This is a genomic window from Dyella mobilis (assembly GCF_016904945.1).
GTDB lineage: Bacteria > Pseudomonadota > Gammaproteobacteria > Xanthomonadales > Rhodanobacteraceae > Dyella_B > Dyella_B mobilis.
On sequence record NZ_JADIKF010000037.1, the window covers coordinates 172,083 to 287,425 of the forward strand.

Annotated in this window: 99 protein-coding genes and 2 pseudogenes (2 of these 101 cut by a window edge); 50 read left to right on the forward strand and 51 right to left on the reverse strand. The window is 63.4% G+C overall.

What is annotated here, in order from left to right:
- From ISS99_RS06690 to gltB, 3 genes are all read right to left on the reverse strand, one after another.
- Positions 1-421 carry the 5' portion of a TonB-dependent receptor plug domain-containing protein gene (locus ISS99_RS06690; protein WP_204630828.1) on the reverse strand. Its footprint begins 2,396 nt before the window's first position, so 421 of the gene's 2,817 nt are visible here — the first part of the coding sequence; the start codon lies at positions 419-421; the stop codon falls past the left edge of the window.
- Positions 422-713: 292 nt separating this feature from the next.
- Positions 714-2,153, reverse strand: coding sequence for an FAD-dependent oxidoreductase (locus tag ISS99_RS06695; RefSeq protein WP_204630829.1), 1,440 nt, complete (start codon positions 2,151-2,153; stop codon positions 714-716).
- Entirely contained in the window at positions 2,150-6,586 is a 4,437-nt protein-coding gene (gene gltB / locus ISS99_RS06700; RefSeq protein WP_204630830.1) for a glutamate synthase large subunit, read from the reverse strand. Before gltB ends, ISS99_RS06695 begins: the two co-directional genes overlap by 4 nt.
- Positions 6,587-6,859: 273 nt before the next feature.
- Between gltB and ISS99_RS06705 the strand changes: the two genes are divergently transcribed.
- Both ISS99_RS06705 and ISS99_RS06710 read left to right on the forward strand, forming a co-directional pair.
- Positions 6,860-8,059: a murein hydrolase activator EnvC family protein gene (locus tag ISS99_RS06705; protein WP_204630831.1), complete on the forward strand. Its 1,200-nt coding sequence runs from the start codon at positions 6,860-6,862 to the stop codon at positions 8,057-8,059.
- 128 nt (positions 8,060-8,187) lie between these two features.
- A complete protein-coding gene (locus ISS99_RS06710) occupies positions 8,188-9,558 on the forward strand; it encodes a S41 family peptidase (RefSeq protein WP_204630832.1) in 1,371 nt (456 codons plus the stop codon).
- Positions 9,559-9,693: 135 nt separating this feature from the next.
- On the opposite strand, the gene ISS99_RS06715 is transcribed toward ISS99_RS06710, so the two are convergent.
- Positions 9,694-11,910, reverse strand: a complete 2,217-nt coding sequence (locus tag ISS99_RS06715; RefSeq protein WP_204630833.1) for a TonB-dependent receptor — start codon at positions 11,908-11,910, stop codon at positions 9,694-9,696.
- 217 nt (positions 11,911-12,127) lie between these two features.
- On the opposite strand from ISS99_RS06715, the gene ISS99_RS06720 reads away from it, so the two are divergent.
- Together ISS99_RS06720 and ISS99_RS06725 are read left to right on the forward strand one after the other, a co-directional pair.
- On the forward strand, positions 12,128-12,814 hold the full coding sequence (locus ISS99_RS06720) for a hypothetical protein (RefSeq protein WP_239537757.1): 687 nt from the start codon (positions 12,128-12,130) through the stop codon (positions 12,812-12,814).
- Between the two features lie 73 nt (positions 12,815-12,887).
- A complete protein-coding gene (locus ISS99_RS06725; protein WP_204630834.1) occupies positions 12,888-13,634 on the forward strand; it encodes a pteridine reductase in 747 nt (248 codons plus the stop codon).
- Positions 13,635-13,701: 67 nt separating this feature from the next.
- Here ISS99_RS06725 and ISS99_RS06730 read toward each other — a convergent pair whose 3' ends face one another.
- The 4 genes from ISS99_RS06730 to tsaD form a co-directional block, all read right to left on the reverse strand.
- A complete protein-coding gene (locus ISS99_RS06730) occupies positions 13,702-14,562 on the reverse strand; it encodes a DUF6159 family protein (protein WP_204630835.1) in 861 nt (286 codons plus the stop codon).
- A gap of 72 nt (positions 14,563-14,634) precedes the next feature.
- Positions 14,635-15,117, reverse strand: coding sequence for a 2-amino-4-hydroxy-6-hydroxymethyldihydropteridine diphosphokinase (folK, locus tag ISS99_RS06735; protein ID WP_204630836.1), 483 nt, complete (start codon positions 15,115-15,117; stop codon positions 14,635-14,637).
- A complete protein-coding gene (gene folB / locus ISS99_RS06740; protein ID WP_204630837.1) occupies positions 15,117-15,476 on the reverse strand; it encodes a dihydroneopterin aldolase in 360 nt (119 codons plus the stop codon). The genes folK and folB overlap by 1 nt, the downstream gene beginning before the upstream one ends.
- 32 nt (positions 15,477-15,508) lie before the next feature.
- Positions 15,509-16,573: a tRNA (adenosine(37)-N6)-threonylcarbamoyltransferase complex transferase subunit TsaD gene (gene tsaD, locus ISS99_RS06745; RefSeq protein WP_204630999.1), complete on the reverse strand. Its 1,065-nt coding sequence runs from the start codon at positions 16,571-16,573 to the stop codon at positions 15,509-15,511.
- A gap of 171 nt (positions 16,574-16,744) precedes the next feature.
- Between tsaD and rpsU the strand changes: the two genes are divergently transcribed.
- The 3 genes from rpsU to ISS99_RS06760 all read left to right on the forward strand — a co-directional run bounded on the left by rpsU (position 16,745) and on the right by ISS99_RS06760 (position 17,872).
- Positions 16,745-16,960, forward strand: coding sequence for a 30S ribosomal protein S21 (gene rpsU, locus ISS99_RS06750; protein ID WP_115477777.1), 216 nt, complete (start codon positions 16,745-16,747; stop codon positions 16,958-16,960).
- Positions 16,961-17,140: 180 nt separating this feature from the next.
- Positions 17,141-17,590 (forward strand): GatB/YqeY domain-containing protein, encoded by a 450-nt coding sequence (locus ISS99_RS06755; protein ID WP_204630838.1) that lies wholly within the window; start codon positions 17,141-17,143, stop codon positions 17,588-17,590.
- Positions 17,591-17,695: 105 nt separating this feature from the next.
- Positions 17,696-17,872: a DUF1328 domain-containing protein gene (locus ISS99_RS06760; protein WP_425490440.1), complete on the forward strand. Its 177-nt coding sequence runs from the start codon at positions 17,696-17,698 to the stop codon at positions 17,870-17,872.
- A 75-nt stretch (positions 17,873-17,947) separates the two neighbouring features.
- Here ISS99_RS06760 and ISS99_RS23645 read toward each other — a convergent pair.
- Positions 17,948-19,579 (reverse strand): annotated as a pseudogene (locus tag ISS99_RS23645) (S41 family peptidase); the annotation flags it as partial.
- Between the two features lie 83 nt (positions 19,580-19,662).
- Here ISS99_RS23645 and dnaG point away from each other — a divergent pair.
- Both dnaG and ISS99_RS06775 read left to right on the forward strand, forming a co-directional pair.
- Positions 19,663-21,399, forward strand: a complete 1,737-nt coding sequence (gene dnaG / locus ISS99_RS06770; protein WP_204630839.1) for a DNA primase — start codon at positions 19,663-19,665, stop codon at positions 21,397-21,399.
- 66 nt (positions 21,400-21,465) lie between these two features.
- Positions 21,466-22,083: a DedA family protein gene (locus ISS99_RS06775; protein ID WP_204630840.1), complete on the forward strand. Its 618-nt coding sequence runs from the start codon at positions 21,466-21,468 to the stop codon at positions 22,081-22,083.
- Here the strand turns inward: ISS99_RS06775 and ISS99_RS06780 are convergent.
- Complete coding sequence (locus ISS99_RS06780) at positions 22,077-22,862, reverse strand: bestrophin-like domain (RefSeq protein ID WP_204630841.1); 786 nt, start codon at positions 22,860-22,862, stop codon at positions 22,077-22,079. The genes ISS99_RS06775 and ISS99_RS06780 overlap by 7 nt on opposite strands.
- 549 nt (positions 22,863-23,411) lie before the next feature.
- Between ISS99_RS06780 and ISS99_RS06785 the strand changes: the two genes are divergently transcribed.
- Entirely contained in the window at positions 23,412-23,681 is a 270-nt protein-coding gene (locus tag ISS99_RS06785; RefSeq protein ID WP_204630842.1) for an XAC0095 family protein, read from the forward strand.
- Positions 23,682-23,789: 108 nt separating this feature from the next.
- Here the strand turns inward: ISS99_RS06785 and ISS99_RS06790 are convergent, their stop codons facing one another.
- The 14 genes from ISS99_RS06790 to ISS99_RS06855 all read right to left on the reverse strand — a co-directional run bounded on the left by ISS99_RS06790 (position 23,790) and on the right by ISS99_RS06855 (position 41,483).
- On the reverse strand, positions 23,790-25,292 hold the full coding sequence (locus ISS99_RS06790; RefSeq protein WP_204630843.1) for an efflux transporter outer membrane subunit: 1,503 nt from the start codon (positions 25,290-25,292) through the stop codon (positions 23,790-23,792).
- A 2-nt stretch (positions 25,293-25,294) separates the two neighbouring features.
- The gene (locus ISS99_RS06795) at positions 25,295-28,387 is read right to left on the reverse strand and encodes an efflux RND transporter permease subunit (RefSeq protein ID WP_204630844.1); all 3,093 of its coding nucleotides are present in this window, start codon (positions 28,385-28,387) and stop codon (positions 25,295-25,297) included.
- The gene (locus ISS99_RS06800) at positions 28,380-29,504 is read right to left on the reverse strand and encodes an efflux RND transporter periplasmic adaptor subunit (RefSeq protein ID WP_204630845.1); all 1,125 of its coding nucleotides are present in this window, start codon (positions 29,502-29,504) and stop codon (positions 28,380-28,382) included. The genes ISS99_RS06795 and ISS99_RS06800 overlap by 8 nt, the downstream gene beginning before the upstream one ends.
- 244 nt (positions 29,505-29,748) lie before the next feature.
- A complete protein-coding gene (locus ISS99_RS06805) occupies positions 29,749-31,410 on the reverse strand; it encodes a Na/Pi cotransporter family protein (protein ID WP_204630846.1) in 1,662 nt (553 codons plus the stop codon).
- 117 nt (positions 31,411-31,527) lie between these two features.
- Positions 31,528-34,194, reverse strand: a complete 2,667-nt coding sequence (mgtA, locus tag ISS99_RS06810; RefSeq protein ID WP_204630847.1) for a magnesium-translocating P-type ATPase — start codon at positions 34,192-34,194, stop codon at positions 31,528-31,530.
- A 151-nt stretch (positions 34,195-34,345) separates the two neighbouring features.
- Entirely contained in the window at positions 34,346-34,516 is a 171-nt protein-coding gene (locus ISS99_RS06815) for a hypothetical protein (RefSeq protein WP_204630848.1), read from the reverse strand.
- 326 nt (positions 34,517-34,842) lie between these two features.
- On the reverse strand, positions 34,843-36,231 hold the full coding sequence (locus ISS99_RS06820) for a dienelactone hydrolase family protein (protein WP_204630849.1): 1,389 nt from the start codon (positions 36,229-36,231) through the stop codon (positions 34,843-34,845).
- 121 nt (positions 36,232-36,352) lie between these two features.
- Entirely contained in the window at positions 36,353-36,811 is a 459-nt protein-coding gene (locus ISS99_RS06825; protein WP_204630850.1) for a matrixin family metalloprotease, read from the reverse strand.
- A 94-nt stretch (positions 36,812-36,905) separates the two neighbouring features.
- Positions 36,906-37,589 carry a hypothetical protein gene (locus tag ISS99_RS06830; protein ID WP_204630851.1) on the reverse strand — a complete coding sequence of 228 codons (684 nt, stop codon included), beginning with the start codon at positions 37,587-37,589 and terminating at the stop codon, positions 36,906-36,908.
- A gap of 128 nt (positions 37,590-37,717) precedes the next feature.
- Positions 37,718-38,080: a 6TM ABC transporter family protein gene (locus ISS99_RS06835; protein ID WP_204630852.1), complete on the reverse strand. Its 363-nt coding sequence runs from the start codon at positions 38,078-38,080 to the stop codon at positions 37,718-37,720.
- Between the two features lie 73 nt (positions 38,081-38,153).
- Positions 38,154-39,026, reverse strand: coding sequence for a heme o synthase (gene cyoE / locus ISS99_RS06840; RefSeq protein ID WP_204630853.1), 873 nt, complete (start codon positions 39,024-39,026; stop codon positions 38,154-38,156).
- Complete coding sequence (locus tag ISS99_RS06845; RefSeq protein WP_204630854.1) at positions 39,023-40,177, reverse strand: COX15/CtaA family protein; 1,155 nt, start codon at positions 40,175-40,177, stop codon at positions 39,023-39,025. Before ISS99_RS06845 ends, cyoE begins: the two co-directional genes overlap by 4 nt.
- Positions 40,177-40,746 (reverse strand): hypothetical protein, encoded by a 570-nt coding sequence (locus ISS99_RS06850; RefSeq protein ID WP_204630855.1) that lies wholly within the window; start codon positions 40,744-40,746, stop codon positions 40,177-40,179. Before ISS99_RS06850 ends, ISS99_RS06845 begins: the two co-directional genes overlap by 1 nt.
- Positions 40,743-41,483: an SURF1 family protein gene (locus tag ISS99_RS06855; RefSeq protein WP_204630856.1), complete on the reverse strand. Its 741-nt coding sequence runs from the start codon at positions 41,481-41,483 to the stop codon at positions 40,743-40,745. Before ISS99_RS06855 ends, ISS99_RS06850 begins: the two co-directional genes overlap by 4 nt.
- A 59-nt stretch (positions 41,484-41,542) precedes the next feature.
- Here ISS99_RS06855 and ISS99_RS06860 point away from each other — a divergent pair, with 59 nt between their 5' ends.
- Positions 41,543-41,758, forward strand: a complete 216-nt coding sequence (locus ISS99_RS06860; protein WP_204631001.1) for a twin transmembrane helix small protein — start codon at positions 41,543-41,545, stop codon at positions 41,756-41,758.
- Positions 41,759-41,864: 106 nt separating this feature from the next.
- On the opposite strand, the gene ISS99_RS06865 is transcribed toward ISS99_RS06860, so the two are convergent.
- The 7 genes from ISS99_RS06865 to ISS99_RS06895 all read right to left on the reverse strand — a co-directional run bounded on the left by ISS99_RS06865 (position 41,865) and on the right by ISS99_RS06895 (position 46,970).
- Complete coding sequence (locus ISS99_RS06865; RefSeq protein WP_204630857.1) at positions 41,865-42,347, reverse strand: hypothetical protein; 483 nt, start codon at positions 42,345-42,347, stop codon at positions 41,865-41,867.
- Between the two features lie 15 nt (positions 42,348-42,362).
- Positions 42,363-42,629, reverse strand: a complete 267-nt coding sequence (locus ISS99_RS06870; protein ID WP_204630858.1) for a hypothetical protein — start codon at positions 42,627-42,629, stop codon at positions 42,363-42,365.
- A 68-nt stretch (positions 42,630-42,697) separates the two neighbouring features.
- Complete coding sequence (locus ISS99_RS06875) at positions 42,698-43,585, reverse strand: cytochrome c oxidase subunit 3 (protein WP_204630859.1); 888 nt, start codon at positions 43,583-43,585, stop codon at positions 42,698-42,700.
- Between the two features lie 52 nt (positions 43,586-43,637).
- Positions 43,638-43,823, reverse strand: coding sequence for a hypothetical protein (locus ISS99_RS06880; protein ID WP_204630860.1), 186 nt, complete (start codon positions 43,821-43,823; stop codon positions 43,638-43,640).
- Positions 43,824-43,826: 3 nt separating this feature from the next.
- Positions 43,827-45,452 carry a cytochrome c oxidase subunit I gene (ctaD, locus tag ISS99_RS06885; protein WP_204630861.1) on the reverse strand — a complete coding sequence of 542 codons (1,626 nt, stop codon included), beginning with the start codon at positions 45,450-45,452 and terminating at the stop codon, positions 43,827-43,829.
- A gap of 59 nt (positions 45,453-45,511) precedes the next feature.
- Positions 45,512-46,465 (reverse strand): cytochrome c oxidase subunit II, encoded by a 954-nt coding sequence (gene coxB, locus ISS99_RS06890; protein WP_204630862.1) that lies wholly within the window; start codon positions 46,463-46,465, stop codon positions 45,512-45,514.
- 19 nt (positions 46,466-46,484) lie between these two features.
- The gene (locus tag ISS99_RS06895; protein WP_239537761.1) at positions 46,485-46,970 is read right to left on the reverse strand and encodes a DUF2244 domain-containing protein; all 486 of its coding nucleotides are present in this window, start codon (positions 46,968-46,970) and stop codon (positions 46,485-46,487) included.
- A 605-nt stretch (positions 46,971-47,575) separates the two neighbouring features.
- Between ISS99_RS06895 and putA the strand changes: the two genes are divergently transcribed.
- The 3 genes from putA (at position 47,576) to ISS99_RS06910 (ending at position 52,804) form a co-directional block, all read left to right on the forward strand.
- Complete coding sequence (gene putA / locus ISS99_RS06900) at positions 47,576-50,779, forward strand: bifunctional proline dehydrogenase/L-glutamate gamma-semialdehyde dehydrogenase PutA (protein WP_204630863.1); 3,204 nt, start codon at positions 47,576-47,578, stop codon at positions 50,777-50,779.
- A 54-nt stretch (positions 50,780-50,833) separates the two neighbouring features.
- Entirely contained in the window at positions 50,834-51,571 is a 738-nt protein-coding gene (locus ISS99_RS06905; protein WP_204630864.1) for a TlpA family protein disulfide reductase, read from the forward strand.
- 153 nt (positions 51,572-51,724) lie between these two features.
- Positions 51,725-52,804 (forward strand): AraC family transcriptional regulator, encoded by a 1,080-nt coding sequence (locus tag ISS99_RS06910; protein WP_204630865.1) that lies wholly within the window; start codon positions 51,725-51,727, stop codon positions 52,802-52,804.
- Between the two features lie 111 nt (positions 52,805-52,915).
- Here the strand turns inward: ISS99_RS06910 and ISS99_RS06915 are convergent, their stop codons facing one another.
- The 5 genes from ISS99_RS06915 to ISS99_RS06935 all read right to left on the reverse strand — a co-directional run bounded on the left by ISS99_RS06915 (position 52,916) and on the right by ISS99_RS06935 (position 58,389).
- Positions 52,916-53,875 (reverse strand): J domain-containing protein, encoded by a 960-nt coding sequence (locus ISS99_RS06915; RefSeq protein ID WP_204630866.1) that lies wholly within the window; start codon positions 53,873-53,875, stop codon positions 52,916-52,918.
- Positions 53,859-54,281 (reverse strand): hypothetical protein, encoded by a 423-nt coding sequence (locus ISS99_RS06920; RefSeq protein ID WP_204630867.1) that lies wholly within the window; start codon positions 54,279-54,281, stop codon positions 53,859-53,861. The genes ISS99_RS06915 and ISS99_RS06920 overlap by 17 nt, the downstream gene beginning before the upstream one ends.
- Positions 54,282-54,309: 28 nt before the next feature.
- Positions 54,310-56,178 carry an SEL1-like repeat protein gene (locus ISS99_RS06925; RefSeq protein WP_204630868.1) on the reverse strand — a complete coding sequence of 623 codons (1,869 nt, stop codon included), beginning with the start codon at positions 56,176-56,178 and terminating at the stop codon, positions 54,310-54,312.
- A gap of 11 nt (positions 56,179-56,189) precedes the next feature.
- The gene (locus tag ISS99_RS06930; RefSeq protein ID WP_204630869.1) at positions 56,190-57,899 is read right to left on the reverse strand and encodes an Hsp70 family protein; all 1,710 of its coding nucleotides are present in this window, start codon (positions 57,897-57,899) and stop codon (positions 56,190-56,192) included.
- Positions 57,900-58,008: 109 nt separating this feature from the next.
- On the reverse strand, positions 58,009-58,389 hold the full coding sequence (locus ISS99_RS06935; RefSeq protein WP_204630870.1) for an ArsR/SmtB family transcription factor: 381 nt from the start codon (positions 58,387-58,389) through the stop codon (positions 58,009-58,011).
- Positions 58,390-58,492: 103 nt separating this feature from the next.
- On the opposite strand from ISS99_RS06935, the gene ISS99_RS06940 reads away from it, so the two are divergent.
- Positions 58,493-59,239, forward strand: a complete 747-nt coding sequence (locus tag ISS99_RS06940; protein WP_204630871.1) for a glucose 1-dehydrogenase — start codon at positions 58,493-58,495, stop codon at positions 59,237-59,239.
- A gap of 73 nt (positions 59,240-59,312) precedes the next feature.
- Here ISS99_RS06940 and ISS99_RS06945 read toward each other — a convergent pair whose 3' ends face one another.
- The gene (locus tag ISS99_RS06945; RefSeq protein ID WP_204630872.1) at positions 59,313-59,498 is read right to left on the reverse strand and encodes a hypothetical protein; all 186 of its coding nucleotides are present in this window, start codon (positions 59,496-59,498) and stop codon (positions 59,313-59,315) included.
- A gap of 289 nt (positions 59,499-59,787) precedes the next feature.
- Here ISS99_RS06945 and ISS99_RS06950 point away from each other — a divergent pair, with 289 nt between their 5' ends.
- Together ISS99_RS06950 and ISS99_RS06955 are read left to right on the forward strand one after the other, a co-directional pair.
- Positions 59,788-61,023: a parallel beta-helix domain-containing protein gene (locus ISS99_RS06950; protein WP_204630873.1), complete on the forward strand. Its 1,236-nt coding sequence runs from the start codon at positions 59,788-59,790 to the stop codon at positions 61,021-61,023.
- Positions 61,024-61,034: 11 nt separating this feature from the next.
- Positions 61,035-62,183, forward strand: a complete 1,149-nt coding sequence (locus ISS99_RS06955) for an SO2930 family diheme c-type cytochrome (protein WP_239537786.1) — start codon at positions 61,035-61,037, stop codon at positions 62,181-62,183.
- A 59-nt stretch (positions 62,184-62,242) separates the two neighbouring features.
- Here the strand turns inward: ISS99_RS06955 and ISS99_RS06960 are convergent, their stop codons facing one another.
- A complete protein-coding gene (locus tag ISS99_RS06960) occupies positions 62,243-62,920 on the reverse strand; it encodes a TetR/AcrR family transcriptional regulator (protein WP_204630874.1) in 678 nt (225 codons plus the stop codon).
- Positions 62,921-63,008: 88 nt separating this feature from the next.
- Between ISS99_RS06960 and ISS99_RS06965 the strand changes: the two are divergent.
- From ISS99_RS06965 to ISS99_RS06995, 7 genes and pseudogenes are all read left to right on the forward strand, one after another.
- Positions 63,009-64,653: pseudogene (locus ISS99_RS06965) on the forward strand (xylulokinase); the annotation flags it as partial.
- Complete coding sequence (locus ISS99_RS06970; RefSeq protein WP_204630876.1) at positions 64,634-65,299, forward strand: class II aldolase/adducin family protein; 666 nt, start codon at positions 64,634-64,636, stop codon at positions 65,297-65,299. The pseudogene ISS99_RS06965 and the gene ISS99_RS06970, both read left to right, overlap by 20 nt.
- Positions 65,300-65,322: 23 nt before the next feature.
- Complete coding sequence (locus ISS99_RS06975) at positions 65,323-66,771, forward strand: aspartate aminotransferase family protein (protein ID WP_204631004.1); 1,449 nt, start codon at positions 65,323-65,325, stop codon at positions 66,769-66,771.
- Between the two features lie 5 nt (positions 66,772-66,776).
- Positions 66,777-67,409: a class II aldolase/adducin family protein gene (locus tag ISS99_RS06980; RefSeq protein WP_204630877.1), complete on the forward strand. Its 633-nt coding sequence runs from the start codon at positions 66,777-66,779 to the stop codon at positions 67,407-67,409.
- Positions 67,410-67,420: 11 nt separating this feature from the next.
- Positions 67,421-68,608: an MFS transporter gene (locus ISS99_RS06985; protein WP_204630878.1), complete on the forward strand. Its 1,188-nt coding sequence runs from the start codon at positions 67,421-67,423 to the stop codon at positions 68,606-68,608.
- Positions 68,609-68,665: 57 nt separating this feature from the next.
- On the forward strand, positions 68,666-71,143 hold the full coding sequence (locus ISS99_RS06990) for a TonB-dependent receptor (protein WP_204631005.1): 2,478 nt from the start codon (positions 68,666-68,668) through the stop codon (positions 71,141-71,143).
- A gap of 6 nt (positions 71,144-71,149) precedes the next feature.
- On the forward strand, positions 71,150-72,565 hold the full coding sequence (locus tag ISS99_RS06995) for a coniferyl aldehyde dehydrogenase (RefSeq protein WP_204630879.1): 1,416 nt from the start codon (positions 71,150-71,152) through the stop codon (positions 72,563-72,565).
- A gap of 72 nt (positions 72,566-72,637) precedes the next feature.
- Here ISS99_RS06995 and ISS99_RS07000 read toward each other — a convergent pair whose 3' ends face one another.
- Positions 72,638-74,047 (reverse strand): OmpP1/FadL family transporter, encoded by a 1,410-nt coding sequence (locus ISS99_RS07000; RefSeq protein WP_204630880.1) that lies wholly within the window; start codon positions 74,045-74,047, stop codon positions 72,638-72,640.
- 476 nt (positions 74,048-74,523) lie between these two features.
- Here ISS99_RS07000 and ISS99_RS07005 point away from each other — a divergent pair, with 476 nt between their 5' ends.
- Complete coding sequence (locus ISS99_RS07005; RefSeq protein ID WP_204630881.1) at positions 74,524-74,838, forward strand: YcgL domain-containing protein; 315 nt, start codon at positions 74,524-74,526, stop codon at positions 74,836-74,838.
- A gap of 68 nt (positions 74,839-74,906) precedes the next feature.
- A complete protein-coding gene (locus ISS99_RS07010; protein ID WP_204630882.1) occupies positions 74,907-78,365 on the forward strand; it encodes an ankyrin repeat domain-containing protein in 3,459 nt (1,152 codons plus the stop codon).
- 64 nt (positions 78,366-78,429) lie between these two features.
- Here ISS99_RS07010 and ISS99_RS07015 read toward each other — a convergent pair whose 3' ends face one another.
- Positions 78,430-80,268 (reverse strand): monovalent cation:proton antiporter-2 (CPA2) family protein, encoded by a 1,839-nt coding sequence (locus tag ISS99_RS07015; protein WP_204630883.1) that lies wholly within the window; start codon positions 80,266-80,268, stop codon positions 78,430-78,432.
- A gap of 120 nt (positions 80,269-80,388) precedes the next feature.
- Between ISS99_RS07015 and ISS99_RS07020 the strand changes: the two genes are divergently transcribed.
- Entirely contained in the window at positions 80,389-81,186 is a 798-nt protein-coding gene (locus tag ISS99_RS07020; RefSeq protein WP_204630884.1) for a glutaminyl-peptide cyclotransferase, read from the forward strand.
- A 2-nt stretch (positions 81,187-81,188) separates the two neighbouring features.
- Here ISS99_RS07020 and ISS99_RS07025 read toward each other — a convergent pair whose 3' ends face one another.
- Positions 81,189-82,070 (reverse strand): LysR substrate-binding domain-containing protein, encoded by an 882-nt coding sequence (locus ISS99_RS07025; protein ID WP_204630885.1) that lies wholly within the window; start codon positions 82,068-82,070, stop codon positions 81,189-81,191.
- A 101-nt stretch (positions 82,071-82,171) separates the two neighbouring features.
- Here ISS99_RS07025 and ISS99_RS07030 point away from each other — a divergent pair, with 101 nt between their 5' ends.
- The 3 genes from ISS99_RS07030 to ISS99_RS07040 are packed head-to-tail and all read left to right on the forward strand — an operon-like array spanning position 82,172 to position 83,445.
- On the forward strand, positions 82,172-82,498 hold the full coding sequence (locus ISS99_RS07030) for a carboxymuconolactone decarboxylase family protein (protein WP_204630886.1): 327 nt from the start codon (positions 82,172-82,174) through the stop codon (positions 82,496-82,498).
- Positions 82,495-83,046, forward strand: a complete 552-nt coding sequence (locus tag ISS99_RS07035; RefSeq protein ID WP_204630887.1) for a DUF4865 family protein — start codon at positions 82,495-82,497, stop codon at positions 83,044-83,046. The genes ISS99_RS07030 and ISS99_RS07035 overlap by 4 nt, the downstream gene beginning before the upstream one ends.
- An 18-nt stretch (positions 83,047-83,064) precedes the next feature.
- Entirely contained in the window at positions 83,065-83,445 is a 381-nt protein-coding gene (locus ISS99_RS07040; RefSeq protein ID WP_204630888.1) for a tautomerase family protein, read from the forward strand.
- Positions 83,446-83,478: 33 nt separating this feature from the next.
- Here ISS99_RS07040 and hemB read toward each other — a convergent pair whose 3' ends face one another.
- On the reverse strand, positions 83,479-84,471 hold the full coding sequence (gene hemB, locus ISS99_RS07045; RefSeq protein ID WP_204630889.1) for a porphobilinogen synthase: 993 nt from the start codon (positions 84,469-84,471) through the stop codon (positions 83,479-83,481).
- A gap of 213 nt (positions 84,472-84,684) precedes the next feature.
- Between hemB and ISS99_RS07050 the strand changes: the two genes are divergently transcribed.
- From ISS99_RS07050 to ISS99_RS07065, 4 genes are all read left to right on the forward strand, one after another.
- A complete protein-coding gene (locus tag ISS99_RS07050) occupies positions 84,685-86,208 on the forward strand; it encodes a S53 family peptidase (protein WP_204630890.1) in 1,524 nt (507 codons plus the stop codon).
- A gap of 103 nt (positions 86,209-86,311) precedes the next feature.
- Complete coding sequence (gene glk / locus ISS99_RS07055; RefSeq protein WP_204630891.1) at positions 86,312-87,313, forward strand: glucokinase; 1,002 nt, start codon at positions 86,312-86,314, stop codon at positions 87,311-87,313.
- Between the two features lie 36 nt (positions 87,314-87,349).
- Positions 87,350-87,703, forward strand: coding sequence for a hypothetical protein (locus ISS99_RS07060; protein ID WP_204630892.1), 354 nt, complete (start codon positions 87,350-87,352; stop codon positions 87,701-87,703).
- 97 nt (positions 87,704-87,800) lie between these two features.
- The gene (locus ISS99_RS07065) at positions 87,801-88,484 is read left to right on the forward strand and encodes an HAD family hydrolase (protein ID WP_204630893.1); all 684 of its coding nucleotides are present in this window, start codon (positions 87,801-87,803) and stop codon (positions 88,482-88,484) included.
- A 148-nt stretch (positions 88,485-88,632) separates the two neighbouring features.
- Here ISS99_RS07065 and ISS99_RS07070 read toward each other — a convergent pair whose 3' ends face one another.
- On the reverse strand, positions 88,633-88,902 hold the full coding sequence (locus ISS99_RS07070; RefSeq protein WP_204630894.1) for an XAC0095 family protein: 270 nt from the start codon (positions 88,900-88,902) through the stop codon (positions 88,633-88,635).
- Positions 88,903-89,403: 501 nt separating this feature from the next.
- On the opposite strand from ISS99_RS07070, the gene ISS99_RS07075 reads away from it, so the two are divergent.
- Positions 89,404-90,207: a hypothetical protein gene (locus tag ISS99_RS07075; protein ID WP_204630895.1), complete on the forward strand. Its 804-nt coding sequence runs from the start codon at positions 89,404-89,406 to the stop codon at positions 90,205-90,207.
- Positions 90,208-90,298: 91 nt separating this feature from the next.
- Here the strand turns inward: ISS99_RS07075 and ISS99_RS07080 are convergent, their stop codons facing one another.
- From ISS99_RS07080 to secB, 4 genes are all read right to left on the reverse strand, one after another.
- Entirely contained in the window at positions 90,299-91,840 is a 1,542-nt protein-coding gene (locus ISS99_RS07080) for a hypothetical protein (protein WP_204630896.1), read from the reverse strand.
- A 287-nt stretch (positions 91,841-92,127) separates the two neighbouring features.
- Positions 92,128-95,154, reverse strand: a complete 3,027-nt coding sequence (locus ISS99_RS07085; RefSeq protein WP_204631006.1) for a DEAD/DEAH box helicase — start codon at positions 95,152-95,154, stop codon at positions 92,128-92,130.
- 198 nt (positions 95,155-95,352) lie between these two features.
- On the reverse strand, positions 95,353-96,378 hold the full coding sequence (locus ISS99_RS07090) for an NAD(P)H-dependent glycerol-3-phosphate dehydrogenase (protein WP_204630897.1): 1,026 nt from the start codon (positions 96,376-96,378) through the stop codon (positions 95,353-95,355).
- A gap of 11 nt (positions 96,379-96,389) precedes the next feature.
- Complete coding sequence (secB, locus tag ISS99_RS07095; RefSeq protein ID WP_204630898.1) at positions 96,390-96,893, reverse strand: protein-export chaperone SecB; 504 nt, start codon at positions 96,891-96,893, stop codon at positions 96,390-96,392.
- 326 nt (positions 96,894-97,219) lie between these two features.
- On the opposite strand from secB, the gene rpmB reads away from it, so the two are divergent.
- The 4 genes from rpmB to ISS99_RS07115 all read left to right on the forward strand — a co-directional run bounded on the left by rpmB (position 97,220) and on the right by ISS99_RS07115 (position 98,698).
- Positions 97,220-97,456, forward strand: coding sequence for a 50S ribosomal protein L28 (rpmB, locus tag ISS99_RS07100; protein ID WP_204630899.1), 237 nt, complete (start codon positions 97,220-97,222; stop codon positions 97,454-97,456).
- Positions 97,457-97,466: 10 nt separating this feature from the next.
- Positions 97,467-97,634, forward strand: coding sequence for a 50S ribosomal protein L33 (rpmG, locus tag ISS99_RS07105; protein WP_008211962.1), 168 nt, complete (start codon positions 97,467-97,469; stop codon positions 97,632-97,634).
- Between the two features lie 103 nt (positions 97,635-97,737).
- The gene (locus ISS99_RS07110; protein ID WP_284343779.1) at positions 97,738-98,289 is read left to right on the forward strand and encodes a DUF4166 domain-containing protein; all 552 of its coding nucleotides are present in this window, start codon (positions 97,738-97,740) and stop codon (positions 98,287-98,289) included.
- Positions 98,282-98,698 (forward strand): thiol-disulfide oxidoreductase DCC family protein, encoded by a 417-nt coding sequence (locus ISS99_RS07115; protein ID WP_204630901.1) that lies wholly within the window; start codon positions 98,282-98,284, stop codon positions 98,696-98,698. The genes ISS99_RS07110 and ISS99_RS07115 overlap by 8 nt, the downstream gene beginning before the upstream one ends.
- A 77-nt stretch (positions 98,699-98,775) precedes the next feature.
- Here the strand turns inward: ISS99_RS07115 and ISS99_RS07120 are convergent, their stop codons facing one another.
- Positions 98,776-99,975: a DesA family fatty acid desaturase gene (locus ISS99_RS07120; RefSeq protein ID WP_204630902.1), complete on the reverse strand. Its 1,200-nt coding sequence runs from the start codon at positions 99,973-99,975 to the stop codon at positions 98,776-98,778.
- Between the two features lie 156 nt (positions 99,976-100,131).
- Here ISS99_RS07120 and ISS99_RS07125 point away from each other — a divergent pair, with 156 nt between their 5' ends.
- From ISS99_RS07125 to mutM, 5 genes are read left to right on the forward strand one after another with little or no spacing between them, the layout of a single operon-like run.
- Positions 100,132-100,881 carry an ABC transporter ATP-binding protein gene (locus ISS99_RS07125; protein ID WP_204630903.1) on the forward strand — a complete coding sequence of 250 codons (750 nt, stop codon included), beginning with the start codon at positions 100,132-100,134 and terminating at the stop codon, positions 100,879-100,881.
- Entirely contained in the window at positions 100,878-101,663 is a 786-nt protein-coding gene (locus tag ISS99_RS07130) for an ABC transporter permease (RefSeq protein ID WP_204630904.1), read from the forward strand. Before ISS99_RS07125 ends, ISS99_RS07130 begins: the two co-directional genes overlap by 4 nt.
- Positions 101,663-102,988 (forward strand): GldG family protein, encoded by a 1,326-nt coding sequence (locus ISS99_RS07135; protein ID WP_204630905.1) that lies wholly within the window; start codon positions 101,663-101,665, stop codon positions 102,986-102,988. The genes ISS99_RS07130 and ISS99_RS07135 overlap by 1 nt, the downstream gene beginning before the upstream one ends.
- Positions 102,985-103,473 (forward strand): hypothetical protein, encoded by a 489-nt coding sequence (locus ISS99_RS07140; RefSeq protein ID WP_204630906.1) that lies wholly within the window; start codon positions 102,985-102,987, stop codon positions 103,471-103,473. The genes ISS99_RS07135 and ISS99_RS07140 overlap by 4 nt, the downstream gene beginning before the upstream one ends.
- A gap of 1 nt (position 103,474) precedes the next feature.
- Entirely contained in the window at positions 103,475-104,302 is an 828-nt protein-coding gene (mutM, locus tag ISS99_RS07145) for a bifunctional DNA-formamidopyrimidine glycosylase/DNA-(apurinic or apyrimidinic site) lyase (protein WP_204630907.1), read from the forward strand.
- A 12-nt stretch (positions 104,303-104,314) separates the two neighbouring features.
- Here the strand turns inward: mutM and ISS99_RS07150 are convergent, their stop codons facing one another.
- Together ISS99_RS07150 and ISS99_RS07155 are read right to left on the reverse strand one after the other, a co-directional pair.
- Positions 104,315-105,091: a hypothetical protein gene (locus ISS99_RS07150; protein ID WP_204630908.1), complete on the reverse strand. Its 777-nt coding sequence runs from the start codon at positions 105,089-105,091 to the stop codon at positions 104,315-104,317.
- A 25-nt stretch (positions 105,092-105,116) separates the two neighbouring features.
- Positions 105,117-105,749: a thymidine kinase gene (locus ISS99_RS07155; RefSeq protein ID WP_204630909.1), complete on the reverse strand. Its 633-nt coding sequence runs from the start codon at positions 105,747-105,749 to the stop codon at positions 105,117-105,119.
- A 179-nt stretch (positions 105,750-105,928) separates the two neighbouring features.
- Here ISS99_RS07155 and ISS99_RS07160 point away from each other — a divergent pair, with 179 nt between their 5' ends.
- The 3 genes from ISS99_RS07160 to bluB all read left to right on the forward strand — a co-directional run bounded on the left by ISS99_RS07160 (position 105,929) and on the right by bluB (position 109,611).
- Positions 105,929-106,687: a YfdX family protein gene (locus ISS99_RS07160; protein ID WP_204630910.1), complete on the forward strand. Its 759-nt coding sequence runs from the start codon at positions 105,929-105,931 to the stop codon at positions 106,685-106,687.
- 206 nt (positions 106,688-106,893) lie between these two features.
- Positions 106,894-108,876 (forward strand): UvrD-helicase domain-containing protein, encoded by a 1,983-nt coding sequence (locus tag ISS99_RS07165; RefSeq protein WP_204630911.1) that lies wholly within the window; start codon positions 106,894-106,896, stop codon positions 108,874-108,876.
- Positions 108,877-108,885: 9 nt separating this feature from the next.
- Positions 108,886-109,611, forward strand: a complete 726-nt coding sequence (gene bluB / locus ISS99_RS07170) for a 5,6-dimethylbenzimidazole synthase (RefSeq protein ID WP_204630912.1) — start codon at positions 108,886-108,888, stop codon at positions 109,609-109,611.
- Positions 109,612-109,694: 83 nt separating this feature from the next.
- Here the strand turns inward: bluB and ISS99_RS07175 are convergent, their stop codons facing one another.
- Positions 109,695-110,714: an AI-2E family transporter gene (locus tag ISS99_RS07175; protein ID WP_284343780.1), complete on the reverse strand. Its 1,020-nt coding sequence runs from the start codon at positions 110,712-110,714 to the stop codon at positions 109,695-109,697.
- Positions 110,715-110,806: 92 nt separating this feature from the next.
- On the opposite strand from ISS99_RS07175, the gene ISS99_RS07180 reads away from it, so the two are divergent.
- The 3 genes from ISS99_RS07180 to plsB form a co-directional block, all read left to right on the forward strand.
- On the forward strand, positions 110,807-111,703 hold the full coding sequence (locus ISS99_RS07180; RefSeq protein ID WP_204630914.1) for a 5'-nucleotidase, lipoprotein e(P4) family: 897 nt from the start codon (positions 110,807-110,809) through the stop codon (positions 111,701-111,703).
- Positions 111,704-112,030: 327 nt separating this feature from the next.
- The gene (locus ISS99_RS07185; protein ID WP_204630915.1) at positions 112,031-113,014 is read left to right on the forward strand and encodes a hypothetical protein; all 984 of its coding nucleotides are present in this window, start codon (positions 112,031-112,033) and stop codon (positions 113,012-113,014) included.
- A gap of 67 nt (positions 113,015-113,081) precedes the next feature.
- A protein-coding gene (gene plsB / locus ISS99_RS07190; protein ID WP_204630916.1) for a glycerol-3-phosphate 1-O-acyltransferase PlsB crosses the window boundary here: on the forward strand, positions 113,082-115,343 show its 5' portion. Its footprint extends 408 nt past the window's final position; 2,262 of the gene's 2,670 nt are visible here — the first part of the coding sequence; the start codon lies at positions 113,082-113,084; the stop codon falls past the right edge of the window.

Genomic DNA, 115,343 nt, shown 5'->3' on the forward strand with positions numbered 1-115,343 from the left:
CGTCATCCGGCAGCGCGTAGTTGGCCACGCGATGGCCATCGACCAGCACGAGGGTGGAGTTCACGGTCAAACCGCGCAGCGCCACGCCCGACGAACCCGCGGCAAAGCCGCTGGTGAAGGAGGTCGGGATCGAACCGCTGTTGTCGGCGGAGATGGAGCGAACCACGTCGGAAACAGTCGTGAAACCGCTGCGCGCAATCTGCTGCGCGGTGATCACGGTCACCGGCGACGGGGTTTCGGTGTCAATGCGGGGCAGAGCCGAACCGGTCACGGTAATGGTCTGCAACTGCTTGGTATTGGTCTGGTCGGCGGCCGGCTGTTGCGTCTGATCTTGGGCCGGTGCGCTCTGGGCAAATGCAGTGCCGGCAATCGGAGCCAGCAGCAAGCCCGCCAACGAAAGCGCAAGCTTATTACGAGTCATTTTACAACCCTCCAAGGAACAACTTGATTTGTGATTAGCCCAACGCAGGGATGGAACTAGAAAGGGGAACGTTGGGTGTGTGGGGACACGTCCGAAGTCTTCCACACTGTGGAGGAGTCACACAAGCCTTTAACAAAACGTAATATATTACGCATGCGGATGCAGAGATTTTTCTTGATTTTTACCGCTACAGCTAATTGATATAAAAAAGCTTTCACAAAAAAAGCCAGTAACGCATTGTTACTGGCGTATGACGAACACGTAATTATTTACGACACCCCGTGAAGCGGCTTTAACGCACCATGGCGGTCTCTTTGCGCTCCGAACTGGCCAACGAAGCGGCGATGCTGACGCCCGCTTCGCGGCCGTCGTACACCGCGCGCACCACCAGATCCGCACCGCGCACGTTGTCGCCGCCGGCAAAAATGCGCGGGTGGCTGGTCTGCTGCGCAAGCCGCCCTCGCCCGCCCGTCACCACCTTGCCGGACGCCGACAACTCCACGCCGTGCGCGGCCAGCCAGCTCGGCGGGCTGGGCAGGAAACCGAAGGATTGAATCACCACGTCGGCGACGATTTCCGATTCGCTGCCTTCGACGTTCTGCGGGCGCGGACGTCCGTCGCCGCTGTCGACCAGGCGCGTTTCGACCACGCGTACGCCGCGTACCTTGCCGCTGCCATCATCCACGATCGCCACCGGCTGGCGCTGGAACAAAAAGGTGACGCCTTCTTCGCGGCTGTACTGCACCTCGCGCGCCGAGCCCGGCATGCTCGCCTCGTCGCGGCGATACACGCAGGTGACGGATGCCGCACCGAGGCGAATGGCGGTGCGATTGCAATCCATGCCGGTATCGCCACCGCCCAGCACCACCACGTGCTTGTCGCGGAAGTCGAACATCGAAGCCGGTTCGTCGCGCAACAAGCGTTCGGTATTGGCGATCAGGAAGGGCAATGCATCGTGCACGCCTTGCAGCTCGCGTCCCGGCAATTGCGCATCGACAAAGGTATAGGCGCCCGTGCCGATAAATACGGCGTCGTAGTTTTCCAGCAATGCGCCGAATTCCACGCCACGCCCCACTTCTTGTCCCAGCAGGAAACGCACGCCCATGCCTTCGAGTACCTCGCGGCGCGTACGCACCACGCCCTTGTCGAGCTTGAACGGCGGAATGCCAAAGGTGAGCAGGCCGCCGATCTCCTGCTGCCGATCGTAGACATCCACGGCAATGCCCGCGCGACGCAGGCGGTCTGCACACGCCAGGCCGGCAGGGCCCGCGCCGATCACCGCCACGCGATGTCCGGTCTCGCGCACCTTGGAAAGATCAGGGCGCCAGCCTTGCCGCAACGCCTCGTCCGTAACCCAGCGCTCGATGCTGCCGATGGTGACGGCACCGAACTCGGTCTGCTCCAGCGTACAGGCACCTTCGCACAGGCGATCCTGCGGGCACACGCGGCCGCAGATTTCCGGCAGCGGATTCGTTTCGTGCATCAGCGTGGCCGCTTCCAGGATGCGTCCTTGCTGCACCAGCTTCAGCCAGTTGGGAATGTAGTTGTGCACGGGGCAGGCGTGCTCGCAATACGGATTGCCGCAGTCAATGCAGCGCTCCGCCTGCGTGGATGCCTGCGGCGAAGCGAATTCGCCGCCGATCTCGCCGTAACCCAGCACGCGCACCGCCACCGGCACGGTGCGCGGCGGTTGGCGCGGCACATCGAGGAATTGGAACAGCTTCGCGCTCATGCCGCCCTCCGCAGTTCTTCGGCCAGCACGGCAAGGCTTGCCGCCTTGGGTTTCACCAGCCAGAACTTGTATTGCAGGCCGCGGAAATCGCGCAGGATCTGCCGGCCCCAATCGCTGCCAGTCAATTCCACGTGGCGCGTGACCAGTCTGCGCAGATGCTGCATGTAGTTTTCCATCCCCTCGGGTGATATGCGCAGGATGTCGACCAGCTCGTGGTTGTAGCAGTCGACGAAATCGCGCTCCAGGTCGAGCACGTAGGCAAAGCCGCCGGTCATGCCCGCACCAAAATTGAGACCGACCTTGCCCAGCACCGCGACCACGCCGCCGGTCATGTATTCGCAGCAGTGATCGCCGGCGCCTTCCACCACCGCGAGCGCACCGGAATTGCGCACCGCGAAGCGTTCGCCTGCGCGGCCGGCGGCATACAGCTCGCCGTCGGTGGCGCCGTACAGGCAGGTATTGCCGATGATCGCGGCGTCCTGGCTGGCATACGGCGCATCGGCCGGAGGACGTACCACGATGCGGCCACCCGCCATGCCCTTGCCGACGCCGTCGTTGGCCTCGCCGACCAGGTCGATGTGCACGCCGCCAGCGTTCCATGCCCCCAGGCTCTGTCCCGCGGCGCCGTCCAGTTTCAATTCGATCGGCTGGGCATCCATGCCGTGATCGCCGTGGCGGCGCGCCACTTCGCCAGATAGGCGCGCACCGATCGCACGATCGGTGTTGGCGATGCGATAGCTGAAACTGCCGCCGCTGCCATTCGCGACCGCCGCCGCTGCGTCAGCCGAAATGCGCGAAGCCAGTTCGGCCTCATCGCGCATCGGATTGCGCGGCAAGGTGCAAGCGAAGTCGCTGCTGGCGCTCAAGCCCGCACCATCGATCAGCGGCGTGAGATCCAGCTTGTGTTGCACCGGCGTACCGCCTTCCAGTTGCTCCAGCAGATCGGTACGCCCGACGATCTCGCCCAGGCTGCGCACGCCGAGCTGAGCCAGATGTGCACGTACGTCCTGCGCAATGAAAGTGAAGTAGTTCATCACCATTTCGGGCAGGCCGATGAAATGGTCCTTGCGCAAGACCGGATGCTGGGTGGCCACGCCGGTCGCGCAATTGTTCAAATGGCAGATGCGCAGGTATTTGCAACCCAGCGCCACCATCGGGCCGGTGCCGAAGCCGAAGCTCTCCGCACCGAGCAGCGCCGCCTTGATCACGTCCAGGCCGGTCTTCAGGCCGCCGTCGGTCTGCAGGCGCACTCTTCCGCGCAGGTCGTTGCGGCGCAGGGTCTGCTGCGTTTCGGCCAGGCCCAGTTCCCACGGCGTGCCCGCGTATTTGATGGACGTAAGTGGACTGGCGCCGGTGCCGCCGTCGTGGCCGCTGACGGTGATCAAGTCGGCGCCGGCTTTCACCACGCCCGCCGCCACCGTGCCGACACCGGCATGCGATACCAGCTTCACCGACACCAAGGCATCGGGATTAACCTCCTTGAGGTCGTGGATCAGCTCGGCCAGGTCTTCGATCGAATAAATATCGTGATGCGGCGGCGGCGAAATCAGGCCAATGCCCGGCTTCGCATAACGCAGGCGCGCGATGGTGCTGTCCACCTTGTGACCGGGCAGCTGGCCGCCCTCGCCCGGCTTGGCGCCCTGGGCAACCTTGATCTGCAACACCTCGGCATTCACCAGATACGCCGGCGTCACGCCGAAGCGGCCGGAAGCCACCTGCTTGATCTTCGACGCGCGCTCGGTGCCGTAGCGCGCGGGATCTTCGCCGCCTTCGCCGGAGTTGCTGCGCGCGCCCAGGCGGTTCATCGCGATCGCCAGCGCTTCGTGCGCTTCGGGCGACAGCGCGCCCAGCGACATGCCCGCCGAATCGAAGCGCTTCAAGATGGCCTCGACCGGTTCCACGTCTTCCAACGCGATAGACGCAATGGCCGGCTTCAGCCCGAGCAGATCGCGCAATGCCGACGGCGGACGGTGATCGACGAAGTCGGCATATGCGCGGTAGTCGGCGGGATTGCCGCTGCGCACGGCCTTTTGCAGGGTGGCGATCACGTCGGGGTTGTACATGTGGTATTCGCCGCCGTGCACATATTTGTACAGGCCGCCCGCACGCAACGGCAACGCTTCGTTCCAGGCTTCGGCTGCCAGCAGGCGCTGCTCGTGTTCCAGTTCGGCGAAGCCGGCGCCGCCAATGCGCGAGGGCGTGCCGGGGAAACACAGTTCCACCACGTCGGGCGCGAGGCCTACGATCTCAAACAGCTGCGCACCGCGATAGCCGGCGACGGTGGAAATGCCCATCTTGGACAGGATCTTCAGCAGCCCCTTGCGGATGCCGCGGCGATAGCTGCGCCCGATTTCCTGCCGATCGCCTTCGATGTGCCCTTCGCGGCCCAGCTCGAACAGGCTTTGATAGGCCAGCCACGGATAGATCGCCGTCGCGCCGAAACCGATCAGGCAGGCAAACTGGTGCGCATCGCGCGGCGTGGCCGTTTCCACGACGATGTTGCACTGGCAGCGCAGGCCCTGCTCGATCAGATAGGCATGCACGGCGCCGGTCGCCAGCAGCGAATGGATAGGCAAGCGGTCGCTGCGCGGATAGCGGTCGCTGAGGAAAACAATGGAGCATCCCTCGCGCACCGTCTGCGCGACACGGGTGCACAGGCGGCGCAGCGCCGCTTCCAGGCCTTCTTCGGCGGCGTACATCAGGTCGAAGCGTGGCGCACCCTGGTATTGCGGCATCGCCAGCAACTGCCGCAGCTTGCGTTGCGAAAGAATCGGCGAGTTGATCAGGATCTGCTTGGCGTTCTCCGGCTTGAGCTCGAACACGTTGCCTTCCGGTCCGATCTGTGTGACCAGCGACATCACCAGCTTTTCGCGCAAGGGATCGATCGGCGGATTGGTGACCTGGGCAAAACCCTGGCGGAAGCGGTCGAACAAGGGCCGCACCTGCCGCGACATGGCGGCAATCGGCGTGTCGTCGCCCATCGAACCGGTCGCTTCCGCTTCCAGTTCGGCAATCACCTTCAATACCGTTTCGCGCTCTTCGCGCGAAAGCCCGTACAGCTTCTGGTAACAGCGCAGTTCGTCGGCGGGCAAAGGCTCGGCCGCCAGCGACGGGTCGATCAGGTCCGATTCGAGATAGCTGACGCCTGCGCGCAGCCAATCGCGATACGGTGCGCGCTTGCGGTTGATGTCGTCGATATCGGCATCGCGCAGCAGGCGATGCGCCTGGAAGTCGACGGCGATCATTTCGCCGGGCGCGAGGCGTCCCTTGGCGATCACGCGCGCACTGGGCACGTCCCACAAGCCGGCTTCGGAGGCAACGATCACGTGATTGTCGTCCGACAAGGCCCAGCGTGCCGGACGCAAGCCGTTGCGGTCCAACGTGCAGGCGGCATAGCGTCCGTCGCACATCACCAGGCCGGCAGGGCCGTCCCAGGGCTCGCTGTGCAGGGCGTAATACTCGTAGAAGGCGGCAAGGTCTTCGTCGATGCCTTCGCGCGCGGCGAAGGCCGGCGGCACCAGCACGCGCATGGCGGCGATCAAGTCCAGGCCGCCGGCCAGCAGCAGTTCCAGCGCGTTGTCGAGGCTTTCGGAATCCGATCCGGTCTGGCGCACGAACGGGCCGATGTCGCCCAGTTCGACCAGTGGGGAGCGCCAGATTTCCGCGCGCGTCTGCATCCAGCGGCGGTTGGCGCGAATGGTGTTGATCTCGCCGTTGTGCGCCAGCAGGCGGAACGGCTGCGCCAGTCGCCATTGCGGAGTGGTGTTGGTGGAAAAGCGCTGATGGAACACCAGGGCGTCGGCCACCAGCGCGGGGTGGTTGAGGTCGTCGAACACCTCGCGCAGGCGACCGGGAGCCGCCATCGCCTTGTAGCCGATCACCTGTGCCGACAGCGACACTACGTAGAACTGCGGATCGCCGCTGAGTTCGGTTTCGGCGCGTCGGCGCGCGCGGAACAGGGCGCGTTCGAAAGCGGCATCGTCCAAGTGCGCGCCGGCATTGACGAAAATCTGCCGCACGACCGGCATCGCAGCCGCCGCCAGCGGACCGCAGGCTTCGCCGTTTACCGCTACGTCGCGCCAGCCGGCCACGCGCATGCCTTCTTCGGCGACGTGCTGCTCCAGCACCTTGCGTGCGTCGCTGTCCGGCGCATCGAGAAAAACCAGGCCGGCGGCAAAGCGCTCGCCGAGCGCGATGCCCGCTTCCACCGCCATGGCCCGCAGCCACGCCTGCGGGTGATGAATCAGCACGCCGCAGCCGTCGCCGCTGACACCGTCGGCATTCACCCCGCCACGGTGGGAAAGTTTGGCCAGTGCCGCGAACGCCGTGTCGACCACCCATTTACTGGCTCGGCCGTCGATCTGGGCGACCAGACCGAAACCGCAGCTATCGTGCTCAAAACTGGCGTCGTACAAACGCGGCGCAACCGGCATGACTCGATTCCTCTTTGCTTTACTCCGGCTCACGAGGGCGCAAAACACCTGCCGTCCCCAGAACGGCATGCAGATGCGACAAGGCTTACGCCCCGACTTTACGCACAAGTTGTGCGTCGCGTCAAAGCCTTCTAGACGTCTAAATGAAATATCAATGCCGGCTGTTAGCGCGCGCGCTAACAGACCACTCCGCCGCCGACCTCCGCAAGACCGCGCCACGCCGCCATCTGCGCCATCTCGCCGGATCAGTCCAGCTCGGACATAATCCCCCGCATGCCGACACATTCCCGCGCCCTTCGCCCACTCTCATCCGCCTTGATCGCCGTCGCGATCGCCGCCGTTTCCAGCGCTTTCGTACCAGCTCGAGCCGCCCAGGACGCCAAGACCGAAGCACAGCAGGCCCAGACCAAACAGCAACTGGCCGACCTGCGTACCAAGATGGACGCGCTGACCAAGGAACAGGCCGACACCGCCGCACGCCGCGACAGCGCCAACGCCACCCTCGCCAAGCAGTCCGATGCAGTGGCCACGGCAGCCCGGGCACTGCGCGATACCGACGCGCAGATCGCTGCCAAGCAGCAACAGCTCGATCAGTTGCAGATGCAACGAACAGCACTCAACCAGAAACTGGACAGCCAGCGCGCGGCGATCGCAGAACTGCTACGCGCCACCTACGCCATCGGCCAGGGCTCGGACCTGCGCCTGCTGCTCGGCGACGAGGACATCGCACGCATTGCCCGCTCGCTTGCCTACTCCAAATACTTCCAGCAGGACCGCGTACAGAAAGTGCAGGACCTGATGGCGCAGCTAACCAAGCTGCAAGACCTGGAAACGCAGATCACCGCCGAACAGCAGGCCTTGCAGGCCACCCGCACGCAACGCGCCCAGCAGGCCGGTACGCTGGAGCAGCAGCGCAAGGCCCAGCAGCAACTGGCCGGGCAGATCGATGCGCAATACAAGAACCAGGGGCAGAAGCTGGCGGCGATGAAGCAGAACGAGCAGTCGCTCGACGACTTGCTGGTGAAGCTGCAGAAAGCCATCGACGAAGCCGCCCGCGAAGCCGAGCGCAAGGCGCGCGCCAATCCGACCGTACCCAGCGGCGGCAAGGCGCTGGCCAATATTCGCGGAAACCTGCCGTGGCCCGCGGCCGGCCCGGTGCACAACTTCGGCAACGGCGTGCTGATCGCGGCCCCGCGCGGCAGCGAAGTGCATGCGGTGGCCGCCGGCCGGGTGGTCTATGCCCATTTCATGCGCGGTTACGGGCAACTGATCATCCTCAGCCACGGCAACGGCTGGCTCAGCATGTACGGCAACAACGAAACGCTGTTGCACGCGGTGGGCGAAGATGTCGCGGCCGGCCAGGCGCTCGGCACCGCCATGCTTTCCACCGGCGACAGCACCGGCGTGTACTTCGAGCTGCGCCACAACGGCCAGCCGGTCGATCCGCGCACCTGGCTGAGCCAGAAACACTGACACCCGGGCGCTCCGGGCGGCGACAACGCCCATGCAACGAGGATCGGCGTATTCTGTGCCGGCTGAATTCGGACGGCGGCGTGCGGTCTCAACGTCGCCGTCACATCTTTTCACGTGGAGTTTGCCCCATGCGTTTCCCCCGCCATTGCCTGCTCGCCCTGCTGTTGGCGGCGCCCATGCTGCACGCGCAGGTGGCGCCCGATACGGCCGCGGACGCGTCGGACACCGATACCCCGGCAAAGGCATCTAGCACGGCGGCGCCGGCGGACCAGGTCGACCTGGACGATGTGCGCAACTTCGCGCACGTGTATCAGATCATCCGCCAGGCCTATGTGGAAAAGGTCGACAACAAGACCCTGATGAACGACGCGATCAAGGGCATGCTGTCCGGCCTGGACCCGCATAGCGCCTATCTGGACAAGGAAGGCCTGCAGGAACTCAACGAGGACACCACCGGCCAGTACGGCGGCCTCGGCATCGAGGTGATGGAGGACAACGGCCTGCTGCGCATCGTGTCCCCGATCGACGACACCCCTGCCTCGCGGGCCGGCATCAAGCCGGGCGACGTGATTACCGCGATCAACGGCAAGGCGGTCACCCCCGACAATATCGACGACATGTTCGATGCCCTGCGCGGCGATCCGGGCACCAAGATCACCCTGGGCATCCTGCACGAAAAAGCCGACCAGCCGGTCACCATGAGCATGACGCGCGAGCGCATCTCCATGACCAGCGTGAAGGTGCGCGAGCTGGAGCCGGGCTATGCGTACATCCGCATCAGCCAGTTCCAGGACGACACCGCCAGCGACCTGGAAAAGAAACTGGGCGATCTGTTGAAGAAAGACGGCACGCAGAAAGGCGCGATTCTCGACTTGCGTTCCAACCCGGGCGGCCTGCTGACGGCTGCCGTGGGCGTGAGTAACGACTTCCTCGATTCGGGCACCATCGTCACCACCCGTGGCCGCCTGCCCGATTCCAACCTGTCCTTCACGGCACACCCGGGCGGCGACATGTTGAACGGCGCGCCGATGGTGCTGCTCACCGACAACGGCACGGCCTCGGCCGCCGAGATCGTTTCCGGCGCACTCAAGGACAACCACCGTGCACTGATCGTCGGCCGCCGCACCTTCGGCAAGGGCGTGGTGCAGACCGTGCTGCCGCTCGACGACACCCATGCGGTGAAGCTGACCACCGCACGCTACTACACGCCGAACGGCACCTCGATCCAGGCCGAAGGCATCAAGCCGGATATCGCCCTGGCCGACCTCACCGTCGCCAAGGTGGACGACACGCAGGAACCGATCAACTCCGAAGCGGACCTGCCGCACCATCTGGCCAACGAAGCGACCGCCGCCGCGGGTAAGAACATCAACAACGACGGCAGTGCGGAAAACGCCAAGCTCGCAACGACGGATTACGCGCTATCGCAGGCGTTGAATATCTTGAAGGGATTGGCGCTGCGCCACGACGCCGGCGTGCCCGCCGCCAGCGCACGCTGACGCTGCTCTTCGCTTCCTCTCCCCTGCGGGGAGAGGATTGAGGTGAGGGGCCACTCTTGCGCAAAAGCAACATCGAGCAAGCTCTAACGCAGAACGTCAGCAAGCCCCTTTCTCGAAAGAAAGAGACTCACCCCCTCAAAAATCCTTCTGCAACGTTAAATACAACCCGCGACGCGGCCCGTACTGCGGCGCACCCACGCCCACGCCCGTACCGCTGCGCAGTTCGAACGTGCGATCCAGCGCATTGATCAGCGCGAGCTGCGTATGCAGCTTGCCGAAGCCGTCGAAGTTGAAATCGTGCGAGACGTTGAGGTTGAGCTGGAAGTAATCCGGTAGCGACAGGCCGTTCGGCGTCAGGCCATCCTCGCGCAAGCCGCTGCCGAACAGATAATCCGCACCGACCTTGGTATCGCTGGTGATCGCGTAGTTGACGCCGCCGGACGAGGTGTACTTCTGGTCGTGGTCCAGATGAATCCAATGGTCGGCGATATACGCCAGGTCGTCCGGATGGAAGTTGTACTGGCTGGTGATCACGTCCTTGCCCATCGCGCGGCTGAAGGCAAAGTTGAAATACGCCGACAGCGGCCCTTCGTTGTAGGTCACGCTGAATTCGTTGCCGCGAATCTTGCCGTACCTGTAGTTGAAGGTGGAGTAGACCAGCGCCGTGCCGAACTGGCCTTCATCCTGCAGGCGACTCACGTCGCGGTAATAGGAGTCGAAACCCACCGTCCAGGCCGAACCGATGTTCTGCGAAACGCCGACGTCGTAATAGTTGGAACGTTCGGTCAACGGCGTGTTGTTGCCATAGTTCTTCACGGCATTGGTGGTGTCGGCGAAGGCCTCGATCGCCCCGCTGGAGATCAGCTCCGTCTGCGGCGGAGTGAAATAGCGCGAATAGCCGGCGTGAACGGTGGTGCTGTCGGTCGCCTGCCACACCAGGCCGACGCGCGGACTCAACTGGCTCTCTTCGCGGAACGCCGTGTACTTGTCGCCGCGCAGGCCGTAATTGAGCGTCCAGTCGTCGCCGATGTTCCATTCGTCCTGCAGGTAGGCCGCATACGTTTTCGCGGTGATCGCGCTGCCGGTAAAGATGTTGAACGGTACGGTGCTGGCCTGGCTGCCATCCGGATTCGCCGGAAAAACCAGCGAGTTGGTGTTGGTGTAGGAATGGTCGTATTCGCCATACAGGCCATAACGCAGGGTATGCGAACCGCCCCACGGCATCGAGAAATCCGCCTGCAGGGTGGATGCGCGGTCGCCCTGGTTGATCTGCCCGGCCACGCCGTTGAACATCAGGTCGCCGACGTCGTCGGGGTAATACTGCAGACCGCTGTAACGCTGCCCCACCGACACCTGGTAGTTTGTGTTGCCAAACTTGCCCTGCAGCGCCAGCACGCCGAAGCGGGTCTGCTCGTTCTGGCGTTCATTCAAATTCGCGGAATCGAAGTTGGTGACGTCCAGGTAGCCGAACTGCGGCGTCTGGCTGGGGTTGTTCGGAATCTGGAAGCGGTTGTTGGTCACGCCGAACATCAGGCTCAAGCGCGTGTTGTCGTTGATCAGGTACGACACGTCGCCGAACGCCTTCACCTGGTTGGTGCGATCGTGAATCGGCGTGCGGCTGGACGTCGGGTTCTCGATGCCGACGTTGTTCTCCAGGTAGTTGGCCGTGAAGAAATAGCTCCAGTCGCCGCTGTGGCCCCAGAACGAAGCATTCGGATTAAGCGTGCCGAACGAGCCGCCGGTAATGCCTACGCTGCCGCCGTTGCTCAGATCGCTGCCGCTCTTGGTGGTGATATCCACCACCGCCGCCGTACGCTCGCCGTATTGCGCCGGCAAGGCGCCGTCGAGCAGTTTCACACTCTGGATGGTGCGCGCATCGAGGGTCTGGCCGAAGCCGGAGATCGATTCGGGAATCATCACGCCGTCGACGCGGTATTGCAGGTTGGCATGATCGCCGCGCACGTGCAGCCCGCCATAGGAATCCTGCACCACGCCCGGCGCTTGCAGCAGCACCTGGTTCATGGGCGTGGCGTCGCCCAGCGGCAGCGCCTGGATGTTCTGCGCGGTAATCACATACTGGCTGCTGCCGGTATCCGGTGACAGGCTGTTGCGTGCCTCGTCGAGCGCCGCGGTGACGCTCACCGCCCCCAGGTCTTTGACCTTGTGCGGGCGGCGAGCGCCCGAACCATCGGCCGTGTCGTCGGTACCATCTTCCGCCGGCTGCTGAGCGGCCGGCGCGGGTGTATTGACCGGCGGATTGGAGGTAGTCGTTATTGTGGTCGGAGTGGCGGCATAGCCGCTGACGGCGTAAAGCGCGAGGCTGAGCCCAAGCGCAAGCGGGGACAATTTCATGCGGGGTTCCGGCGGATATCGTTTTTAATGGGCGCAGTCGGAGCGAGACCGATATGTTATAACATTTCCATCACGCCGACGCGCCCCTCCCAGAAGTCATGCCAGCCCGCATCGCCGATGCACGCCTGGGAATTCCCCGGTTTATGCCCTCCTCATCAGACCGCCACGTGAGCGGCCTATGATCCGCTGACGATTCCAAGTGCAAGCGGAGCGAGGCATGACCGAGCCCAATCAGACAACCTCGACCGGCGCCAACCTTCCCGCCGTGATCGGCCAGGACGACGCCAGCAACCGGGTCACCCGGGCCATCCTCGATTTCATCAGCCAGATTCCCGACAGCAAGGTGCACAGCCACGGCGACCCGGAAACGGAAGCGCGCCGACTGGCCAAGCGCGCGGCACAGCGCGCGGCGATCACTGCAGGCTCGCTGGCCTTGCCGCCGGGGCCGCTGGGCTGGCTGACCATCCTGCCGGAGCTGATTTCCATCTGGAAAATCCAGGCGCAATTGGTCAGCGATATCGCGGCCGCCTATGGCAGGCACGCGGAACTGGGACGCGAACAAATGCTTTGGTGCCTGTTCCGGCACACCTCGGCGCAGGCGTTCCGCGACCTGGTGGTGCGCCTGGGCGATCGACTGATCTTCCGGCGCGTGTCCTACAGCGTGATCGAACGCGTCGCCAAGCAGATTGGCGTGAAGGTGACGCAACGTGCGCTGGGCGAAGGGCTGTCGCGCTGGATGCCGGTGATCGGCGCCATCGGCGTCGGCGGCTATGCGTACTACGACACGCGCCAGGTTGCGGCCACCACCATTGCGATGCTGAAAAGCGAAATCGACACCACCGATGGCGATGTAGTGCCGGTCCAGGTCGTCGCACGGGAAATTCCTCCGACGCGTGCGCATTGATGCGTCCCGGTGACGCTGCGCGAGGTTTGCGTCAAGCTGCGCGCCATGGCCGCCACGGCGTTGGAGCTTTCGCATGAGTCCGTCTCACCCGCATCCGGTTGCGTTGATCACCGGCGGAGCCAAACGCGTCGGCGCCGTGATCGCGCGCACGCTGCATGCCGCAGGCTACGATCTCGCACTGCATTGCCGGCACTCGATCGACGAGGCCAGGCTGCTGGCCGCGGAGCTGGAGGCGCAACGCCCCGGCAGTGTGTTGCTGTTGCAGGGCGAACTCGCCGACAGCCAGGCATGGCCGCGGCTGGTGAACGAAACCGTGAACCGCTACGGGCGCCTCGACGCACTGGTCAATAACGCCTCGGCGTTCTACGCCACGCCGATCGGCACCGCCACCGCGACGCAATGGAACGAATTGTTCGCCTCCAACGCGCAGGCACCGTTCTTTTTGGCACAGGCCGCGATGCCGGCCTTGCGCGCCGCGCGCGGCGGCATCGTGAACATTGTGGACATCTACGCCGAGCGCGCCATCGCCGAACATCCCATCTACGTGATGGCCAAGGGCGCGCTTGCGGCCATGACGCGCACCCTGGCGCTGGATCTTGCACCCGACATCCGCGTGAACGGCGTGGCCCCCGGCGCCGTGATGTGGCCCAGCGACGGCAAGCCTTACGACGATCAACAAGCCATGCTGGCACGCACGCCGCTGGGCCGCGACGGCACCCCGGAAGATGTCGCCGGCGCGGTGCTGTGGCTGTTGCGCGATGCGCCGTTCGTCACCGGACAGATCATCCGCGTGGACGGCGGGCGCTCGGTTTCCATCTGACTCCCAGCATGCCGATCGAACGCAGGCAGGGAAATCGACTTCCCTGCCCGCGCAAAACCACGTCTGCTCAGGATTTGGAGCGGAACGCCTGTTGCAGCGTTTCCTGATCGAAGCCGCCGCCGGCTTCGCCTTCATCCACATAGCGATACAAGGCCACCGCGTAGATGCCCTGCAGGCAGGATTGAGCGATCGCCAGCAGCGCAATGCCAATCACCGCTACGGCGACGGCCGTTACGGTCAATGCAGCCGAATGCGTGCTCGCCGCGCCAACCACGATCAGGGCCAGCGGAATCATCACCGCGAAGGTGATCACGCCGAACGCGAAGTTGATGCCTACGTTGCCGATCAGGTTTTCGCCCCAGCTGCGCTTGAGCATGTCGACACTACGCTGCACCGCTTCCACCGGGCCGACCTCTTCATTCGCCAGCACCGGCACGACCAGGTAGGTGGCCACGGTCCAGGCGAGGCCGATCATGCCGACCACCAGGCGCCCGATCCAGCCCAGGCGCTCCTGCAGGCTGCGCAACAGCAGGCCCACCGTCGCGGCAATCACGGCATAGCCGAGGATGGAACCGAAACGCGACCGCGCCACGGCAAGGCCGTCGGACACGCTGGCTTCGTCGCCGCGCAAACGCGCACTCGCCACACTGGCCAGCGCCGTGTTGAAGAAGATGATCACGGTGTACTGCGCCAGGTAGAACAGAAACATGAAGACGTAATGCAGCGGAGAAAGATGATGCGCTTCGCCGAGCGCGCGAATGCGTTCGTCCGCCGCGACCTCGATGCCCACCGGAGCCAAAAACGTTATCGCCACCAGCACGGTGCAAATGCCTGACAACACCGGAAACATCAGCAACGACCTGTCCGAGCGCAACACCTCCGCACTCGCCTGCAACAACGCCCAACTACGTGCAAACTTGCCGACCATCTCGGCCCCTCCCCTGTGTGATCCCAGGCGCCAGCATAGCGCGGGAAACGCCGTCGCACCGGCCGGCAGGGCCTACAGGGGCTCGACCGACAGCGGCTCGCGCTCGGCGGGAAACGCCGCCCACAGCTCGGCCATGGTGCGGCCGCTCACCGGGTGCTTCAGGTGCGGCGCGATATCCGCCACCGGCTTGAGCACGAAGGCGTGCTTGAGCTCCTTGCGCGGAATATCCAGATGCCCCGGACCCTGGGTGACCAGGTCGTCGTACAGCACGATGTCCACGTCCAGCGTGCGGTCGGAATAGCGCGGCACGTCGCGGCGGCGGCCGTGGCGGTCTTCCAGCGCGTGCAACCAATCATTGAGCGCGAGCGGAGACAGGTCCGTGTACAGGCCCACCGCGAGATTGATGAAATCCGTCCCGTCGAAACCGACGGCGGCGCTGCGGTAAGCGGGTGAGATATCCAGCTCGCCGAAGCGTGCGCGCAGTTCTTGTAGCGCTGCATGCAGATAACGGTGTGGCTCCTGGTTGGAACCGAGGCTGAGATAGACGCGCGCCATCAATCGGGCCGTTTGCCGCGCTCGATACGCACGCCCACCGCTTTCGCACCGCGCACGGCGCCAGGCTTGGAGAGCTTCAAGCTCACCCACGCCACGCCGAATTCCTCGCGAATGATCGCCGCGCAGCGCTCGGCCAGCGTCTCCACCAGGCCGAAGCTGGATTCGCCGACATAGGTCATCAAGCGCTTGGACACGTCTTTGTAATTGAGCGTGTGCGCGATGTCGTCGCTGGCGGCGGGCACGGTGTTGTCGAACGCCATTTCGATATCCAGCGACAAGGTCTGGCGCACGCGGCGCTCCCAGTCGTAGATGCCGATCACGGCGTCGATGCGCAGGTCTTCGATGAAAACAATATCCACGTGGGCAAGATTCCGTAATGCGGGCGATGCGATCAGGCCGCCGGCGGCAGCGTTTGCAGATCCCAACGCGGAAACACCTGCACCGATTCGTCCTGGTGCTGGCCATGGGCAAGCCTGATCGCGCCGGCCAGCGCGATCATCGCGCCATTGTCGGTGCAGAACTGCAGCCGCGGGAAATAGGTCTTGAAACCGTCCCGTACGCCGGCCGCGGCAAGCTCCTCGCGCAGGCGGCGATTGGCGCCGACGCCGCCGGCGATCACCAGCCGCTTCGCACCGGTTTGTTGCAAGGCGCGGCGGCATTTGATCAGCAGCGTGTCGACAATCGCCTCTTCGAAGGCCCGCGCGATGTCGGCGCGCGTCTGCTCGCTCTGGTCCGATTGCTGCCAGGCCAGCAAGACCTGGGTCTTGAGGCCCGAGAAGCTGAAATCGAGCCCCGGGCGATCAGTCATCGGCCGCGAGAAACGGAACACACCCGGCCGGCCGCTGCCCGCCAGCTTGGCCAGCGCCGGACCGCCCGGATACGGCAGGCCCATCATCTTGGCGGTCTTGTCGAAGGCCTCGCCGGCGGCATCGTCCAGGGTGTCGCCGAGGATCCGGTAGTGCCCGATCGCCTGTACCTCCACCAGCATGGAGTGTCCGCCCGAAACCAGCAGAGCGACGAACGGCGGCTCGGGCGGGTCGTCCTCCAGCAGCGGCGCCAGCAGATGCCCTTCCATGTGATGTACCCCGATCGCCGGAACCCCCAGCGCCCAGGCCATCGCCCGGCCGGTGGCCGCCCCCACCAGCAGCGCGCCGACCAGGCCGGGACCGGCGGTATACGCCACCCCGCCCAGGTCGGCCGGGGTCAGCCCCGCCTGCGACAGGGCCTCGCGCACCAGCGGCAGCAGCTTGCGCACGTGGTCGCGGCTGGCCAGTTCCGGCACCACGCCGCCATAATCGGCGTGCAGCTTGATCTGGGTGTACAGCGCGTGTGCCAGCAACCCCTGCCCGGGCGCCTGCGGCTCCCAGCGCAGCAGGGCCACGCCGGTTTCGTCACAAGACGTCTCGATCCCCAGGATGGGGCGAGGTGTGGAGGGAGAACTGGGAGCGGGCGACATCATCGACATGCACCGTTTTCGGTACTCGGACCCCCATTTTTGCCGATACCGGCCGGCCAAGCGAGCCCCGTACATCTGCCCTGCTTTTTCCTCTTTGAATTTTTGACATGAGTCGGCGTATACTTGGCGGCTCGCCCGGTTCTGCGGGCACGTTTAACATCCGGAGTTTCCATGCCCAGCGTAAAAGTTCGCGAGAACGAGCCGTTCGAACTCGCCCTGCGTCGCTTCAAGCGCACCTGTGAAAAGGCCGGCGTGCTCGCCGAGACCCGCAAGCGCGAGTTCTACGAAAAGCCGACCCAGGAACGCAAGCGCAAGCGCGCCGCTGCCGTGAAGCGTCATCTGCGCCGTCTGTCGCGCGACGTTTCGCGCAAGACCCGCCTGTACTGAGTCCGGTCCGCCTGCGGGCGGCCCTTTGTGTTCGGGCGCGTATCGCGCCGAACGGCTCGTTTACTGGCAGCCCGGCGCGTCCATTCGCAGCCGCCGCCAGCTCAGGTATCAGCACCGGCCGACGTTGCCCCGCAACGTCGGCTTTGTGCTTTCCGAAAATCGTCTTCCAGGGAGCCCATCATGAGTCTCAAAGCACAGCTCACCGATGACATGAAGACCGCCATGCGCGGCGGCGACAAGGACCGCCTCGGCGTGATCCGCCTGATCCTGGCCGCCGTCAAGCAGCGCGAGGTGGACGAGCGCATCGAACTGGACGACAGCCAGGTGCTGTCCGTGCTGGAAAAGATGCTCAAGCAGCGCAAGGACTCGGTCACCCAGTACGCCGCCGCCGGCCGCGAGGACCTGGCGAACGTCGAGCGCGCCGAAATGGCGGTGATCGAAACCTATATGCCGGCCAAGCTCAGCGACGCCGAAGTCGACGCCCTGATCGATGCCGCCATCGCCGAAACCGGCGCCAGCAGCGCGCGCGACATGGGCAAGGTGGTGGGCGTGGTCAAGGGCAAGGTCGCCGGCCGCGCCGACATGGGCCACCAGGTCTCGGCCCGCATCAAGGCCCGCCTGGGCGGTTGATACCGTCCCACGGGGTGGCGCCGGTCCGCCGGCGTCACGAAAGGTGATCACCCGCTTTGCTAGGCTGCGCCGCGCAGCATCGCATCACATCAGCAGGGATAACGCATGCACCTGATCAAATGGGCCATCATCTTCGGCATCATTTCACTGGCCTCCGGCTGGCTGGGCTTCGGCACCCTGTCCGGCGTCACCGGCACCATCGCCAAAGTGCTGTTTGCCATTTTCGTGGTGATCTTCGTGCTGGTGATCCTGGCCGTGATCGGCCTGATCCACATTCTCTAGGGCCTGCTCGGCCCGCTCCAGCACCGGATCGCGGCCGGCGCGGATATCCGCCACCGTCGTGATGACTTGGATGTCCGGAGCAATGCCGATGCCGACAAACGGCTCTCCGTCCGGGCTCGTTTCGCGTTTCACGCAAATGCGCGCCTTCCCGCCGCCGGGCAGATCGAACATCAGCGGCTGACCGGTGCTGCCCGCCGTGGGCCGCCCCACCAGCAGGCCGCGGTGCATCGCCTTGAACGAAGCGACGAAATCCTCAGCCGCCGAAAACGAGCGCGGACCGGTCAACACGGCCACCGGTCCGCTGAAATGCACCGGCTCGCTGTGTACATAGGGAACCCCGCTGTCCGGCAGCCGCCGCCATTCCAGCATCGTCTGCCCTTGCATGCGCCAGTACGGGGACACGGATAGTACGCGCTCGCGCAAGAACGGAATCGGCCGCTCGCTCAGATAGCTCAGGATCCGCATGCCGTAGTCGCTATTGCCCCCGCCATTGCCGCGCACGTCGAGGATCAATCCCTTCGCCTGCATGATTTGCGGCAGATGCTGCTCGAACGCCTTCACCGCCGCATCGCTCTCGAAATGGGAGAGCACCAGGTAGGCGATCGATCCCGGCAGCATGCGGAACGCAAAGCGGGTCGGCCACTTCTCGTCGTAGCCCTTGCGGGCAAGAGTGACATCACGCGAGGCCCCTTGCGCATTGCGTATCGTCAGTGTGACCGGCTGATCGGCATCGCCATCCAGCAAGCCGTAGTCGTACATCCGCACTTCGCCATCTTGAGGCGTGGCGATGCTGGCGTAAGGCGCCACGCGCTCTTGCGCATAACGATGCACTTCCATGCCGTCGATCGCGGTGATTTCGTCGCCCACGCGCAATCCCTTGGTCGCCAGCGCCGGGCTGAACACGCCCGTCACCAGCACGCGGTTTTCGAATAATCCGGTAACCAGCGGCGGTCTTGCGTAGAAATGCGACTGCAATGCTTCCGGCGGATAGATATTGGTATGCCCGTCGTGCAGCAGAGGCGCCAGGCGCATCAGCACTTCGTAGTAGGCCTTCGTATCCTTGGCGGCGATCACCTGGGGCAGGAAATCCAGATAGACCTGATCCCAATCCAGCTGCGGCACGTGATCGAAATGGACGAAGTTGTATTTCGCTTCCGACCAGAACAGGGAAAGGCCCGCGATGCGGTGCACCTCGTCCAATTGCGGCGTGTACGGACCGGTCAGGCTCTTGGCCTGCCAAAGGCGGCCAGCCTGATCCAGATTGGCCAGCATGGCCTGGAACCGCGGCTCATTCTGCAAGGAGGCAAAAGCTTTCTCCTGGCGGTAATACGAAGCCAACACGGGGTACAACGCTTCGGACTGCGCGGCTTCCAGCGCATCCAGCGCCGCGCTGCGGTTGCCCTGCAAGGCGTAGGCTGCCGCCAGGTCGCGCAAGACGTCCGCACGACGCGACCGCAAATAATCGTTGCCGTCGGCCAAGCCCATCACATTAGGCTGATCGAGGGTTTGCAGGGCCCGCTTGAGGATCGACACCGCCTGCTGAAGGCCTTGCTGCCCTGGGTGCGGCGCCACGATGTATGCACGTGCCTCATCCCTGGCCTGCTGCACCTGGTCGTAATAACCCATCGCGGCGGGCTCACCCGCCATGGCGGCCCATCCATACAGGCTCAGCACAAGCCCGACCAGCCAGCCACACCGTGTGCGCATACCCGCATCCCTGCTCAAGGTCCGCCCAAGACTACTCACACGTAGCGACTCTGACCAATGCTAACCGTCTAAACTAACGGCCTATGCGCGGCCGAATCCCTGACAGCTTCATCGACGAACTGCTTGCCCGCGTCGACATCGTCGACGTGATCGAGCGGCGCGTGCCGTTGAAGAAGGCCGGCCGCGAATGGACCGCATGCTGCCCGTTCCACAACGAGCGCACGCCTTCGTTCTATGTCACTCCGGCCAAGCAGTTCTTTCACTGCTTCGGCTGCGGCGCACACGGCAGCGCCATCAAATTCCTGATGGATTACGAGCGGCTGGAATTTCCCGACGCCGTCGAGGAGCTGGCGCAATCGGTTGGCATGAAAGTGCCGTACGAAGGTGCGCGCGACAACGCTCCGCGCGAAGACAAATCCGATCTCTACACCACGCTGGACGCCGCCGCGCGCTGGTACGAAACCCAGCTGCCCAACAGCGCCGATGCCAAGGCGTATTGCGCCAAGCGCGGGCTGGATGCCGAAACCATCGCGCGCTTTCGCATCGGCTGGGCGCCGGCCGGGTTCGATGGCGTGATCCGCAGCCTGGGCACCAGCGAACGGCGCATGCAACTGCTGACCGAAGCGGGCATGGTTGCCAACAACGAGCGCGGCAACAAGTACGACCGCTTCCGCGAACGGCTGATGTTTCCGATCCTGGATCGACGCGGCCGCGTCATCGCCTTCGGCGGACGAGTGCTGCAATCGGACCAGGGGCCCAAGTACCTCAACTCGCCCGAAACCCCCCTCTTCCACAAAGGCCGCGAACTGTTCGCGCTGTGGCAGGTAAAGCAAGCCAACAGCAATCTGGCGCGCATCGTGGTGGTGGAAGGCTACATGGATGTGATCGCGCTGCATCAGGCCGGCCTGCCGATTGCCGTGGCCACGCTCGGCACCGCAACGACACCCGATCACACCGAAGTCTTGTTCCGTGCCGCGCCGGACGTGGTGTTCTGCTTCGACGGCGACCGCGCCGGACGCTCCGCCGCGTGGAAAGCGCTGGAATCAGCGCTGCCCCGCTTGCGCGACGGACGCCAGGCGTATTTCCTGTTTCTGCCTGACGGCGAAGACCCTGACACCCTGGTGCGCAAGGAAGGCAAGGACGGTTTCGAAAAGCGCCTGCGCGAAGCAACGCCGCTGTCGGAATATTTCTTCCACGAACTCTCGCACGACGTCGACACTTCCAGCATCGATGGACGTGCGCGCCTGGCCGAACGTGCCCGCCCGCTGATCGCCCGGCTTCCCGATGGCGCCTTCCGCGACCTGATGGCGCAAGAGCTGGAAAAGCGCAGCGGCGCACGCGCCGTACTGGAACCGGATGCCAACGCACGGCGCACCGTGCAACGCCCGGTGGCCGTGCAGCGCTCGCTGGTGCGTAGCGCCATCTCGCTGTTGCTGGCGCAGCCGGGCATTGCCGATCAGGTGGAACGCCCTTACGGCTTTCTTCGCCTGAAAAAACCCGGTATCGAACTGCTGGCCGAACTGCTCGACACGGCGCGTGCGCGCCCCGGCATCAATCCGGCGATGCTGGTCGAACACTTTGCCGAGCGCGCCGAATATCCCTCGCTGCAAAAATTGATGGCGGCCACCGCCGTCGGCGAGCCGGAAGCGCAGCGCATGGAATTCTTCGACGCGCTGGTGCGCATGGAGCAACAGATCGTCGACCAGCGCCGCGAGGAACTGGTCACGAAAAATCGCGAAGGCGGCCTGGACAGCGCGGAAAAGGCCGAACTGCGCGAATTGCTGAAGGCACGCGCGCCGGCGCCCACCGCCGACTCGTGATTCCGGCGCCATGCAAGACGTCACAGGAAGCGCAATACTTCGCGGTGCCGACAACAAGGATCGTCGATGGATCTGCTTGAACGCCTGATCACCGTATTCGCCGAGAATGGCTACGCCGCCGTGTTTATCGCGCTGCTGCTGTGCGGCGCCGGCATTCCGTTACCCGAAGACATTACCCTGGTGGCAGGCGGCGTGATCGCCGGGCTGGGTTACGCGAACGTACACACAATGGCCGCCGTCACCATGGTCGGCGTGCTGCTCGGCGATGCGGCCATGTTCCTGCTCGGCCATCACTTCGGCGAACACATGCTGCAATGGAAGCCGATCGCGTTGCTGATGCCGCCGCGCCGCTACGCCAAGATGCAGGAGAAATTCGAGCGCTACGGCAATCGCCTGATGTTCTTCGCGCGCTTCCTGCCCGGCATGCGCACCGCCGTCTACATCACCGCCGGCGCCACCCATCGCGTCAGCTTCTGGCGCTTTCTGTTGCTCGACGGCACGGCGGCGTTGATCAGCGTGCCGTTCTGGGTTTACCTCGGTTATTTCGGCGCGGACCGGCGCGAATGGCTGACGACGTGGATCCACCGCGGCCAGAGCAGCCTGTGGATATTGGGCTGCATACTCGTGTTGATTCTGCTGGTGCTGTGGTGGCGGCGCCGCCAGCGCAAATCGCGGACTCAGTGAGCCTGCGCGTCGCCCGGCAGCAGCTGCAACTCGGCACGCAGGCTTTGCAAGCTGTGCTGATTGATCTGGATAAAGCCGCTGGCCGGCGTATCCAGGTCCGCAATCAGGCTGATGGAAATAGCCACCATCAACACCGGGATGAACGTGGCGAACCACGATCGATGACGTTGCCCATACCCCACCACCAGCGAAGTCAACGCAGCTAGAAAGCCCAGCAGCAGCCAGATGTCGACCGGAATGCGGTTAAGCGTCGCCTCGACCCGCTCGCCATCCACGTCGAACAGCATATTGAGCGATTGCGCGTAGAGCGCGACGATCGGTGTCTGGTTCTGCTGCGCAACGGCCACCGCATCGCTCCACAGCGCCTGCTGGATGGCTCTCGATTGTTCCATCGCACTCTGCTGTTCCCCGTTGCCGCGGGCGAGGCTGAAGATGGCGATGCGCGCTTTCAGGTAATCGTGCAGCAATGACGGAGCGCGGCTGCGCACCGGCTCGGCCTGCATGGCGGCACGCTGATACGCCGTGGCGATGGCATTGGCCTCGTCGGCCACCAGCTTCTTGCGCTCATCGAAACGCGACAGGCCCATGGCCATCGCAAAGCCCAGCAACAGGCTCAGCAGCACGGCGATCTGGCCACGCGTTTCGCGCACTTCCTTCTGCCAATCGCGATCGTCGCGATGAGCGGCCAAGGCACGCAGGCGATAACCGAATTCATGGGCCAGCAACAACACGATGCAAGTGACTGCAAACAGTACGGCCGGATGATCGAGCAGGTACATCGTCGCCCCCTCGGATGCCTGGATATGCTGGTACTGCGTGCCGGACACTTTAGCGGGTAATCGCGCCGCATTGCCAAGAGCTCCCCCCTCCCACCCTCCCCCTGCCGGCAGGGGGAAGAGTAATGCGATGCAGGATTTATCTCTCCCCATCATCCGCCCCCGCTGACATACGAGGGGGTGCCCAACGCGAGATATTGTGCAAGCCGGGCGAGCCTTCGTCCACGCGATCCGCGCACGCCCGGCGTATGAAGTGAAAGAGCGCGAGCCGCATGGGTTAAGGGCCCACACGGCTCGCTACCACAACCAACTTACGATACTTAAGGAGTAGTTGATCATGGGTCCCCGGATCATACGGTACACACACGTCAACGTGTCCCCGCCGTACCAGCTTTCGCTCACTTCACGTTCGTGCCTCACGCACGAAGCCGGGTCTTAGCGGATATCGGCCGACTAAGCGTAGGCATACGCTTACACGGCTTGCAGATTTTTCTCTGTTATCCCTCACGCCGCGCGCAATGCGCGGCGTGTCTAACGGTGTGGAGCGACGGTATGAAAGCGTTCAAGCCCGCGGCCATGACGCTGCGCGGATATGTGTTGCACGAAGAGCAATATCGCAAGTTGGAACAGTTGCGCGATCAGCTTTTTCTGATGGCGAAAGTGATTTATGCATCGACCGAGGAAGAGGAAGACGTGTTGCTGGAGGTGCGGCGCTCCAATCTCGGGCAGCTGCTGGAAGATTTCGGCTTGCGCGTGGACGAAGTGGTGACGGCGCTGCAGTGCGACGGGCATCGATTGCAGACGCCGTCGCAATGGCACTGAAAGCCAGATGTAGGTTGGGTTACCCTGGACTTGATCCGGGGGTAACCCAACGTTTTTCTCGCGCCGACACGAAATCTGCTGGGTTACGCTGCGCTAACCCAGCCTACGTCAATGGCTGGATGCTGCCACGTCCTGACGGTTCCACCAGCCGCCGCCGACGGCCTGAAACAAGGCCACGGAATCGGAATAGCGGGCCGCGCGCGCCTGGATCAAAGTCAGCTCGGCCTGCCGGTAAGTTACCTGCGCGTTGAGCAACGCCACCATGCTGATGTCGCCCACCGCATACTGGCGTTGTGCAATCGCCAGGCTGCGTGCGGCAGCTCGCTCAGCGCGCGAACTGGCGACCAGCGCATCGGCGTCGGACTGGGCCGCGTGCAGCGAATCGGCCACGTTTTGCAGCGCCGACATCACCGTGCTGCGGTATTGCTCGGCGGCTTCTCGATAAGTCGCCTCCGCCGCGCGCTGCTTGTGCTTGAGCGAGCCGCCGTCGAAGATCGGTGCGGTAATCGCTGCACCGAGATTCCAGAAGCTGGTGCCGTGGCCGAACAGATCGTGCATCTGGTCGGCCGCGCTGCCGCCATTGGCCGTGATGTTGATATTGGGCAGGCGCGCCGCAAACGCCACGCCGACTTGCGCGCAGGCAGCGTGCAGATTGGCCTCGGCCATGCGCACATCCGGCCGCTGCTCGACCAGACGCGCCGGCAGGCTCATCGGCAAGTCTTGCGGCAACTGCAGTTGATCCAGCTCGAAACGTGCCGGAATGTCCTGATCAGGCGGGCGCCCGCTCAACACGGCCAGCAGATCGCGCTGTTGCGCCAATTGCTTCTGCAAGGGCGGCAAACTCGCCCGCGCCTGCTCCAGCGTTGCCTGTTGCGCGGCAATATCGGCCTCGCCCACATCGCCCAGGGCCAATTGCTTCTGGTTGGTGTCGAGGATCTTCTGCTGGCTGTCGATCACATCCTGCGTAGCCGCAATCTGCGCACGCAGCGAGGCTTCGCCCACCGCTGCGTTCACCACATTGCTGGTCAGCGTGAGATACGTCGCTTCCAACTGAAAGCGCTGCGCATCGGCCTGCGCCGTCAGCGATTCCACACTGCGGCGATTGGCGCCCCACAAGTCCGGCATATAGGAAATGCTCAACTGCGCCGTGGTGAGGTTGTACAGCGTGGCGTTGGACACCACGCCGCTGGCGATCACCGAGCCGGTCTTCTGGCGAGTCGGGTCTACGCTGGCCGACACCTGCGGGAAAAACTGGCCCTGCTGCGCGCGCACGTTTTCCATGGCCGCACGCAAGGCTTCCTGTGCAGCGGCGACGTCCGGGTTGTGCTTGATCGAGTCATCCACCAGCGCGTTCAACGGCTGGGAATGGAACAGCGTCCACCACTGCCCGGGGATATTCATGTCGCGCACGAACTGCTGCGCGCCGCCATCTGCCCCGGGCGTCGAAGTGGTCGCCTTGGGCGTGCCCGCGGGCGCGTAATCCTGGCTGACCGGAGCGGCAGGCCGATGGAAGTCCGGACCTACGGCGCATGCGCCCAGCGAGATGGCGATGCCGAAGGCGAGCAGGCTGCGACCGGCGCGCCACAATGCGATGTTCTGGATAGCGGGCATGGTCAGATCTCCTCCGCCGAAGGGGCATGGCCCCAGCGCTTCTGGATAAAGTTCTCCAGTCCGTAGTACAGGCTGGGCAGAATAAACAGCGTCAACAAGGTGGCGATCGGCAAACCACCCACCACCACCGTCGCCAGACCGCGCTGCACGTCGGTGCCGATGCCGGTTGCCATGGCGGCCGGCAGCATGCCGATGCTAGCCACCGTGGCGGTCATCAACACCGGACGGAAACGCTCCGTGGCACCGACCAGCACCCCTTCGAACAGCGACAGGCCTTCCTTTCGCACGCGGTTGATGTTCGACACCATGATGATGCCGTTCTGCACCGCCACGCCGAACAGGGCAATAAAGCCCACTGCGGTGGCGATGTTGAGCGTATCGCCGCGCACGTGCAGCGCGATCAGGCCGCCCACCGTTGCCAGCGGCACCACGCCCAGCACCAGCACGGCCTGGTGGAATTTGCCGAATTCAAAGAACAGCAGCACCAGCATGATCGCCATCACCATGCCCATCACCACGATCAGGCGCGCCTGCGCGCGCTCTTCGTTCTGGAAGTTGCCGGCCCACTCCAGCTGATATTTGTCTTTGTCGAAATGCACTTTCTGCGCAATTTGCGCCTGCGCATCGCCCAGGTATTCCGACAGTGCGCGGTCGCGGTTGTCGATACGGATGGTCAGTTCGCGCTTGTTGTGCTCGTGCGCAATGGTGCTTTCACCCATGGCCAGCTTGATGTCGGCCACTTCCTTGAGCGGAATCTGCGCACCGCTGGTGGAGCTCAGCGGCAGCTCGCCCACTGCCTGCAGGCTGTTGGCCACGTCGTTCGAAACGCGCGCGGTGACGTTGTAGGTGCGGTCGCCCACGTACACCTGGGTGATCGGCGCACCGCCGATGGCGGTCTGGATCAGGTTGGTGATATCGCTGACATTGACGCCATAGCGTGCCGCCTCGTCGCGATTGGCCGTAATCGACAACTGGGGAATCGGCGGCTCCTGGAAGATCGATGCATCGGCAGTACCGCGGACACCACGCAGCACGTCCACGATCTCGCCACCGATGCGGCGCATCTCGTGGAAATCGTCGCCGTAAATGCGCAACACCAGCGGCGCATGCGCCCCGCCGACCATGTCGTTCTCGCCGTCGATGATCGGCTGGCTGATACCTACGCTGATCCCGGGAATCTGTTGCATGCGCGCATTGAACTTGCGCAGGAACTCCGCCTTGGTTTCGCCATGCCAGGTGCTGTAGGGCGTAAGACCCACCGCCGATTCCACGTGCGACGGCGTCCACGGGTCGGTACCCGAATCATTTCGGCCCAACTGGGTGACGATGTACGACACCTCTGGAAATTCGCGCACCACTTTGCGCAGCTGAGCCGTCATCTGGCTGGCTTTATCCAGCGACAGACCCGTCGGCATCTGCACCTGCAGCCACAAGGAACCTTCGTCCAGATCGGGCAGGAATTCGCGGCCGATGGTCGCACCAAGAATCAGCACGCCACAGAACGCCACGGCGGCGATCGCGTAGGCAATCGGCAGACGATGCAGCAGCTTGCCCAGGGTATGGGTAAACCACGCCTGCAATCTTTCCAACGGTTTGTTGTGGAAGAGCTTGCGCGGTTTGCGCAGCGCCAGATAAGCCAGCGCCGGCGTCAATGTCACCGTACACAGCAGCGCTGCCAGCAGCGCATAGCCCACGGTAAAGGCCATCGGGCGGAACAGCTTGCCTTCCGCATGCTCGAAGGCGAACAGCGGTGCATAGGCGGTGACGATGATCAAGGTGGCGAAGAAGATCGAACGACCGACGTGGCCGGTCACCGTCATCACGTCTTCTTCGGTCAGCACTTCGGTCGGCTTGCTTTCGCGCTGGCGCAGGATCGCTTCGGTAATCACGATCGCGCCGTCCACGATCACGCCGAAGTCGATCGCGCCGAGCGAGAACAGGTTGGCCGACATGTGGGTGAACTGCATCAGGATGAAGACAGTCACCAGCGACATCGGAATCGCCACCGCCGCCACCAGCGCCGAACGCGGGCTGCCTAGGAACAGGATCAGCACGATGCAGACCAGGCCGATGCCTTCCATCACCGTGTGAAACACTTTCTCCTTGGTGGCGTTGACCAGGTCGTCGCGGTCGATATACGGCACGATCTGCACGTCTTGCGAGCTGAGCTGCTTGTTCAGCTCGGCCACCTTGGCATGAATACCGTCGAGCACACGCGACGGATTTTCATACTTCAAAAGATCACAGATACCTTCGATGGTATCGGGGTTGCTGTCCTTGCCCAGAATGCCTTCGCGCACCTGATGGCCGTAGCGCAACTTGCCCAGCTCCCCTACCAATACCGGCACGCCGTTGTTCTGGGTGACGACGATGTCGCCCAGGTCTTTCAGCGAATGCACCATGCCGATGCCGCGCACGATGTAGGACTGCTCGCCGCGCGTGATGCGTCCACCGCCCGCATTGGAGGTATTGGCCGAGATGGCGGCGGTGACCTGATTGACGCTGACGCCATAGTGCAGCAACTGCTGCGGATCGAGTTCGAGCTGGAATTCCTTGGTGAAGCCGCCGAAGTTGTCGACGTTGATCACGCCGGGAACCTGATTCAGCGCGGGAATCACCACCCAGTTCTGAATCTCCGACAGCTGCATCAGGTTCTTGGTTTTCGATTCCAGCGTATAGCGATAGATTTCGCCCGCCGGGCCGGTCACCGGATCGAGCCCGGGCGTGATGCCCGTGGGCAGCGTCACCTGGCTGATGCGCTCCATCACGCGCTGGCGCACCCAGTAATCGTCCGCGCCATCCTTGAACGTCAGCGTGATCAGCGACAGACCGAACGTGCTGCTCGAACGCATGCTGACCAGATCCTGCGTATTGGCTAGCCCGCGTTCCAGCGGCGTGGTGATTTCCTGTTCGATTTCCTCGGCTGCCAGCCCCGGCACCTGCGTGGTGACCTGCGCGGTGACGTCGCTGAGTTCCGGATACGCCTCAATCGAAAGCTGGGTCCACGAGTAGTAGCCAAAACAGATGACGAGAATCGTCACGACGATGAAAAGCATTCGCTTCTCAAAGCAAAAGCGGAAGAGCGCGTTAATCATTGAGCAGCACTCCGCCTCGGACGATCACGCGATCGCCCGCCTTCAGCCCTTTCAATACGCGCGTACCGTCGGCTTCGTCATAGCTCAGGTCCACCGTGCGGCGCTCGAAGGTCCATGGCGACACTTCGACGAACACCGTGGTGCTGTCGTTGTTCATCACCAGCGCGGATTCGGGTACGAACACTTCGTCCGGCTGCGGGATGTCGATGCTGACATTGGCGAACATGTTCGGCTTCAGGCGCAGGTCCGGATTGGCAAACACTGCACGCACCAGGTCGCGACGCGTATCGGGTTGCAGCACGGGATTGACGAAGCTCACGGTGCCGTGGAACACATCGTCCGGATACGCCGTCAGCACGGCGCTGAGTTTTTCGCCCTTGTGCACCTGGCCGACATCGCTCTCCGGCACATTGGCGGTGATCCAGACCGAATCGAGATTCGAAATGGTCATCATCGATGCGGTCGCATCGTTGACATACGCGCCCGGCGATACCGACAGTGCCGTGATGTAGCCGCTGCTCGGCGCGGTGATCTGCATCGGGCGCGTCGCGCTGGCGCCCTGGGCGCCGCCGACGGCGGTAAGGCGCGTCTGCGCGCGGTTGTATTCGGCCAGCGCCTGGTTGTAGCCGCTCTGTGCGCCTTCCAGGTCTTTCACCGCACTGCCGCCCGCGGCCTTCACGGCGCGCGCACGGTCCAGCGTTTTCTTGGCCAGATCCAGGGCGTCCTTGGCCTTGTAGAAGTCGGCATAGGCCTGCGCCAGGTCGCCGGAATCGATCACCGCCAGCAATTGCCCGCGGGTGACCTGATCGCCCAACCCCACCTTCAGCGCCATGATCTTGCCGGTCAGCGGCGGCAGCACGTTGGTGGTGCGCGCAGGATCCGCCTCGACATTCCCCGGGAATACCTTCGCATGCGGCGCCTGGCGCATCTGCACCGGCTGCATCACCAGTTCCTTGCGCAGCGGGGAGCCATCGGGAACGGTGTAGGTGCCGTGATCGACAGTGAAAGCAGGTGGCGCTTCGGCGCCCTGGTCCGAGCCGTGCGAGCAGGCGGCCATGCTCAGTGCTACGGCAATCATGATGGACAGGCGCGAGGCGGTCTTGGTCAGATGAAACATAGAGGTGTTCCCTTCAGCTTGGCGCTTGAATGCTGCCCCGCGACCACGAGGCCACAGAGCTGTTGCAATACGGTGAAGGGAAGACTGACAGTGCATGAATTCACTATCGGATGGATCCCCCGGACCGCGGTTTGGCCGCCTAAAACCACCGCATCCGGGCAGGCTCCTGACGGAGCGCACGCGAGGCAGGGTCAGTAAGGCGGGCTAATACTGGGTGGTTCCGCTTGCGTGTGACTGTCCAAGTTCAGACTTTTCCTTCTGCCAGGTGTGCATGAGGTTGAACCAGCCGGCCCTGCAACAGGCCCGCGCGCTCCAGCGGCAGATAGGCCAGGGCCGCCAGATGCGAGTGAATGCGCTTGAGGTCGCGCAAAATGCGCAGATAGACGTCGCCGCCACCGCCATCGCGCTGTTCGCGCAGCGCGCGGATGTGCCGGTCGGAGGCGTCGTTCTCCAGCCGCCACAACAATTCCTTGCGCTCTACCAGTTGCTGGGCTGCGCGAAGATCCCCACGCATGAAGACGGCAATGCCCAGACGCAGGCTTTCCATCACCTGCCCGTGCATGGCGGCAAGGTCCTGGATGTCGTCTGCGGAAAAATCCTGCCCGCGCTCGGCCTTCTTCGCCGCGAATTCCATCAGGTTGTTGGCGGTGATATCGCCGATGTGCTCGATGTTGATCACGAAGGCGTGGATTTCCTGGCTGCGCTCGCCGTCTTCCTCATTCAAGGCTTCGCCGCCGAGATCGGCCAGGTATTGGCGAATGGCGACGCCGAGCCGATCCAGGAATGGGTCCATCTTGCTGATTTGCGCGGCACGCACGATGTCGTCCTTGCCGAAAATCTCCACCAGTCCCTTCAGCATGCCCTCGACCATGTCGGCCATGCGCATCGACTCGCGCGTGGCATTAACCAGCGCAACGCCGGCGCTTTCCAGCGCGGCATCTTCCAGGTACAGCGGCAGGCCGGGATCGGCCGGACGCGGCGGCTCCGGCTGCAGGCGCACCAGCAACTGCGCCAGCTTCTGCACCGGCAGGATAAAGAGCAGCGCCAGCGCCAGGTTGAAGGCGGTGTGGAAATTCACCGCGATGCGCGCCGGCGAATCGCCCAACGCGGCCAGCCAATGCGACAGCGGATGCAGCAGCGGCAGGCAGATCACGCAACCGAACGCGCGCACCAGCAGATTGCCCAACGGCAACCGGCGCGCCACCGGCGTATGCGCTTCCAGCAAGGCCGGCAGGGTTCCGCCCAGGTTGGCGCCAAGCACCAGCGCCAACGCACCCGGCGCATCGACCACGCCGCCGGTTGCCAGCGACACGATCAACAGCACCACCGCTACGCTGGAATGACACAGCCAGGTTAGCGCTGCCGCGACCAGCACGGCGATCACCGGCTCGCCGGCGAGCGCCTGCATGCCTTCCTTCAGGAGCTGCGCGTTTTCCATCGGCGCCATGGTCAGCACCAGCAGGTGCAGGGCCAGCAACATCAGGCCGAGACCGATACCGACGCGACCGAGGTTTTCATAGCGCACGTCGTCGCTGCGGCGATGCAGCGCCGTGCCGAGCAAAATCAGCACGGGCGCAATCAAGGCGATGTCGAACGACATCACCTGCACGATCAGCGTGGTACCGACGTTCGCACCCAGCATCACGGTGAGGCCCGGTGCCAATCCCAGGAAGCCGTTCGCCGCGAAGGACGTAGCCATCATGCCGGTGGCGGTACTGCTCTGCAGCACCGCGGTGATGCACACACCGAACAGGAACGCGGCCGGACGCCGCCCCAGGAAACGGCCCAGCGAACGGCGCAACGCGCTGCCGTAGCCACGCAGCACGCCGCTGGTGACCATGTGCGTGCCCCACAGCAGCAGTGCGACGTAACCTGCAATGTCGAATAAAGCGAATGTGCCTTTCATGGCGGCCACTCCAAAACAAATGCGTTCCGCGACTTTTTTAGATAACCATCGTTCGCGGCAAACCATGCCCTCTCCCGGAAGGGAGAGGACGTACTCACAAAAAACGCCAATCCGTGCTTAAAGCCAGTGCCCGAATCTTCGGATGTAAAACAGCTTTACCAACTGGGTCAGCGCGCAATAGGCCACCACGGTAGCGGCCAGCCAGCCGAAGTATTCGGCGGGCAAATGCACCATGCCGATCTTCGTGCCCACGTCGGTGTAGGGAATGATCATGCCGATCACGATGATCGCCGTGGTCAGGCCCAGCACTGGCGCCGCCGCCACGCTTTGCAGGAACGGAATCTTGCGCGTGCGGATCATGTGCACCACCAGCGTCTGCGTCAGCAGGCTTTCGATGAACCAGCCGGACTGGAACAGCGACTGATGATCCGCACCGTTCGCACCAAACACGTACCAAAGCAAAGCGAACGTAGTGATGTCGAACACCGAACTGGTAGGACCGATCCAGAACATGAAGCGGCCGATATCGCTGGCATTCCACTTGCGCGGCTTGCGCAGGTATTCCTCGTCCATGCGGTCGAACGGAATCGACAGCTGCGAAATGTCGTACAGCAGGTTCAGCACCAGCACCTGCAACGGCAGCATCGGCAGGAACGGCAGGAAGAAGCTGGCCACCACCATGCTCAGCACGTTGCCGAAGTTCGAGCTGGCGGTCATCTTGATGTACTTGATGATGTTGCCGAAGGTGATGCGCCCTTCCAGCACGCCCTCCTCCAGCACCATCAGGTTCTTTTCAAGCAGGATGATGTCGGCCGATTCCTTGGCGATATCGGTGGCGGTATCCACCGAAATGCCCACGTCCGCTTCGCGCAGCGCCGGCGCATCATTGATGCCGTCGCCGAGGAAGCCGACCGTGTGGCCCTGGCGCTGCAGCGACTTCACCACGCGCGCCTTCTGCAACGGCGACATCTTGGCGAACACGGTGGTGCGCTTGACCAGTTCGTCCAGCGCGTCGTCATCCAGCGGCTCAATGTCGCGGCCTTGCGCGGAGTGCTCCACGTCCAGGCCCACTTCGCGGCAGATCTTGCGCGTCACCGCTTCGTTGTCGCCGGTGATCACCTTCACTTCCACGCCGTGGTGATGCAGCGCGGCGATCGCCGTGGCGGCGGTGTCCTTCGGCGGATCGAGGAAGGCCAGGCAGCCCACCGCGGTCAGGCCGGCTTCGTCAGCCACGCCATACGCTCGGCTGTGCGGCTCTTCCTGCTTGACCGCCACCACCAGCACGCGCAGGCCATCTTCATTGAGATGGCGCGTCATCGCCTTGATCTCGCGGCGGCGCTCGTCGGTCATCGGCACGATCTCGTCGCCGCGACGCTCAGAGGAGCAGATGGAGAGCATCTCTTCCACCGCGCCCTTGCACACCAGCAGATGATGGCCATTACCGTTGGCCAGCACTACCGACATGCGGCGGCGCTGGAAATCGAACGGAATTTCGTCCACTACGCGGTAGCGCGCCACGATCGGTTCCAGATCGCGATGCGACAGCACGGCCTTGTCCATCAGGTTCTTCAGGCCGGTCTGGAAGTGGCTGTTGAGATAGCCGTATTCCAGCGCGTCTTCGGAATCTTCGCCGTCCAGATCCAGGTGACGCTCCAGCACGATCTTGTCGAGCGTGAGCGTGCCGGTCTTGTCGGTACACAGCACGTCCATCGCGCCAAAGTTCTGGATCGCGTTGAGGCGCTTCACCACCACCTTGCGCTTGGACATCGCCATCGCGCCCTTGGCGAGATTGGCGGTGACGATGAGCGGCAGCATTTCCGGGGTGAGGCCGACCGCCACCGACAGCGCGAACATCAGCGCCTCGAGGAAGCCATGTTTGTACCATTGGATGCCCAGCACCACCGGTACCATCACCAGCATGAAGCGGATCAGCAGCCAGCTCACACTGCTCACGCCGCGGTCGAAGCTGGTCTGCACGCGCTCGCCCACCAGGCTGCGCGCCAGCGAACCCAGGTAGGTCCGCGCACCGGTCGCCACCACCACCGCGGCGGCGGTGCCGCTCACCACGTTGGTGCCCATGTAGCAGATCGTGGCCAGGTCCAGCGGATTGCTCTGCTGCACGCCATGCTCGCCACTGTCCACCACGTGCGCCTGCGCCGGACCGGCTTTTTCCACCGGCAGCGATTCGCCTGTGAGAATGGCCTGGCTGATGAACAGGTCCTTGGCGTTGAGCAGGCGCAAGTCGGCGGGCACCATGTCCCCGGCGGCCAGATGCACGATATCGCCCACCACCAGCTCGCCCACCGGCACTTCGATGCGCTCGCTATGGCCGTCCGAAGCGCGGCGCGTGACGGTGGCGGTATTGCGCACCATCGCCTTGAGCTTTTCGGCGGCCTGCGAGGAACGGTATTCCTGGGTGAAGCTGAGCAGCACGCTGATCGCGACCATCACCGCAATGATGATCGGGCCGGAAAGATCGTCCGGGGTGACGAACACCTGCACCGCCGCCAGGATCAGCAGCACGATGATGAAGGGGTTCTTGAAAGCGCGCAGCAGCTGGACGGTCCAGTGCGGCGGCTTCTCGTGCGAGACCTCGTTGACGCCGTCGCGCGACAGGCGATCGGTGATCTGTTCCTCGTTCAATCCCGCCGTGCTGGTGTCCAGGCCGGCCAGCAATGCTTCGTTTTCCTTGAACGCGTCCTGCGCCGCCGCGACGCGCGGAGGCGTAGCCGCACTCTTGCCGACGGCCTTGGCCACAACAGCCTGGGTGGATTGCTTCATCATGTCTCGCTTCCGTGGAAGGTATCGCGTGCGGTTCGGAGGCGAGCGTCAGGAACGACAAGCTTCCGCTAGGGCGACCCGCCAGGGCACAGCCGCCCCGGCCGGATTCCCGGCCAAGGGGGAGGCCACCCTTTGCGCAGGTCGCACCGACGCATCAGAGGCTAGATACCAGATGAAGATGACGAGACGTGCGCGAGGACTCGGCCGGCTTGTTCAGCGGCTGGGGCACGGTAACGGTGAGGGGAACACGCACGGCCTGGCGACGGCCGGCCAGGGAAAGACGACCCGCGGTGCGCAGACGAAAGAAATCGCGAAGGAGCTTCATTGGCCCATCTCCTATAAAACGGTGCTCACGGCACCGTTAGGAGCGGGCCGGACTTCCCTAGTCGAGGAAAGCGCCGGCCAACCGCTGGCGGTTGCCGCGAACGATCAGCTTGTTATGCAATGCCGGCACCCGATGCTCGCGGATGTCGACGTTGCGACTAGGGTAAACGTCCATATGCCTTGGTTAGTTCGGACAGGGGCCCGGCCGGCCATTGGCGCGCCGGTGGGCGCGCGTATTGTCATGCTGCGATGCGGGAGTGTCAAGCTTTTGCAATACCCGCGTTCATGCGCCCCGGCGCGGCGTGCTGCCGCAGGCGAGGCGCCCTTTCATGGCCGCCAGACTACGTCCCCATCCACCGCGTAGAGGCGGCAGTCCTTGTGCATGCTGCCGCATCTGGCCAGGGCGGAAGCTACAGGGTCCAGGCCCTGGGTCGAGGCCGTCCAGCCACCATCGGGCGCAACCGCGAATGCGCGCGGCCGGTTCATCATCAGAAACTTCTCGTAGCCGAGCCGGCCCTTGTCATTGAGATAAGGCACGGCATGCTCATCCGTCAGCACCGCAAAATGGGTCGGGGGCGGTTCCGGCGTGGTGCGCGTCCATACCACCTCGTTGTCGACCGCATAGAGGCGGCAGCCCATGGTGACCTTCTGGCAATGCCGCATGGCCCACAGCATGGGGTCGAACCCGCCGGACATTTCGCCGGCGCCATGCAGGCCGATGGCCAGTGCACGAGGCAGCGGCCGTGTCAGGAATTTCTGGTAGTACGCAACACCCTTGCCGCTGGGGATCCCACCCAGGTACGGCAGCGCCTCCAGGTCGGTAAGGTCCGCATAATGGCTAGGTGGCGGCGGCGTTTGCGGCATGTACTGCGGATTAAGCAGCTTGTTCGGCAAACCATTGCGACCAAGAAAATCGTCCAGCTTCGGCACCCACAGCGACAGCCCCTCTCCCGATCCCAGCAGGTTGTGCGAGTTGGTGCCGAAGGTTCCATAGGCCACCAGTTCGGCAGGGGCGCCGGACGCGACGTAATGCTCATACATCGCACGCCATACCGGCGTGGCGAACACTTCATCGTTGTCGCCGAAAAACCAGATCGACGGCGTCGAGACTTCTTCGCCAAGCTCGCCGGCCGCCTCGATCAGCGCATGGTCCGGATCGCGGCAATCGGAAGCCTTCATGCCTCCGGCAAAACTCACCAGCGCCTTCACGCCCGGCACTTTCAGGGCACCCACCGCAAGCGCGTTCCAACCACCAAAGCTCTGCCCTGCCACCAGGATGCGCGAACCGTCGACGTACGACTGCTGCTTCATATAGTCGATGGCGGCGCGGATGTCCTTGGCATTGTCGATGCCCATCGCCAGATCATTGCAACCGTGCGAGGTCAGGCGGCCTTCCGACCCGGCATAACCGCGCATCATCGGTATCGCCACCGCATAGCCGCGCGAAAGAAAATAGTAATTGGAGAACGAAAGCCGATACCGCGGCTGCTGCGCCGCCGGCACGTCGCCGGTCGATCCGTGGTTCATCACCGCCAGCGGGAATGGCCCGGGGCCATCTGGGGTGAAGATGGTCATCACCAGCGTGACGGGATTGTCCTGGTTGCTTGGGATGCGCACGACGCGTTCGTGCAGTAGTGCGGCATCCGGTGCTTTCTCGGCATCGGTCGCATCGTCCGCACAGGCAAATTGAGCCGTTGCGAGCAGCAACAATGTCAAGGCAAGCCATACACACTTATTGTTTTTAGACCGCATCACCGCTCCCAGCCAACGTCACAAGCTATCTTCCTGAAAGAAAAGCCAGCATGACCTACAAGCCATGCTGGCCTGAGACCGTCAATTACAACGCATGTGCGCGCGCAGATGAATTAGCCAACGCATACTCCTGATGCAACATAAATGCCTGCTCCGGCTTGAAGTCATCCACACCCACGTCGTAAGCGTCAAACGCGTTCATCGCCTGCACCAACTGATGTACCTGAGCCACACCATGCAAGGCCTCCGCACTGACTTCAGCCGGGACCGCCGCACCTTGCGCCGGAAGGCCGTATAGCTTCTGGATATTCGACACGTCGCTGGCATCCAGCGTGCCGTTATCCGCCGTCAGCGCGTAATACATGATCGAGTTCACGTCCGTGTTGCTGGCCAAACCCAATGCGTGACCGATCTCGTGCAACGCAGTCTGCTCGAAGGTCGCATTGGTACCGGCATAGGTGGCATCGCCGCTAGCCTGGCTGACCAATGCATCCTGGTTCGGGTCTTCCAGGTAGATGTCGCTCTTGCGCCACTGAAAAAGCAAACCTGACGCCACTCCCAAAATGTACTCAAGACACTATTGGGAACCGCAATGACAAATTCCTTCTTTGAAGAAGCGACCGAACCCAATCAACTCACTAAGAAGCGTTAGCTCCGATCTTGTAGCCCTCTATATCCAGATGCTCTACGCATGCCTTTTCCCATTCGGATCGTTCCTTGGGATTGAAGTTGGGCGAGGTGAGCATGACCCTGACAAACTCCTTCCCGTTGGGACGATAGAAATAACCGCCAGGAGGCATCGGCGGCGCGCCGGGATGGTCCGGCAAGACGACCCATTCGTTGAGTACGATCCCAATCGCGGCAAGATCGCTCTGCACTTTTTCCAATGGCAAGCACTCATGCCCCCGCCACTCCACGTAAAGCTCCGAAGAAGGCGTGGTGTTCACCAGCCTCGAAGACGGCGCCGAACTGAATGGAACCTCCGTCAACGGCTGGACATTTACGGAAACCTGATAATTGCGCTCCGCGGCATGCCTCAAGTTGATGACATAAGGCTTCTTTTCCGTCCTATCGCCTTCGGCTTGCTCGCCAAAAATCTGCTCGAAGTCCTTACGCGCCACATAGCCACCCGGAAGGCTGGCCAGCGCCAAAACTCGTTGCCACAAATCATGAGCGGATGCCTGCGCGGGCAATGGAGTCTTGGAAGACGTTTCATTGACTCCCGCCGGGTTCGAAATATCGCTGACCGCAGACGCATTAGCAGGTGATTGCACCCAAAGGCACACCGCGACAAGACACGTTAAACCCAAGAGCTTACTCATCACTCGCCCCTCATTTCCCTATTGATTTCGAAAATGGATTCGAACTCGCTTGCCCGTCACCAACGAGATGAAACGGATGTCACGCTCGACGAACCCATTGCTTGTCGAATCCGCGTCGCACCGCTTGATTATTTGCCGACATTAGTGGCAACTATAATTTGATAACGGCTGTCATGCTCAACACCAACGTTGACGCCCTCGCGTGCCGCTGCGCCCAGGGCGATGATGCGAAATCCGGCCTCCACGCCGCCCGCCAGTCGTCTACCCCAGCGCCGGGCGAGTTGGGGCTCCACGGCCATGGCCTTTACGGTGTCGATTCCAGCGATGGTTTCCACCAGAAACGACTGACTGCCGGCGCCGCGATTGAGCTTCTCTCGAAGTCGCGCGCGCAGGACCGGCGCCAGCGAATTGCAAGTGAGAAGGCAAAAATGCAAAAACAGGACGGCGGAGCCAACCAAGCGAGGCCGCACCAACGCCCCCTTCTCAGCCACTCGGGTCCCGGTCAACGGCAGTGGAACGCTCTCTTTCTGCGCGAAGACAGCTACTGACCTTCACCGCACTGCCTCACTGCATCGGCGACACCAGCCAATGATCCGCCAGCAAAAACGCAAACAGCGCCATCAGATAAATGATCGAATACTTGAACGTGCGCATGGCGAAGTATTCGTCCGGCGGATTCATCATGCGGATCGCGTAATAGAGGAATCCTGCGCCGAGCACGACCGCACCGCCGAAATAGATCAGGCCGCTGTAACCGGTCAGCGCGGGCAGCAGGCTCACGATCACCAGCAGGATGGTGTAGAGCAAAATGTTCCAGCGCGTGTAGCGCACGCCATGGGTGACGGGCAGCATGGGGATTTCGGCGCGGGCGTAGTCGTCGCGGCGGAAAATAGCCAGCGCCCAAAAATGCGGCGGCGTCCACACGAAAATGATCAGGCACAGCTGCAACGCGAACGGATGCAGCGCACCGGTAACGGCAGTCCAGCCCAGCACGGGCGGAATGGCGCCGGCCAGGCCGCCGATCACGATATTCTGCGGCGTCGCGCGCTTCAGGTAGGCGGTATAGACCAGCGCGTAGCCGATCAGGCCGCCGAAGGTGAGCAGCGCGGTAAGCGTGTTCACCAGCAACACCAGCACCAGCATCGAGACGATGCCGAGCAGGATCGCAAACACCAATACCTGGCGTGGGCGCAGCGTGCCCGTCGCGAGCGGGCGGCGCGCAGTGCGCGCCATCAGCTTGTCGATGCGCTCGTCGATCAGGTGATTGAAGGCAGCTGCCGAGCCGGAGGCCATCCAGATGCCCAGCGTGCCGAACACCAGCGCGCGCCACGGCGGAATGCCGGGCACGGCGAGGAACATGCCGATCACTGCGCAGAACACCAGCAGCGCGACCACGCGCGGCTTGGTCAACTGCATGTATTCGCGAACCAGACTCATGCAAGCACATCCGTCACATCACGCTGCCACGGTTGCAGGCGCGCAAAGTTCGCCAACAACGTAAACAACAACAAAGCCGCGCCGCCGTTGTGCATGGTTGCCACCGGCAACGGCAAACCGAAATGCACGTTGCTGATGCCCAATACCACCTGCAGCACCAGCGCAGCGAATACCGCCGCGCCGCCAAGGCGAAAACCGCTGCGGCTCAGGCGATAGGCCAGCCAGCTCAGATAACAGAACACCACCAGCGCGCCGATGCGATGGGTGATCTGGATGGCGCTGCGTGCAGCCATGTCCAGCACGCCGCCTTCATAGTTGACACCGACCTCGCGCGACAGCACGAAGGCCTGATGAAAATCGGTCGGCGGCGCCCACTGGCCCAGGCACGTGGGGAAATCGGTACCGCAGGCAAGCGCCGCGTAGTTGGCGGACGTCCAGCCGCCCAGCGCGATCTGGCCGGCAAGCAGCACGATGCCCAGCACCACCCATCGGCGCAACGACGCGTGGTTGTTGCTGTTGGCGCCCACGCCCTTGTAGCGCAGGGCGACATACGCAAGCAGCCCGAAGGTAGTGAGGCCGCCCAGCAGATGCCCCATCACCACGATGGGCTTGAGCAACAAAGTTACTGTCCACATGCCCAGCATCGCCTGGAAGACGATCACTGCCAGCGCCAGCACGCTCACTTTCAATGCCGAGTGTTCGCGCAGCCACAAGGCGCCGGTGGTGGGCAGCAGAATCGCCAGCAGCGCGAGGCCCGACGACCATTCGCGTTCGCCATGCAGGTACAAAGCAACGCCGGTGGCGGCAAATATCGCGCTGATCACGATCGCCAGCAGCGCAAGCCGGTCGCGGCGCGCGGCAATCAGCGCCAGCAGCAGCACCAGCACGCCGAGCGTGCCCGCCAGCATGCGGTGCACCTGTTCGCGCCAGGCTTTGTCCGCCTCGTATGGACGATCGGGGAACGCCTGGTCGGCTTTCGCCACGGCCGCGGCATGCTGCGGCCAGGTCGCCTTGCCGTAGCAGGTGGGCCAGTCCGGGCAGGACAGGCCGGCGTTGGACAGCCTGACGAACGCGCCGAACATCACCAACCCGAAGGCGAAGACCGCCGCCAGCACAGCGAGATAGGGCACGAATTTGCGGGTACGCGACATCAACGAATGACCTTCTGCAGATCCTTGCGCAAGCCGCTCGGATCAAAACCGACAGGATACAGGCTCAGCGCGGTGCCGTCGGACTCCACCAGCAGCGCGGCTACGGAATCGGGCGCGGTGGGGCGATAGGCGGCCAGGCTGCCGCTCGGGTCGTCGCCCAGGCGCCAGTAGTTCTCCATCCCGCTGCCGACCGCATTCGCCGGGGGCTGGCCGACAAACAGCAGGCGCAAACGATCCGCATTGCCGTTGAGGGTGATGCGCGCCGCGGCCATTTTGGTCAGCGCATCCATGCAATGGCCGGCACAACCGGGGCCGGCCAGCGCGATCAGGGTGAGGCGCGGCGAACTATCGCGCCAGGGCCAAGCCTGGCCATCGGCCAGCCGTATCTGCACATGCTCCTGATCGAAATTGCGCTGCGGCAGGATCGGCTCGCCATACGCCTTGCCCGTGGGCTGCCAGCCGCTCAGGTTGAGCAGGCCTGCCGCGATGATCGGCGCGGCAAACACGAAGATCACCAGCAGGAATTTCAGGCGGCTTTTGCGTAGGGCTTGGTCGGTCGGTGCGGTCATGATCGGGGCTTGTTGGAACGACGCCTGGTCCGGTGCAGGACCACGAAAATCACCACCGCCGCGAGGGCGAAGGTGAACCACTGAAAAGCATAGGCACGATGCCGCGCCGGCGGCATCGAGGAAAGATCCAGCGTATGCACGCGCACGTAAATGGCCGCCGGATCGGGGTCCAGGGCAAGCATGCGCGGGTAGAGCGGCACGTGCAGGTCGGCCGCAATCTGTCCCAGATCCAGATAGATCGTGGTCTTCGGCCATTGCGCTTGCCGCGCCAGCGCATTGCCGCCCATCTCCAGCCCATTGCCCGGCGACGGCTGGTAAAGCCCCTGCAGGGTCTGCGTGTCGATCGGCAGGGGTGTCAGCTGCGGCGGTGCGCCCGAGCCATTGCCCGGCAGAAACCCCAGGTCGACCAGCAGCAAGCGGTCTTGGTGATCGGGCTGGAACGGGGCGAACACTTCCACGCCCCCTCTTTCGTCGTGCTTCGGGTTGTCCAGCAGATACACGCGGTCGGCCAGATAATGGCCTTGCACGCGCACACGCGGATACACGTCTTGGGAAGGGTGCGCCGCCGCGCTGGCGAAGTCCTGCACCGGCGCGCTGGCCGCTGCGGCATACCGTCGCAGAAGTTCGTCTTTGTAATCGGCACGGTGCAGTTGCCAGATGCCAAGACGCACAAAAACAAGGGCGCCAGCTACCGTCAGCAACACCGACCACCACGATGGCCGCCGCATCCAGCTCACGCGGCGGCCCCGATATCGATGGCTATACTGGCGATGTCGAGCCTGCTCAGGTCAATCACGTGGAAACCATCTACAAAGTCGTGCTGGTGATCATGTTCCTGGTGGTGGTGTTCAACCTGGGCCAGGCGTTGTATTTCATGATGACCGACAAAGACGGCGGCAAGCGCACGGTATGGGCGCTGACGCGGCGCATCGGCTTTTCGCTGGTGCTGATCGCCATGGTGATCGTGGGCATCAAGATGGGGTGGATACACCCGCACGGGGTGGGGCAATAAGTGTAGCGGAGGGTCATCCCTCGTTCCCCGCGGCATTTGACCGCGATTGCCCGGCATCAGGGGCGCCGGGGGAGCTTGTCCCTCAAACGCCGGCCACCTGCATCATTCAAAGAAAGCCATCGCCTGGGCGGAATTCGCGCTCGTTGCCGAATTTGTCCTTGAGCATCGTTCGGGCGCAGCCGCCAAGCGCACTCAAAATATCGTCCGCCAACCTCGGATAGCCGTCGATCGAATCGCGCACCCTGTAGATCAGATCGCCTCGACGGCGCAACTCCAGCCAATTGGCTTTCAAACCCTTGTATACGATCGCTTCGTCAATCGACGACAAGGCAATCGTCTTGCTGGAAAACAACGACGAAACGACTAGAGAGTCGGCGCTGACCATCACGCTGAAGCTTGCCGCATACCAACCCACGACGACGAAGAACAGCAGCATGCCCATGCCGAGCATGCTCCATCGGTTGACGCCGCCGTCTTCATGTACCGCCCGCAGAACCACGAGTGCGACGAATGCGGCAACGGCAAAGAACAGCACCGCTACCGTCCGCGAGTAACCAAACGATTGCTTGCTGCGTCCAGGCACACTCATCGCCATTTCTCGCCGTCAATTTCCCGTGGAATCCTGGATCGTTTCCGCAACCCCGGCGCTAATGTCATCGCCGATCACGGAGGCACCAGCAAGGTCTTCGAAACCATCCACTGTCTTGAGGGCCAGGCTACCTGACCGCGATATGCGATGACCGACACTGTCAAAGTTGCAAGCCAGGTCCCCGGTGACGACACCGGATGCATTGGCATAGCCACGGCCCATGATTTGACTGCCGGCGTCACAGCCGTACGCAGCAACGATTCCATTGGGCAGGGCAAGCATTGCACGGCGAACGAAAGCAAAAAGGCCCACCGGGAAGCGGCAGGCCTTTTTGGGACCAGAGAAAACGGTCAGAGAATATAGACAAACATGAAAAGCCCCAGCCACACCACGTCGACGAAGTGCCAATACCAGGCCACTGCTTCGAAGCCGAAGTGGTGCTCTTTACTGAAATGCCCCGCCAGCACGCGCAGCCAGATGATTGCCAGCATGATCGTGCCCAGCGTTACGTGCAGGCCGTGGAAGCCGGTGAGCATGAAGAAGGTGCAACCGTAGACGCCGCTGCCCAGCGTGAGATTCAGTTCCTTGTAGGCTTCCATGTACTCGTGGGCCTGGCAGTACAGGAACGACGCGCCCAGCAGCACGGTAACGCCCAGGAACAACAGCACCTTGCCGCGATGGCCAGCCTTCAACGCGTGATGGGCGATGGTGACGGTAACGCTGGAGCTCAGCAGGATCAGCGTATTCAGCAACGGCAGCCCCCACGGCGCCACCGTTTCGAACGCACCGCCGACGTGCGCCGGGCCATTGCCGCCGCCCGATCCCCACGATGCGGCGTAATCGCTCCACAGGAACTGGTGGGTGAGCACGCCATGGCCATAACCGCCCAGCCACGGCACCGAGAACATGCGGATGTAGAACAGCGCGCCGAAGAAGGCGCCGAAGAACATCACTTCGGAGAAGATGAACCACATCATGCCCATGCGGAACGAGCGGTCCACCTGGGTGTTGTAGCGGCCTGCCATCGACTCGTGGATCACCGAGCGGAACCAGCCGAAGAACATCAGCAGAATGCCGACGAAGCCGATCGTCAGCAGCGTCTGGCCGAAATGCGCCTCGCCGGGCTCGGCATTGAGCCAGTGCGCCGCGCCGAACACGGTGAGGAACATGACCACGGCAGCCACGATCGGCCACTGGCTCTTGCTCGGTACGTAATAGATGTCGTGCTGCTGACCCATGATCTGTATCCCGTAGATGTTCCTGGTGACCTACGTCCCTGCCGCAGCAGGGTTACTGCATGAGCGCCTCTGCAACGGCCCGCGCGTGCGCCACTGGATGATGCTGTAGCCAAAGCATTTGCCCGATCGAAAACACAAACACCACGATGGCAACGATCCCCACCGTCCTGGCGGTACGTCGCGCACGGCGTACGCGTTGTTCCTGTGCCGCATCGAGCGTCTGGTGACCGAGCTTCATGGATCAGTCCTCGACGTGGCCATGGGCCAGTTCTTCGTCGTGGATCTCCGGCGCGATCGAGAAGGAGTGATGCGGGGGCGGCGACGACAACGTCCACTCCAGGCCCCGGGCACCTTCCCACACGCGATCGGTCGCTTTCTTCTTGGAGAACCACACGCAATGGATGATCACGCCCAGGAAGATCAACTGCGAGGCGCCGAACAGGAAGCCGCCGATCGAGCTGATCATGTTGAAGTTGGCGAAGGCCACGTTGTAGTCCGGGATGCGGCGCGGCATGCCGGCCAGACCCAGGAAGTGCTGCGGGAAGAACAGCACGTTCACCCACACCACCGAGTTCCAGAAGTGCACCTTGCCCCAGAACTCGCTGTACATGTGCCCGGTCCACTTCGGGATCCAGTAATACGTGGCCGCCATGATCGCGAAGATCGCGCCGGTCACCAGCACGTAGTGGAAGTGCGCCACCACGAAATAGGTGTCGTGATACTGGAAGTCCGCCGGCACCAGCGCCAGCATCAGGCCGGAGAAACCGCCGATGGAAAACAGGATGACGAACGAGATGGCGAACAGCATCGGCGTTTCGAAGGTCATCGAGCCGCCCCACATGGTGGCGACCCAGTTGAACACCTTCACGCCGGTCGGCACCGCGATGAGCATGGTGGCGTACATGAAGAAGATTTCGGCACCCAGCGGCAGACCCACCGCGAACATGTGGTGCGCCCACACGATGAACGAGAGGAAGGCGATCGAGGCGATCGCGAACACCATCGCCTTGTAGCCGAAGATCGGCTTGCGCGCGAAGGTCGGGATGATTTCCGAGATGATCCCGAACGCCGGCAGGATCATGATGTACACCTCGGGGTGACCGAAGAACCAGAACACGTGCTGGAACAGAATCGGGTCACCGCCGCCGGCGGCATCGAAGAAGTGCGTATTGAAGTATTTGTCGGTGAGCAACATGGTCACCGCGCCTGCGAGCACCGGCATCACCGCGATCAGCAGGAAGGCGGTGATCAGCCAGCTCCACACGAACACCGGCATCTTCAACAGATCCATGCCCGGCGCGCGCATGTTGAGGATGGTGGCGATGATGTTGATCGCGCCCATGATCGAGCTGATGCCCATCAAGTGGATCGCGAACACCACGTAGGCCGTCGAAGCGCTCTGCAGCGACAGCGGCGGATACATGGTCCAGCCACCGGCAGGACCGCCGCCTGGCAGGAACAGGGTGGACAGCATCAGCGCGAAGGCGAACGGCAGGATCCAGAACGACAGGTTGTTCATGCGCGGCAACGCCATGTCCGGCGCGCCGACCATCATCGGGATCATCCAGTTGCCCAGGCCCACGAACGCCGGCATCACCGCGCCGAAGATCATGACCAGCGCATGCATGGTGGTCATTTCGTTGAAGAAGTACGGCTGCACCAGCTGCATGCCCGGCTTGAACAGTTCCGCGCGGATCACCATCGCGAAGCTGCCGCCGATAAAGAACATCAGCAGGGAAAAAACCAGGTATAGCGTGCCGATGTCCTTGTGATTGGTGGACATCACCCAGCGCTGGAAAAAATTCTGGTGCTCGTGGTGTTCGTCGTGATGCTCATCGTGGTGGTCGTGGGCGGCTGCCTGGGCCATAACCTTGAACCTCTACCTAAATGAATGCGTTTACGTGAACTGCGTAAGCAGCCGAGGAATCAACCCTGTGTAGCGTGTGCCGCCGCCACCTGCGCCGTCGCCTGTGCAGGCGCCGCGGCGGTGGATGCCGGGGCCGGCGCGGCGGCAGGCTTCTGCTGCGCAGCCAGCCACTTGGCGAAATCTTCCTGCGACACCGCCTTCACCACGATCGGCATGAAGCCATGATCTTGGCCGCACAGCTCGGCGCATTGGCCGCGGTAGATGCCCGGCTCGTTGATATTGGTCCACGCGGCATTGATCACGCCCGGGATCGCGTCCATCTTCCAACCCAATGCGGGCACGAACCAGGAATGGATCACGTCGTCGGCGGTAATCACGAAACGGATCTTGGTGTGGATCGGCACCACCAGCGGGTGATCGACGTTCAGCAGATAGGTCTGCTCGCCGTCCGACTTCACCGCCCAGGGGTCCAGCCCGGAATTGAGCTGGCGGGTGGCATTGCTCTGGTCGTCCAAGCGGGACATGAAGTCGACGTGCAGCGGCTTGCCCTGGTAGTCGACGTAGTCGTAGCGCCACTTCCACTGATAGCCGGTGACCTTCACCGTCATCTGCGAACCGGTGGTATCGGAGAATTGGCGCAAGCCATCGGTAGCCAGCCAGGCCAGCGTGATGAGAATGATGACGGGGATGACCGTCCAGATGATTTCGACGGTGGTGTTGTGCGACCACTTCTCCGGCACCGCCCCGCGCGATTTGCGGAAGCGGAACATGGCGATGAACATCGCGCCGAATACCAGGATGCCGATCACCACGCAGACGCCGAGCGCCACGTTGTTGAGCATGTACGGTACGTGGGAATACGTCGTCACGCCGGGTGTGAGGTTCAACTGCCCAGGTTGCGGATTCGCCTGGACGGTACCGCCGAACAAACCAAGGGCCATCAACCCCAATGCCCCGACTGCGTGTTTCGCCCTGAACCTGATGCCGTGCTTCCCGATGCCGCCAGCTCTCATGTTTGCACCTTTGTTGAACCTACCTGCGTTGCTGGGATTGGAAGTCCGCCAGCAGCACCCTGAGTTTCCGGAACAGCTCGGCGCGTTCCTCTTCGGCGAGGAAAGCCCCAACTTCCAGCTTGCGTCCGTGCGACGACAACAACAATCGGTAACGCCCCTCCCCTGATTCCAGCAGCACGCGCACCCAATAGGGCTGGAAGCGCACGCAGCGGCGTCCCGGCAGGGTTTGCACCTCCAGCGACTCGGCGTCGAGGGTGATGCGTTCGCTGCGGTCGCCGGCCCGCCAGGCCACGCTCAGCGCGATGGCCACGGCGGGAGCCTCGATCAGGGCGAACAACGGGGCAAATACGTTGCCCTGCCACGCTCCCAGACCTGCCGTCATCAACACCAGGGTAGCCAGCACCAGGATCAGGCGACGCAGACCGCGTCGGCTGAGCACGCGATTGGGCCGAAGCCACAACGTCACGCACGGCAGGCCGCCGAGGGCTGGTCGAAGCACGATCATGAAAAGTCCGGCGTGCCTGGAACGTTCCCGATCATAGGCCGCGATGCAGGAGTGGGCAAGGATGGGTGCAACGCGTGCGTGGCGTAGTCCACGGCGCGGTCCGAGCGCAAAAACACGAGCATCTGCGCGGATATGCGCATTGTGCGGAGTTTGCGGCTGTCACGGATTTGTGATGTACGCGACAAGGCTCGCGTTTCTGCGGTTGCTACAAATTGTCGCGGGTGCGTTTTCGCTCGGTGGTACGGCGTGCATCACGAGGACTCTCATGTGATGGGGAGGTGCGCCTCTCAGCAACTTCAAGCAGTTCATCGTCGCGACCAACTCCACAGACATCCAGACCGCCCCCTCCCCGCTAGCAGGGGAGGGTTGGGGAGGGGTCGGGCACTTGAGAAAGCCTTTCATCAGAGGTTTTCCCAAGGGCTTTACCCCCTCCCAACCTCCCTCTGCTGCGACGCGAAGCTAGTCCCGTGGGACAGGAGGAGGGGCTAGCTGCTGCCTCGTTGGAGGCGGACATCCCCTCTCCTTATCTATACGGATGCGTTCGCGCCCCGCCCCGCCGTACAATTCTGAGCTCCCAACGCCCCTATCGAACGCGCCACGCCATCGTGACCCAACCCATTCTTACCCCCGAACTGCCGACCGGCGTCGAACCGGCCCGCGCACGCATCACCGCTGCCTGGCTGCGCGACGAGACCGAAGCGGTCAACGACCTGCTCGCCCAGGCCTCCCTGCCGCCGGCCGAGCGCGAGAAAGTCATCGACCTCGCCGCCGACCTGGTCACCCGCGTGCGTGCGCGCGCCAAGGACCAGAGCGCGGTGGAATCGTTCATGCGCCAGTACGACCTTTCCAGCGAGGAAGGCGTACTGCTGATGTGCGTGGCCGAAGCCCTGTTGCGCATTCCGGACAAGGCCACCGCCGACAAGCTGATCCGCGACAAGCTGGGCGACGCGAACTGGAAGAAACACCTGGGCCAGAGCGAGTCGCTGTTCGTCAACGCCTCCACCTGGGGCCTGATGCTGACCGGCAAGCTGGTCAACCTGGCCGAGGAAACCCGCCACGACTTCACCGGCGCGCTGCGCCGCCTGGTCGGCCGCGCGGGTGAGCCGGCGATCCGCCTGGCCGTGCGCCAGGCCATGCGCATCATGGGTCACCAGTTCGTGATGGGGCAGACCATCAACGAAGCGCTGGACCGCTGCGCCAAGCCCGAATACGCGGTCTACCGCTATTCCTACGACATGCTCGGCGAATCGGCGCTCACCAGCGAAACCGCCGAGCGCTACCAGCAGGACTACCGCAAGGCGATCGCCGCCATCGGCGCGCGCGGTCCCTTCGCCAATCACACCGATGCGCCGTCGATCTCGGTGAAGCTGTCCGCACTGCATCCGCGCTATGAAGTGGCCAACCGCGAACGCGCACGCCGCGATCTCACCGCGAAGCTGCTGGAACTCTCGCAGCTCGCTATGAAGCAAGGCATCGCCTTGTCGGTGGATGCCGAAGAAGCGGATCGCCTGGAACTGTCGCTGGACATCATCGGCGACGTGTTCGCGCATCCTTCGCTGCAGGGATGGAACGGCCTGGGCATCGTGGTGCAAGCGTATTCCAAGCGCACGCCGTTCGTGATCGACTGGCTGATCGAAACCGCCCGCGCCAGCGGCCGCCGCTGGTACGTGCGCCTGGTGAAGGGCGCGTACTGGGATGCCGAGGTCAAGCGCGCGCAAGAGTTGGGCCTGTCCGGCTATCCGCTGTATACGCGCAAGCCGAATACCGACGTTTCCTACCTGGCCTGCGCACACAAGCTGTTCGATGCGGGCAGCGAGCTGATCTATCCGCAGTTCGCCACGCACAATGCGCACAGCATTGCCGCCGTGCATCACATCGCCCGTGGCCGTCCGTTCGAATTCCAGCGCCTGCACGGCATGGGCACGGACCTGTATGCCGAAGTGATCGGCAAGCAGAACCTCGATGTCCCTTGCCGCGTGTATGCGCCGGTCGGCACGCACGAAGACCTGCTGCCGTACCTGGTGCGCCGCCTGCTGGAAAACGGCGCCAACACCAGCTTCGTCAATCGCGTGGTGGACGAAACGCTGCCGGTGCGCGAGCTGGTAGCCGATCCCTGCGAAACGGTGCGCCGCTATGCCGCCGCCAATCACGGCAGCTACGCACATCCGCGCATTCCGCTGCCGGTCAATCTGTTCGGTGACCAATCTGCGCTTGCGCAGAATTCCAATTCGGTATCCAGGAAGAACTCCATGGGCGTCAACTTCTCCAACGACAATGAACTGAAGGCCCTCGCCGAGGCGGTCAACGCAAAGTCCGGCCAGTGGTCCGCAACACCGCTGGTCGCTGGCGCGCAGGGCAATGGCCCCGCCGTGCAGGTAACCAATCCTGCCGATCGCCGCGACAACGTCGGCAGCTACGTCAGCGCCGATGCCGCATTGGTCGACAAGGCGCTGGCCAACGGCGTAGCCGCTCAGCCGAACTGGGACCGCCTGCCGGCCGCCAGCCGCGCCGCGATCCTCGAGCACGCGGCCGACCAGCTCGAAGCACGCCGCGGCGAATTCATCGCGCTGTGCGTGCGCGAAGCCGGCAAGAGCCTGCCCGACGCGATCGCAGAAATCCGCGAAGCTGCCGACTTCCTGCGTTACTACGCCGCCATGGCGCGCCGCTTGTTCGGCCATCCGGAACAGTTGCCCGGCCCGACCGGCGAGAGCAACCAGCTGTTCCTCAACGGCCGCGGCGTGTTCGTGTGCATCAGCCCGTGGAACTTCCCACTGGCGATCTTCCTGGGCCAGGTGTCCGCTGCATTGGCCGCCGGCAACAGCGTGATCGCCAAGCCGGCCGAACAGACCAGCCTGATCGGCTACGCCGCAGTGAAGCTGCTGCACGACGCCGGCGTGCCGACCGACGTGCTGCAATACCTGCCGGGCGACGGCGCCGTGGTCGGCGCCGCGCTCACCAAAGATCCTCGCGTTGCCGGCGTTGCTTTCACCGGCTCCACCGAGACCGCCTGGGCGATCAACCGCGCACTCGCCGCACGTAACGCGCCCATCGCCGCATTGATCGCCGAAACCGGCGGCCAGAACGCGATGATCGCCGACTCCTCCGCCCTGCCCGAGCAGATCGTCAAGGACGTGATCGCCTCCGCGTTCCAGTCCGCCGGCCAGCGTTGTTCGGCCGCACGCGTGCTGTTCGTGCAGGAAGACATCGCCGACAAGGTGGTCGGCATGCTGGCCGGTGCGATGGCCGAGCTGAAGGTTGGCGATCCCGGCCAGCTTTCCACCGACGTGGGCCCGGTGATCGACGAAGATGCGCTGAAGATCCTCAACGACCACGCCGTGCGCATGGACAAGGAAGCGAAGAAGATCGCCGAGGCCAAGCTCGATCCGGCTGCCACCGGCAACGGCACCTTCTTTGCACCGCGCGCCTATGAAATCCCCTCGCTCGACATCCTCAAGCGCGAGGTGTTCGGCCCGGTGCTGCACGTGATCCGCTGGAAGGGCAGCGAGCTGCCGAAGGTGGTCGACGCCATCAACGGTACCGGCTACGGCCTCACCCTCGGCGTGCACAGCCGCATCGACGACACCGTGGAATACATCCGAAGCCACGCGCGCGTTGGCAACTGCTACGTCAACCGCAACCAGATCGGCGCGGTGGTCGGCGTGCAGCCGTTCGGCGGCGAAAGCTTGTCCGGCACCGGCCCCAAGGCCGGCGGCCCGCACTACCTGCTGCGCTTTGCCGGCGAGCGCACTCTCACCGTCAACACCACCGCCGCGGGCGGCAACGCTTCGCTGCTGACCATCGGCGAGTAACTTGCCGTTCCACGCCCTCTCCTCTCGAGGGAGAGGGCGTGGAAGCCGTCTGCCATGAAACATCGCGCCCTACTTCTCGCCTTGGCCTTGGCGCCCAGCGCGCTGCTGCATGCAGCGACACCCGATAAGGGCGAGCAGGCTTTCGTCGCCACCTTGCAACTCGGTGCCACGCCGCAGGTCCGCTATCTCGACTCCAACGGCAGGCCGCTCGACTACACGGCCTTCGCGCAAGAGTTGCAGCAACGCCGCACCTTCAGCATCTCCCGCGACAGCCAGGCCGGCATGGCCATGCTGCGCATACGACCGCCGGGCTCGCACGCCGGCGAACCGGGACGGTTTTCGTTTGGGCGGGGCGATGCGTTTCCGCCGTTTGCCTTGCCGTCACTGCACGGCGGCACGCAACGGCTGAGCGATTTCCACGGGCGCTACACACTGGTGAGTTTCTTCTTTGCCGAGTGCGCACCGTGCATGGCCGAAGTCCCCACGCTCAATGCCTTCGCGCGTGCGCACGGCGACGTGAACACCGTGGCCATCACGTTCGAGGATGCCGCCAGCGCACGGGGCTTCGTGGAAGATCACGGCTTGAACTGGAACGTGCTGTACCACGGTCAATCGCTCACCGACACGTTGGGTGTAGGCGTCTATCCCACCTTGATGCTGCTCGATCCGAACGGACGCGTAGCCGGCGCCGCGGTCGGCATGACGCTGAGCGACGATCCGGCCAAGCGCCTGACAGACCTGGAAGGCTGGATCGCACAATGGAAGCAGGCATCGGCAGGCGCCGCTCGATAAACATCCTCACGACACGCTCACGCCACCTACACGCCGCGCATAGCGTTTGATGCAAAGGCGCCGGCTTTGTGCGCCGCGCCAACCACCCCGCACGCATACGTGCTAGAACCGTCTCTCGCGCCGATGAGGGTCGGCCCCGGGGAATGGTCTGGCATGTCAGAGCTTGCCGTTGAAACGCATCTCGCCAGGCGCGCGCCAGCGCGCTGGATCGAACCGGACCCGCGCGCCCTGGCTGCGGATATTCCACCGAATGTGCTGGTACACCTGAGCGAACTGGCAGCGCGCCGCGGCATCTCCAGCGAGCCCTGGTTTGCCGGTTTGGGGATCACCCGCCAGCAGATCAACGACCCTTCCGTGCGTGTGTCCTATCGCCAGGCACGCACGGTGATTGCGCGCAGCTTGAAGGTGCTGCGCGATCCGGCTCTCGGCTTATTGGTCGGCCGCAACGAAACGATCGGCAGTTTCGGCCTGCTCGGCTTGGCCATGATGACCTCGCGCAATTTCGGCGAAGCCATGGCCACCGGCATCGAGAACCACAAGGTTTGCGGCAGCCTGCTCGACGTGGATTTCGCCGTGGTCGACGCGCGCACCGTCGCCGCTCAGGCATGGCCGCGTTTCGGCGAAATCGAGTTGCTGCCATTCCTGTGCGAGGAATTGTTTTCCAGCAGCCTGGCCCTGGCGCGCGAGCTGGTCGGGCCGAAGCTGATTCCCGCGCGGATGGAGCTGACCTATCCGGCGCCCGCCTACGCCGACGAATACAGCAAGACGTTTCAGTGCGACGTACGCTTCGGCGCGCAATACAACCGCATCCTGATCGACGCGCAATGGATGGATTTCCCGTTGCCCGGCTACAACCCGCTCACTTCGCGGCAAGCGCTGGCCCTGTGCCATCAGCAACTGCGCGGCACGAACAGCTCCGACGAAATCGTAGGCTCGGTGGAGCGCCTCTTGCGCAGCCGCCTGCGCGAACATCCCCGCCTCACCGAGGTTGCCCGCACCCTGCACCTGAGCGAACGCTCGCTGCGCCGCCGGCTCGCCGACAGCGGACGGATCTTTCGGGAAATCCACGATCGCGTGCGCGCCGAACGCGCACTGGAACTGCTGCATGCCGGGCAGATGAGCGTGGCCGAGATCGGTATCGAACTGGGCTTCAGCGATCCGCGCGAGTTCCGCCGTGCATTCAAGCGCTGGACGGGCATGCCGCCGCAGCTGGCGCGGCGGAGTTTTCCCTGAAGATGCGCGTGGAGCCTCGGGCGCCCGTCGCACGGTCAGTCTCACGCAACGAGAAAACGCTCTTGATGCGACTTCTTACGGAAGATCCTTTATCACTTGCTTCGAGAGGTTCTACAGAACCCATCTCCCTATAGCCGCCAAAAACAGCGCCATCGCACACGCGATAAATATGAATTTTTTTCGCGCAGAGAGAGCAGGAGATCGCAACACGCCACCAAACCCCTGCTGCGCCGCTCTTCTACTGTCCGCACGACGCCGGAGCGCGGGATCACTCTCAAGTTTCCGACTCCACCAATCCAGCGCTTGCTCTCCATAGCGCTCAGCCAACTCACCCCGAAATGTGTCGTAACGCTCCATCAAACGATTGGCCCAGACGATTCGCCAAGGCTGTACCCGTCCTCTTGGTTTGCCCTGGAAAGAGCGATAGATATTGATGGCTTCTTCGAATTCCTTGGCGTCTCTGGACATGTTGGCCGAAAGAGCATCACGCAAGGCCAGATGCTGTTTCAGGCGTAGCGTAAGGTCCGCGCGAGCCGTCAAATGCCGACTTGACACATTCCATTCATATCGATCGCTAGCCGCATCGAGCAGGGCAATATTCGTCGGCGCTGCAAAGCACATCGCCAAAACCAATTGCTCAAATGCGAATTTATCATCAAGTGCGATTAGCCTATCGTCCTCGGAAAATTTATCCAGCAACTCATAGGCCGCATCATTCCCTTCTTGCAAAAGCTCCTTTTCGAAATCACGCGCCGCGGCAATCGGCGATGACGATGCACCATCCATCCGCAGGCGGGAAGACGCCACTTGATGCGATTCACCTCGAGCTGAGTCGATCGGCGATGCCTGTTCTTCCGGAGCCGACTCAAAAATCCGCCACGAACTCGTGAAAGGATGGTCCCCCGGCTGCTCAACCCATTGGAGCGCGAGTTCATAAGCCTGACGGATTTCCTGAAAGCGCTCGGCCTCGGAAGCCCGATCGCATTCCTTTATCGCTTTTGCATAGGCCTTTCGAATTGCAACCACATCGGCGTCACTATCGACGCCAAGCACGTCAAGAAACCACGGCATCAACTTTTCTCCGAACAGAGCTGGGCTCGACGTAAATCAGCCACCGGTCGCGCGTCACTTTTACGTGACTCATCTGCGACCAAGGCAGCCGCCTGGAAACGTCGCAATTGCGCACGCATACTCCCCACGCATCGAACAGGTAAACACGTCGGCCATTGCACCGTTCATGCCATACGGCGTAGGCGGCCTGCCAAACCGCGTACAAAAGGAGTGCCAAAAATGCGGTGACCATTTCGAAAAAAACCGACCATTGCAGGGATGCCGGACGACGCAAAAGCAACGCCATTGCACGCACGATCATCGCTAAGGTCAAATACGCCCGCGGGCGGGCGCACGAAATTCGCATGCCTGCTTGAAACGTTTCGCCAAACGCGCGCCGTGGCGCTACGACTATGACCTCGCTCATGCCAAAGACCTCGCCCGTCGCCGCCAAATCAAGATGGGTGACTCATCGCTGCAGCCCGGTCCAACTCATCTAGAAAGTCACGCGACCCCGAAAGTTTGCTTGCCAGTGCAACGGCGCCATTGCGCTGCCCAACGGTCAGCGACTTGGACAACCTGGCAAGCCCGGCTGTTATTTGCGTGGGATCGCTACCACCCCTGCCCGAAGCCATGCTTAGCAAGGCATAGGCAATCATCCTGTTTTGCTGCACGCCCTCGCCAGTCTCATACATCAGTCCCAGATGAACCAATGCCGCCGCAGCGCCTTGTGCAGCCGCCTTGCGATACCAATTCGCAGCAGCAGCGTAGTCCCGCAGAACGCCTCGCCCTCCCGCGTAGAGATCGCCCAGACCGTCCTCCGCCTCGGCATCGCCATTTTTAGATGCCAATTGCCACCAATGGAGCGCGGCCCGATAGTCCTGCTTGACACCGTCACCGTTGAAATAGACCTCTGCCAATCGGTCTTGAGCAGCCAAGTGACCCTGCAAGGCTGCGGCTTTCCACCACTGAATCGCCGCCAGAGGCGTTCTTGGCACACCTTCGCCCCGCATGTACATCTCGCCAAGGTTGTATTGCGCGTCGGCAAATCCGCGATCGGCGGCTCGACCATACCAAATCAAGGCAATACCCGGATCCTTTGGCACATCCTGTCCGCGCTCGTATTTGCGGCCCAGATAATCCTCCGCATCGGCGTCCCCTTGGTCGGCGCGATGACGCAGGCGCACGACTTCGTTCTGCTCGTACGGGGAGGGCGCGGCAGGCGACAGCGACGTCGACGACAGATGATCCGCTCCTTGATAGCGGTAGTCGGACGAGAGGGTACTAGTCGTTTGCAGATCGTCTACGGACGAGGAGCTCTTTTGAAAATGATTCAAAATCGCCGTGATAATCACCAGGCAAATAAGCAAGCGCACGAAACTGGAAGGACTCATTGGAGCCGGATTCTGGGGGCGGCGCTCGATTTTCAATTGCGCGAATTCGCGCTCTTTGGCTTGCCGCTCGTGGTATGCATCAAGAAGGCCGGAATTGTCGGCCAACTTGCGGCGCCACCAGTCCAACGCTTCCGCGCCGTAGCGATCCTCGAGCTCTCGACGGAATGGGTCGCATCGATCCAGCACCTGATTGGCCTTGACGATCTGCCAAGGCTCGATTCTCAAATCAGGTTGTCGCTTGACCGCTCGATAAATCAGCAAGGCATCTTCAATTTCGCGTCTGTTTTCCGCGTTGCGCATCGACAATGCAGCCCTCAGGGCCAACTGTCGGCGCATGCGTGCAACTAGGTCCGGGCGCATAGCCAAGTGCTTGTTCGATGTCTCCCACCCAAACAGATCGCAGGCGGCATCCAGCAGGTTTATGTTCGGAGGGTTGGCGAAGCAAAATACGAGCAGCGCTTGCTCGAAGGCCATTTTTTCATCGAGCGACGTCAGTCTATCGTCTCTGGAAGACGCCTCGAGCAGTGCGTGCGCCTGTGTGCCATCAGCCTCTCGCAAGGCCACCGCCAATGCGTCGAGCACTTCATGCGCCTGTGGATGATGCCGCCTTGCCGACATCCCTGGCTGGACCGGGGATGCGGGCGTTCTCAAGCCTGGCGGAGCATCCGCGGACGAAGGCTGCTCCGGCGACACAGGCGGCGCGGCCGATTCCGCATCGCGTGTGGAAACTTGCTGCGGTGGAGCACCGGCCGCCCCCGATTCGCGCCCCTTAGCCCACTGGAGAGCCAACTCGTAGGCGCGGCGAATCTTCTGGAACCCCTCGACGTCGTTCGCCTGGTCGCACTGCTTGATGGCTTTTGCATAAGCCTTTCGAACGGTACGCGTGTCCGCATTCTGGTCGATGCCAAGCGCTTCAAAAACCCATTGCATGGCGCGCCCCGTCAAGCATCGAGCAAGGGATTGCTTTCGAAACGATCCAGCCATGCGGACAGTTGCTCCCGCGATGCCAATATCTCCCGGGGATCCTGCCTCGCCATAATCGCCTCAAACTGGCTCATGGCATTCGAAATGGCCGTACGGGACGGCCCTAGAGCCTCTTCGTAAAGCCGGTTGGCCCGCGCCAGGACGGCAACGTTGCGCGCATCGTCCCGCGGATTGAGCTTGAGCGCGTGAAGCGCTGCGAGTCTCTCCGCGATATCCTCCTTGGACAGGACTCCGGCGTGCTCCTCGATGACGATGCTCCCTTTGGTGTCCGTTCCATGCACGCTCGCTTCCACTTCGAGCAAGCCGTTGACGTCATAGGTAAAACGGACATCCGCGCCAGCCTTGCCAGCTGGCATGCCTCCTTGCACCGCAACCTCGAACTTGCCCAGTGGAATGTTATCCCTGACCAGCCGGCCTTCGCCCTGATAGACGTCAATGCACAATTTGACCTGGTTGTCGTACAACGTATAAACGTCCTTGCTCCGACTGGCGGGAACGATGGTATTGCGTTCGATAATGGGTAAATAAAACCCGTCTTGCAGCGATCCGTCGCCAGCAAGGCGCTGGGCCACTCGGATGCCGAGCGTATACGGACATACGTCGGTCATGACGATTTCGCTTAGTGCCGCATCATCCATTTGCAGGCCGGCCTGCACGGCCACGCCGAGCGCCACCACTTCGTCTGGATTCAGTGCCGTGGCGGGAAAGCGGCCGAACATCCTGGTAACCAGCTTGCGTACTATCGGCATGCGCGTGGCACCCCCCGCAAGCACCACCTCGTAAAGGTCGCTGGCACGGATGCGCGCGTCGCGCAGAGCTCGCTCGACTGGCGCACGCAAGCGCTGCAGCAGTGGATCGCACAGCGTTGCAAAACGATCCTCATCCAGCGCGTAGGTGAACTCTCCATCGCGGAGGCGAACGGGCAACTCAATGGACGACTCTATGCTCAAGCGGCGCTTGATGCCCTCGGCGATCTCCCGCAGTCGCTGCCTGTCGCCGGCCCGCAAATCCTGACTGCTGCAGTTCGATCTGCTGAGGATGTCTTCACAAAGAAGATCGACAAAATCCTCTCCACCGAGGAAATTGTCGCCGGCGCTAGCACGCACTTCCATCACACCTTCGAAAATTTCCAGGATGGAGACATCGAACGTACCGCCGCCCAGATCGAACACCAGAAACTTGCGCTCCGCACCCGCGTCGCGCACTCCATAGGCAAGCGCCGCGGCGGTGGGCTCGTTGATCAACCGATCGACCTTCAAGCCTGCCAGTTCGCCGGCAGAGCGCGTTGCCTTGCGCTGCGCATCGCTGAAATAGGCAGGGACGCTGATAATCGCCTCGCTTACCGATTCACCAAGCACCGCCTCGGCATCGGCTTTCAGGGACCGCAATACGAACGATGAAACCTCTTCAGGACGAAACCTGTGCTTCCCGAGCTCAATCTCGCGACGGCTGCCCATGTACCGCTTGAAGTTGGCAGCAGTCAGGCCAGGATGCGTTTGCAGACGATCCTTGGCGGCCTGCCCGACCAGCAATTCACCCTTGTCGGAGAACCCGACACACGACGGAGTCAGCGAGCTACCCAGACTGTTGGGTACCAGCACCGGCGCGCCGTCCTTCCATAGGGCGACGAGGCTATTCGTCGTACCTAGATCGATTCCGATGATCACTATTTTCCCCTGTAAAACCGACACCCAACCTGGCTCGGCAGCGCTTCTGTGCGCACGACCCAACCAAGTTTAGCCTCGTCACCAGCAGCTTTGCAGCGCCGTAGCTTTCTCAGCCGCTGCGAGATTTGCTTACGGCAAGCTTGCGCTTGGACGCACGCATCCGCTCCTCAGCCTGCACCTGGTGCGCCTTCATGATCGCCATGACCAGACCCGGAAAGCGCTGATTGATCTCCTCGCAGCGCGTGCTGTTGCGCATCTCCACGCCTTGCCGCTCGCTGCGGATCAGCCCCGCTTCGCGCAGGGCGCGAAAGTGCTGCGAGAGGGTGGACTTGGGAATCTCGCGGTCGCTGATCTTGAGGAAGTTGGAGCAGGTGGCACCGCTGGAGATGGCCAGCTCCGCGTAGATGGCCGCGCGCACGGGATCGGACAGGGCGTGCAGGATGCCCTCTACGGTGATGTCCTCGATCGATGGGTGAACCAGCGGCCTCATGGAAGCGATTTTATCAGGCCCTTGAATTGTAGTTCCATAGTTCATAAGTTACGAACTACTGGATTTGAGGTCCACGTTCCCCACCACTCTGAAGGGCAAACCCATGAGCAAGCTGAAAGGTAAGGTCGCCATCGTCACCGGCGCATCCAAGGGCATCGGCGCCGCCATCGCCAAGGCGCTGGCCGCCGAAGGCGCGGCGGTCGTCGTGAACTACGCATCCAGCAAGGCCGGCGCCGATGCAGTGGTTGCGGAAATCGCCAAGGCCGGCGGCAAGGCTGTCGCCGTGGGCGGCAGTGTGGCCGAGGCGGCCACCGGGCAGGCGCTGGTCGATGCCGCCATCAAGCATTACGGCAAGCTGGACATCCTGGTGAACAACGCCGGCGTGTACGAGTTCGCGCCGCTGGAAAACATCACCGAAGAGCACTACCACAAGCAGTTCAACACCAATGTACTGGGCCTGTTGCTGACCACCCAGGCCGCCGCGAAACATCTTGGCGAAGGCGCCAGCGTCATCAATATCGGCTCGCTGGTGTCGCGCATCGTGCCGCCCGCCACGGCGGTCTACACCGCCACCAAGGGCGCGGTGGATGCGATCACCGGTGTATTGTCGAAGGAGCTTGGCCCGCGCAAGATTCGCGTGAACGCGCTCAACCCCGGCATGGTGGAAACCGAAGGTACGCACGCGGTCGGTGCGATCGGCGGCGACTTTGAGCAGTACGCGCTGGCCAGCACGCCGCTGGGCCGCATCGGCCAGCCGAACGATATCGCCTCGGTGGCGGTGTTCCTGGCTTCCGATGACTCGTACTGGCTGTCGGGCGAGCGTCTGTATGCCGGTGGCGGCGCGCGCTGATTCACACGCATGGCAATGGCTGGACGAAGTCGCCAGCCATTGCCGTTTGTAGATCCAAAAACTGTTCTGGGGTTTATTGGCGGCGCAGATTGCCGTCGCCAATGCCCAGGCACAGGCGTGTCGACCTTACGACGGTGCCAGCCGCCTTGACCGCCGGGACACTGACTGGCTGGCGCACCGCAGTGGGCGATACGGCTTGCCGTGAAGAACTGCCGGTGAGAACCGGGTGAAACCGACGATCGATCCAGAAAGCGTGCATGACCATCTCCGGAGCAACTTGACTGATGTTCAAGTTACGAGCATCGCGTTCTGGCCAAAAGCGATATTTAAGCAAGCCAGGTTGAAATATTTTTCAATGCTAAAAGGTCTGACTAAACGCCCTCGTCGGCATGGGCAGGTGGCCCCTTTCTAGCGAAAGGTTGCCGTCACACGGCGCTCACGCTGGCCGCTTTGCCCCCCATCCCCGTCCCTTTCGCCCTCCCCGTGTGCGCTCCCTTGGGGGACAGTGCGCTGGTACGCGCCCGTATGGCGCACGGGGAGATTCGATCATGCGCAAGATCTGCACGCCGATCGCCATGGCGCTGCTGCTGGCCGCCTGCGGTCATCAGGAAAGCGCGACGCAAAACCAGAGCGACGCCTCGTTCGAGAGCAAGCTCGAACAGCAATTGCTGGATGCCAAGCCCGGCAGCGTGATCGACATTCCTGCCGGCCATTACTCGCTCAAGCGCGGCCTCAGCCTGCGCACCAACGGCGTCACGCTGCGCGGCGCCGGCATGGACAAGACGGTGTTGTCGTTCAAGAACCAGGTGGTCGGTCCGGAAGGACTGCTGGTGAACGCCGACGATTTCACCATCGAGAACCTCGCTATCGAAGACACCATGGGCGATGCCTTGAAGATCAACCAGGGCAAGAACATCACCATCCATGGCGTGCGCATCGAATGGACCGACGGCCCCAAGACCACCAACGGCGCCTATGGCCTCTATCCGGTGAAGACGCAGAACGTGCTGGTGGAAGATTCGGTGGTGATCGGCGCATCGGATGCAGGCATCTACGTGGGCCAGTCCAACAACATCATCGTGCGTCGCAACCGCGCCGAGCAAAACGTGGCCGGCATCGAGATCGAGAACTCGGTGAATGCCGACGTATACGACAACCTGACCACCAAGAACACCGGCGGCATCCTGGTGTTCAACATGCCCAACCTCTCGCAGGAAGGGCATTCCACGCGCGTTTTCCACAACGAAGTATTGGCCAACAACACCGGCAATTTCGCCAGGAAAGGCGCTGCCGTCGCGAGCGTGCCGGCGGGATCGGGCATCGTGGTCAACTCCAATGACAAAGTGGAGATATTCAACAACCACATCGTCGACAACCAGACCGCCAGCATCATCGTTTCCAGTTACTTCTCCACCAATTACTACAACACCAGCGGCGTCGCCGCCGACTACAACCCTTATCCGAAGGGCATCTATATCTACGGCAACCGCATCACCGGCGGCGGCGACTCGCCGGACGGGTTGAAACTGAAAACACTCAAGACCGCCGTGTTTGGCCTCAACGGACGCTTTCCGGACGTGGTGTGGGATGGCTATGCCGATCCCAAGGATGTCGTGAACGGCCTGACGCCGGCGGAAGACCGCATCTGCATCCAGGATGTCAACGGCGTGCTCGATATCGATGGCCCGCACGGCTACAAGAACCCCAGCACGGATACCAAGCCTTACCAGTGCACGCTGCCCAAGCTGCCGCCCGTCGCGTTGAACCCCGAGCCGAAGGTGTGACCGTGGCGCCGATGAAGATGTGGATGCGTTGGTGCTCGTTGCTCGCGTTGTTGTGCCTGGCCGCCTGCCATCACGGCATGGACCCGGTGGCGTTCCACGACGACGGCTATCCGCCGAAGCTCAGCGACTGGCACGTGGTGGAAGCGCGCGACGGCGTGTTGCAGTTGAACCAGGGCGTGGTGCCTTACGAATTGAACACGCCGCTGTTTACCGACTATGCGCACAAGCTGCGCACGATCTGGATGCCCAAGGGCGTATCGGCCAAATACAGCGCGACCGACACCTTCGATTTTCCGGTCGGCACCATCATCAGCAAGACGTTTTTCTATCCGCTGCCCAAGGGCGAAGCACGCAACGCTACCGACATCGCCCGCACCGACGACACCGGCCGCGATTTCGCAGGACAAGGCTTGAATCTCGCCAACGTGCACCTGATCGAAACACGCCTGCTGGTACGCCGCAAGGAGGGCTGGGTGGCCATCCCCTACGTGTGGAATGCCGACCAGACGGAAGCCAACCTTGCCCGTACCGGCGACGTGCAGGCGCTGACCCTGGTGGGCGACGACGGCTCACGCGAAAACTTCAACTATGTGGTGCCCGATCAAAGCCAATGCGCGAGTTGCCACGCGCGCGACTGGACCACGCGCGCACTGCAACCGATCGGCCCGAAGGCACGCCATCTCAATCGCGATTACCGCTATGCCGACGGCGACGAAAACGAATTGGCGCACCTGGTGCGCGTGGGTTATCTCAGCGGCGCACCGGCGCCCGCCGATGCGCCGCGCAATGCGAACTGGATGGATACCCACGCATCGCTGGACGCACGTGCGCGCGCCTATCTCGACATCAACTGCGGTCATTGCCACAACCCCAAGGGCGCTGCCAACACCACGGGGCTGACGCTGGACATCGCCACTCCCGAAGATCGCCACATCGGCATCTGCAAACCGCCGACCGCGGCCGGCCAAGGCACGGGCGACCACTTGTTCGACATCGTGCCGGGCCATCCGGACGACTCGATCGTGCCTTACCGCCTGGGTTCGGCCACGCCCGGCACGATGATGCCGGAACTCGGGCGCAGCACGGTGCATCGGGAAGGCCTGGCATTGATCAAGGCGTGGATCGCATCGCTGCCCGGACAATGCGTGGTGATTCATTGACGTGCGCGAAGCGCCGCTGCTGTTTGCACGCAGGCGCGCGCACGGCGCCGGCGTGCGACTCAAGGTTTCGCTTCGGCCTGCAGGCGCTGCAGATGGCTGGCCAGGCTCGCCGCCACCAGGCGCATGACCGACGGCGCGTCCAGCGACGGATCGTCGAACAGCATCTCCAGCGCGGCGAAGGCCATGCTGTCGGCCACGCGACTGATCAGTTGCAGTTCTTCGCGCGGAATCTCGGGAAAGGCGGCGCTCAAGCGCGCCGTCGCCTGCGCCGCCACTTCGCCGGCCGACTCCAGCCGCACGTCCTGCAACATCGGAATGGCACGCAACGCACGCATGATCCAGATACCGCCAGCGGCCTTGCGCGTCACCTCGTAGGTTTCCAGCAGCAAGCCGGTCAGCGTCTTTTCCAGCGCAGCAGCCGACTCGAACGCCGCCGGCGTCAGCCACTGGTCGATCAACGCATTTTGCTGATGCATGAGGCGCAGGCCCAATTCGTGCAGCAGCGCGTACTTGTTGGGGAAATAGCGATACAGCGCCGGCGGCGACAACCCCGCGCGCTGGCAGACCAGATTGGTGCTGAGCTGCTCGAAGCCGACCTCCGCCAGCACTTGGGCCGTCACATCCAGCAGGTGCTCGTAGGTCTCGGCGGCGCGGGACTGTGCCGGCGTCATCTTGGGTGCCAGATCCAGCTTGGGCGGCTTGGCGCTGCGGCGGGTGCGCTTGGTCGGGGCTGGCACGAGGCGGACATCCTGGATCGGGGGTATTGCGCGAATTATAGCTACAACTATATTGTAGCTATTACTAGCTTTTCGGGGAAAGGCATCCATGCCCAGCGCGGCACCAGGCGGCACGCCATCAAGCAACGAGCGCCTGATCTTGGCGGTCGACCTGGGCACGTCCGGCTGCAAATGCGCGCTGGTGAGCCTGGATGGCAACGTGCTCGCCTGGACGTTCCGGCCGATCGCCCTGCACTTGGTCGGCGAGCTTGGGGTGGAACAGGACCCTCAGGACTGGTGGCACGCCTTCCTCGATGGTGCGCAGGAATTGCTCGGTGCGGATGCCGGTCGCCGCAAACGCGTAGTCGCAGTGTGCTGCTCCACTTTCGGCGAATGCACGGTGCCGGTCGACGAACAGGGCCATGCCCTAGCGCGTGCCATGTTGTGGGTCGACATGCGCGGTGCCGAAGCGATTCGCCGGCGCGCGCGCAGCGGTCGTTTGAACATCCAAGGCTACGGCCCGCTGAAACTCGCGCGCTGGCTGCGCCTCACCGGCGGCGCGCCCTCGCTGTCGGGCAAGGACTCGGCCGGGCACGTGGCCTGGCTCTACGATCACCAGCCGGCATTGGTCGAGCGCACCTGCAAGTTTCTCAACGCGCTCGACTTCATGAATCTGCGCCTCACCGGCCGCTTCTGCGCCACGCACGATTCGGCGCTCACTACCTGGGCCACGGACAATCGCGACCTGTCACGGGTGCATTACGACGATGGACTGCTGCGCCTGCTCGGCATGGCGCGCGAGAAGCTGCCGGATCTGGTGCACTCCACCGAAGTGATCGGCTCGCTGTTGCCAGCGGTAGCCGATGCGCTGGGCCTGGCGCACGACACCAAGGTGGTGGCCGGCTCCGTCGACAACTCGGCGGCGGCGATCGGCGCGGGTACGGTACGCGACGGCGCACTTCATCTGTATCTCGGCACATCCTCCTGGCTCGGTGCGCACGTACCGACCAAACGCACACACGTCAGCCGGTTCATTGCCTCGGTGCCGTGCGCACAGCGCGATCGCTACCTGGCCATGGCGATGCAGACCACGGCGTGCGGCAACCTGTCGTTCCTGCGCGATCGCATTCTGTTTCATGCCGACGAGCTGCATGTAGACGATCCGCGCAGCGACGTCTATCCCCTGCTCGATCGCATCGCCGATCGCGTGCCCCCTGGATCGCGCGGCCTGACCTACCTGCCGTGGCTGCTCGGCGAGCGCACGCCGGTGGACGACGGTCATTTGCGCGCAGGTCTGTTCAACCTCTCGCTGGAGCACACGCGCGAAGACGTGATCCGCGCCTTCCTGGAAGGCGTGGCCTTGAACACGCGCTGGATGCTCGAGCCGATGCTGGATTTCGTGGACGGCAAACGCAGCCCGGGCATCACCATCGTGGGCGGCGGCGGGCAATCGGATGTCTGGTGCCAGATGATCGCCGACATCACCGGCATGGCGATTCAGCAACCACGTGCGCCGATCCAGGCGAACGCACTGGGCGCAGCCTTCATCGCGGCGGTGGGTTTGGGCGAGCTCTCATTCCACGACATACCCGCGCTGTGCCGTCCACGGCAGCAATTCGAGCCACGCCAGACGACGCGCACGCTGTACGACGACTGCTTTGCCACCTTCAAGCAACTGCATCGCCAGCTCGCACCCGTGTATCGACGCGTCAACCAGCACCGGAGCGCCGCGCGATGAAATTCGAAGCTGCCCGCCAGCGCGTGGTCGAGATGAGCGTGCTGCTGGCCGACCACGGCTACTTCGCCGCCACCGGCGGCAACCTGGCCTTGCGCGTGGACAACGACCACATCGCGGTGACACCGTCTGCCACCGACTACTACCAAATGAGCGCGGCAGACGTCTGCGTGCTGCGGCTTGCCGACTTGCGCAAGATCGACGGCGACCGTACGCCGTCGGTGGAAACGGGCATGCATGCGCAGCTTTTGCGCAGGCGCCGCGATTGCATGGCAAGCATTCACACCCATCAACCCGCTGCCAGCGCATTGACCTTGTTGAGCATGCCGTTGGCGGTGACGCGTCGGGCCGATTGCGACCTGCTGGGTTCGCAGGTACTGACAGTCGGCTACGCACCATCCGGAACACGCTGGTTGTCCGGCAAGCTTCGCCGCGCGCTGCGTGCAGACGTCAACGCTTATTTGTTGCGCACCCACGGCGCCATCTGCTGCGGCAGCAGCCCCGAACGCACGTTGCAGGCCATTGCCGCCCTGGAGGCGCTCGCCATCGCCTATTTGCGCGAACGCATCGCTGCCCGCGAGGCATCCGCCTCACTCGAACAGACCGTGCTGCGAAAGCTGATCGCCGTGCTCGACGCACATCCCGTGCAGGAGTTGATCCCGTGAATTTCAATCACGCCGCCGCCACGCTGCCGGCCAGCAGCGCGATATCGCAATGGCCCGATACCGATGCGCTCTATCGCTGTTTCGACGCACTGGTGCAACAACCCGTGCGACCGCTGCGCCGCGATGCGATGGAAAAGGTGCTCAACCATTTCGAACGGCACTGCGCCACTTCCAAACGGCTGGCCGAGCAAGCCAAGCACGTCATTCCCGGCGGCGTGCAACACAACCTCGCCTTCAACTACCCGTTTCCGCTTGCCATCAAGCAGACCGGTGGTGCGTACCTGACGGATGTGGATGGCAACCGCTATATCGACTTCCTGCAAGCCGGCGGCCCCACCTTGCTGGGCTCCAACCATCCCGGTGTGCTGGCCAAGGTGGAAGCCTTGCTGCACGAATGCGGACCGGTCACCGGCCTGCTGCACGAATACGAAATCAAACTGGCCGAGCTGGTCTGCGATGCGATGCCAGGCGTAGACATGCTGCGCATGATGGGTTCGGGCACCGAGGCGGTGATGGGCGCAATCCGTCTTGCGCGCGCCTATACCGGCAAGAAACGCGTGATCAAGATCGGCGGCGGCTATCACGGCTGGAGCGACCAGATGGTATACGGCATGCGCCTGCCCAACACAGGTCGCATGGAAGCCATCGGCATACCGCGCGGCGCCACCGCCAACACGCAGGAGAGTTTGCCGAACGATCTGGCAGCGATCCGCCGCAAGTTGCAGTGGAACCGGCTGCGCGGCGGCACCGCCGCCATCATCGTCGAGCCGTTCGGACCGGAGAGCGGCACGCGTCCGGTGACTCGCGATTTCAATGCGCAACTGCGCCGCCTGTGCGATGAATTCGCTACCTTACTGATCTTCGACGAAGTCGTTACCGGTTTTCGTGCCGGCATGGGCGGTGCACAGGCTTACTTCGGCGTCATGCCCGATCTCACCGTGCTGGGCAAATGCCTTACCGGCGGCTATCCGATGGCCGGCGCCATCGGCGGCAAGCGCGACATCATGATGATGCTGGTAGGCGGCATCGGCACCACGGCTAAGCGTGCTTTCGTAGGCGGCACGCTCACCGCCAATCCGCTGTCGTGCGCTGCGGGTTATTACGCATTGCAGGAAATCCAGCGCACCGACGCGGCGGCGAAAGCGGGCCGCGCCGGCGATCGCCTGCGCCAGGGACTGGAGCAGATCATCGAGCGGCTCGGCCTGCCCTATGTCGCCTACAACCTGGGTTCGATCGTGCATCTGCAGACATCCGGCGTGATGCTGCTGGACACCAGCAATCTGCTCAAGCTCGCGCGACTGAAAAACGAAGCGAAGCGGCGCAAGCACGTGATGGAGGAAATGGGCGCGGCCTACGCCGCGCACGGGCTGATCACCCTGGCAGGCAGCCGCATCTATACCAGCCTCGCCGACACCGACGAGGTGATCGACGACGCCCTCAACCGCTTCGAAGACGTGTTCAAGCAGGTGTAGCGCCCATGTCGCTTCCGGATCTTCTCAACGACGCCATGCACCGCCTGGACAGCAAACACCTGCTTGGTCCGGGCGGCAGCGTTTCGGTGCGGGTGCCCGATTCGCCGGACATGCTGCTGGCGACGCCGCAACAGCCGCCCACGCGCGTACCGCTGTCGATGCACGGTGAATCACGGCATACCTGGCACGCAGCGATTTATCGGGCGCGCCCTGATGTGGGAGCGATCGTGCTGGGCGGCGGACTCTACGCGCGAATGCTTCACGACGTGGGCAACGCATTGCCGCAGGTATTCGACGAACAGGCGCGACATTTGGGGCGCACGGCGCTGCCGCTGCCTCAGCTGGCTGGCGATCCCGATACCGCGGCACGACGCTGTCTGATTACCGGCGGCAACACCTGGATTTGCGGTGACGCCGTGATGGTATTCGGCAACACCGCACAGCGCCTGACCCTCAATGCCGAATTGCTGGAAAAGTGCGCCAAGGCGTACGTGCTGGCCAAGGCCACCGGCGCACGCGTTCACACTCTGCCCTGGTGGGTGTGCCGCATCGCCAACGGCCGCCTGCAGAAAGATCAGCGGCGCGCCGCCGAACGCTTCGCCAGCGGCTTGCTGCCCGAAGAAGTAAAAGGCTACTGAGGAGCGCACTGATGACGACACCGGTCTCAATCGCTTTTCGCCGCTCGGAAATCGTCGCCGCCCTGGCAGTGGGTTGCGTCGCGTTGATGATGCTGGGCCTGCAACCGGCGCTGCTGGGCAACCTGGTCGAACAGCGGCGCATTTCGATGGAAGGTGTAGGCCTGGTTGCGATGGGCGAAATCTTTTCGCTCGGCATCGGTGTCGTGCTCGCCGAAAAGTTCTTGCCGCTGAATCGTCTTCGCCCGGTGGCGGTGCTCGGCAGCCTGTCGCTGGTTGCGATCAACGTTCTCACCCTGTACGCGCAAGGTGACGCCGAGTGCACTGCATTGCGCGTCGTGGCCGGACTGCTCGAAGCGAGCCTGTTCTGGATCACCACCATCGTCATCGTGCGTTCGTGGCAACCGGATCGACTGGCCGGCATCTTTCTTACTGCACAAACGCTGACCCAGGCCCTGGCAGCGCTGGCGCTCGCGCAGCTTCCGCTGCATTTTCTCGGTTGGCATGCCGGCTTCATCGTGCTGGCCGCGATCTGCCTGGTGCCGTTGCCGTTCGTGGCGCGACTGCCGCGGCAGGTCGGCACGCATACCGATGCGGTCATGCCTTCGCTAGTCTCGCTGCGCGGGTTCCTGGCTTTGCTGGTGCCGTTTGCGCACATGAGTGCGATCGGCACGCTGTGGGCGTATCTGGAACCCTTGAGCAAAGGCGCCGGCATCGTCGGCAGCAACGCCGACACGCTGGTGGCCTGGGTGCTGTTGATGCAGGTGCTCGGTGGCAGCGTTGCCGCCGTGGCAGTGCGGCGCTGGCGCGTGGGCACGGCATTGGTGCTGAGCGCGGCGGCCGTCGTCGCGATCGGCGTGGGCATCCATCGCCTTGCCGCGCCCGATCCGTTCGCATTTACCGCACTGTGCGCCGTATTCGGCTTTGCCTGGCTGTTCCAGATGCCCTTCCACGTGCGGCTCGCGTTCGACGTCGATCCGCGCGGGCGCGTGGCCATGCTGGTACCGCCGGCACAACTGTTGGGATCGGGGTTCGGGCCGCTTGCGGCTTCTTTCAGCGTACGCGGCGACAACGTTCAGCACATTCCGCTGATCGCCGCAGGTTTTGCCGCGTGCGTGGTGTTGGCACTGCTGTGGGTGAAGTATCGCGCTCCTTCCGGTACGGGGAACGGGGTTTTGGCCGGGGGCGGGCATTTCAAATAAGCGACAGGCATCGGCGTTCGGCGACGATGCAACCAGTTAGGGGAGATCAACGTGACGATGCAGCAACGTACGCTATCGAAGTGCACGCGGCACGCGCTGTTCGGCGGCGCCGCTCTGTTTCTTTGCGCGCTGTGGCCGGTCAACGCAGCGGCGGATGCGCAGGACACCAGCGCCAATCCGCCTGCCGCCAAACCCGCGGCGAACAAGAACGCTCCCGACGCCAGCCAGGCCAAGCAGCTGGGCAACATTACCGTTACGGCGCAAAGCCGCTCGCAGCAGATGGAGCAGGTGCCGATTGCGTTGCAGATCCTCACCTCGCAGCGGATCGACACGCAGGCCGCCACGGACCTCAGCAAGATTTCGCTGTTCGTGCCCGGCCTGGTGGTCGACGGCAGCCAGCCGACGCAACCGAACTACTCCTTGCGCGGCATCAGCACCAGCGACTTCGGCATCGGCACCGAATCGGCGGTGGGCGTGTACATCGATGGCGTGTATGCCGCACGCTCCGGCGGCGCCTTGCTGGCCTTCAACGATATCGACCGCATCGAGGTGCTGAAGGGTCCGCAAGGCACCTTGTTCGGACGGAACGCTGCCGGTGGCGCGATCTCCATCGTCACCAACGAGCCGACCGACAAATTCGAGGGCAAAGTGACCGTTCGCGTCGGCAACGACGGCGAACGCTACGAAGACGCCCTGGTGAATATCCCGCTCAACCAGGACATGGCCTTGCGCGTGAGCGTGCTGGACAACCAGAGCGACGGCTGGATCAAGGACCAGGCCAACGGCCAGCATTACGGCAAGAACGACGACTGGGGCAGCCGCTTCGTTTATCGCTGGAACATCACGCCCGACACGCGCGTGCTGTGGTCGTGGGATCACGAGCGGCTCGACCAACCGCCGCGGCCGGCGATCGGACTGGTGGCGCTGTCCAACGACACCAACCAGCGCCCGCCCTTCCCGCCCAATCCGGAAACCTATCTCAATCCGTTGACCGCACCGCTGTACAACGATGCGACCCAGGCCGCCGAGTGGCGCCACTTCGACGGCTCCACCCTGATCATCGATCACTCCTTTCCGTGGGGCAGCTTCACCTCGACCACGGCATGGCGGCACTTCAACACCTTCAACGACGAAGACAACGACGGTACCGATCACGTCGTCAGCTACCTCGATACTGCCAACATCGAGCACAACAACAGCTATTACCAGGAGTTCAAGCTGTCCGGCGACAACGACCTGATGGATTGGGTGTCCGGCGTCAGTTTCTATTCCGAGCAGGCGCGCCAGACCAGCCAGGTCAATACCAACACCAGCAGCCTCGATACGCTGGCGCAAAATGTGGACGGGCTCGGCCTGCCGCTGACCGAAATCACCGAAGGCCTGCAGGCGCTGGGCCTGCCGTTCAACCTGCTGGGCGATCCGTGGCGCGAGGAGATCAACAACGTCGGCCGATTCAAAGCCTACGCCGCGTTCGGCGACGCGATCTGGCATCTCAACGACAATCTCGATCTCACCACCGGCCTGCGCTATACCGAAGACAAGAAAGACTTCACCTGGTACACGCCGCTGCGCCAGGCCGATGCCTTTGACCAGACCGTGTCGCAGTTGGAAGCCACCGGCATCATCGGCATGCTGCCGCCCGAAGCACAGGCTGCGCTGGGCGCATTCGGCAACAACATCATCTTCCCCAACGCCGTCGGCCAATGGGTGCAGACCCAAAACAGCTGGCACGACTTCAGCCCGCGCGCGGTATTGAGCTACAAGTTCACGCCGAACGTGATGGCCTACGCGTCAGCCACCAAAGGCTACAAGGCAGGCGGCTACAACAGCCTGCAGGTAGGCTCGCTGTACGCGCCGGAAAAAGTGTGGAATTACGAGGCCGGGGTGAAGGCGATGTTCCCCGAGTACAACCTGATGCTCAATGCATCGGCTTACTACTATCGCTATTCCAACCTGCAATCGTCGGTGCTCAATCCGAACTTCAACGGCTCCGGCGTGCCATTCTACACAGTGATGAGCAGCGACCAGCATGCGCACGGCCTGGACGTGGAAGCGCAGTGGCAGCCGGTCCGCGCGCTGCGTCTGAATTTCACCAGCGCCTATATCGACAGCACCTATATCCGCGGCACCTCCACTTCGGGTGTCAGCCTCAGCGGGCAGCCGACGGGCGAACCGTTCTTCTCGGCCACCGCGGGCATGGACTACACCTGGTTCGGGGTCCATCACGGCAACCTTGAATTCAACGCGCAATACGCCTACCGCGGCCCCACCCGCTGCAATGCCGACTCCGGTTTCCAGGGCGCCTGCCTGACCACGCCGCTGTTCACCGTGGGCACCTCCACGCAGCGCACCGACCTGCGCCTGGACTGGCATACGCCCGACCAGCGCTGGGGCGTGGGCCTGTATGCCAACAACGTCTTCAACAAGCGTTATGTGCTCAGCATCGGCAATGACAGCACCAACGATTTTGGAACGCCGTACGCGACCATAACGCCGCCGCGCGTATATGGTATTGAACTGCGAACCAAGTTCTGAGCCGCCATGAACCAGCCCGATCCGCTCGACCTGCCCAGCGAACTGATGCGCCTGCGCGAAATGCAGCGGTGCGATCCGCTTCCCGACTGGGCAACCCGCGCACGGCGCCTGCGTGCGCTCGACCAACTGGTGCGCGAGCATCGGGGAGAAATCGCCGAGGCAATCCACGCCGACTTCGGCTGCCGGCCGCGCGAAGAAACCGACATGCTGGAGGTGTTCCCAAGCCTTTCCGCCATTCGCCATGCCTTGCGCCACGGCCGCCGCTGGATGAAGCCCCGCCGCCACGCGGCGGGTCTGGCCTTTTTGCCGGCACGCACGGAAATGCGGCCGCAGCCGCTGGGCGTGGTCGGCATCATCGTGCCGTGGAACTATCCGCTGTTTCTCGCCGTCGGGCCGTTAATCGACGCGCTCGCCGCCGGCAACCGCGTGATGGTAAAGATGAGCGAATACACGCCGCGCTTCTCGCAGCTGTTCGCCGAGCTGGTGGCGCGCCATTTCCAGCCGGACGAGGTCATCGTGGTCAACGGCGATGCCAGCGTCGGCCAGGGCTTTGCCGACCTGCCGTTCGATCATTTGCTGTTCACCGGTTCGACCGCCGTCGGCCACCACGTGATGCGCGCCGCGTCGGCCAACCTCACGCCGGTGACGCTGGAATTGGGCGGCAAGTCGCCTGCCATCATCGGGCCGGGGGCGCGCTTCGAGCATGCGGTGGAACGCATCGTGTTCGGCAAGATGGTCAACGCCGGGCAGACCTGCATCGCACCCGACTACGTGCTGCTGCCTCGATCGCAGGTGGAGCGTTTCATCACCGCTGCGCGCGACACCGCCGCACGCCTGTATCCGAATCTCGCCGGCAATCCTCAGTACGCGAGCATCGCTTCCGACCGGCACTATCAGCGCCTGGCAACGCTGCGCGATTCGGCCGTGGCTGCCGGTGCGCAAAGCACGAAGCTGGCCGATGTCGAAGACCGCGCCAGCCAGCGCGTGCTCACGCCGGTGCTGCTGCAAGGCGTGCGCGACGACATGCCGGTGATGCAGGAAGAAATCTTCGGCCCGCTATTGCCGCTGGTGCCGTACGAGCATCTGGACGAAGCCATCGAATACGTCACACGCCGTCCACGCCCGCTCGCGCTGTACCTGTTCGAACAGGACCGGGCCAGTATCGACCGGGTGCTGGCACACACTCATGCAGGCGGCGTGAGCTTGAACGACACGCTGTATCACATCGCGCAGCACAAGCTGCCCTTCGGCGGAATCGGCCCTTCAGGCATGGGCGGCTATCACGGCGAAGCCGGGTTCCGTACGTTCTCGCACTTCAAGCCGGTGTTTCGCCAGGCGCGCTTCAACGGCACCGGATTGCTCAATCCGCCCTACGGCAAGCGCTTCAAGCAGATGCTGGAGATTTTGTTGCGCCGCGCTTGAGCATCAAAGCCCGGGAACAAAAAAACCTCCCCGCTCGCACGGGGAGGTTTTTCGTTTCAGCCAGGCGGCCGATTAGAACTTGTAGACGGCCGAGAGCGCGAACAGGTTGCCGTAGTCGCTGGAGGTACCGGTGATCACGTCCTCCGTGGCGCTCACGTCGCCGTTGATCGCGGCGTGGTTCACGAAGATGTGCGCGTACGACGCATTGATCGTGAGATGCTCGGTCGCCTTGTAGCCGATACCCACCGAGGCCAGCTTGCGGGTTTCGTCCGGCACGCGCACGTCGCGGGTGTCCGCGGCGGTCGGCGTGGTGTCGAAGCCGATACCGCCACGCAGGGTCAGCTGGTTGGTGAGGTAATACTCGCCGCCCAGCGAGGCATAGTAGGAGTTATGCCAGTTGAACACCTGGGTGGTGGGCGGCTGATACGGGTTGGCGTAGTTCACCGTGAGGTTCTTGAACACGTCCCACTCGGTCCACGACAGGTCCGCACCGGCGCCCCACTTGTCTTCCTGGTGCCAGTAGCTGGCGGTCGCCACCGCCGGGGTGGTGAACAGGGCGGTGCCCTGCGTGTTCTGGAACGCCTGGCCAGCTGCGCCAAGCGCCGGCGACACCTGGGCCAGCTGGCCGATCAGTGCCGTCACGTTCTGCGGCACGGTGAAATCGGCCGTGCCTTGCAGGCGGTGCTTGATCTTGGAGCGATAGTTGAAGCCCAGGCGATCCTGCGGATCGATCTTCCAGTAGCCGCCCAGCTGCCAACCCCAATCCCAGCTGTGACCGTTGACGCGCGCGTAGCCGTCGGTACCCGGCGGGATCAGGGCAGCGATCTCGGCCGCCGGAATGCCCGCCTGGGCGCCCAGCTGCTGGCCGATGGTCGCGAAATTGGTGGCCTGCGACAGCGTGGCCGTGGTGTGCTGGGCGATGGCGCTGCCGCCGATGCTGAAGTTCTCGGTGAGGTCGTAGGAGGCCGAGAAGGTGGCATCCAGCGACTCGAACTTCGACTCGATGGCGTTGTAGCGGCCGATCCAGTTGCTGTCGTAGTCGGTCTTGAAGCCGAACGGTACGGACAGCGAGGCGCCCACGTGCCAGCGGTCGCTCACCTGGGTTTCGAAGAAGATCGACGGCACCGGCAAGGTGGTGCCGGCATCACCGCCATTGGTGCCGCTGATCGGGTTGCCGAATGCGTCGTGGGCGCTACCGGAGAAGGTGGTGCCAAAGTTGATGGCGGTGATGTCCGCTTCGAAATAGGTGCCCTTCAGGTCGGTCATCGCGGCCGGACCGTTGGCCACCACCGAAACGTCGCCACCGGCAGTGAGCGAACCGGCGTAGGCACGACCCATGCCTTGCGCGCTGTCTTCCTTCAGCTGGAAAGCGCTGGCGTGAGCTTGCTGCGGCGCAGCCAAGGCACCGGCAACGGCCAGGCCGAGAGCGGCCAGGGCGAGCGGACGACCACCACGGGCTGTACTACGGGAAAACATGTGCATTGCTTGCTCCTGCTTTTTTTTGGTGACGAGTAGGGCCTTGGAGCGGCCAATATCCCCCTCGAGGGGTCGTCATCCCGTGTAAGGGCGACGGCTCGGGTCGTAGCGGGGCCACCACGGCAGAAATTCATACGCGCGTTTGATAACCCTGGCGGGCACTCTGCCGGCTCGCCCTTGGCCATGCAAGTGCGGTTGCAGCATGGCGGGGAACGGGGAACGGGGAACGGGGAACGGGGAACGGGGAACGGGGAACGGGGAACGGGGAACGGGGAACGGGGAACGGGGAACGGGGAACGGGGAACGGGGAACGGGGAAGAGCATCGCACCTACGCACCCGTCATCAAGCTTTTTCAACACAAGCTCCCCGCGAAGCGAAAAGCCCCAGCCTCCTGCAACCTAAACGTTCCCCGTTCCCTGTTCCCCGTTCCCCGCTTTTCCCACTACCCTTCACGATCCACTCGTGATTTGCGGGCTTCGCCATGCATTGCTTCGTCTACGCCAGCCAACGCAAAGCCGATACTTATCTGTGGCTATCGCAGAAAGACAACTTCCCGGCGATTCCCGAATCGCTGGCGGTGCTGCTAGGCGATCTGCGCTTCGTGCTCGAAGTGGAACTGCACGCCGGGCGACGTCTGCCGCATGAAGATGCCGAGACCGTGATGGAGCATTTGCGCACTCAGGGCTGGCATCTGCAGCTTCCGCCGCAGCAGACGTTGGCCGCTGCACCGCCCCAAACCCCTCAGGACGTCGATGGTCACGACACCGGCGACATCCCCCGCTTCCGGCAAGAGTAGGTGCAGGATTGCATTCGTTAACGAGTGATTACCGTCTGACGCGCTCCTGATTCCTATACTCGCCCACCATGCCACCTATCAAATCGCGCCGCCCATCCTCCGCCCTGACTTCGCTGATCTGGTTTTTGCCAGGCTTCGCCGTTGCAGGCATCGCCGCCGCCGTCGGCGCTCATCCGGCCACGCTCATTCTTTTGCTGCTCGCCAATACGCTGACCATGGCGGCGGTGTGCCACGCGATCGGTTTCGACCCGGAGCCCGACTTCCTGCGTACCGTGCTGCGTCGCGGCGCCGCGCACCTGACCATGTCCACCTGCTACGTGGCGCTGGTGTTCCTGCTGATCGCCTGGCCGATGTTGCGGCTTACCCAGCAACCCACGCTGGGCGCCAGCCTGCTGCTGGCGGCAGCGCTGGTGGTGGCGCTGGCGGCGCTGTGGCGACTGTGGCCAGCGTTTGCGCTGGTCTTCGTCTGGGATGACGCCTATCCCGCGCACGACAAGCACGAAGGCTCGTCCTTGTTCACCGCCTCGGCGCGCAGCATCGCGTTCGGACGGCACCTTTCGCGCGAAGAACATTTCTTCAGCCATTTCCTGCCCAGCTCGCTGGCGTTGCTGATCCTGTCGTTCGCGGCCATCGCCTTGAGCGGCCTGTATGTCGTGCTGCCGACCGAAATGCGCACGGCGGCCATCGTGCTCTATGCCGTGGTGGTACTGCCGCTGGGCGCGCTGGTCATCGCCAACCGCACCCTGCGCGTGATGCTGTGCGAAAACCGTCGACCCAAGCGCAAGGATTCGGCACGCGGCGAACGCATCGACCCTGCCGTTGCCGCACAACCTGCCGCGCCGCGGCTGAGCGAGCAGGAACTCACCGCCGGCACGCCGGAACAGGCACAGGCGCTGCTCGCCGCCACCCGCAACGGCGATATCCCGCGCGCCCTGACCCTGGTCGAAGCCGGCGCCGACCCCAATACCGCGCCCGCATCGGGCGATCGCGATCAACGGCCGGTGCTGATGTTGGCCGCGTTGCTGCCCGATCCGCATCTGCTGCGTGCATTGATCGCCAAAGGCGCCGACGTGAACCGCGCCAGCGGTGGACTGACGCCGCTGCTGGCCGCCACGCGCGACAGCTGGCACGGACGTGCGGACGCGGTGATGACCCTGCTCACCAACGGCGCAAGCCCGTTGGCCGCCGATGCCGAAGGCAACACCCCGTTGCACGGTGCGGTGCTTAGTGGAGAACCCACGGTCGCAGCGATGCTGCTGGATGCCGGCGCATCCGTCGACGCCATCAACAAGGCCGGCGCCAGTCCGCTGTCGGTCGCCTGCCGCGCAGCCAACTGGGCGTTGGTGCAGTTCCTGATCGAGCGCGGCGCCAAGGCATCGCCGGCCCACGGCGAGCCGGCGCTCGTCGCCGCTGCAGGCATTCCCGACGACGACGTCACCGGCATCAAGATGTTGCTCAAGCACCGCGCACCGGTGAATGGGCTGGACGCCAGGCAGCGCAGCGCGCTGATGACCGCCGCCGCCGAGGGGCACGAACAGATTGCCCGCGCGCTGCGCATTGCCGGCGCCGACGTGAACTTGGCGGACCATCATGGCACCACCGCGCTGATGGACGCCTCGCGTGCCGGCGCCGTCCCCGTGGTGCAGATGCTGGCGGATGCACAAGCCGATGCCCTCGCCCGCGACAAGCATGGGCGCGATGCATTGACCCTCGCCTGCCAATCCCCGCGCGCGCAAGTCGAAACCGTGCGCGCCTTGCTTGCGCTAGGCGCAGAGCCCAAGACACCCGGCGGCGATGGCCGCAGCGCGCTCGATCACGCCGCTGCCAGCGGGCGCTGGGACCTGGTTGCGCTGCTCGACCCCGAAACGCCGCTGCCCGCCAGCCTCGATCTGGATGCCATTTCCGAAGGAGCCGACACCCCGGCCCATCTGCTCGACGCGCTGCGCTTTGGCCACTGGGCGATCGTGTCCAGCTTCGGCAGCCGCGTGCGCGATTGGTCGCAAGCACAGTTGGCCCAGCTGTACCTGGAGCTCACCGATGCGGATCTCGGTTCCGCACGACGCTGGCTGCTCGACCACGGCCTGCAAGCCGAAGCGCGGCTGCAACCGCAATTGCTCGACGATACCGACGTCTTGCCGCCGCTCGGCCGGCGCCTGTTCGACGCCCTGCTGCCAATGCTGCCCGACAGCGCCAACGCCATCGCCGACCTGCTCGATGCCGGCGCCACGCCAGCGGGTTCCGGTCTGCTCGCGCAGGCGCTCAGTCGCCCGCAGCACGACGCGGCCGGCTGTGCGTCGCTGTGCTTGAGCATGCTTGAACGTGGCGCGGATCCGTTCGGCGTGGACGAACGCGACCGCACGCCGCTGCACCTGGCCGCCATCAACGGGCAAGCGGCCTTGCTGCAAGCACTGCTCACGCGCGGGTGCAACCCGAACACACGCGACAGCTACGGACGCACACCCTTGTTCGCCGCGCTCGAGCACGGCGCCGACGCATTGCCGATGGTGCGCGCCCTGGTCACGCACGGCGCCGATGCCGAAGCGGTGGACGTGAATGGCGAAACGCCGTTGGGCCTGGCGCTGGAACATTCGCAACTGGAACGCTGGCTGGACTGGAACGACTGGCAGCGCCCGCGCCGTCCGCTGCGCGCCGACGATTTGATTCACGCCGCCAAACTCGGCGCCGATGCCGCCGTGCATCGCCTGCTGGAACTGGGCTTCCCGGTCGATGCACGCGACGCACAAGGCGCCACCGCCTTGCTGCATGCCTGCGGCGCGGGTCACCGCGACGTTGCCATCACGTTGATCGAAGCCGGTGCCGACCTCGGCGCCAGCGCCCTCAACGGCATGACCCCGCTGGCTGCCGCGGTGGCTGCGCGGCGCGAGGCGCTGGTCGACCTGCTGCTGGATCGCGGCGCCGCCGTGGACCAGCGCCTGCCGGGCGATGCCACTGCCTTGATGATTTCCGCCGTACAGGGCTATCCGGAAATCGCCGAGCGCTTGCTGGAAGCCGGTGCCGATGCCAATGCCGTGGATGCGAAAGGCCACAGTGCTCTGCATGCCGCATCGCAGTTCGGTTTCGAAAAGAACGACAGCCTGCGTGCACGCCGACTCTTCGACGCCGTGCTCAAGCGCCAGGCCGATGCAAACCTGGCCGACACCGAAGGCATGACGCCGTTGCTGTTGCTGCTCGGCGCACACGTGCGTCCCGGCAGCCCTTGCGATGCCACGCACATCGGAGCCTTGCTGCCGGTGCTGCTGGATGCCGGTGCGCGGATCGAACACGCCGACCAGCGTGGCGTCACCGCCCTGCATGCTTGCGCGATGCACGCCTTGCTGCCGCCTGCGCGCGTGCTGCTGGCGCGCGGCGCCGACCGCAACGCCGCCGACAACTTCGGCCGCACCGCGGCGGATGTCGCCCGTCACCTGGGCCTGATCGATATTGCGCACGAACTGGCGGCACGCGGCACGGCCATTCCCAGCGTGCGGCAGACATTGCGCCAACCCGCGCAATCTTCCGATCAGTAAGCGCCTGAGCTTTGCCTTCCTGCCGCCATTCCGGGAATGACGGCAGGAAGCGGCAGCGCCGAAACTATTGCTCGTTGATCAGCGGCGTATCTGCGTCCGGCCCCTTCTCCACCGGCGCGGGAGTTTCCGCGTCGGCCTCGAACAGCCTGTTCAAATCGGCCACCGCCTCGCGCGTGGTCTGCAACAGCTTGGCCTCGTCGTCGTAGACCAAGTACTGGATCTTCATCAGTTCGGCGTCCTTGCGCCGGAAGCGCTCGACTTCCGCGATCGCCTCCTCCTCCGGTACACCTAGTGCTTCCAATGCCTTGCGGGTCATCTTGAGGCTGGAATAAAGCGTCTCGCGCACCGGCGCTTCCACCCCAAGATCCATCAAGCGCCAGACGTGCTGGCGGTTGCGCGCGCGCGCAATGACCTTCAGATGCGGATACATGCGCCGCACGACGCGTGCCACGTGCAGGCTGGACTCGGGGTTGTCGGTGGCGAGCACGAATACCTCGGCCTTGTCGGCCTGCGCAGCGCGCAGCAGTTCCGGACGCGCCGGATCGCCGTAGAAGATGTCGCCGCTGTTGCCGAAGCGCTGCACCAGGTCGAGCTGTTCGATGGAATGATCCAGCGCCACGAACGGGATTTTGCGCATGCGCAGCACGCGCGCCACGATCTGGCCCATGCGGCCGTAGCCCGCGATGATCACGCGCGGATGATCCACGTTGATGGTGTCGAACGGGCGCGTGGATTCCGCTTTCTTGCGTACACCCAGCACCTTGCCGGTTACCGCCACGAGCAACGGCGTCAACGCCATCGAAAGCGTGATGGCCAATACCAGCAAGCCGCTTTGCTTTTCCGCGACCAGGCCGCTGTCCGCCGCCTGGCGCAACACCACGAAGGCAAACTCGCCGCCGCTGGCCAGCAATGCCGCCAGCCGCAGCGAGTCAGCGCGATGCAAACCGCCCACGGTCAAGCCGAGCGGCCACAGCAGCACGCCTTTCACCAGCAGCAGCGCCAACGTGAGGCCAAGCACCAGCCAAGGCGACTGCAGCAGCAGATGCACCTGCATCGACATGCCGACGCTGATGAAGAACAGCCCGAGCAACAGGCCTTTGAACGGTTCCAGGTTCGATTCCAGCTCGTGCCGGTATTCCGAATCGGCCAGCAGCACGCCGGCGAGGAAAGCGCCCAGCGTCACCGACACACCGGTTTCTTCCATCAACCACGCCGTGCCCATCACCACCAGCAGCGCGGTGGCGGTGGAGACTTCCACCGAATCGGCGCGTGCCACGAAGCGGAACACCGGGCGCAACAGATAGCGTCCGCCCACCACCACCGCCACGATCACGCCGATCGTGCGCAACACGGCGTAGGAATCGATGCCGTGCTTGGCAGACGTGGACGCGAGCAGCGGTACCGCGGCAATCAGCGGAATCGCTGCCAGATCCTGGAACAGCAGGATGGCAAATGCCTGGCGCCCGTAGGCCGAGCCGGCCTCCTTGCGTTCCGCCAGTATCTGCAAGCCAAAGGCCGTCGAAGACAAGGCCAGGCTGCCGCCAACGATCGCCGCCGCCCCTGCCATCAGGCCAAACCACGAATACGCCACGGCACCGATCACCGCGCTGCAAGCCAACACTTGCAGCAAGCCGGTGCCGAACACCGACTTGCGCATGACCCACAAGCGCTGCGGCGACAGTTCCAGGCCGATCACGAACAGCATCAGCACGATGCCGAATTCGGAAATCGCCGCGACCCCGCTGGGGTCGGCAATCAACCGCAGCACTTCCGGGCCGATCACAATGCCGGCCAGCAGATAACCCAGCACCGCACCCAGGCGAAAACGCTTGGTGAGCGGTACCGCAATCACCGTGGCCAGCAGAAATACCACCGCGGTTTTCAAAAAATGATGGCTGTCCACGCCTGCTCCATGACTAGGGTTCTACCCGTGATCTGTTGCCGATTATTTCATGCGGCGCCCGCCTGGAACGTAAAAGTATGCGGCTGACGCAGATGATCAGACGTGGGATGATCCGACCCCATGAAACGACTGACCTTCCTACTCGCACTTCTCCTACTTGGCTGCGCAAACGCCGCGATGGCACAGGACGCCATTCCGGTTTACGGCTACCAGATCGTGCAGAAGTATCCCCACGATACCAAGGCCTATACCGAGGGCTTTTTCTATCTCAACGGTTATTTTTACGAAGCGACCGGCACCGTAGGCGAGTCGCAGGTGCGCAAGGTCGACGTGAAGACCGGCGAAGTGCTGCAGAAGCTCGACCTGCCGCCGCCCGACTACGGCGAAGGCATCGTGGCGTGGAAGAACCGCCTGATGGAGCTGACCTGGCAGTCGCACCACGGTTTCATTTACGACCTGAAGACCTTCAAGAAGCTCGGTACGTTCGAGTATCCCGGCGAAGGCTGGGCGCTAACGGCCGACAACAAGCACATCTACATGAGCGACGGCACGCCGACCATCCGCGTGCTCGATCCGGCAACGCTCAAGCAGGTCGGCCAGATCGACGTCACCGCCAACGGTCAGCCGCTGCACAACCTCAACGAGCTGGAGTGGGTAAAAGGACAGATCTACGCCAACGTGTGGCTGAGCAATGCCATCGTGCGGATCGATCCGGCCAGCGGCAAGGTCGTGGGCGTGATCAATCTCACGGGCCTGGCGCCCAAGCCAGGCGATACGCCCGATCCTACCAACGACGTGCTCAACGGCATTGCGTATGACGCCAAGCAGGACCGGCTGTTCGTCACCGGCAAGCGTTGGCCGTGGATCTACGAGATCAAGCTGGTTCCGCCGGCAGTCACTTCACCGGCGGCGAAATAAATTCAGGCGACTGCCGATTCGCGCAGTCGCTGCAAGATCAATTCGGACAAACGCTCCACCGCGGGCTCCGCATCCCCGCAATAAAGTGCCAGGCCGAGACTCGGCAGCGGCGGCAGATTCGCTTCCTGCGCATCGAGCGCACGCAAATCCCCGGGCAAGCTGATCGCCGTACGCACGCTGACCCCCAGGCCCGCTTTCACTGCGGCCCAGGTGCCTGCCAGGCTGGGGCTGGTAAACGCGATCCGCCACGGCACACCGGCTTGATCCAACGCCTGGGTCGCGGCGGTGCGCATCAGGCAAGGCGCATCGAGCACCACCAGCGGCAACGGTTCGCCGGGTTCGCGCCAGGTCGCCGAAGCCTCGTCGCTGCCAAAGATCCAGCGCATCGGCAAGGTATCCACGTGGACGGCATGGGCTGCGCCCTGCTCGGTCTCCCACGCCAGGGCCAGATCCAGGCGCCCGGCCTTCAACGAGTCCATCAGCACGGTATTGCGTGCCAGCTGCACCTCTACGCGCAGCTTCGGATGCGCGCGACGGAATTGCCCCAGAACTTCGGGCAAAACGCTTTCGCCGAAGTCCTCCTGCAGGCCCAATCGCACGCGCCCGGCCAATTCCACGCCGCGTACCGCACTGACCGCCTCATCGTTCAATTCCAGCAGCCGGCGCGCATAGCCGAGCATGACCTCGCCGGCTTCGGTCAGCGCCATGCCGCGCCCGGATTTGCGCAGCAGGGGCGTGCCGGCCTGGTCCTCCAGCTTTTTCAGCTGGGCGCTGACCGCTGAGGTGGAGCGCCCCAGCCGGTCGGCGGCCTTGGCGAAGCTGCCCAGTTCGATGCCGGCAACGAAGCTGCGCATCACGTCCAGGTCGAAGGTGACTCGGCTCATAAGATCATCCCGTTTTTCAGGATAGTTAATTCCAAATTTCCCGATTTTCAATAGTATGCTGGCTCGCTAATCTGACTCCGTCAAGACCACCGGAGTCCCTCATGCCCCACGATCCGCACTACGGCCAGCGCAGTCTCGGCGACCTGGCACCCAAGCTGGGCGAACTCACCGACCAGGTGCTGTTCGGCGATATCTGGCAACGGCCGGAGCTCAGCCCGCGCGAACGCAGCCTGATCACCGTTTCGGCACTGGTCGCGCTCAACCGCATCGAGCAACTTCCGTTTCATCTGCGCCGTGCCCGCGACAACGGCATCGACCGCGACACGTTGGCCGAGCTGATCACCCATCTGGCTTTTTACGCCGGCTGGCCATGTGCGGTATCGGCGGTGTCCGTTTTGCGCGCGGTCGAAGGAGAACCCACACCATGATCACCATGCAGTACCGCATCGGGCTTCCCGCCGATTACGACGTGGACATCATCCGCCGCCGCATTGCCGAGCGCGGGCATCTCACCGACGACTTCCCGCATCTGGCATTCAAGACATATCTCTACGCCGCCGGCCGCGAAAATCTCTACGCACCGTTTTATCTGTGGCGCAACCACGAAGGCATGAATGCCTTTCTTGGCGGCCGTGGGTTTGCCGGCGTGGTGGAATCGTTTGGGCGTCCGATCGTGCGCACCTGGTCGGTGTGGCGCGCGGAGACGGCAGCCGATCTTTCCGTTGCCAAACACGCCACGCGCGAAATCCTGCCCATTTCCGCGCAGCTCTCGCTTGGCACGCTGCGCGAGGAAGAAGACGCCAAAGTACGGCACGACGTCGAGCGCGGCGCGCTTGCCGCGATCAGCGCCTTCGACCCTACTTCGTGGACACTGATGCGTTTTCGCTTGTGGCGGAATGATGTCGCCAAGCCTGCCGGCGACGATGTCGACAGTTACGACGTCGGCCACGTTTCCCAGCCTGCATTCAAACACTGATCCACTCAGGAGCCTGTCATGCCTCTGGTTCGCATCTCGCTACGCCGCGGCAAATCCCCCGCCTATATCGCCGCCCTGCGCAACGGCATCTACGCCGCCATGCGCGAAAGCTTCAACGTGCCGGACAAGGATCGTTTCATCCTGGTCAGCCAGCACGATGCCGAAGAGTTCGACTACGACCCCAGCTATCTGGACATTTCACGCAGCGACAACCTGGTCATCGTGCAAATCGCCTGCAACAACACGCGCACTGTGGCGCAGAAGCAGGCTTTCTATAAATCCGTGGCAGAAAAACTGGCGGCCGACCCCGGCGTGCGGCCGGAGGATGTGTTTATCAATCTGCTGGAAACGGCCAAGGAAAACTGGTCGTTCGGCAACGGCATCGCTCAGTACGTTTAGCACTTACCCCTCTCCCGAGGGAGAGGGAAAAACTCATTCCCCGCGCAACCAGCGCGCAGCGTCGATCGCGAAATAGGTAAGAATCGCATCGGCGCCCGCGCGCTTGAATGCTGTGAGCGACTCCAGCACCACGGCACGCTCGTCCAGCCAGCCGTTCTGCGCCGCGGCCTTGAGCATCGCGTATTCCCCACTGACCTGGTACACGAAAGTCGGCACGCCGAACGCATCTTTCACGCGGCGCAGGACATCCAGATACGGCATGCCCGGCTTCACCATCACCGCATCGGCGCCTTCGGCGATATCCAGCTCGACTTCGCGCAGCGCCTCGTCGCCGTTGCCCACGTCCATCTGATAGGTGTGCTTGTTGCCCTTGCCCAGATTCCCTGCCGAACCCACCGCATCGCGAAACGGACCGTAGAACGACGAAGCATATTTGGCCGAATAAGCCAGAATGCGGGTGTGGATGAAGCCGGCACGTTCCAGCGCTTCGCGAATCGCGCCGATGCGGCCGTCCATCATGTCCGAGGGGGCGACGAAATCCATGCCTGCTTCGGCTTGTGCCAGCGACATCTTGATCAGCGCATCGACGGTGGGCTCGTTCATCACGTAGCCGTGCTCGTCGATCAAGCCGTCCTGGCCGTGCGTCGTGTAAGGATCGAGCGCCACGTCGCCGATCAGGCCCAGTTCGGGATATTTCGCCTTCAACGCACGCGTGGCCCGCTGCATCAGGCCCTGCGGATTCCAGGCTTCCGCCGCATCTTCACTCTTCGCCGACGCATCCGGCGACGGAAACAGCGCCAGCGCAAGAATGCCCAGGCGCACGCATTCGCCGGCCAGGGCCAGCAGGCCGTCGATGGAAACGCGGCTCACGCCCGGCATCGACGGCACCGGCTCGCGCTTGCCCTCTCCTTCAATCACGAAGGCGACCATGATCAGGTCGGTCGGCAGCAGCGTGTTTTCACGCATCAATGCGCGGGAGAAAGCGTCGCGGCGCATGCGACGCATGCGGATGGCGGGGAAATTCATGGGGGGACATCTCTTGCGATCTGTCCGCCTAGTTTAGCGCCAGGTCGATTCTGTGCGTTCGGACACATCGCCGCGGCGCGGCGGCGCAGAGGCTGAGATGGAGGATTCGGAGAATATCGACAGGAGCTAAACGCTCCGCTGCACGTTAGCGAGATCGACACATTTCACGTGGCATCTTCGCCCGGTGCACGTCCCCCTCCCAGGAGCCGCATCATGAGCCAGCCCACCAAGCGCCAGTCGCACTGGACCTCGCCGGAAGGCATGAAGTACCTCGGTCCGCATCAAAGCACTGACCCCATCGACATCACCATCGTCCTGCGCCGCTGCACCGATACCGCGCCACCTGCCGCATTCTGGCCGCACCCGCCGCGCTGGCCGCGCGGCGAATTCGGCCAGCATTACGGTGCGGCGCAGGCCGACCTGGAAAGCCTGCGTCGATTTGCACAACAGCATGGGCTGAGCGAGACCGGCAACGACGTGCACCGCCGCGTGTTGCATCTGCGCGGCGCGCCCGCGGCACTGGAAAAAGCGTTCGGCGTCACACTGGGCCAGTACCAGTTCAGCGGCAAACCGCCGTTTGTGGGATGCGGCCACGCCCCCACGCTTCCGGCCGAGGCCATCGCGGTACTGGGCCTGGATCGCCGCCCCGTGGCGCAACCCCGCTCGCGCCTGGCACAGGCTGCGCCCAATACCAGCTATACGCCGCTTCAGCTCGGCCAGTTGTACGAATTTCCCGCCGGCACGGATGGCACCGGCGAAACCATCGGCATCATCGAACTGGGCGGCGGCTTCACCACCAGCGACCTCACCCAGTATTTCTCGAGCCTGGGGATCAGCCCGCAGCCGAAGGTCGTGGCCGTTTCCGTGGCCGGCGGCCAGAACCAGCCCGGTGGCAGCGCCGACGACGAAGTGATGCTGGATATCGAAGTGGCCGGCGCGCTGGCCCCTGCTGCCACCATCGCGGTGTATTTCACCACCAACACCGACCAGGGCTTCTATGAAGCCATTTCGCAGGCAGCACACGACACCACCAACAAACCGTCGGTGATCTCGATCAGCTGGGGCGGCCCGGAAGAGAACTGGAACAGCTCCTCGCTCGCCGCGATGGAAACGGCCTTGCAGGATGCGGCCGCGCTCGGCGTCACCGTAACGGTCGCCGCCGGCGACAACGGTTCCAGCGACGGGGTGAGCGACAACCAGCCGCACGTCGACTTTCCCGCTTCCAGCCCTTACTCGCTGGCTTGCGGCGGCACCACCCTGGTGGCCAGTGGCAACACCATTCAAAGCGAAGTGGTGTGGAACGAAACCGCCAGCAACGAAGGCGCTACCGGTGGCGGCGTGAGTGTGGAATACGCACTGCCGACCTGGCAGCAGAACGCAAAGGTACCGGCTTCGCCCAGCGGCAGCAGCGGGCGCGGCGTACCGGATGTCGCCGGCAATGCCGATCCGATGACCGGGTATCAGGTACTGATCGGCGGGCAATCGCAGGTCATCGGCGGCACCAGTGCGGTGGCACCGCTGTGGGCGGCGCTGATTGCACGCTTCAATCAAAAACTCGGCGCACCGGTGGGCGACTTGCATGCGGCGATCTATCAGATCGGCGAATCGGCGTTTCGCGATATCACGCAGGGGAATAACGGCGCGTATCAGGCCGGGCCCGGATGGGATGCCTGCACGGGACTGGGCAGCCCGAACGGGCAGGCCTTGCTGACCGCGCTGGTCGCACAAAAAGGCTGAATTTCAGCGCCCTCCCTCCATGAGGGAGGGCGCAAGGCACGTACGCGCTGGACGAATGGGGCAACAACGGGCAGTCTTGTCGGGCTAGCCTTTCGGAATCCCCATGGATCGCTCGAATATCCCCACCCTGCTCGCCGACTTGGGCGGCACGAACGTCCGCTTCGCGCTCGCCGACACCGCCGCAGATACGCCGTTGATGATGGATAGCGTGCGCCGCTATCGCGTGAAAGATTTCGACACGCTGGCCGACACCATCCGCCAATACTTTGCCGATACCGGTCATACCGCGTCGCACGCGATCATCGCCGCAGCGGGCCGCATCGCCAATGGCGAAACGGTGCAGATCACCAATAATCCCTGGGCGGTATCCGCGCACGGCCTGCAGGAAGAGCTGCATTTGGACGGCGTGCGGCTGGTGAACGATTTTGCTGCGCAAGGCATGTCGATTCCGCTGTTGCGCAACGATCAATTGCAAACGGTTGGCGGCGCGCCCCTGCCCGTCCACGACAAACCCACACAAACGTTCGTAGTGATGGGACCGGGCACCGGGCTCGGCGTTGCCGGCCTGCTGCTTCGCCACGATCATTGGATCGTGCTGGAAACCGAGGGCGGACACGCCGGTTTCGCCGCGCACACGGCCGAAGACGTGGAAATTCTGCATCGCCTCAATGCGCGCTTCGGGCGCGTGTCCAACGAGCGCATGATCTGCGGCAACGGCCTGGTGAATCTCTACCTTGCCCTGGCCGACATCGCCGGCCAGCGCGCCGAGGAATACACCCCCGAAGACATCACAGCACGCGCCACCGACGCCAGCGATGCGCTGTGTGTGCGCACGGTGGAGACGTTGGCCGGCATCTTCGGCAGCGTGGCCGGCGACCTGGTGCTGAGCCTGGGCGGTTGGGATGGCGTGTATCTCACCGGCGGCGTGCTGAAAATCCTCATGCCCTGGCTGCAAAGCGGCGGGTTCCGCGAACGTTTCGAATCCAAGGGCCGCTTCCGCGACACGATGGTCAACGTGCCGACAATTGCGATTACGCATCCGGAGCCCGGCCTGCTAGGCGCCGCCGCGCTGGCCGTGCTGGAATCGGGACGCGTGCTACGCTGAGTTTCGCATCGAGGCCTGGGGCAAGGAGAGCCAGCCATGACCGAACAACCGATCAACCACCGCGCCTTGCGCGCCGCCGCCGAAACGGTGCGCTCCAAATTGCGCATCGCCAAAGCAGGGCCGTTCTTTACCGCGCTGTGCTTCTTCCTCGGTTATCAATTTGACCATGGTCAATACAGCGGTGTGGCGCCCGACTGGATTCCCACGGCGCTTTACGTCGCCGGGCCGCTGATCGCGGCGGCGCTGCTGATTCCTGCATTGCGCGTCGCCTGTCCCAAGTGCAAGGGGCGTTACTGCCAGTTCTCGACCATCTACCGGCGCGCCAGCAATCCGCCGCCGTGCGCGTGCTGCGGTTTCGACGTGGAAGGACACATTCCGCGCTACGGTTAACCGCACCAGGCGTTCTCGTCGTTCGACGAACGCGTCCATGCACCGTCAAGGTGGGTTGGGTTACGCTGCGCCCACCCACTTGCCTGCGAAGAACGTCATGCCTCGCTCAAGCACTGCATTTCTTTTCGACCTCGACGGCACCCTGATCGACAGCGTCTACCAGCACGTGCTGGCCTGGAAAGAGGCGCTGGACAAGGAAGGCGTGCTGCTGCCGGTGTGGAACATCCACCGCAAGATCGGCATGAGCGGCGGCTTGTTCACCAATATCCTGCTGCGCGAAACCGGCCTGGATATCACCGAAGACCGCATCCAACGCCTGCAGAAATGGCACGCCGAAGCGTTCAATCGGCATCACACACAGGGTTCGGTGCGCCCGTTGCCCGGCGCGCGCGAGCTGCTGGATTTTCTCACGCGCGAAGGCATCCCCTGGGCGATCGCCACCAGCGGGCGCATGCAGACGGCGGCGCACAACCTCGCCGCGCTCGGCGTCGATCCGGACAAGGTGCCGGTGGTGACGCGCGACATGGTGCGCCACGCCAAGCCCGATCCGGATCTGTTCCTGGCCGCGGCCGAGCGCCTCGGCGTGGACATCCATCAATCGCTGGTGATCGGCGACAGCATCTGGGACATGCTCGCCGCACAGCGTGCGCGCGCCTTGGGTGTCGGCCTGCTTTCCGGCGGTTACGGCATGGACGAGCTGCAGCGCTCAGGTGCATTTCGCGTATACGACGATCCGGCGGATCTGTTGCAGCACATTGATGAGGTGGCGGCGCGGGATTGACTCCCTTCGTTACGCTGGGCAGCGGGCTTGTGACGATCGCCTGGGAAGCGCTTTCTCAAGTATTTACCCCACCCCAGCCCTCTGCTACTGCGTCCCGCGGGACTAGCAGGGGGAGGCCGGGAAGTAGCCCCACGCGTACCACCCTCCATTAATGCCACTGCGACGGCGTCTGCAATCGATGCCCCTCACACTGCAACGCCGTCACCACTTCATCCACGCGCAGGCCGAAATCTTCCAGCAACTGCCCGAGATTGGAACGCCGCACTTCCAGCAACACGTCTTCCTCTTCCTCGGTCGACGCATAAATCACTTTCGCCATCAGAAACAACTGATCGCGCAACTGCTCCAGTTTCCGATATTGCTCTTCGTGCAAGACATATCCGCGCAGCGTCATGGCCGCAGGCTTGATCGCTTTCATACCTTCACTCCACACCGTTAGACACGCCGCGCATTGCGCGCGGCGTGAGGGATAACAGAGAAAAATCTGCAAGCCGTGTAAGCGTATGCCTACGCCCAGTCGGCCGATATCCGCTAAGACCCGGCTTCGTGCGTGAGGCACGAACGTGAAGTGAGCGAAAGCTGGCACAGCGGGGGCACGCATGCGTGCAGGTGCCGTATGATCCGGGGACCCATGATCAACTCCTTAGTCAGTTGGTTGTGGTAGCGAGTCGTGTGGGTTAGTGGCCCATGCGGCTCGCGCTCTTTCACTTCATACGCCGGGTGTGTGAAACCCTCGCTCCGAGGACACACCCGGCTTATTCAGGATGCTACGCGGGCAACTTTCTGTATGTCGGCGTAATCGGATGATGTAGGCGGGATAATTCCTGCACCGCCTATCCCGCCCCCCGGCACGCAAGTCATCGAAAATCGGGGTACGTCCGTTATGCTCTGCACTGGGGAAAGTCGTTCGGGTAGGGGTATGCTGAAAACGTCGCTGTTTGCTCTATGTACGCTCGCCATGAGCCTGTCGTTCGCTACGCCTGCCGCCGCGCAGACCGCTTCACCACCGGCCATCACGGTCAACGGCGAGGCTCCGACTACAGCGATGCAGCAAGGGGATGCCTCGCAATCCTCTCCCGCCCTCGACGACAAGAACATCAACTGCCCCACCGGACTGGAGCAGATTTTGCCGGGCGACTACTACGCCTGCGAAGCCCGCGCCGCCTACGGAAAGGAAAACTACGGCAAGATGCTCGACATGCTGAATGAGTCGGCCTATTGGGCCAACAAGGATGCGCAATACACGCTGGGCCTGGCCTATTTCAACGGCGACACGGAAGACATCGAGCAGAACCGGCCGCTGGGCCTGGCCTGGCTCGCCCTTGCAGCGGAGCGTAAAAATCCGCAATACCAGCTTGCCAATGCCCAGGCCCGTGCGCAGGCGACGGCGGCGGAACTTCGCGAAGCGCAAAAGCTGTTGAAAAAGATGACACCGAGGTACGGCGACAGTGTCGCCGCGACGCGTGCGATCAGGCGTTTCAACCAGACAATCAGGGACATCGATGACGCGGCACGTGAAGGCGGCATCGTGGATATTCCTGGCTTTTCGCCATTCCCCGAAAGCGCCTTTGTGATTGCCAACAAACTGCATGACGAAGCCACCATGGATTTCTCGACATTCCAAGGCACCGTCGTTGTCGGCAAACCGGAATGGGTGCAGAACAATCCGGGCAACGGCGCGCCAGCGACGGCATCCAGCACCGGCCATGCCTCATCTCCCTAGTTGATCTCAAAAAAACGCTACGCCTGACTCCACAAAAAGAAACGGCCGCGCAGCTTTGCGTGGCCGTTTCTTTTTTACGACACCAGCCTCATTACGCGTGATGCGGCTGTTCCTGCGGCACTACCTGATGATGCAGGGCGATGAGATCGGCCGACGCGACTTGCGCGTGAGCATGCAACACAGTAGACGCACCCGTGGCAATCTGCGCATCCACGTCCGCCACGCTGAGCGTGGCATGGCTTACGTGGTGAGTCTGGTCCGTGAACAACCCGGCATCGCTGCTGCTTAGCACGTCGCTCAGCGAGGGGCCGTGCGCAGCGTCCGTGTCGGCGTGACTATCGACCTGGGGTGCAGACGAGGAGGAAGTGTCCTGGTCCTGGATATAGACCGGGAACGCAGGACTCTCGTGATCCAGAGACGGCGCCCAGGCAATGAGATTGATTGAAATATCGTGCAAAGGCAGATCGCCGGGGCTGATGTGCACCGTCCAGCTACCGTCTTGCTGCACGGTGCTGGCGCCCACCTGGAACAATTGCCCTTCGGGAAGCTTCAGCAGCACGAAGATACGTTCGCCCGGCTCACCACCACCATGGCCGGCTACCACCTCGGGGAATCCATCGGTGGCGTTTCCGGAGCCAATGTCCGCGCCGACGTGATCGTACACGTGATCGATGGAAGGCGTGCGCTCAACGTCGGCCGCACTCAGCGTCGCTTCGACAACGTGCGTGGATGGGTCCGCCAGCTGTTCGGCATGGTCGGCGTGCACGTCGCTCGCTGACGCCACGTGCGTCGTGGCGGCGACATCTGCCGCCTGGATGGCATCGACGTGCTGAGCCGCTTCCGTCGACGATTGCGTGGCACTGGCGCTCCCACTTACCGAAATCGGATAGGTTCCGCTCACGGCGCTGTGATCGCTCAATTCAGCGCGGAATTCATGCGCGCCGGCACCGATCGTCACGAGACTGTCCGCCTGCCAGTGGCCGTTGGCATCGGCCTGTGCCGTACCCACAACCTGACCGGTGACGAGGTCATAAACGGTTATGGATGCATTCGCCGTCGCCGTGCCGAAGAATTGCGGATGCAGAGGGTCGGAGGCTTCGAAGTTCGGCCCCAGGAATGCATGCGAATCGGCATCCGGATGCAGGCCATCGAGGCTGACGAAGGGGCCTCCCGAATCCGGCGGAAAGCTGGTGGCACTGGAGTCGACGTGCAGGTCATACGCTGCGCCGGTTTTGCCGGAATCCGAAACGACGGTAAGTACGTGGTCGCCATTGCTCACGCCGGTGAAGCGGGCCGAGAACCACTTCCCGTCGCCATCGACCTTTACCGTGTCGTACTTGACGCCATCGACATACAGTGTGACGGAAGTGCCAGGCTCGCCCGAGCCATAGATGAAGGGCGTGGTGTCGTTGGTGCTGTGATAGGAACCGATTCCGCTGATGACGCCACTCTCATTCACTCGCGTCACCGATTCGATTTGCGGTGCCACACCGGCAGCGGCAGTCGTTGCGACTTGCGCTGCGTCACCGATCGAATCCCGGCCGATGCTTCCGTAGGCATTCGAGGCCGCTGGAACCAAGTCTGCTTGATCGCTTTCAATGGGGTTGCCAAAAAAATCGTAGTTGCTTGCCATGGATGAACGTCCTTTTATTGAAGTCGTGAAGTGCCTTGCGGATGCTTCGAGGCTCACCGGTGCAAAGCAGCGACCGAATCGCGATCCACGCGAGCCCAAGCGCAGAGCCCTACAACGTAGGCACCCTGCACTGCGATCAACATCAGACGACCCTTAACCCTTGGCGTGATGTGCGTCCAATAAAAAAGGTTGTGCGATGTCATCGCACAACCCTTTTCGTTCGGATGGAATCCCGGTTACCGGAGTGGCACCGAACACGTGCACATTCGATTTAGAACGACAGGCAATCAGCCCGGAGCAAGCAAGGCATCCAGGTCCGCCTGATCGAAACTGAGCCTTTCGCGCGTACCGCCGCCTTCCAATACCGCTTCGGCAAGTTCCGCCTTGCGCGCCTTCAGCTCTTCGATGCGCTCTTCGACCGTACCGGCCGTGATCAGGCGGAACACGAATACCGGCTTGTCCTGACCGATGCGGTGTGCACGATCGCTGGCCTGCGCTTCGGCGGCGGGATTCCACCATGGGTCGTAGTGGATCACGGTATCGGCCGCCGTCAAGTTGAGACCGACGCCACCGGCCTTCAGCGAGAGCAGGAACAACGGCACGTCGCCGTCCTGGAAGCGCTGCACCGGCTCGGCGCGATCGCGTGTCTCGCCGGTGAGCATCACGTAGCGGATGCGGCGGCGCTCCAGTTCGCTGGCGATCAGCTTCAGCATTTCGGTGAACTGCGAGAACAGCAGCACCTTGCGGCCTTCGGCCAGCAAGGCCGGAAGCATGTCCATCAGCAGCTCGAACTTGGCCGAATCGCGCACGCCGCGTGCCGCCTCCAGCTTCACCAGTCGCGGATCGCAACAGACCTGGCGCAGTTTCAGCAGGGCATCCAGCACCACGATGCCGCTGTGAGCAATGCCGCGCTGCGCGATGACTTCACGCAGCTCGTCGGCCAGCGACAGGCGCAGGCTTTCGTACAGCTCGCGCTGGCGACCATCCAGCACCACTCGGCGAGTGATCTCGGTTTTCCGCGGCAACTCGGAGGCGACCTGCGCTTTGGTGCGCCTCAAAATAAAAGGTGCAAGACGACGATTGAGGCGCTCCTGGCACTCTTCGTCGCGCTGCTTTTCGATCGGCACGCGATAGTGGCGACGGAACGCGCCTTCGTCGCCCAGCAGTCCCGGCACCGCCAGATCGACCTGCGACCATAGCTCGCCGAGATGGTTTTCCAACGGCGTACCGGTAAGGCAGATGCAGCGCGGCGCACGCAGCGTAAGTGCGGCACGGCGCGCCTGGGTGCGCGGATTCTTCACCTGTTGGGCTTCGTCGAACACGATCAGCGAGAACGGCTGCTTGCGCAAGGTGACGACGTCGCGCGGCAGCAAGGCATAGCTGGTCAACACGATGTCCTGCGCGGCGATCTGCGAAAAATCGCCGCTGCGTTGCGGACCGTGCAAGGCCAGCGCACGCATCGAAGGCGCAAAGCGGTTGATCTCCGCCAGCCAGTTGGGAATCAGGCTGGTGGGCACCACCACCAGCGCCGGCTGCGACAGGGCGCCGCTCTCTTTGAGCGCGAGCAAATGGGTGATGAGCTGCAGCGTCTTGCCCAGGCCCATGTCGTCGGCCAGCACGCCGCCGACGCCGGCTTCGGCCAACGCGTTCAACCAGCGCAAGCCTTCGCGCTGATAGGGGCGCAATTCGACGGTGAGCCCTTGCGGTATCGCGTCGCTGGCGCGTTCGGCCGCGTCGCGCAGGCGTGCGGTGAAACCGCGCAATTGTTCGGGCGCCTGCAGCTCGCCGCCGCTGGGCAGCGCTTCGACGATTTCTTCCAGGCGGCCGGCCTGCACCCGCGGCAGGTGCAGCTTCTTCTTGGGCTTTTCCAGGTATTCGGCGAGCGGCGCCAGCAGGCCGCGCAGTTCTTTCAGGCGCACCGGCACGCGGCGGCGCTCATCCACCGGCGCGTACCACACCGCGTCCTCAGGCTCGTTCGGCGCGGGGCTGAGGTTGAGCTGGTGTTCGGCCAGCGCCTGCGCCACGGCGGGCAACAGGTTGCGGCGCTTGCCTTCCACTTCGATGCCGATTTCCAGATCGAAAGCGTGGTCGTCGGTGTCTTCCACCGCGTTGCCGTACCAGCGCACCGGGCCTTCGAGCACTTCGAAGGGAAAGCTGGGTGCGTATTCGAGCGTGAAGCCTTCGGCTTCCAGCTTGGGTCGCAGCGCCAGCCAGCGCGCCGGCGTGTTCACTTCCAGCGCGCCGGAGTGGCCCTTGCCGGGGAACAGCCAGGCATCTTCCGGCAGGGTGTCGGCCAGATCCCAGGGCAGGCCTTCGGTATCCACGCCGAGCGTGAGTCCGGCGCGCTCCAGCTGTTCCATGGTGGACAGCTCTTCGGCGCGGCGGCGGGTGATCTCCACCAACTGGCCATTGCGTATGCGGCGCACCAGCGGCTCGCCGCCTCGGCCGGGCAGGCGCTCGCCGGCGTAATCGAAGGCGAGCCGCGCATAGGCTAGCGGCGGAGTGCCGGCGGCGAGGCGCGCATGACGGGTCAGGGCATGCAGCGTGAGCACTGGCTTGGGCGCCAGTTCGGCGCGACGCAGTTCGTCGAACACCTGCGGCAACGGAAGGCGATGCGCGAGGCGGCTGGACGGCAGACGATCGCGCAGGATGCGGCTGTATTCGTGCTTGAGCGCAGGCAGGTCGAGCCAATGCGTCTCTTCCGCATCGGCTTCCAGGTGCCCCAGCTCGGCGCGCTCGGCATCCAGGAACCAAAGACCATCCACGCGCAGCAGGCGCTGGCTGTGCGGCAGCGCCGGCAGCAGCCGCTGGCTGCCGTCGTTTTCCAGATGCCAATGCCAGTTGAGCTGGTGCGACTTGCCGCGCGAAAGACGCAGGCCGGCCAGGCCGCCGAGGAAGCAGGGGGCCGTGTCGAGCATTTCGGCCAACAGCGTGTTGCCGACGTGACCGGCCAGCCGCGCGTAGCTGCGCGATTTGCGCAAAGCCTGCGGCAGGCCCAGCACGGCTGTGGCCAGGCGTTGCTCGTGCGCCTGCATGGCCGTGTGCGCGAGCATTTTGCTTTCCAGCGGCGCCGGACGAGTGAAGCGGCCGTGTTCGACCGGTACCAGCAGCACCGGGGCGGCATCCAGGCGACCGTAAGGCGCGCCTTCTTCGGGCATCACCTCGAAGAAGAAACCCAGCACGACGTGTTCATGCGCCGCGCTGGCGACAGCCGGCTTGGCCAGCAGCTTGCGCCACACGCCTGGCAGGCTTTCCTCTCGCTCCTCGCCGGTGGCGGAAGGATCGCCGTGCTGTTTCTCGTCCGGTAGGTGCATGCGCATGCGATCCCTGGAGCGATCAAAACCTTGAGCTTAGCAGCGATCCGGGTCGGTACGACAAGCGATGTGGAGATATCTGAAACGCAATGCGCCGGGCGTCAGCATTTGCGGCCGTTTTTCCGGCTTTCGCAGTGTCTTTTGCGCTTTCCGCCGCCGTTCCTGCTCGTGCGGGAATGGCGGCGACAAGATGCAGTCTCAGCGAGGTTCGAACAGGCCGATCGGATATTCGGGCTTCTGTTCGCGCGCCATCAGGGCTTTGAGTCCTTCGGTCGGCGTCACCTCGCCATGCAGCACGGCTTGCACGCCCTTGCTGATGGGCAGGTCCAGGCCGTGCTTGTTGGCCAGGCGCATGACTTCGTCGGCCGTCACCACGCTTTCCACCACCTGGCCGATCTGCGCTACGGCTTCGTCGATACCCACGCCCTGCCCCAGTGCCAGACCAAGGCGGCGGTTGCGGGACAGATCGCCGGTGCAGGTGAGCACCAGGTCGCCCAGGCCCGACAGGCCCATCAGGGTTTCCGGTCGCGCACCCAGTGCCACGCCCAGGCGCAGCATTTCGTTCATGCCGCGGGTGATCAGGCCGGCACGGGCATTGAGGCCCAGCTTCATGCCGTCCGCTACACCGGTGGCAACCGCCAGCACGTTCTTCATCGCTCCGCCGAGCTCGGCACCGAGCACGTCGTTGCCCGAATACGCACGGAAGTTGGGCGCATGCAGCAGCACGGCCAGCTGTTGGGCGAAGGCATCGTTTTCCGAATGCACGGTGACGGCGCTGGGCATGCCGGCGGCCACTTCGCGCGCGAACGACGGCCCGGTGATGACCGCGGCGGCACGCCCAGGCAGCTTTTCGGCCACCAGTTCATGCAAAAAGCGCCCGGTGCCCGGCTCGAAGCCCTTGGTTGCCCACGCGATATTGGCGTCGGGATCGAGCAGCGGCGCGATCTCGTCCAGCATGTCGGTAAAGGCGTGGCTGGGCACCACGATCAGCACAACCTTGGCCCCGCGCACGGCAGCGGCCAGGTCGGGCTCGTAGTCCAGCCCGGCCGGCAATTCCAGGTCGGGCAGATAGCGCTGATTGCGGCGGGTCGCCTTCATGTCCGCCAGCGCCTCGGGGTTGCGACCCCAGAGGCGGGTGGGCACTCCATTGCGGGCGGCCAGGGTGGCCAGCGCGGTTCCCCACGACCCGGCCCCCAGCACAGCCATCGTTGGCTGGTCACTCATGGTGGTGAAGCTCAGCTGTTGAGCGTATGCGGCTCACCGCCGGCCACGCGGCGCTGCTGTTCGGCGTACAGGGCCTCGAAATTGATCGGCTGCAGCAGGAACGGCGGGAAACCGCCTTCCTGCACGAGGCCGGAGATGATCTGGCGCGCGTAGGGGAACAGCAGGTTCGGGCAATAGCTGCCGATGATGCCGGCATGGTCGGCTTCAGTGAAACCGGCAATGCCGAACAGGCCGGCCTGGTGCACTTCGGCCAGGTAGGCGGTGCGCTCGTTGATGGTGCAGGTGAGGGTGAGGCTCAGCACCACCTCGTAAAGATCGTTGCCCAGGCCGGTCGCGCGCTGGGTCAGGTTGAGCTGGACCTGAGGCGCTTCAGTGATTTCGCCGATTTCCTGGAAGATCTGCGGGGCATTGGGTGCCTCGAAGGACACGTCCTTCACGTAGATCTTTTGCAGCACCAGCGTCGGCTGGCCGGCGGCGGGGCCGTTGTTCTGGCCGTTGGCGGTAATTTCTGCCATGGGAATCCCTCGGTTCAAATGGGCACGCGCGCGGGGCGCAAAGGAAAGGATTGTTCCATACATCCCCGTCTGCCGCCATGAGACCGCTGCCCCGCTCTTGGTCCCATGCCGAAGCCGCCTTTGCGCAAATATTGCGCACCGCCTTGTTTTTCTGAGACAATGCGCGGCTCGCCCTACTCGACCCGGTCTTCCGGGCACGTTCGCAACGCGATGCGGACCTCACGACGCACGGCGAAAGCTCTACCTCCAGCATCGCGTGGCGCATGGCGCCGCTGGGCCGATGTCGCCCTGGCCAACGGGCGGTTCACGAATTTACGGAGGTCATCATGGCCCGTGTATGCCAAGTCACCGGAAAAGGTGTGCGGACCGGCAACAACGTCTCGCACGCTAACAACAAGACCCGTCGCCGCTGGTTGCCCAACCTGCATGAGCGTCGCTTCTGGGTTCCCAGCGAAAACCGTTGGGTGAAACTGCGCGTCTCCAACCAGGCGCTGCGTACCATCGACAAGAAGGGCATCGAGGCCGTGATCGCCGACCTGCGTGCCCGTGGTGAAAAGGTCTGAGGAGTAAGTCATGGCTAACAGCAAGCAAGACAAGATCCGCCTGATCTCGTCGGCCGGTACCGGCCACTTCTACACCACGCAGAAGAACAAGAAGAACACCCCGGAAAAGTTCGAGTTCAAAAAGTACGATCCGGTTGTGCGCAAGCACGTGATTTACAAGGAAGGCAAGATCAAGTGATGTCGGCTCCGGCCGGGCACTGATGCCTTCGAAAGAACCCGCCGCAAGGCGGGTTTTTTTTGCCCGCTTGCCAACGCCGAGGCAACGCTTCGATGATTCGCACGTGGACGAAGCCAACGCACTCTTTCCCGGCCTGCTTGGCGACACCGCCTGGCAGGCGCTACCCGAACCCGTAAGGCGCATGCATGGCAACGCGCCGCGTGTCGCTGCTCGCGGCATGGCAGACGTGGAGGGCGGCACCCACCTGGTTGTGCGCGTGCTTCGCACGTTATTGGGGCTGCCATCGCCAGGCACTCAACAGGCCTTGGCGTTTTCTATCGAACGCAGCAACGGTCGCGAAACGTGGACACGAGGTTTCGCACGCAGCCAGATGCGCTCCGTACTCGTGCGCGATGCAGAGGCACCGCATCTACTTGAACGCCTCGGACCGATAACCCTGCGGCTCGCCTTGCAGCACGATGCAACGGGCATCGACTGGCATTTGCTTGCCGCATCGGCATGGGGCATGCCCATACCTCGCACTTGGCTTGGCAAGGTAGTTTCGCGCTGCAGCGCGCGTGACGGGCGCTACACTTTTGATATCGACACGCGTCTGCCGCTGGCTGGCAGGCTGGTGACTTACCGCGGCTGGCTGGAGATCGTGCCGGATGACTGAAAAGTACGCGCAACTGATCGTGGTCTACGACGGCACCTGCCTGTTGTGTAGCCGCTGGATCCGCTTCCTGTTGAAACACGATCAGGCAGGCCGTTACCAGTTTGCCGCCATGCAATCGGATAGCGGACGCCAGCTATTGCAATCACACGGCCTGGACCCCCATTCCCCATACTCGATGCTGCTGGTCGATGACGGCAAGGGCTATACCGACACCACCGCTATCGCTCGCGTTCTTGGCGGATTGCCACAGCGGCGCTGGCAATGGTTAGGAGCAGCCACGTCACTACCGCCAAAGGGCATGCGTGATCGCGTTTACCGCTTCGTGGCGCGTCATCGCTACCGTTTGTTCGGGCGCAGCGAGCAATGCTTCGTGCCTACACCCGAACAACGTGCGCGCTTCATGCCCTGACCATCTCGGTCGATATATCCCCACAAAAAAGCCCGCCATCGAGGCGGGCTTTTTGATTTCGATGGCTGCAAGAGCAATCAGGCGTTGTTGCCCACCAAGGCATAACCCTTCAAGCGCTGCGCGAATTCCTGCAGGGCACGAATACCGCTCTGCTCGGCCTCGACGATCCACTGCTGCAGGCCTTTGAGCGCCTGGTCGGCACCGCGCTGTTCCATCAGTTCGGCAAGGCGATTGCGGAAATCGCACACGGTGCTGAGGGTCGGGCGCTTGGCCAGCACGGCCTGCATGCGTTCGCGACCTTCGCCATCCAGCCAGCGGCCGCCATCGGCAAATGCACGGCGCATGCGACGGGGAACGGACTTGATGCTCTCGCCGGCATGCTGCGCTTCGTCGGCCAGGGTCGGCACGATCACGTTGCGGTAGTAATCGGTCATTGCCTGGAAGCGGTGAGTCAGCACGGCCTTGAGCGTTTCGGCGTCCGGCAGATGCACGTTGGGGCGCACATCCAAAGTTGGCGCCACGCGCAGCACCTTCGCAAGGCCGACCGAGCGCAGCGCGCAGATCATCGCCCAGCCGATATCGAACTCCCACTTGCGCAGCGCGAATTTCGCCGAGCTGGGGAAGGCGTGGTGATTGTTGTGCAGCTCTTCGCCACCGATCCAGAAACCCCAGGGCAGCAGGTTGGTAGCGGTGTCGGAGCTTTCGAAGTTGCGGTAGCCCCACCAGTGGCCGATGCCGTTGACGAAACCGGCGGCCCAGAACGGGATCCATGCCATCTGCACGGCCCACACGGCCGCACCGATCACGCCGAACAGGGTGAAGTTGATGATCAGCATCAGTGCCGGACCCCAATAGGGGTGGGCCGAGTAGAGCTTGCGCTCGATCCAGTCGTCGGGCGTGCCGCGACCGTACTTCTCGAGGTCTTCGGTCACGTAGCTGGCGTCGCGATACAGCGCCACGCCGTCCCAGAACACCTTCTTGATACCGTAGATCTGCGGGCTATGCGGATCTTCCTCGGTTTCCACCTTGGCGTGGTGCTTGCGGTGCACTGCCACCCACTCCTTGGTGACCATGCCGGTGGTCAGCCAACCCCAGAAGCGAAAGAAATTGGCGATGGCCGGATGCAGGTCGACGCCGCGATGCGTCTGGCAGCGGTGCAGATAGAGCGTCACCGTAAAAATGGTGATCTGGGTCATGACCAACAGGTAGACGAGAATCGCCACCCAACCGGCGCCACTCACTCCATTGGAAAGGAAATGCAGCACAGCGTCTAACATCGTGGATATACCTGGAAACGTTGAAAAAGCAGTGTAGTGGGAGGGTACCCATACCTACCAGCATGGTACCGCGCCCTTGCTTGCACTTCCGTTAAAACACCGCTTCGTGACGGTGACCGGTTGTGCGCTGTATAGGGTCGCCCCGACAATCATGCAATGAACGCGCCGAACCCTGCTTCACCTCCCGTATTGCAACTTGAACAGGTCGTCCGGCACCGTGCCGGCCGCCCCGCCGTACGCGACCTGAGCCTGCGCCTGGAAGCGGGCCAAGTGCTTGGGCTGCTTGGAGTAAACGGCGCCGGCAAGTCGACCACCCTGGCCATGATCGCCGGGGCATTGCTGCCCGATAGTGGGGTGATCCGGCTGCAAGGACAGGATTTCTCAGAACACCCTGAACTGGCGCGGCAGGCGATCGGCTGGTTGCCGGAGGCTGCCCCGCTGTGGCCGGAACTGACCGTGCGTGAACATCTTGACGCGCACGGACGGCTGCGCGGTATTTCTGGCGCCAATCTCAACGCCATGCGCGACGCGGTCTTGGAGCGGCTGGACCTTAAGGACATCTCGCGCCGCCTGGCCGGCGTGCTGTCGCAAGGTCAGCGCCAGCGCTTGGGCCTGGCCTGCGCGCTGCTGCATCGCCCGGCTCTGCTGGTGCTGGACGAGCCGGCCAACGCCCTGGATCCGGTGCAGGTGGTCGCACTGCGCGGCCTGCTGCGCGAGCTGGCCGCAAACGGCACGGCGGTGATCCTGTCCACCCATCAGCTGACCGAAGTCACGGCGGTCTGCGACCGGGTGGCGATTCTGCACGAAGGCAGCTTGCGCCACGACGCGGCATTGCCGGCCGAGCAGCATGCCGCTCTGGAAAAAACCTTTTTCGACATCGCCACCCACCGAGCCCAGGCCGCATGACACTTTTTGCCGTGACGCGGCTGGAACTCCGCCGCCTGTTCGTGCGTCCGCTCGGCTGGTTCATCGCCGCCCTCGCACTGGCCGAACTGGGCTGGCGCTTCGCGTTGTTGCTGCAGATTTTCCTGCTCAACCAGGTACGCCTCGCCGCCTTGCCGGACGGCCCCGGCTATACCGACCTGGTGGCGGTGCGCATGTACAGCAGTTTCATCACCGGCAGCCCGCTGCCGTTCGGCGTCATCGAGCTGGCGCTGCTGCTGGTGCCGCTGCTTACCATGTCGACGCTGGCCAGCGAACGCAGCGCCGGCACGTTGCAACTTTTGTTTGCCAGCGGGCTTTCTTCGACGCGGATTCTGCTCGGCAAATATCTCGCCGTGCTGATCTGGCTGGCATTGTGGCTGCTTCTGGCCATCGCCATTCCGATCAGCCTTGCGCACGGCACGTCGCTGGACTGGGGCAAGCTTGCCGCCGCCACGTTGGGCACCTTCCTGGCGCTCGCCGTGCTCGGCGCGATCGGCGTGAGCTGCTCCGCATTTGCCTCGCACCCCGCCGTGGCCGCCGTCGCCGCCTTGATGGCGGGGTTGGCGCTCAACTGCGTCAATCTCGGCGCGCAACTGGCCGGCGTCAACAATGGTTTCCTCAACTGGCTGGCGATGAGCACGCACCAGGAAACGCTGCTGCGCGGTCTGGTATCGAGTGCAGATATCACGTGGTTTCTGCTGGTGATCGCCGTTGCATTGGCCTTGGGCGTACGCCGGCTCGCGGCTGACCGGGAGCGCGGCTGATGCAAACCTTGCTCCGTCGCCTCAATAGCTGGTTGTTTGCGCTGCTCGTGCTGCTTGGCGGGTTGGCGATCGGCTATCTCACCTCGCGCCACGATCGCGTCGCCGATTGGACCTACCGCAGTCGCGCCAGCATGTCGCCGGAAACGCGCGCGGTATTGGCCAAGCTGGACGGTCCGGTCGACATCGTCAGCTATGCCAATCCGCAAGGCGACCTGCGCCAGACGATCGCCGCTTTTCTGCAGACCTATATCCGAGCCAAGCCGGACATCCACCTGAGTTTCGTCGATCCGCAGAAAGATCCTGCCGCGATGCGCAACCTCGGCATCACCGTCGACGGCGAATTGATCCTGCACTATCGACAGCGCGAACAGCGGCTGGATGCGCTGAACGAACGCAGCCTCACCAACGCGCTGGAGCGGCTGGTGCGCGGCAGCGATCGCATCGTGGCGTTCGTCACCGGTGACGGCGAGCGCCGTGCCGACGGCGTCGCCAACGCCGATCTGGGCACTTTCGTCAGCCAGCTCGAACAGAGCGGCATGCGTGCGGTGCCGCTCAATTTCTCACAAACGGCAACCGTGCCGGAACAAACCGACCTGGTGGTGCTGGCCAGCCCGCAGGCTTCCCTTTCGTCGGCGGCGACCAAGGCACTGCTCGACTACCTGGGCAACGGCGGCAATTTGTTGTGGCTGACCGACCCGGGCAACCTGGACCCGAGCCTGCAACCGCTCGCCGATGCGCTGGACATCCGCGTGCTGCCCGGCGAGTTGATCGATCCTTCATCGTCGGCTGCGCTGGGCCTGAAGGACCCGCGCATGATTCCGCTGGGCGACTATCCGCCCAGCGCGATCACGCGCGGCTTCACGCTTACCACGCTGTTTCCGGAAGTCGCGCCGCTGGCCGAAGCGCGCAAAGGCGAATGGCAGCTCACACCCTTCCTGCGCTCCAGCCCCCAGGCCACGATGCAATCGGTGGGCGATACGCAAACCAATGCACTCAAGGGGCCGCTCGATTTCGGCTTTACGCTGAGCCGGCTTTCGCCCAGCCCGACCAAGAGCGAACAGCGCGTCGTGGTGATCGGCAATGGCGACTTTCTCTCCAACAGCTATCTCGGCAACGGCGGCAACCGTGCCCTGGGCGAGCGCATTTTCGACTGGCTGCTCGGCGACGACGAATTGATCAACCTGCCTTCGCGCAGCGCACCCGACCGCGTGTTGACGGTGTCGCAAAGTGAACTGAGCCTTTTGAGCTTCGCTTTCATTCTCGCCATACCCGCCCTGCTGCTGTTGATCGGCGGCTTCATCACGTGGCGCCGGCGCCGGGCATGAAGCGCGCAACACGCCGACTACTCTGGCTGATGATCGCCGTCGCCGCCTTGCTTGGGGCCGCATGGTGGCAATTGCGCAGCGACCGACTCGCCGCGCCGGGCACCTTGCTTGCACTCGATCCTGAAGCAATCACCCGCGTGGACCTGCAAATCGGCAGCGCGCCCGCCGAGCATTACCTCAAACGCGACGGCCACTGGTTGAACACGGACACGAACGCACGCGCCGATGACCTGCGGCTGGGCGAATTGATACGCATCGCGGCAGCGCCCGTGCAGAACTGGGCGCCGGCGAGCAGCTATGAGGCGGCCAAGATAGGGCTTGCCCCGGCACGGGCCAAGCTGGATCTGGACGGCCAAACGTTGCAGTTCGGCGGCGAGACCGCGATCGGGCACAATGTCTATGTGCAGGCCGGCGATCGCATCGGCATCGTTTCCCTGCGTTATGCACCGCGCTCGGCGCAAAGCACCTCCATCAAGGCACTCTGACATGCCTGAATTGCCTGAGGTCGAAACCACCCGACGGGGCATCGCACCGCACCTGATCGGGCACCGGGTAAGCAGCGTTACGTTGCGGCGCGCCGATTTGCGCTGGCCGATTCCGCGCGAGATCAGCGAGCTGCTGCCCGGCCAACGCATCGACGACGTGGAACGCCGCGCAAAATACCTGCTGTTGCATACCCAGGCCGGCAGCGCACTGCTGCATCTTGGCATGACCGGGGTATTGCGCGTGTTGCCGCCCGACATCGCCCCGGGCGCACACGATCACGTAGATATCGCGCTCGAGCCGCTACGCGGCGAGCGCAGCCGCATCCTTCGCTTCACCGATCCGCGTCGTTTCGGCTGCCTGCTGTGGCAGCCGGCGGGAGCGACGCACGACCTGCTTGACGGGCTAGGCCCGGAGCCGCTTACCGACGCCTTCGACGGCGATTTGCTGTTCCGCCGCTCGCGCGGACGCAAGGCGGCGGTGAAGCTGTTCCTGATGGACAACGCCATCGTGGTCGGCGTGGGAAACATCTACGCGAGCGAAGCGCTGTTTGCCGCCGGCATCGATCCGCGCCGCGAAGCAGGCTCGGTTTCGCGCGCGCGCTATCAGCGGCTGGCAGGCGAGGTGAAACGCATCCTGGCCTGGGCGATCGAGCGCGGCGGCACCACCTTGCGCGACTTTCTCAATCCCGATGGCGCGCCGGGCTATTTCTTCCGCGAGCTGTTCGTGTACGGGCGCGAAGGCGAGCCGTGCAGGGTTTGCGGCACGGCGATTCGCCAGACCGTACTTGGGCAGCGCTCCACGTTCTGGTGTCCCAAATGCCAGAAATGAAGCGGCCCGCGTTTACGCTTCGCCCTGGGGCCAGTAGAAAGCGACATACGTATTGTTGAATTGCGGGTCGTCATAGCCGCCGCCCAATTCGGCAGTGAGTCCGCCGAACATGCCATCGACCTCCAGCGACTGGCCATCCTTGAAATGGGCCCCCAATGCCTGAAGCTCCATCAGGCGCTGGCACAATGCTCCGGCGCGATCGATGTCGGCCGGCGGCACGTCGCGCAGGCTGATGTCGGGGCGGCCGAACTTGCGCAAGCCGCGCGTGTGGATCCACAGGCGATCGGATTGTTCTTCCTCGTCACGCAGGATCAGCACGTGATGGCGCAGCGGTGCACCGTCCTTGATGAGATAGCGCCGGCGCCACTCCTCGGCGCTGAACAAAGTGAGGATCTGCGGATCGAGAATGGCCACGCCGCCCATGTCCAGCAAGCCGGCCAGTACACCGAAGATGTCGCGCAGATAGCCCGTATCCGCGCTGTCCTTGAAGCGCCCGTGCAACACCAGCACCTGTGGTGCCGCGAGGGCTTTTTCGAAGGCTTCGGGCGAATCGTTCTTGAACAGTTCGCCCAGCGGACCTTTGAGCGGATAACCCTCCCAGTCGCGCAGCACGTGGTGGTGATGGCTGCTCAGCTGCACTTCTTCGGGCAGACCGTCGCTGCCGTAAGGCTCCGAAGGCACGCGGACCGGCTGGAATTCGCCGAACACGTAGAACTGGACGATGACTTCCTCTTCGCTGGATTGCCAGTGCGGGCGCTGCCAGGCGGGAAAATAGACGGGATTGCTCATCGATAGGTCCTTGAGAAAGCGCAGGTCAGCGCCTGTCATCCAGCGGCAGGCTGGGCTGTTGCAACTCGATCCGGCCGTGCCCCCGGGTAATCTTCTTGAACTCGGCACGGCTTACCGACACATAGCGTTCGTTGCCGCCGATCTCAACCTGGGGGCCTTCGGTAATCGCACGTCCCTGCTCGTCCACCCGCACCACCATGGTGGCCTTGCGGCCGGTGTGGCAGATGGTCTTGATCTCTTCCAGGCTGTCGGCCCAGGCCAGCAGATAGCGACTGCCTTCAAACAGTTCGCCGCGAAAATCCGTGCGCAGCCCGTAGGCGAGCACCGGGATGTTCAGCTCGTCGACCACGTCGGTGAGCTGCCACACCTGCGCCTTGGCCAGAAACTGCGCTTCGTCGACGAACACGCAATGCAGATCGCCATGGGCGGCGATATCCGCCTGCACCGCGGCACAAAGATTCTCTGTATGACTGAAGCGCTGCGCGTGCGATTTCAAGCCGATGCGCGAAGCGACGATGCCTTCGCCATAGCGATTGTCCAGGGCCGGAGTGAGGATGAGCGTGCGCATGCCGCGCTCGTAGTAGTTATACGCGCTCTGCAGCAGATTAGTCGTCTTGCCGGCATTCATTGCCGAGTAATAGAAATACAGCTTGGCCATGTTTCCCACCGTGCCTATGGCGGCACATGGTACCGCCATTTCGACTAAATCCGAGAGCCATCGGAGACTTCCGCCGGAACCGCCCCGGATCCGCCCTGTCCATAGATTCCCGCACGGTTTTTCGATGCGATCGGGAAGCCTGGAAGCCGTATTCCTCAAGGACTGACAAGGACAAACACGTGACTCCATACCGCGCAGCCGCCGTTGTCGCCATCACCGTTGCCGCTGGCATCTGCGCATCGGTAGCCGCCGATACCGCTTTAGCGGCGCCAGACGCCCCTCAAAACGCAAGCGCAAGGCACGATCTGCAAAAATTGTCCGATCAAGGTACCCAGGCTTTCCAGGACATCGAGACTGCACGACTGGCCATTTTCAATGGTCATCCGCAGGTGGCCGTGCGACTGATCCGACGCGCGCAGCAGTCGCTGATCGAAGCCGAAGCCGACGGCACCGCTTTTGACAAGGCCGAAGCCGATCTCCATCCACCGCCGGGACAAACCCATCCAGCGCCGGCCGACAACGCAAGCACGACGCGGTGGCTGCCGATCGGCGCAAACCTTTCGCTGGATACCGCCTACCAGGGTGATCCGACGAAAATCGCCGCCGTGGCGGCCGCAGACGCCTACTTGAAAAAGGGTGAGCGCAGCAGGGCCATCGAAACGCTGCGCCTTGCCGACATTGACGTCACTTACGCCCTGGCCGTCGTGCCGGTAAAAAACATCGAGGCAGACGTCGATGAAGCCGCAGACCTGCTCGCCCATGGCAAATACTACGAGGCCAACCTCAGCCTCAAGCAGGCGCAGGACAGCGTGCGCCACGATTGGGTGGACCTGAACGCGGCACGGGCCGAGGGCGCTGCCACGCCGAAAAACGGATTGAAGGAACCCGTTACCTCATCCGTCCGCGATGCCGAACCGGAACCGAGCGACGAAAAATAGTATTCCGTCGCGGCCACATCCATTGCGGCGTCTGCACGCCGGGAACCCCTAGCTCGTCCCCGGCGCCGACGAATCAGGCACTTGCGTCACCCCATTGGCAACCTGCTCGTGCCGATCGATGACAGCTCACGTATCGGAGCGCATTTCCCCGCCCCCACTGGTACCATCATGCGCCGCGCTTCTGCGCATCAAGCTGTGCCCGCCGCATGCTCAATCCCCAACAACTGGCCGCCGTCGAACACGTCGACAGCCCGCTGCTGGTGCTCGCCGGCGCAGGCTCCGGCAAGACGTCCGTCATTACGCAGAAAATTGCCCACCTGGTGCAACGGTGCAAGCTGGCGCCGTCCAAGATCGCGGCCATCACCTTTACCAACAAGGCCGCGCGCGAAATGCGCGAGCGTGTCGGCAAGCTGGTGAGCGCAGAGGATGCGCAAGCACTGACGGTGTGCACCTTCCACGCGCTGGGGCTGAAATTCCTGCAGATGGAGCACGCGCGCGCCGGACTGCGCCGCGGCTTCTCGGTGCTCGATGCCGACGACAGCGAAAACATCGTCAAGGAACTCGCACCCAAAGGTGCCAAGCCCGACGTGCTGTTCGGCATCCGCAACCTGCTCAGCCGCGCCAAGAACAGCGGCCTGTCGCCGGAAGAAGCGCTGGCTGCCGCGCGCAGTCCGCGCGAGCTGGATGCCGCCACCATCTACGAGCTTTACCAGCAGCGGCTCGCGGTCTTCAACGCGGTGGATTTCGACGACCTGATCCGCCTGCCCTTGCGCATTCTCGAAAGCGACGAAGAATGTCGCAACGGCTGGCGCGAACGCCTGCGCTATCTGCTGGTGGACGAATATCAGGACACAAACGATGCGCAATATCGATTGCTGAAAGCATTGTCGGGCGAACGCGGGCACTTCACCTGCGTGGGCGACGACGACCAGTCCATCTATGCCTGGCGCGGCGCCAATCCGGAAAATATCGACCAGCTCGGCAAGGATTGGCCGAGCCTGCGCGTGATCAAGCTGGAGCAGAACTACCGCTGCGGCAAGCGCATCCTGCGCGCGGCCAACAAGCTGATCGCCAACAATCCGCACTTGCACACCAAGAAACTGTGGAGCGAACACCCCGAGGGCGCGCCGATCCGCGTCATCGAGTGCAAGGACAACGAGCACGAAGCCGAACGCATTGCCGGCATGGCCGCCACGCTGGCCGAAAAGCACAAAGTGCGCTGGCACGACATGGCCATTCTCTATCGCGGCAACTTCCAGGCACGCCCGCTGGAAAAGGCACTGCGATTGGCACGCGTGCCCTATCACCTGACCGGCGCGCTGTCGTTCCTCGATCGCGCGGAAGTCAAGGATCTGCTCTGCTATCTGCGCCTGCTCACCAACCCCAGCGACGACGCTGCTTTTCTGCGCGTGGTGAATGTGCCCAAGCGCGAAATCGGCTCCACCACGCTGGAAAAGCTCGGGCAGATCGCGCAAACCCGGCATTGTTCGCTGTTGGAAGCCACGCGTAGCGACAGCGTCCTGCGCCAGCTCAGCCCGCGTCCTGCCGCAGCACTGGCATCGTTCTCCGAGTTGCTGGACGAATTTCGCAGCGCCTCCTTGCACGAAAGCGCAGCCGACCTGGTCGATCGCGTGCTCACGCGCACCCAGTATGCCGCGCACGTCGCCGCAGCTACCGCCGATGCCGCCGTACGCGATCGGCGCCTGGGCAACCTGCGCGAGCTGGCCGACTGGTTCCGCGCGATGCAGCGAGGCAACAACAGCGCCGGGGACCTTGCCGCCCAGCTCGCCCTGCTCAGCCACGCCGACCGCGACGAGCCCGGCAATGCATTGCGCATGATGACGTTGCATGCCGCCAAGGGCCTGGAGTTCCGCTTCGTTTTCATCGTCGGCTGCGAAGACGGCACCTTGCCGCACGATGGCGCCATCGACGAAGGGCGCACCGATGAAGAACGCCGCCTGATGTACGTGGGCATCACTCGCGCCAAGGAATTGCTGACGCTGTCCTGGTCGTCCAAGACCAAGCGCTATGGCGAAATCCACAGCAACCAGCCCAGCCGGTTTCTGCACGAGCTGCCGCAGGACGACCTGCATTGGGAAGGCAAGGATCTGGAAGCCGACAAGGAAGCGGTGCGCGAAACAGCCGAGTCGCACATGGCAAAGATCGCCGCGATGCTGGCCGGCAACTGAGAACACCTCATGACCAACCAGGGCTTTCCGGACGAACAACGCGAAGGACTGTACCGCGCCATTCGCGAACGCCGCGACGTACGCTCGCAGTTCCTGCCCGATCCGATCGCTCCGGAGATACTGGCTCGCTTGCTGCAGGCGGCGCATCTGGCGCCCTCGGTCGGCTTCATGCAACCGTGGGATTTCGTGGTCATCGACAGCCTCGAGATCAAGCACGCGGTAAAGGCGTTGTATCAGCAAGCCAACGCAGCGGCAGCCAACAACTACGAAGGCGATCGCGCGGCGCAGTACCGCCGCTTGAAGCTGGAAGGCATCGTCGACAGCCCGATCAATCTCTGCATTACCTGCGATCGGCAGCGCGGCGGCCCCCACGTATTGGGCCGCAACACGATGCTGGAAACCGACCTGTTCAGCACCTGCCTGGCGGTGCAGAACCTTTGGCTGGCCGCGCGCGCGGAAGGCATCGGCGTGGGCTGGGTGAGCATCGTCGAGCCTTCGCTGCTGGCCCAGGTACTGAAGTTGCCCGAGCACGTGTATCCCGTTGCTTACCTGTGCCTGGGCTACGTCAGCGAGTTCCTGCCCAAACCGGAACTCGAAATCGCCGGCTGGCGCTCGCGCCTGCCGCTGGAACAACTGTTGCACGGCAATACCTGGACTGGCGGCATCGATGACGATGCGTTGCTCGCTGCGGTACGCGGCAATCAGGACGGTGCAGGCATCAAGCCCAACGATTGAACCGTTCCCACCCGTTGCCTGGAAGTCTGAAACGCTCGCACCACGTCGGTCGAAACGCCCGGCATCCCGCGGGGCGGCCATCGTCAAATCATCCCTTCCGTCTCGAGCTCACTCTTGAGATACGCGTAGTAAATCGGCGCCGCCACCAGGCCGGCCAGGCCGAACGCCGCCTCCATCGCCAACATGGCCACCAGTAACTCCCACGCGCGTGCGCGGATCTGCGTGCCGATGATGCGCGCGTTGAGAAAGTATTCCAGCTTGTGAATTACGATCAGGAAGCACAGCGACGCCACGGCTACCCACACCGACACCGAGAGGCCGGCGATCGTCACCGCCGTATTGGAAATCAGGTTGCCGATCACCGGCAGCAGGCCGGCGAGAAAGGTGACCACCACCAGTGTCTTGCTCAGTGGCACGTGGATATCCAGCAGCGGCAGCACACCGAGCAGGAAGATGCCGGTGGCCGCGGTATTGATCAGCGATATCTTGATCTGCGCGAACACGATGTTGTGAAAAGCTTCGGCCAGGTGCTGGCAACGCTCGCCCAGCGCCGCCGCCAGCGGCCCCACCTGATGTGGCGGGCGGGCGCGATTGAGCGCCACCAGCGCACCCAGCACCATGCCCATGATGATGCGCACCAGCACCCGCGCGGTTTCCTTGCCGAGGTTCTGCAAACTCATGGCGTGCTTGCGCGTGAGATCCAGCGCCATCACGCGCAGTTCGTCCACGCTGTCCGGCAGCCGGCTGGTGATCGCTGCCGGTAGTTGCTGGCGCGCCTTTTCCACCAGGGGCATCAACTGGTCCTGCCACAGCAGGTCGGGGTCGCCCATTTCCCGGCGGAAGAAGCCGATCAGCGCAACGACCAGCAAGGTGAGCAGGCCGACCACGACCACACCGAGCACCGTCACCACCACCAGCCGCGCGCGTTCACCGGAAATGCGTCGCCCCAGCAGCGGCGTCATGGCGTGCACCAGCTCGTACACCAGCAAGCCGGCAAGCATGGCCGGCAGCAGATGCAACAGCAGCACCATCGTCAACGCGAAGGCAGCCAGGAGATAGCTGGTGATGCGAATGCCACGGGCGGATTGAAGCAGGGCAGACACGAGCGGGGACCTGTGGGATGACCGGTTCGGAGCAAGTCTGTCATAAACTTGCGGCATCCTCCGCGGACTTTCGTCGCTCTACAGGGTGTTTCATGTCCAAGTCCCTGCCTTTCGTTCTGGGCACCACGTTTCTTTTGTGCAGCTGCGCCAGCCAGGTACCGCGCGCACCCGCCGCAGCCACGCCTGCGCCGGTTGCTGCGCCCGCATCGCCCGCCGTCCCGGCGGACGACAACCTCAATGCCGTGGCCTGGACGCAGAACGCGCTCGAGCATGACCTGATCTACCTGGAAACCTATCGCAACGCGCAATCGCAGTTGCTGGCGGCGCTGAAGGACAAGCAATGGGATGCGCTGCCTTCGGACGATCGCATTGCGCCTTACAAGGGCCTCAAGCCGGCCGTGATTCTGGATATCGACGAGACCGTGCTGGACAACTCGCCCTACCAGGCGCGCCTGGTACGCAACGGCGGTGAATACAACGAAGCCGATTGGGCCAAGTGGTGCAAGGAAGAACGTGCACGCGCCTTGCCGGGCGCCGTGGAGTTCACGCAGTTTGCGGCCAAGCACGGCGTTGCAGTGATCTACATATCCAATCGCGCTCAAGACCTGGACCAGGCCACGCTCGACAATCTGCGCAAGGTCGGGCTGCCCGTATCGGGGCCGGAAGCCTTTTTGGGCCTGGGCACCGTGCTGCGCGGCTGCGATCAGGTCGGCACCGAAAAAAACTGCCGCCGCCAGCTCGTCAGCCAACACTACCGGGTACTGATGCAATTTGGCGATCAACTCGGCGACTTCGTCAGCGTGATGAGCAATACTGAGGCCGGCCGCGCGCAAGCCATGGCCCCCTATACGAACTGGATCGGCCACCGCTGGTTCGTATTGCCCAATCCCACGTATGGTTCGTGGGAGCCGGCGCTGTTCAACAACGACTGGAGCGCGCCGCGCGGCCAGCGTCGCCAGCAAAAGATCGATTCCTTGCGCATTGATTGAATTTTAAATCAATCACTTACAACGCAACACCTAAAGTATTGCATGAAGTTTGGCGGACCCGTATCATGGGCTCCGCCGAATCCTGCTGACCTCCAAATTCACTGCGGGCAACGGCCATTTCCCTTCCGGCGATGCCGGCATGACCCCGCGAGGCCCAACGCCCGTGGGGTTTTCTTTTGGAACCGACTCGACGTTTCTGTACGGTCCTCGTCGGACGCAAACCGCGTGTATGCGTGGAGACATGCAACAGGCTCTAAGATGCACCGCGGCGCCCTTTCCGCCGCAGGCCCAGCCGGGTCGCCACTGCCCTCACCCCTGAGAGATTCCATGCGTTTTCAGACACTTGGCCGCAGCCTGCTGGTTCTGGCGATGCTCGTGCTGGTCGCCTGCCACAACAAGGAACAAACCACCGAGGCGCCTGGAGGCGCCACGCCTGAGGCCGCCGTGCAGCAATCGGTAACCCTGCTCAAGGCAGGCGATTTCGCCGGCTTCTGGAAGCAAGCCCTGCCCCCGCCCGATTACGCCAACCTGCGCGCAGATTGGAAGCTGCCCCGACCCGACCAGCGCCCGATTACCGACGAGGACCGCGCCCGCTTCACTCAGGCCGTGCAGCAACTCACCGCCCCGAATGCGGAAACCACGTTGTACGACCAGCTCAAACCCAAGCTGGCGCAAATGGAAACGCAGTACCACGACCAATTGCCGATCATGATCGGCGTGGGCCAGGCCATCCTCACCACCGGCATTGCGCAGAGCAAGACGCTGACCGAGAACCAGAAGCAGCAGGCGCGCGACGCGCTCAATGTGCTGCTGCCTTGGGCGCAACAAGCGCCATGGTTCGACCAGGACAAAGCCAAACAGTCCGTCGGCGTCGTCGTGGCCACCGCACGCCAGCTCAACCTGAAAAGCCCGGACCAACTGCAAAGCATGGATTTCGACGACGCCATGAAGCAGTACTCGCTGGCCTACGGCGGCCTCAAGCAATTGCTGAGTGTTTATGGACTCTCGATCGACGATACCCTGGACTCCGCCAAGGTGAGCATCGTCAGCGTCGACCACGATCGGGCCACGGTGAAAATCGACTACACACTGCTGGGCAAACCCTTGAGCACCGATACGCAACTGGTGCAGGTGGATGGCCGCTGGTATAGCCAGGACCTGCTCGACAGCACCCGCGCCCAGCACGAACAACTGACCCATCCGACCGCACCCGCATCAGGAACAAGCGCTCCGACCCCGGCGACAAGCACGCAAGCTCCGGCTGCCAGCTCGTCCGCGAGCCGTGCGGTGGCGGTCAAACCCAAAGGCTGACTTACTGACGCGCGCCGTCTTCACATCACGATCACAGGCCGCGACCAGCTAACGATAGAATAGGCAGATGCCGACTATGACGACCGCGGAAACCGCCTACCGCAGCCGCGCCCCCTGGTGGTTCAATCTCGCCGGGCACCTGCTCGAACCCTGGGTGCGCATTCGCCGCGACCCGGCAGAACCTGCCGCGCTGCTGAAAAGCGATGCCACGGTTTGCTACGTGATTGAGCGCGACGGATTATCCGACGCGCTCATTCTCGACCGCGCCTGTCGCGAGGCCGGCCTGCCCAGTCCGATGCAACCGCTGGCGTATACCCGCCGCAGGCGTTCGGTGTTTGCGCTGGCCCGTCGCGATGGCGAAGTGTTCGGACGCAACCGCAAACGTTCGCCGAACGAACCGATCGGGCAACTGATCCGCTCGCTGGACGTTTTCCCCGATCACGACATCCAGATCGTGCCCGTCTCGATCTACGTCGGACGCGCACCTTCGCGCGAAACCGGCTGGTTCAGCGTGCTGTTCTCGGAAAACTGGGTAATGGTCGGCCGCTTCCGCCGCATGCTCGCGCTGTTGCTCAACGGCCGCGATACCGTGGTGCATTTCTCCGCACCGGTGTCGCTGCGTTCGGTGATGGCCGAAAGCGGCGAACTCCGGCAGGAGCGCTTTGCGCGCAAGATCGCGCGCGTACTACGTACGCATTTCCGCCGCATCCGCGCCGCCGTGATCGGTCCCGATCTTTCGCACCGACGTACGGTGGTCCACGCCGTGCTCAACGCCGAACCGGTACGCAATGCGATCACGGCCACCGCGGCCAAAGAAGGCATCGGCAACGCCAAGGCCTTTGAACGCGCACACAAGATGGCGATGGAAATCGCCGCCGACTACTCGCATCCGGTGGTGCGCTCGCTGTCGTTCCTGTTGCGCAACTTCTGGAACAAGCTGTACGACGGCATCACCATGCATCACTTCGACAAGGTCCGCGCCGCGGCACCGGGTTACGAAGTGGTATATGTGCCCAGCCATCGCAGCCACGCCGATTACCTGTTGATGTCCTACCAGCTGCACGCCTCGGGCGTGGTGGTGCCGCACATCGCTGCAGGTGTAAACCTCAACCTGCCGCTGATCGGCCCGCTGCTGCGTCGCGGCGGTGCCTTCTTCCTGCGCCGCAGTTTCAAGGGCAACGCGCTCTATCCGGTCATATTCAACGAATACATGGCGCAGCTGATCGACCGCGGCGTGCCGATCGAATACTTCATCGAAGGTGGGCGCTCGCGCACCGGCCGCCTACTGGCGCCGCGTGCCGGCCTGCTGGCCATGACCGTGCGCGCGTTTCTGCGCGCGCCGCGCCGCCCCGTGCTGTTCCAGCCCGTGTACATCGGCTACGAGAAGCTGATGGAGGGCAAGAGCTATGCCGGCGAACTCTCCGGCAAGCCGAAAGAGAAGGAATCCCTGCTCGGCCTGATCCGCGGCCTGGGCGTGCTGCGCCAGCGTTATGGCCACGTCGCACTCAACTTCGGCGAACCGATCGAACTGACCCCGATGCTCGACGCGGCCAGCAAGGACTGGCGCGAAATCACGGCCGATTCGAACGTGAAACCGGAGTGGTTGAATCACGTGGTCGACAAGCTGGCCGAGCAGATCCAGATCAACATCAACCGCGCTGCCGACGTCAACCCGATCAACCTGCTGGCCCTCGCCCTGCTGGCAACGCCCAAGCATGCGATGGCGGAAAACGATCTGCTGACGCAGCTGGACCTGATGAAGTCGTTGTTCGAGCAGTTGCCTTATTCCGACCGCATGACGCTCACCCCGCTGGCGCCGGCGGCGATCGTCGCCTACGGCGAGCAGATGGGCTGGATCACCCGCGTGCGCCACCCGCTCGGCGACGTGCTGACGGTGGAAGGCGAGCCGGCAGTGCTGCTCAGCTACTTCCGCAACAACGTGCAGCACATCATTGCGCCGGCGGCATGGGTGGCCTGTTGCTTCCTCAACAACCGCCGCATGACGCGCGCCTCGATCCTGCGCCTGGGCCGCATCATCTATCCGTTTATCCAGGGTGAACTGTTCCTACCGTGGGACAGCGAAGGCTTCGGCCAGCAATTGCAGGCCACCATCGACTTCTTCGTGCGCCGCGGCCTGCTCGAAGCCACCGGCGAAGGCCGCGTACTGGAACGCGGCCCCGGCCAGGACGACGCGGCCTACCAGCTGAGGGTGATCGCGCGCGGCCTGATCCAGGCTTTCGAGCGCTACTACATCGCCATCGCCGCCCTGGTAAAGAACGGCCCGCACACGGTTACCGCGGCCGAGCTGGAAAACATCTGCACGCTTACC

Bases quoted from the DNA above. Each gene is read 5' to 3' on its own strand.
- ISS99_RS06695 (WP_204630829.1), bottom strand. From the start codon at position 2,153: ATGAGCGCGAAGCTGTTCCAATTCCTCGATGTGCCGCGCCAACCGCCG.
- gltB (WP_204630830.1), bottom strand. From the start codon at position 6,586: ATGCCGGTTGCGCCGCGTTTGTACGACGCCAGTTTTGAGCACGATAGC.
- ISS99_RS06705 (WP_204630831.1), top strand. From the start codon at position 6,860: ATGCCGACACATTCCCGCGCCCTTCGCCCACTCTCATCCGCCTTGATC.
- ISS99_RS06710 (WP_204630832.1), top strand. From the start codon at position 8,188: ATGCGTTTCCCCCGCCATTGCCTGCTCGCCCTGCTGTTGGCGGCGCCC.
- ISS99_RS06715 (WP_204630833.1), bottom strand. From the start codon at position 11,910: ATGAAATTGTCCCCGCTTGCGCTTGGGCTCAGCCTCGCGCTTTACGCC.
- ISS99_RS06720 (WP_239537757.1), top strand. From the start codon at position 12,128: ATGACCGAGCCCAATCAGACAACCTCGACCGGCGCCAACCTTCCCGCC.
- ISS99_RS06725 (WP_204630834.1), top strand. From the start codon at position 12,888: ATGAGTCCGTCTCACCCGCATCCGGTTGCGTTGATCACCGGCGGAGCC.
- ISS99_RS06730 (WP_204630835.1), bottom strand. From the start codon at position 14,562: ATGGTCGGCAAGTTTGCACGTAGTTGGGCGTTGTTGCAGGCGAGTGCG.
- folK (WP_204630836.1), bottom strand. From the start codon at position 15,117: ATGGCGCGCGTCTATCTCAGCCTCGGTTCCAACCAGGAGCCACACCGT.
- tsaD (WP_204630999.1), bottom strand. From the start codon at position 16,573: ATGTCGCCCGCTCCCAGTTCTCCCTCCACACCTCGCCCCATCCTGGGG.
- rpsU (WP_115477777.1), top strand. From the start codon at position 16,745: ATGCCCAGCGTAAAAGTTCGCGAGAACGAGCCGTTCGAACTCGCCCTG.
- ISS99_RS06755 (WP_204630838.1), top strand. From the start codon at position 17,141: ATGAGTCTCAAAGCACAGCTCACCGATGACATGAAGACCGCCATGCGC.
- ISS99_RS06760 (WP_425490440.1), top strand. From the start codon at position 17,696: ATGCACCTGATCAAATGGGCCATCATCTTCGGCATCATTTCACTGGCC.
- dnaG (WP_204630839.1), top strand. From the start codon at position 19,663: ATGCGCGGCCGAATCCCTGACAGCTTCATCGACGAACTGCTTGCCCGC.
- ISS99_RS06775 (WP_204630840.1), top strand. From the start codon at position 21,466: ATGGATCTGCTTGAACGCCTGATCACCGTATTCGCCGAGAATGGCTAC.
- ISS99_RS06780 (WP_204630841.1), bottom strand. From the start codon at position 22,862: ATGTACCTGCTCGATCATCCGGCCGTACTGTTTGCAGTCACTTGCATC.
- ISS99_RS06785 (WP_204630842.1), top strand. From the start codon at position 23,412: ATGAAAGCGTTCAAGCCCGCGGCCATGACGCTGCGCGGATATGTGTTG.
- ISS99_RS06790 (WP_204630843.1), bottom strand. From the start codon at position 25,292: ATGCCCGCTATCCAGAACATCGCATTGTGGCGCGCCGGTCGCAGCCTG.
- ISS99_RS06795 (WP_204630844.1), bottom strand. From the start codon at position 28,387: ATGATTAACGCGCTCTTCCGCTTTTGCTTTGAGAAGCGAATGCTTTTC.
- ISS99_RS06800 (WP_204630845.1), bottom strand. From the start codon at position 29,504: ATGTTTCATCTGACCAAGACCGCCTCGCGCCTGTCCATCATGATTGCC.
- ISS99_RS06805 (WP_204630846.1), bottom strand. From the start codon at position 31,410: ATGAAAGGCACATTCGCTTTATTCGACATTGCAGGTTACGTCGCACTG.
- mgtA (WP_204630847.1), bottom strand. From the start codon at position 34,194: ATGATGAAGCAATCCACCCAGGCTGTTGTGGCCAAGGCCGTCGGCAAG.
- ISS99_RS06815 (WP_204630848.1), bottom strand. From the start codon at position 34,516: ATGAAGCTCCTTCGCGATTTCTTTCGTCTGCGCACCGCGGGTCGTCTT.
- ISS99_RS06830 (WP_204630851.1), bottom strand. From the start codon at position 37,589: ATGAGTAAGCTCTTGGGTTTAACGTGTCTTGTCGCGGTGTGCCTTTGG.
- cyoE (WP_204630853.1), bottom strand. From the start codon at position 39,026: ATGAGTCTGGTTCGCGAATACATGCAGTTGACCAAGCCGCGCGTGGTC.
- ISS99_RS06845 (WP_204630854.1), bottom strand. From the start codon at position 40,177: ATGTCGCGTACCCGCAAATTCGTGCCCTATCTCGCTGTGCTGGCGGCG.
- ISS99_RS06850 (WP_204630855.1), bottom strand. From the start codon at position 40,746: ATGACCGCACCGACCGACCAAGCCCTACGCAAAAGCCGCCTGAAATTC.
- ISS99_RS06865 (WP_204630857.1), bottom strand. From the start codon at position 42,347: ATGAGTGTGCCTGGACGCAGCAAGCAATCGTTTGGTTACTCGCGGACG.
- ISS99_RS06870 (WP_204630858.1), bottom strand. From the start codon at position 42,629: ATGCTTGCCCTGCCCAATGGAATCGTTGCTGCGTACGGCTGTGACGCC.
- ISS99_RS06875 (WP_204630859.1), bottom strand. From the start codon at position 43,585: ATGGGTCAGCAGCACGACATCTATTACGTACCGAGCAAGAGCCAGTGG.
- ISS99_RS06880 (WP_204630860.1), bottom strand. From the start codon at position 43,823: ATGAAGCTCGGTCACCAGACGCTCGATGCGGCACAGGAACAACGCGTA.
- ctaD (WP_204630861.1), bottom strand. From the start codon at position 45,452: ATGGCCCAGGCAGCCGCCCACGACCACCACGATGAGCATCACGACGAA.
- coxB (WP_204630862.1), bottom strand. From the start codon at position 46,465: ATGAGAGCTGGCGGCATCGGGAAGCACGGCATCAGGTTCAGGGCGAAA.
- ISS99_RS06895 (WP_239537761.1), bottom strand. From the start codon at position 46,970: ATGATCGTGCTTCGACCAGCCCTCGGCGGCCTGCCGTGCGTGACGTTG.
- ISS99_RS06905 (WP_204630864.1), top strand. From the start codon at position 50,834: ATGAAACATCGCGCCCTACTTCTCGCCTTGGCCTTGGCGCCCAGCGCG.
- ISS99_RS06910 (WP_204630865.1), top strand. From the start codon at position 51,725: ATGTCAGAGCTTGCCGTTGAAACGCATCTCGCCAGGCGCGCGCCAGCG.
- ISS99_RS06915 (WP_204630866.1), bottom strand. From the start codon at position 53,875: ATGCCGTGGTTTCTTGACGTGCTTGGCGTCGATAGTGACGCCGATGTG.
- ISS99_RS06920 (WP_204630867.1), bottom strand. From the start codon at position 54,281: ATGAGCGAGGTCATAGTCGTAGCGCCACGGCGCGCGTTTGGCGAAACG.
- ISS99_RS06925 (WP_204630868.1), bottom strand. From the start codon at position 56,178: ATGCAATGGGTTTTTGAAGCGCTTGGCATCGACCAGAATGCGGACACG.
- ISS99_RS06935 (WP_204630870.1), bottom strand. From the start codon at position 58,389: ATGAGGCCGCTGGTTCACCCATCGATCGAGGACATCACCGTAGAGGGC.
- ISS99_RS06940 (WP_204630871.1), top strand. From the start codon at position 58,493: ATGAGCAAGCTGAAAGGTAAGGTCGCCATCGTCACCGGCGCATCCAAG.
- ISS99_RS06945 (WP_204630872.1), bottom strand. From the start codon at position 59,498: ATGCACGCTTTCTGGATCGATCGTCGGTTTCACCCGGTTCTCACCGGC.
- ISS99_RS06950 (WP_204630873.1), top strand. From the start codon at position 59,788: ATGCGCAAGATCTGCACGCCGATCGCCATGGCGCTGCTGCTGGCCGCC.
- ISS99_RS06955 (WP_239537786.1), top strand. From the start codon at position 61,035: ATGAAGATGTGGATGCGTTGGTGCTCGTTGCTCGCGTTGTTGTGCCTG.
- ISS99_RS06970 (WP_204630876.1), top strand. From the start codon at position 64,634: ATGAAATTCGAAGCTGCCCGCCAGCGCGTGGTCGAGATGAGCGTGCTG.
- ISS99_RS06980 (WP_204630877.1), top strand. From the start codon at position 66,777: ATGTCGCTTCCGGATCTTCTCAACGACGCCATGCACCGCCTGGACAGC.
- ISS99_RS06985 (WP_204630878.1), top strand. From the start codon at position 67,421: ATGACGACACCGGTCTCAATCGCTTTTCGCCGCTCGGAAATCGTCGCC.
- ISS99_RS06990 (WP_204631005.1), top strand. From the start codon at position 68,666: ATGCAGCAACGTACGCTATCGAAGTGCACGCGGCACGCGCTGTTCGGC.
- ISS99_RS06995 (WP_204630879.1), top strand. From the start codon at position 71,150: ATGAACCAGCCCGATCCGCTCGACCTGCCCAGCGAACTGATGCGCCTG.
- ISS99_RS07000 (WP_204630880.1), bottom strand. From the start codon at position 74,047: ATGCACATGTTTTCCCGTAGTACAGCCCGTGGTGGTCGTCCGCTCGCC.
- ISS99_RS07005 (WP_204630881.1), top strand. From the start codon at position 74,524: ATGCATTGCTTCGTCTACGCCAGCCAACGCAAAGCCGATACTTATCTG.
- ISS99_RS07010 (WP_204630882.1), top strand. From the start codon at position 74,907: ATGCCACCTATCAAATCGCGCCGCCCATCCTCCGCCCTGACTTCGCTG.
- ISS99_RS07020 (WP_204630884.1), top strand. From the start codon at position 80,389: ATGAAACGACTGACCTTCCTACTCGCACTTCTCCTACTTGGCTGCGCA.
- ISS99_RS07025 (WP_204630885.1), bottom strand. From the start codon at position 82,070: ATGAGCCGAGTCACCTTCGACCTGGACGTGATGCGCAGCTTCGTTGCC.
- ISS99_RS07030 (WP_204630886.1), top strand. From the start codon at position 82,172: ATGCCCCACGATCCGCACTACGGCCAGCGCAGTCTCGGCGACCTGGCA.
- ISS99_RS07035 (WP_204630887.1), top strand. From the start codon at position 82,495: ATGATCACCATGCAGTACCGCATCGGGCTTCCCGCCGATTACGACGTG.
- ISS99_RS07040 (WP_204630888.1), top strand. From the start codon at position 83,065: ATGCCTCTGGTTCGCATCTCGCTACGCCGCGGCAAATCCCCCGCCTAT.
- hemB (WP_204630889.1), bottom strand. From the start codon at position 84,471: ATGAATTTCCCCGCCATCCGCATGCGTCGCATGCGCCGCGACGCTTTC.
- ISS99_RS07050 (WP_204630890.1), top strand. From the start codon at position 84,685: ATGAGCCAGCCCACCAAGCGCCAGTCGCACTGGACCTCGCCGGAAGGC.
- glk (WP_204630891.1), top strand. From the start codon at position 86,312: ATGGATCGCTCGAATATCCCCACCCTGCTCGCCGACTTGGGCGGCACG.
- ISS99_RS07060 (WP_204630892.1), top strand. From the start codon at position 87,350: ATGACCGAACAACCGATCAACCACCGCGCCTTGCGCGCCGCCGCCGAA.
- ISS99_RS07065 (WP_204630893.1), top strand. From the start codon at position 87,801: ATGCCTCGCTCAAGCACTGCATTTCTTTTCGACCTCGACGGCACCCTG.
- ISS99_RS07070 (WP_204630894.1), bottom strand. From the start codon at position 88,902: ATGAAAGCGATCAAGCCTGCGGCCATGACGCTGCGCGGATATGTCTTG.
- ISS99_RS07075 (WP_204630895.1), top strand. From the start codon at position 89,404: ATGCTGAAAACGTCGCTGTTTGCTCTATGTACGCTCGCCATGAGCCTG.
- ISS99_RS07080 (WP_204630896.1), bottom strand. From the start codon at position 91,840: ATGGCAAGCAACTACGATTTTTTTGGCAACCCCATTGAAAGCGATCAA.
- ISS99_RS07085 (WP_204631006.1), bottom strand. From the start codon at position 95,154: ATGCACCTACCGGACGAGAAACAGCACGGCGATCCTTCCGCCACCGGC.
- ISS99_RS07090 (WP_204630897.1), bottom strand. From the start codon at position 96,378: ATGAGTGACCAGCCAACGATGGCTGTGCTGGGGGCCGGGTCGTGGGGA.
- secB (WP_204630898.1), bottom strand. From the start codon at position 96,893: ATGGCAGAAATTACCGCCAACGGCCAGAACAACGGCCCCGCCGCCGGC.
- rpmB (WP_204630899.1), top strand. From the start codon at position 97,220: ATGGCCCGTGTATGCCAAGTCACCGGAAAAGGTGTGCGGACCGGCAAC.
- rpmG (WP_008211962.1), top strand. From the start codon at position 97,467: ATGGCTAACAGCAAGCAAGACAAGATCCGCCTGATCTCGTCGGCCGGT.
- ISS99_RS07115 (WP_204630901.1), top strand. From the start codon at position 98,282: ATGACTGAAAAGTACGCGCAACTGATCGTGGTCTACGACGGCACCTGC.
- ISS99_RS07120 (WP_204630902.1), bottom strand. From the start codon at position 99,975: ATGTTAGACGCTGTGCTGCATTTCCTTTCCAATGGAGTGAGTGGCGCC.
- ISS99_RS07125 (WP_204630903.1), top strand. From the start codon at position 100,132: ATGAACGCGCCGAACCCTGCTTCACCTCCCGTATTGCAACTTGAACAG.
- ISS99_RS07130 (WP_204630904.1), top strand. From the start codon at position 100,878: ATGACACTTTTTGCCGTGACGCGGCTGGAACTCCGCCGCCTGTTCGTG.
- ISS99_RS07135 (WP_204630905.1), top strand. From the start codon at position 101,663: ATGCAAACCTTGCTCCGTCGCCTCAATAGCTGGTTGTTTGCGCTGCTC.
- ISS99_RS07140 (WP_204630906.1), top strand. From the start codon at position 102,985: ATGAAGCGCGCAACACGCCGACTACTCTGGCTGATGATCGCCGTCGCC.
- mutM (WP_204630907.1), top strand. From the start codon at position 103,475: ATGCCTGAATTGCCTGAGGTCGAAACCACCCGACGGGGCATCGCACCG.
- ISS99_RS07150 (WP_204630908.1), bottom strand. From the start codon at position 105,091: ATGAGCAATCCCGTCTATTTTCCCGCCTGGCAGCGCCCGCACTGGCAA.
- ISS99_RS07155 (WP_204630909.1), bottom strand. From the start codon at position 105,749: ATGGCCAAGCTGTATTTCTATTACTCGGCAATGAATGCCGGCAAGACG.
- ISS99_RS07165 (WP_204630911.1), top strand. From the start codon at position 106,894: ATGCTCAATCCCCAACAACTGGCCGCCGTCGAACACGTCGACAGCCCG.
- bluB (WP_204630912.1), top strand. From the start codon at position 108,886: ATGACCAACCAGGGCTTTCCGGACGAACAACGCGAAGGACTGTACCGC.
- ISS99_RS07180 (WP_204630914.1), top strand. From the start codon at position 110,807: ATGTCCAAGTCCCTGCCTTTCGTTCTGGGCACCACGTTTCTTTTGTGC.
- ISS99_RS07185 (WP_204630915.1), top strand. From the start codon at position 112,031: ATGCGTTTTCAGACACTTGGCCGCAGCCTGCTGGTTCTGGCGATGCTC.